83 protein-coding genes (2 of these 83 running past the window's edge) are annotated in these 115,343 nt (G+C 69.9%); 46 read left to right on the forward strand and 37 right to left on the reverse strand.

The genetic code is table 11. The annotated features are described in order from the left end of the window. A protein-coding gene (locus RC1_RS21200) for a hypothetical protein (protein WP_012568869.1) crosses the window boundary here: on the forward strand, positions 1-671 show its 3' portion. Its footprint begins 517 nt before the window's first position; only the last 671 of its 1,188 coding nucleotides appear in the window; the start codon falls outside the window, past its left edge; its stop codon occupies positions 669-671. A 19-nt stretch (positions 672-690) separates the two neighbouring features. Here the strand turns inward: RC1_RS21200 and RC1_RS17960 are convergent, their stop codons facing one another. Further along, positions 691-1,869: a glycosyltransferase family 4 protein gene (locus tag RC1_RS17960; RefSeq protein ID WP_012568870.1), complete on the reverse strand. Its 1,179-nt coding sequence runs from the start codon at positions 1,867-1,869 to the stop codon at positions 691-693. Between the two features lie 341 nt (positions 1,870-2,210). On the opposite strand from RC1_RS17960, the gene RC1_RS17965 reads away from it, so the two are divergent. After that, positions 2,211-3,305 carry a hypothetical protein gene (locus RC1_RS17965; protein WP_012568871.1) on the forward strand — a complete coding sequence of 365 codons (1,095 nt, stop codon included), beginning with the start codon at positions 2,211-2,213 and terminating at the stop codon, positions 3,303-3,305. A gap of 84 nt (positions 3,306-3,389) precedes the next feature. Here the strand turns inward: RC1_RS17965 and RC1_RS17970 are convergent, their stop codons facing one another. Next, on the reverse strand, positions 3,390-3,983 hold the full coding sequence (locus RC1_RS17970; protein ID WP_049766760.1) for a transcriptional regulator: 594 nt from the start codon (positions 3,981-3,983) through the stop codon (positions 3,390-3,392). A 246-nt stretch (positions 3,984-4,229) separates the two neighbouring features. Here RC1_RS17970 and RC1_RS17975 point away from each other — a divergent pair, with 246 nt between their 5' ends. From RC1_RS17975 to RC1_RS21605, 3 genes are all read left to right on the forward strand, one after another. After that, complete coding sequence (locus RC1_RS17975) at positions 4,230-4,622, forward strand: DUF2934 domain-containing protein (protein ID WP_012568873.1); 393 nt, start codon at positions 4,230-4,232, stop codon at positions 4,620-4,622. 600 nt (positions 4,623-5,222) lie between these two features. Continuing rightward, complete coding sequence (locus tag RC1_RS17980) at positions 5,223-7,172, forward strand: flagellar hook-basal body complex protein (RefSeq protein WP_272912057.1); 1,950 nt, start codon at positions 5,223-5,225, stop codon at positions 7,170-7,172. A gap of 192 nt (positions 7,173-7,364) precedes the next feature. Further along, positions 7,365-7,895, forward strand: a complete 531-nt coding sequence (locus tag RC1_RS21605) for a hypothetical protein (RefSeq protein ID WP_012568875.1) — start codon at positions 7,365-7,367, stop codon at positions 7,893-7,895. A 258-nt stretch (positions 7,896-8,153) separates the two neighbouring features. Here RC1_RS21605 and RC1_RS17985 read toward each other — a convergent pair whose 3' ends face one another. Then, positions 8,154-8,591, reverse strand: a complete 438-nt coding sequence (locus RC1_RS17985; protein ID WP_012568876.1) for a flagellar biosynthesis repressor FlbT — start codon at positions 8,589-8,591, stop codon at positions 8,154-8,156. Between the two features lie 308 nt (positions 8,592-8,899). Here RC1_RS17985 and flgK point away from each other — a divergent pair, with 308 nt between their 5' ends. From flgK to RC1_RS20475, 5 genes are all read left to right on the forward strand, one after another. Beyond that, on the forward strand, positions 8,900-10,480 hold the full coding sequence (gene flgK, locus RC1_RS17990; RefSeq protein WP_012568877.1) for a flagellar hook-associated protein FlgK: 1,581 nt from the start codon (positions 8,900-8,902) through the stop codon (positions 10,478-10,480). Positions 10,481-10,499: 19 nt separating this feature from the next. Continuing rightward, a complete protein-coding gene (locus RC1_RS17995; RefSeq protein ID WP_012568878.1) occupies positions 10,500-11,978 on the forward strand; it encodes a flagellin N-terminal helical domain-containing protein in 1,479 nt (492 codons plus the stop codon). Positions 11,979-12,099: 121 nt separating this feature from the next. Continuing rightward, positions 12,100-13,407: a flagellin gene (locus tag RC1_RS18000; RefSeq protein ID WP_012568879.1), complete on the forward strand. Its 1,308-nt coding sequence runs from the start codon at positions 12,100-12,102 to the stop codon at positions 13,405-13,407. A 111-nt stretch (positions 13,408-13,518) separates the two neighbouring features. Further along, positions 13,519-13,935 carry a flagellar biosynthesis regulator FlaF gene (locus RC1_RS18005; RefSeq protein ID WP_012568880.1) on the forward strand — a complete coding sequence of 139 codons (417 nt, stop codon included), beginning with the start codon at positions 13,519-13,521 and terminating at the stop codon, positions 13,933-13,935. A gap of 4 nt (positions 13,936-13,939) precedes the next feature. After that, positions 13,940-14,719 carry a DUF1217 domain-containing protein gene (locus tag RC1_RS20475; RefSeq protein ID WP_012568881.1) on the forward strand — a complete coding sequence of 260 codons (780 nt, stop codon included), beginning with the start codon at positions 13,940-13,942 and terminating at the stop codon, positions 14,717-14,719. A 214-nt stretch (positions 14,720-14,933) separates the two neighbouring features. Here RC1_RS20475 and RC1_RS18015 read toward each other — a convergent pair whose 3' ends face one another. Then, positions 14,934-16,976 carry a motility associated factor glycosyltransferase family protein gene (locus RC1_RS18015; protein WP_012568882.1) on the reverse strand — a complete coding sequence of 681 codons (2,043 nt, stop codon included), beginning with the start codon at positions 16,974-16,976 and terminating at the stop codon, positions 14,934-14,936. Between the two features lie 185 nt (positions 16,977-17,161). Between RC1_RS18015 and RC1_RS18020 the strand changes: the two genes are divergently transcribed. The 8 genes from RC1_RS18020 (at position 17,162) to RC1_RS18055 (ending at position 26,872) form a co-directional block, all read left to right on the forward strand. Next, entirely contained in the window at positions 17,162-18,634 is a 1,473-nt protein-coding gene (locus RC1_RS18020; RefSeq protein WP_012568883.1) for an aldehyde dehydrogenase family protein, read from the forward strand. Beyond that, complete coding sequence (locus RC1_RS18025; protein WP_012568884.1) at positions 18,631-19,419, forward strand: acylneuraminate cytidylyltransferase family protein; 789 nt, start codon at positions 18,631-18,633, stop codon at positions 19,417-19,419. Before RC1_RS18020 ends, RC1_RS18025 begins: the two co-directional genes overlap by 4 nt. 21 nt (positions 19,420-19,440) lie before the next feature. Continuing rightward, positions 19,441-21,357, forward strand: a complete 1,917-nt coding sequence (locus RC1_RS18030; protein WP_012568885.1) for a transketolase C-terminal domain-containing protein — start codon at positions 19,441-19,443, stop codon at positions 21,355-21,357. A 50-nt stretch (positions 21,358-21,407) separates the two neighbouring features. Next, positions 21,408-22,226 (forward strand): SDR family oxidoreductase, encoded by an 819-nt coding sequence (locus RC1_RS18035; RefSeq protein ID WP_012568886.1) that lies wholly within the window; start codon positions 21,408-21,410, stop codon positions 22,224-22,226. 226 nt (positions 22,227-22,452) lie between these two features. Next, positions 22,453-23,583 (forward strand): N-acetylneuraminate synthase family protein, encoded by a 1,131-nt coding sequence (locus RC1_RS18040; protein WP_202795550.1) that lies wholly within the window; start codon positions 22,453-22,455, stop codon positions 23,581-23,583. Positions 23,584-23,620: 37 nt separating this feature from the next. Beyond that, on the forward strand, positions 23,621-24,886 hold the full coding sequence (locus tag RC1_RS18045) for a hypothetical protein (protein WP_012568888.1): 1,266 nt from the start codon (positions 23,621-23,623) through the stop codon (positions 24,884-24,886). 33 nt (positions 24,887-24,919) lie between these two features. Next, the gene (locus RC1_RS18050; protein ID WP_012568889.1) at positions 24,920-25,915 is read left to right on the forward strand and encodes a glycosyltransferase family 2 protein; all 996 of its coding nucleotides are present in this window, start codon (positions 24,920-24,922) and stop codon (positions 25,913-25,915) included. 9 nt (positions 25,916-25,924) lie between these two features. Further along, positions 25,925-26,872 (forward strand): NAD-dependent epimerase/dehydratase family protein, encoded by a 948-nt coding sequence (locus tag RC1_RS18055; protein ID WP_012568890.1) that lies wholly within the window; start codon positions 25,925-25,927, stop codon positions 26,870-26,872. Here the strand turns inward: RC1_RS18055 and RC1_RS18060 are convergent. After that, a complete protein-coding gene (locus RC1_RS18060; RefSeq protein WP_012568891.1) occupies positions 26,832-27,602 on the reverse strand; it encodes a cephalosporin hydroxylase family protein in 771 nt (256 codons plus the stop codon). The genes RC1_RS18055 and RC1_RS18060 overlap by 41 nt on opposite strands. Before the next feature lie 169 nt (positions 27,603-27,771). Here RC1_RS18060 and RC1_RS18065 point away from each other — a divergent pair, with 169 nt between their 5' ends. Then, positions 27,772-28,959, forward strand: coding sequence for a class I SAM-dependent methyltransferase (locus tag RC1_RS18065; RefSeq protein WP_012568892.1), 1,188 nt, complete (start codon positions 27,772-27,774; stop codon positions 28,957-28,959). A 20-nt stretch (positions 28,960-28,979) separates the two neighbouring features. On the opposite strand, the gene rfbC is transcribed toward RC1_RS18065, so the two are convergent. Genes rfbC through rfbF form a run of 4 tightly spaced genes read right to left on the reverse strand, consistent with a single transcriptional unit; the run spans position 28,980 to position 32,579 of the window. Beyond that, the gene (gene rfbC, locus RC1_RS18070; protein WP_012568893.1) at positions 28,980-29,513 is read right to left on the reverse strand and encodes a dTDP-4-dehydrorhamnose 3,5-epimerase; all 534 of its coding nucleotides are present in this window, start codon (positions 29,511-29,513) and stop codon (positions 28,980-28,982) included. Then, entirely contained in the window at positions 29,513-30,745 is a 1,233-nt protein-coding gene (locus tag RC1_RS18075; protein WP_012568894.1) for a class I SAM-dependent methyltransferase, read from the reverse strand. The genes rfbC and RC1_RS18075 overlap by 1 nt, the downstream gene beginning before the upstream one ends. Next, positions 30,742-31,809 (reverse strand): CDP-glucose 4,6-dehydratase, encoded by a 1,068-nt coding sequence (gene rfbG, locus RC1_RS18080; RefSeq protein WP_012568895.1) that lies wholly within the window; start codon positions 31,807-31,809, stop codon positions 30,742-30,744. Before rfbG ends, RC1_RS18075 begins: the two co-directional genes overlap by 4 nt. Beyond that, positions 31,806-32,579: a glucose-1-phosphate cytidylyltransferase gene (gene rfbF / locus RC1_RS18085; RefSeq protein ID WP_012568896.1), complete on the reverse strand. Its 774-nt coding sequence runs from the start codon at positions 32,577-32,579 to the stop codon at positions 31,806-31,808. Before rfbF ends, rfbG begins: the two co-directional genes overlap by 4 nt. A gap of 222 nt (positions 32,580-32,801) precedes the next feature. Between rfbF and asnB the strand changes: the two genes are divergently transcribed. The 3 genes from asnB (at position 32,802) to RC1_RS18100 (ending at position 39,560) form a co-directional block, all read left to right on the forward strand. Next, positions 32,802-34,745 carry an asparagine synthase (glutamine-hydrolyzing) gene (gene asnB / locus RC1_RS18090; RefSeq protein WP_012568897.1) on the forward strand — a complete coding sequence of 648 codons (1,944 nt, stop codon included), beginning with the start codon at positions 32,802-32,804 and terminating at the stop codon, positions 34,743-34,745. Positions 34,746-34,996: 251 nt separating this feature from the next. Continuing rightward, positions 34,997-36,229 (forward strand): outer membrane beta-barrel protein, encoded by a 1,233-nt coding sequence (locus tag RC1_RS18095; protein ID WP_012568898.1) that lies wholly within the window; start codon positions 34,997-34,999, stop codon positions 36,227-36,229. A 361-nt stretch (positions 36,230-36,590) separates the two neighbouring features. Continuing rightward, entirely contained in the window at positions 36,591-39,560 is a 2,970-nt protein-coding gene (locus RC1_RS18100; protein WP_184446251.1) for an ATP-binding protein, read from the forward strand. A gap of 85 nt (positions 39,561-39,645) precedes the next feature. Here the strand turns inward: RC1_RS18100 and RC1_RS18105 are convergent, their stop codons facing one another. Further along, positions 39,646-39,978, reverse strand: coding sequence for a ribbon-helix-helix domain-containing protein (locus RC1_RS18105; protein ID WP_012568900.1), 333 nt, complete (start codon positions 39,976-39,978; stop codon positions 39,646-39,648). Positions 39,979-40,203: 225 nt separating this feature from the next. On the opposite strand from RC1_RS18105, the gene RC1_RS21900 reads away from it, so the two are divergent. From RC1_RS21900 to RC1_RS18125, 5 genes are all read left to right on the forward strand, one after another. Further along, positions 40,204-40,368, forward strand: coding sequence for a hypothetical protein (locus tag RC1_RS21900; RefSeq protein WP_184446253.1), 165 nt, complete (start codon positions 40,204-40,206; stop codon positions 40,366-40,368). Positions 40,369-40,471: 103 nt separating this feature from the next. Beyond that, positions 40,472-41,716, forward strand: a complete 1,245-nt coding sequence (locus RC1_RS18110) for a YcaO-like family protein (protein ID WP_012568902.1) — start codon at positions 40,472-40,474, stop codon at positions 41,714-41,716. A gap of 46 nt (positions 41,717-41,762) precedes the next feature. After that, entirely contained in the window at positions 41,763-42,506 is a 744-nt protein-coding gene (locus tag RC1_RS18115; protein WP_012568903.1) for a TfuA-like protein, read from the forward strand. 94 nt (positions 42,507-42,600) lie between these two features. Further along, a complete protein-coding gene (locus tag RC1_RS18120) occupies positions 42,601-43,299 on the forward strand; it encodes a Crp/Fnr family transcriptional regulator (protein WP_234703796.1) in 699 nt (232 codons plus the stop codon). A 100-nt stretch (positions 43,300-43,399) separates the two neighbouring features. Next, positions 43,400-45,154 (forward strand): ABC transporter ATP-binding protein, encoded by a 1,755-nt coding sequence (locus RC1_RS18125; protein WP_012568905.1) that lies wholly within the window; start codon positions 43,400-43,402, stop codon positions 45,152-45,154. A gap of 22 nt (positions 45,155-45,176) precedes the next feature. Here RC1_RS18125 and RC1_RS18130 read toward each other — a convergent pair whose 3' ends face one another. From RC1_RS18130 to RC1_RS18160, 8 genes are all read right to left on the reverse strand, one after another. Then, entirely contained in the window at positions 45,177-46,070 is an 894-nt protein-coding gene (locus RC1_RS18130) for a GNAT family N-acetyltransferase (protein WP_041785535.1), read from the reverse strand. A gap of 154 nt (positions 46,071-46,224) precedes the next feature. After that, positions 46,225-46,401, reverse strand: coding sequence for a hypothetical protein (locus RC1_RS21905; RefSeq protein ID WP_012568907.1), 177 nt, complete (start codon positions 46,399-46,401; stop codon positions 46,225-46,227). Between the two features lie 15 nt (positions 46,402-46,416). Beyond that, entirely contained in the window at positions 46,417-46,932 is a 516-nt protein-coding gene (locus tag RC1_RS18135) for a hypothetical protein (protein ID WP_012568908.1), read from the reverse strand. Then, positions 46,932-47,495 carry a hypothetical protein gene (locus tag RC1_RS18140; protein ID WP_012568909.1) on the reverse strand — a complete coding sequence of 188 codons (564 nt, stop codon included), beginning with the start codon at positions 47,493-47,495 and terminating at the stop codon, positions 46,932-46,934. The genes RC1_RS18135 and RC1_RS18140 overlap by 1 nt, the downstream gene beginning before the upstream one ends. A gap of 8 nt (positions 47,496-47,503) precedes the next feature. Continuing rightward, positions 47,504-47,860, reverse strand: a complete 357-nt coding sequence (locus RC1_RS18145; protein ID WP_012568910.1) for a hypothetical protein — start codon at positions 47,858-47,860, stop codon at positions 47,504-47,506. Positions 47,861-47,865: 5 nt separating this feature from the next. Next, a complete protein-coding gene (locus RC1_RS18150; protein ID WP_012568911.1) occupies positions 47,866-49,293 on the reverse strand; it encodes a hypothetical protein in 1,428 nt (475 codons plus the stop codon). Then, positions 49,290-50,423: a hypothetical protein gene (locus RC1_RS18155; RefSeq protein WP_012568912.1), complete on the reverse strand. Its 1,134-nt coding sequence runs from the start codon at positions 50,421-50,423 to the stop codon at positions 49,290-49,292. The genes RC1_RS18150 and RC1_RS18155 overlap by 4 nt, the downstream gene beginning before the upstream one ends. A 292-nt stretch (positions 50,424-50,715) precedes the next feature. Then, positions 50,716-51,708 (reverse strand): KpsF/GutQ family sugar-phosphate isomerase, encoded by a 993-nt coding sequence (locus RC1_RS18160; protein ID WP_012568913.1) that lies wholly within the window; start codon positions 51,706-51,708, stop codon positions 50,716-50,718. Between the two features lie 375 nt (positions 51,709-52,083). On the opposite strand from RC1_RS18160, the gene RC1_RS18165 reads away from it, so the two are divergent. Together RC1_RS18165 and RC1_RS18170 are read left to right on the forward strand one after the other, a co-directional pair. After that, positions 52,084-53,733: an MFS transporter gene (locus RC1_RS18165; RefSeq protein WP_012568914.1), complete on the forward strand. Its 1,650-nt coding sequence runs from the start codon at positions 52,084-52,086 to the stop codon at positions 53,731-53,733. A gap of 73 nt (positions 53,734-53,806) precedes the next feature. After that, positions 53,807-54,784 carry a heme-dependent oxidative N-demethylase family protein gene (locus RC1_RS18170; protein WP_012568915.1) on the forward strand — a complete coding sequence of 326 codons (978 nt, stop codon included), beginning with the start codon at positions 53,807-53,809 and terminating at the stop codon, positions 54,782-54,784. Here the strand turns inward: RC1_RS18170 and RC1_RS18175 are convergent. Next, entirely contained in the window at positions 54,756-55,655 is a 900-nt protein-coding gene (locus RC1_RS18175; RefSeq protein ID WP_012568916.1) for a replication initiator protein A, read from the reverse strand. The two genes, RC1_RS18170 and RC1_RS18175, sit on opposite strands and share 29 nt — an antisense overlap. A gap of 854 nt (positions 55,656-56,509) precedes the next feature. Between RC1_RS18175 and RC1_RS18180 the strand changes: the two genes are divergently transcribed. The 3 genes from RC1_RS18180 (at position 56,510) to RC1_RS18190 (ending at position 61,952) form a co-directional block, all read left to right on the forward strand. Next, the gene (locus RC1_RS18180) at positions 56,510-57,457 is read left to right on the forward strand and encodes a hypothetical protein (protein ID WP_041785537.1); all 948 of its coding nucleotides are present in this window, start codon (positions 56,510-56,512) and stop codon (positions 57,455-57,457) included. A 660-nt stretch (positions 57,458-58,117) separates the two neighbouring features. Then, the gene (locus RC1_RS18185) at positions 58,118-59,089 is read left to right on the forward strand and encodes a UDP-glucuronic acid decarboxylase family protein (protein WP_012568918.1); all 972 of its coding nucleotides are present in this window, start codon (positions 58,118-58,120) and stop codon (positions 59,087-59,089) included. 178 nt (positions 59,090-59,267) lie between these two features. Next, positions 59,268-61,952: an ATP-binding protein gene (locus RC1_RS18190; RefSeq protein ID WP_012568919.1), complete on the forward strand. Its 2,685-nt coding sequence runs from the start codon at positions 59,268-59,270 to the stop codon at positions 61,950-61,952. Positions 61,953-61,998: 46 nt separating this feature from the next. Here the strand turns inward: RC1_RS18190 and prpB are convergent, their stop codons facing one another. From prpB to RC1_RS18210, 4 genes are read right to left on the reverse strand one after another with little or no spacing between them, the layout of a single operon-like run. Further along, positions 61,999-62,919, reverse strand: coding sequence for a methylisocitrate lyase (prpB, locus tag RC1_RS18195; RefSeq protein ID WP_419760914.1), 921 nt, complete (start codon positions 62,917-62,919; stop codon positions 61,999-62,001). Between the two features lie 10 nt (positions 62,920-62,929). Next, the gene (gene prpC, locus RC1_RS18200) at positions 62,930-64,135 is read right to left on the reverse strand and encodes a bifunctional 2-methylcitrate synthase/citrate synthase (RefSeq protein WP_012568921.1); all 1,206 of its coding nucleotides are present in this window, start codon (positions 64,133-64,135) and stop codon (positions 62,930-62,932) included. A 19-nt stretch (positions 64,136-64,154) separates the two neighbouring features. After that, entirely contained in the window at positions 64,155-65,669 is a 1,515-nt protein-coding gene (locus RC1_RS18205; protein ID WP_012568922.1) for an MmgE/PrpD family protein, read from the reverse strand. Next, the gene (locus RC1_RS18210) at positions 65,666-66,118 is read right to left on the reverse strand and encodes an acyl-CoA thioesterase (protein WP_234703797.1); all 453 of its coding nucleotides are present in this window, start codon (positions 66,116-66,118) and stop codon (positions 65,666-65,668) included. The genes RC1_RS18205 and RC1_RS18210 overlap by 4 nt, the downstream gene beginning before the upstream one ends. A 112-nt stretch (positions 66,119-66,230) precedes the next feature. Here RC1_RS18210 and RC1_RS18215 point away from each other — a divergent pair, with 112 nt between their 5' ends. Continuing rightward, the gene (locus RC1_RS18215) at positions 66,231-67,628 is read left to right on the forward strand and encodes a short-chain fatty acyl-CoA regulator family protein (RefSeq protein WP_041786894.1); all 1,398 of its coding nucleotides are present in this window, start codon (positions 66,231-66,233) and stop codon (positions 67,626-67,628) included. A gap of 15 nt (positions 67,629-67,643) precedes the next feature. Here the strand turns inward: RC1_RS18215 and RC1_RS18220 are convergent, their stop codons facing one another. The 4 genes from RC1_RS18220 to RC1_RS18235 all read right to left on the reverse strand — a co-directional run bounded on the left by RC1_RS18220 (position 67,644) and on the right by RC1_RS18235 (position 72,744). Further along, positions 67,644-68,798: a PepSY-associated TM helix domain-containing protein gene (locus RC1_RS18220; RefSeq protein WP_012568925.1), complete on the reverse strand. Its 1,155-nt coding sequence runs from the start codon at positions 68,796-68,798 to the stop codon at positions 67,644-67,646. Between the two features lie 2 nt (positions 68,799-68,800). Further along, positions 68,801-71,158, reverse strand: a complete 2,358-nt coding sequence (locus tag RC1_RS18225) for a TonB-dependent receptor (protein WP_012568926.1) — start codon at positions 71,156-71,158, stop codon at positions 68,801-68,803. Between the two features lie 81 nt (positions 71,159-71,239). After that, entirely contained in the window at positions 71,240-72,235 is a 996-nt protein-coding gene (locus tag RC1_RS18230) for a FecR family protein (protein ID WP_012568927.1), read from the reverse strand. Next, the gene (locus tag RC1_RS18235) at positions 72,232-72,744 is read right to left on the reverse strand and encodes a sigma-70 family RNA polymerase sigma factor (RefSeq protein WP_012568928.1); all 513 of its coding nucleotides are present in this window, start codon (positions 72,742-72,744) and stop codon (positions 72,232-72,234) included. The genes RC1_RS18230 and RC1_RS18235 overlap by 4 nt, the downstream gene beginning before the upstream one ends. Before the next feature lie 190 nt (positions 72,745-72,934). Between RC1_RS18235 and RC1_RS18240 the strand changes: the two genes are divergently transcribed. Further along, entirely contained in the window at positions 72,935-74,593 is a 1,659-nt protein-coding gene (locus RC1_RS18240; protein WP_148213500.1) for an MBL fold metallo-hydrolase, read from the forward strand. 22 nt (positions 74,594-74,615) lie between these two features. Here RC1_RS18240 and RC1_RS20480 read toward each other — a convergent pair whose 3' ends face one another. From RC1_RS20480 to RC1_RS18255, 3 genes are all read right to left on the reverse strand, one after another. Further along, entirely contained in the window at positions 74,616-75,110 is a 495-nt protein-coding gene (locus RC1_RS20480) for a DUF6647 family protein (RefSeq protein WP_012568930.1), read from the reverse strand. A gap of 176 nt (positions 75,111-75,286) precedes the next feature. Continuing rightward, entirely contained in the window at positions 75,287-75,970 is a 684-nt protein-coding gene (locus RC1_RS18250; protein WP_012568931.1) for an RES family NAD+ phosphorylase, read from the reverse strand. 88 nt (positions 75,971-76,058) lie between these two features. Beyond that, positions 76,059-76,448 carry an MbcA/ParS/Xre antitoxin family protein gene (locus RC1_RS18255; RefSeq protein ID WP_012568932.1) on the reverse strand — a complete coding sequence of 130 codons (390 nt, stop codon included), beginning with the start codon at positions 76,446-76,448 and terminating at the stop codon, positions 76,059-76,061. Positions 76,449-76,631: 183 nt separating this feature from the next. On the opposite strand from RC1_RS18255, the gene RC1_RS18260 reads away from it, so the two are divergent. Then, the gene (locus RC1_RS18260; protein ID WP_012568933.1) at positions 76,632-77,159 is read left to right on the forward strand and encodes a hypothetical protein; all 528 of its coding nucleotides are present in this window, start codon (positions 76,632-76,634) and stop codon (positions 77,157-77,159) included. 21 nt (positions 77,160-77,180) lie between these two features. Here RC1_RS18260 and RC1_RS18265 read toward each other — a convergent pair whose 3' ends face one another. The 5 genes from RC1_RS18265 to RC1_RS21610 are packed head-to-tail and all read right to left on the reverse strand — an operon-like array spanning position 77,181 to position 99,309. Then, a complete protein-coding gene (locus RC1_RS18265; protein ID WP_012568934.1) occupies positions 77,181-79,331 on the reverse strand; it encodes a site-2 protease family protein in 2,151 nt (716 codons plus the stop codon). A gap of 1 nt (position 79,332) precedes the next feature. Beyond that, on the reverse strand, positions 79,333-80,733 hold the full coding sequence (locus RC1_RS18270; RefSeq protein WP_012568935.1) for an efflux RND transporter periplasmic adaptor subunit: 1,401 nt from the start codon (positions 80,731-80,733) through the stop codon (positions 79,333-79,335). Positions 80,734-80,750: 17 nt separating this feature from the next. Then, positions 80,751-81,593: an efflux RND transporter periplasmic adaptor subunit gene (locus RC1_RS18275; protein WP_012568936.1), complete on the reverse strand. Its 843-nt coding sequence runs from the start codon at positions 81,591-81,593 to the stop codon at positions 80,751-80,753. Next, entirely contained in the window at positions 81,590-83,272 is a 1,683-nt protein-coding gene (locus tag RC1_RS18280; protein ID WP_012568937.1) for a TolC family protein, read from the reverse strand. The genes RC1_RS18275 and RC1_RS18280 overlap by 4 nt, the downstream gene beginning before the upstream one ends. Before the next feature lie 53 nt (positions 83,273-83,325). After that, positions 83,326-99,309, reverse strand: coding sequence for a cadherin-like domain-containing protein (locus tag RC1_RS21610; protein ID WP_041785540.1), 15,984 nt, complete (start codon positions 99,307-99,309; stop codon positions 83,326-83,328). Positions 99,310-99,992: 683 nt separating this feature from the next. Between RC1_RS21610 and RC1_RS18290 the strand changes: the two genes are divergently transcribed. The 4 genes from RC1_RS18290 to RC1_RS18305 all read left to right on the forward strand — a co-directional run bounded on the left by RC1_RS18290 (position 99,993) and on the right by RC1_RS18305 (position 106,590). Continuing rightward, positions 99,993-100,547, forward strand: a complete 555-nt coding sequence (locus RC1_RS18290) for a PAS domain-containing protein (RefSeq protein ID WP_184446255.1) — start codon at positions 99,993-99,995, stop codon at positions 100,545-100,547. Between the two features lie 336 nt (positions 100,548-100,883). Next, on the forward strand, positions 100,884-102,893 hold the full coding sequence (locus RC1_RS22575) for a protoglobin domain-containing protein (RefSeq protein WP_012568940.1): 2,010 nt from the start codon (positions 100,884-100,886) through the stop codon (positions 102,891-102,893). Between the two features lie 410 nt (positions 102,894-103,303). Continuing rightward, complete coding sequence (locus tag RC1_RS18300; protein ID WP_012568941.1) at positions 103,304-104,626, forward strand: SIR2 family protein; 1,323 nt, start codon at positions 103,304-103,306, stop codon at positions 104,624-104,626. Next, a complete protein-coding gene (locus tag RC1_RS18305; RefSeq protein ID WP_012568942.1) occupies positions 104,623-106,590 on the forward strand; it encodes an ATP-binding protein in 1,968 nt (655 codons plus the stop codon). Before RC1_RS18300 ends, RC1_RS18305 begins: the two co-directional genes overlap by 4 nt. A 54-nt stretch (positions 106,591-106,644) precedes the next feature. On the opposite strand, the gene RC1_RS18310 is transcribed toward RC1_RS18305, so the two are convergent. Next, positions 106,645-107,307: a carbonic anhydrase gene (locus RC1_RS18310; protein ID WP_012568943.1), complete on the reverse strand. Its 663-nt coding sequence runs from the start codon at positions 107,305-107,307 to the stop codon at positions 106,645-106,647. Positions 107,308-107,674: 367 nt separating this feature from the next. Between RC1_RS18310 and RC1_RS18315 the strand changes: the two genes are divergently transcribed. From RC1_RS18315 to RC1_RS18330, 4 genes are all read left to right on the forward strand, one after another. Beyond that, positions 107,675-108,712: a cytochrome-c peroxidase gene (locus RC1_RS18315; protein ID WP_012568944.1), complete on the forward strand. Its 1,038-nt coding sequence runs from the start codon at positions 107,675-107,677 to the stop codon at positions 108,710-108,712. Positions 108,713-108,859: 147 nt separating this feature from the next. Then, positions 108,860-109,810: a hypothetical protein gene (locus RC1_RS18320; RefSeq protein ID WP_012568945.1), complete on the forward strand. Its 951-nt coding sequence runs from the start codon at positions 108,860-108,862 to the stop codon at positions 109,808-109,810. Beyond that, complete coding sequence (locus RC1_RS18325; protein WP_012568946.1) at positions 109,810-110,334, forward strand: hypothetical protein; 525 nt, start codon at positions 109,810-109,812, stop codon at positions 110,332-110,334. Before RC1_RS18320 ends, RC1_RS18325 begins: the two co-directional genes overlap by 1 nt. Then, on the forward strand, positions 110,331-110,933 hold the full coding sequence (locus tag RC1_RS18330; RefSeq protein WP_012568947.1) for a hypothetical protein: 603 nt from the start codon (positions 110,331-110,333) through the stop codon (positions 110,931-110,933). The genes RC1_RS18325 and RC1_RS18330 overlap by 4 nt, the downstream gene beginning before the upstream one ends. A 22-nt stretch (positions 110,934-110,955) precedes the next feature. Here the strand turns inward: RC1_RS18330 and RC1_RS18335 are convergent, their stop codons facing one another. Next, positions 110,956-112,974: a methyl-accepting chemotaxis protein gene (locus RC1_RS18335; protein ID WP_012568948.1), complete on the reverse strand. Its 2,019-nt coding sequence runs from the start codon at positions 112,972-112,974 to the stop codon at positions 110,956-110,958. A gap of 436 nt (positions 112,975-113,410) precedes the next feature. Here RC1_RS18335 and exbB point away from each other — a divergent pair, with 436 nt between their 5' ends. The 3 genes in view from exbB to RC1_RS18350 are tightly spaced (at most 6 nt apart) and all read left to right on the forward strand, a layout consistent with a single transcriptional unit that may run on beyond the window. Beyond that, a complete protein-coding gene (gene exbB, locus RC1_RS18340; protein ID WP_012568949.1) occupies positions 113,411-114,247 on the forward strand; it encodes a tonB-system energizer ExbB in 837 nt (278 codons plus the stop codon). A gap of 6 nt (positions 114,248-114,253) precedes the next feature. Further along, the gene (exbD, locus tag RC1_RS18345; protein ID WP_012568950.1) at positions 114,254-114,676 is read left to right on the forward strand and encodes a TonB system transport protein ExbD; all 423 of its coding nucleotides are present in this window, start codon (positions 114,254-114,256) and stop codon (positions 114,674-114,676) included. Further along, positions 114,673-115,343, forward strand: the 5' portion of a protein-coding gene (locus RC1_RS18350) for an energy transducer TonB (RefSeq protein ID WP_012568951.1). The gene runs 136 nt beyond the window's last position; the window shows 671 of its 807 coding nt (coding positions 1-671); it begins with the start codon at positions 114,673-114,675; its stop codon lies off the right edge, out of view. Before exbD ends, RC1_RS18350 begins: the two co-directional genes overlap by 4 nt.

Here is a 115,343-nt window from a genome sequence, read left to right on the forward strand (position 1 = left end):
GCTTTCTCATGCGCCGCGGCCTGCTGCGGGCGGAGTGTCCGCTGCTGCTGGGGGCCGCGGCGCTGCGGGGGCGGAGCGCCTGGGAACAGCCGACCGGCCGCTGGGTGGCGACCTTCCTGGACGGTGTGTGCACCGAAGCGGGGCAGGCGCTCGGCCTGCTGCTGGATCTGGAACGCTGCTGGCACGCTGCGCGCAGCACGGCGGAGGCGCACAGCCGCAGCCATTCCCGCCTGCCCCAGGTCGTGGACCTGCTGGCCCTGGCGCCGGCCGTCAACCCGGAAGGCGTGGCGCGGGCACTCTCGGGCGGGCGCGATCCACGACGCTCTCCCCCGGCGGGGCCTGCCAGCACGCCCCCGCTGCCGAGCTGCTCCCCCCGCGGCGCCGGCAAGATGCTGGATAAACTGGAGGCGCTGGGGCTGGTCGTGGAGCTGTCCGGCCGCGGCACGCACAAGCTCTATGCCTTGACCGATCTGGCGCCGCTCCGGCAGCAATCGGCCCGGCCCCTTACGGCGAAGACCGCGACGAAGGGCAGGGCGGGCGGTCCCGCGGATCTGTCCTGGAGCCGCGCCCGGTTGGATCTGAGCGGGCTGGACACCCGCGGACTGGACGATGCCGCGGCGGAGGTGGACGCCGTGCTGCGCCGTCTGGCCGCCCGGCTGGACAAGCCCTGAGCAACGTCCCGCGCCGGCTTCAGCGGTCCAGCAGTGCCCGGTAGACGGCGACCGTCGCCGCAGCCACCGCCGCCGCCCCGAAGTCAGGATCGACGACGGCACGACTGGCCGCCGCCAGCGTCTCCAGCCGGGTCCTGTCAGCGGCAAGGGCGGCGACAGCCCCGGCCAGGGCGTCGGCATCAGCAGGTGGCACCAGGATCGCGTTGCGTCCGGCCTGCGCCACCTCCCGGCTGCCGGGAATGTCCGTGGCCAGCAGGGGCCGGCCGCATGCCGCCGCTTCCAGCAGGCACATGGGCACGCCCTCGCCGCCGCGTGACGCCAGCACGGCAAGATGCGCGCGGGCCCAGACGGTGCGGACATCGCCGACATGGCCCGCCCACTCGATGCCCGGCTCCCGCGCCCAGCTCTCCAGCGTGGCGGCGCTGATGGCGGCGTGGCTCTCCCGGTCCGGCTCTCCGGCCAGGATCAGGCGCACGTCCAGCCCGCGGGCGCGGACCCGCCGCACGGCCTCGACCAGCACGTCCACGCCCTTGATCGTCAGCATCCGGGAGACCTGCGCGAGGATGAACGGCGCCCCCTCCGGAGGCAGGGGAAGCGGAACGAAGCGGTCAAGCGGAACGCCGGAGCCGCGGATCAGGGTCGCCGGGACACGGCCCAGCCACGCCAGATCGTCCCGGTTCTGCACGATGACCTGCGTCCGTCGTCCCAGCCCGACCGCCCGCAGGAGGGCCCGTAGCAGGACCCCGGCCAGACGGCCGGCGCCGTCCTCCCGTTGCAGCAGCAGGCCGCGGCCGGCCAGGGTGGTGACGACCCCGGGCACGCCGGCCAGAACCGCCGCGATGCCCCCCAGAACGGCCGGCTTCACCGCAACGTGATGGACGACATCCGGCTTCAGCCGGGCATAGAGCCGGGCGATCGCCAGCACGTCGCGCAGGGCCGCCAGCGGATTCAGGCTGCGCCGGACCCAGGGCAGGGGATGCAGCTCGAAGCCCTCCGCCTCGATGGCGCTGCTGTGGCGGGCGACGCGGGTGGCGACGGCCACCCGGAACCCGGCGTCACGCGCGGCCCGGGCAGCCGGCAGGCGATGCGAACAGAAATACCAGTCCTCGGTCACCAGGAAGAGAAGCAGCGGCCGCTGCTCGGGCACGGTCCGGGCGCCCGCGTCGGCTGCCGGCATCGCTTCGGCCTCATCCAGCATGGAAATCCCCTTCCGCGGAACCGCCCGCTTCTACGCGCGAAGCGGTGGCTTGCCAAGCGCCTGCCCGTGGCGTCAGGCGGAAAGGGACGGGCACGCTGCCCTGCCGCAGTGCCTCCAGATCAGCCTGCCGGCATCATGGCGTGCCATGATGCTGGCATGTCAGCGCTCTGATTCCAGAGCCCCCGGCCCGTGCGCCGCCGCACTGGCAGCCCGGTACGCTGCTGGACACCCCGGCTCGGTATTCCATACTGTCCGCAGGCCGATACCGCTGCCAATGATGGTATCGGCCCGGCGATTCTGTCCTGCGCCCGCCCGGGCGTCCCTCCCAGCAGCGCCATGGCATGGACAAGAAGCTCCTCAAGCTGACACTGACATCCGGTTCGTCCAAGGTCTTCAATGTCCTGGAGATCACCCGGCAGTCCGCCGCGGCCGGCACGGAACCGGCACGGCTGTTTTCCGTGCGGCCGCTCAACTACGGGGTCTTCTTCAAGGAGCCCGCGCTGGACGGCAAGGCCGGCCGCCCGGGCGAGCCGGTCATCGACACGATGCTGTACTTCCCCTACGACGCCGACCGGATCCTGGAGGGCGGCGCCTCCGTCTCGCTGAACGACAGCCGCTTCGACGCCGTCATCCGGGAATTCGCCCACAGCTTCGGCACGACAGGCCACACGGACACCGGCACGGACAAGGCGATCCTGCGCGTGCTCAAGGAGTCGCCGTCGCTTGACCCCTTTCTGCTGAAGACGACTTTCCAACGCTATGACGTCACCGTCCCGGACGCCTATCTGCGCATCACCGACGACGAATGGCAGGCGATCCGGAACCATGTCCGGCGCAAGATCCTGCCGATGATCGAGTTCGGGCTGAGCAACAGGTCGGCGGCGACGGTCCGGCGGGTGGATGACTTCATCGAGCGCATCTGGGACGGCTCGGACATCTCCAGCCTGTTCCCGCTGCTGTCGGCCCTCTCGATCCCCCTCAGCGAGGGCAACGAGATCATCTTTGCCTGGAAGGGCGTCACCTTCTTCGAATTCCAGTATTTCCGCCGCTACGACGCGATCCGCGATCTGGCGGGCTGGCTCAAGGACCATTCCGGCCCGGCCGATTTCGTGGCTCAGAGCCTGCGCCTCCAGATCGAAGGCCAGTGCGATGTCGTAAAGGGGAATCTCCGTGACGCCTGGCGCGGGGTTTCCTCCATCGTTGGGGAATACAAGGAAAGCTACGACACGCTGTTCATCCAGAAAAAGTCCGCAGGCGATTTCCAGAAATTCCTGATGAACTGCCGACGCTATTATTTCGATATGGGATCGGCTTTCAATAAGATCGACCACTCCATCGAGATCTTCGACAGCTTCACCCGCGGGAATCCGAAAAAGCGCCTGCGCTCGGAGGAACTGGAGGAGCTGTTCTCCCTCCTGCATGACGTGCTGCGCTGACATCAGGCCAGCATGGTGCCGCAATGCCATGCTGGCATGCCGGCATGGCATTGCGGCCATGCCGTCCGGCGGCTCCGGCGAACCTCACCGCGGACGCAGCTCCTCGTACCGCTCCAGGAACGCCTGCATGGCCGCCGCCGGGGGCAGCGCCACGATGGGCATGGCACTGGGAGGGGGCAGATCCTTCCAGTTGACCCGATGGGGGGCGCAGAGGTCGCGCAGTTCCGTCGCCAAGGCCCGCTGATCGGCGATCTTGACCTCGCGCGGCTGCGGATAGCGCAGCCCGAAACGGGCGGCGACGGCCCGCTTCACCGGCGCGATCGCCGCCTCGATCATCTCCCGCCCGATACGGACTTTCCACGGGGTGGGCCAGTCGCCGGTGAACGCCTCTTCCGCATCGTGCAGCAGCGCCTCGTACTCGAAGCCCTGTGGGGCCAGCCGGCTCGCCAGCACACAATGCTGCGCCACGCTGTAGAAGTCGGTCGTATTGCCGACGAAGCGACACTGGAAGGCGAGGGGGCGGGCGATATCCTCGATGCTGAAGCGGCTCAGGTCCGGTTGCGCCAGATCGACCGTGCGCCCGGAGAAGGTCAGCATCACCGCCGTCGCCTCCGGCATCTCGAACAGATCGAACTGATCGGGGTTGGCAGGTCGGGAGCGGCTGGGTCGGCGGGCCATGAAAAGAGAGTCCGGGAGAACGGGACGGGGAGGGCAGGGTGCCGACATCTTCATACTCCCTCCTCCGGCCCCCGTCATGGTGCTGCGCGGCGTTTCGCCCGGAGACCCCGTTCATCCGGCTGTCGCAAAATTGCAACCGCCCGCGGGTTAGAGACTATTGACCCGCATCAATGCGGCGGCGCGTAATTGTCGCCGTACTCGCTGGTACGGTGCGCTTCTCGCTTCCCCCCTGATGGAGAGTTGCCCATGCCCCAGAAGTCCGACAGCCCCGACGTCCCGGACCTGATCGTCTCCGGCGCCACGGGCACCGATGTCGACATGCCGGCGGCCGGTCTGCCGGCCGCGCTCGACGCCAAGCAGGCAACCCGCCGCGCCAGTTCGGCCGCAGCGTCCGCCAAGGCGTCAACGCCGAAGCGCGGGGCCAGGAAGAAGTCCGCCGCGAATGACGAGATCATCGCGCCGATGGCCGATGCACTGACCAGCACCGCGTCCGCCGACCTGCTGGACGAGATCCGCACGGAGGCCTACCTGCTCTGGCTGCGCGACGGCCAGCCGAGCGGGCGTGACCTGGAGCACTGGCTCGAAGCCGAACGGATCGTCCGGCATCGCCTGTCGCTGCTGCCCCAGGCGGCGGAATAGAATAGAACAGCCAAACTGCGGGGACAGGCGGGAGGGATGACGGCGGCTCAGCCGCCGCCGATCCCTTCCGTGACAATCCCCGTGCCACGGCAGTCCGGGCAGGCCGCTCCCCCCTGCCTGCCCGTTCCCCGACAGACCGGGCACAGCGCCTCGCCGGTCCCTGCTGTTCCGGCCGGTGCTTCGCTGCCCGGCTTCATCGGCCGATCCTGACCCCGGGGCCTGCCCCCACGGGGCTGCTCTGTGCATGCCTGATCCGGGGGCATCTTCCCTCCGACCTGCCGGACAGGGCGCTCCTCATATCGATCCATGCAGGCCTCCGCACGAGAATGTGGCCAGGCCACCGCCTCCGGGCGGCCCTGCTGCCCCAACAGCCGGCAGCGGCACCTGCTGCATGGCCGGCGCGGAGCCCGGGAGTACCAGCTCCCGCGATGACCGGCGGAAGATTCTGACCGGCAAGAACTGCCGCCCGCCCGGACCCGCCGCCATCCGAACCGACGGAACACACGGGAATCCCTCGATTCCGCCTCTGGCACGCCGGTTGCTGATGGCAGGCAGACGCTGCTCAAGCATGGGAGACAGAAAATGAGCGTGTTCGGCGCGATGACGACTGCCGTCGGCGGTTTGACCGCTCAGAGCCGGTCGCTGGGCCACATTTCCGATAACATCGCCAACTCGCAGACCATCGGGTACAAGCGGGTGGAAACCAGCTTCCAGAACCTGATCACGCAGTCGAACTCGTCCGTCCACAGCCCGGGCGGCGTCAGGGCGCGCCCCAGCTACACGAACAACATCCAGGGCAACGTCTCCCAGACCCAGTTCGCCACGAACATGGCGATCTCCGGCAGCGGCTTCTTCCAGGTCAGCCGTGGCGAGGAAGTGTCCGGCACCGTGAATTTCCAGAGCCAGGCCTACTTCACCCGGGCAGGCGACTTCTCGCTCGACAAGAACGGCTATCTGCGCAACAGCGCCGGCTATTATCTGAACGGCTGGGGCCTGCGTTCCGGAACCAACGTCGTCGAACGGGGCACGCCGCAGCCGATCCGGGTGCAGCAGCTCATCGACAATCCGACGGCGACGACGAACATCAATCTCACGGCGAACCTGCCGCTGACGCCGAACCCCGAACAGCCGCTGCCGACGTCGGAGATCAACATCATCGACCGCAACGGCGAGACCCGCACTGTCAATCTCAACTGGCGAAAGCAGGGTGACAACAACTGGCGCCTGGATGTCGAGGCTCCCGGCAGCTCGCTACAGCCGGTAGGCGACCTGCTGTCCACCGGCAACCCCCAGTCCATCGGGCCTGAGGTCCAGATCATTCCGTCAACGACCCCTGTGCAGCAGGTCAGCACCGCGAGCTTCAGCGCCGCCACGCCGACCACCGGTACTGACTACAGCATCACGATCAACAACAAGACTTTCACCTACAAGGCACAGAGCTACGACACCAATGCCTCGGTGGCGGGCCAGTTGGTGAACCAGATCTATGCGGACGGCAGCTTCACCAATTACACATTTGCAATCGATCCCGCGACATCGGCAATCACCGTGACCGGGCCGACCGAGGGCACACAGTTCACCTTCAAGGCCAGCTATGATGCCGCCGCCGCGACACCGACCACGGCAGGCGTGCCGGGCGTCAAGCAGCAGGTGTTCCTTCCGTTGAGCGGCATCGCCGGCGATGTGGGCGACGAGTTCACGATCCCCTTCGGCGGCGGCACCGAATCGGTCAGCTACCTCACCGACGGCACCGAGCCCGACCTGAAGACCATCGCCACCAAACTGGCTTCGAAAATCAACTCGAACAACGACAGCCCCTACACCGCGACCGTCAGCGGTGCCGGGCTGATGCTGACCCGGAAAGACTTCACCGCCCCGGTTGCCGCCAACAACGGCATGGGCGCCTACACGACCACCGGCGGACAGACCCCGGCCCATGTGTCCGTGCAGTTCGGCGAAGGCGGCGTTCTGAAGAGCCTGACTTCGACCAATGTCGGCTCCGGTAACGCCCAGGTCTCTGCAACACAGGCAGAGGGCGACGATGCCTTTATCACCTTCACCGTGGACTATGGAAACGGCCCTCAGGAGATCAGGCTCAACATCGGCAAGTTCGGGTCGAGCGTGAACGGTCTGACACAGTTCGCCGGTGAGAACATCGAGACCTTCAACCTGACCCAGGACGGCTTCACCCGTGGCGCCTTCCGCGATCTGACGATCCTGGCATCGGGCGAAGTGGTGGCCAACTACGACAACGGCCGCAGCCGTGTCCTGGCGCAGATTCCGATCTTCCAGGTCTCCAATCCCAACGGGATGCAGAAGACCGACGGCAACGCCTACGTCGCCACGACCGACAGCGGCGCCGTGCGGGCCAGCGGGGCGGGCGAGAACGGGGCCGGCAACCTGGTGGTCAGCAGCATCGAGGGATCGAACGTCGACATCGCCGACGAGTTCACCAAGCTGATCGTCACCCAGCGGGCCTACAGCGCCAACACCCGCGTCGTCACCTCGGCCAACGACATGCTGGTCGAAGTGCTGAACCTGGGCCGCTGATCCGCGCCTGCAACAGCTGAGCGTCCGCCCCGCGGCCGGGCGCGCCTGAGAAGGCGCCCGGCCGCGCGCCGCTGTCAGGGACACTGGAGTCCTCGGGACGAGGGCCGCAGATTAGCCTGCCTGAAACTTTAAATTTACTTGCTGGACAAGTCGCCACCTCTCCGCTACTCTGACGCTGGAGGTAGACTTGCCATGATGGTCGGATCCGTAATCTCTGCCGTGCGGGCATCAGACCCGCTGCCGCCATCGGCGGCGCGGGCAGGGGCGGATTCTGCAGATACCACAGGCATTCCACCCGTCGAACCGGCGATTTACTTCAACCCGAAACTCCGTTTCGATTCCGATGCCAATGTCGTCGTGATCGAGTTCCGGGATCTGAAGAACGGCGAGCTTCAACGCAGCATTCCGACCCAGGCCCAGCTCGACGCCTATGAGCGCGCCGCCCGCATCACCCGGGACGAGGAACTGCGCAGCGCGGCCGAAAAACTGGCAGGCACAGCGGCAGGCAATCCGTCGCCAGCGCCATTGACGCGGACATCCCAGCGCACCGGCAGCACTCCGGAGACGGGGGGCTCTGGCACTCAACCGGCCGGTCAGCCCGGCCCCGCTTCCTCTCCAGTCTCGGCGCCCCGTGCCGCTGCCGGAACTGTCGGCAATGGAGGCGACGCCACCGCTGGTCCGGCAGGCTCCGCCCCGCCGGGATCGACCGAGGTCGATGCCTGACTGTGGCGCTGCCGGGTCGCATCAACGGGCGTCATCGGTGTCCGGATGGAGCGACCGATAGAGAAGGGCACGGCTTCTCTGATGCATTCTCTCTGAAACAGCTTCTGGAGAATGCAGCAGCGCAAGAGGCGTCGGGCTGTCCGGCTTTCACCTTTCCTGCCCTTGCTCGAGAATTCGGCGACACGCGCCTGTCCCGCTGTTCGCTTCCTTGAGGTGCCGGAACCGCCATCGGCGGCATCCGAACACCGGAGCGCCTCCTCAATCCGTCATCTCGCCGCCAGCCGGGATCTGCTCGGCAGAGGCCGGGCCGCGGCCGAGAACGATATCCTCGTAAGTGATGACATCGCGGGCGAGCTGGAGGGCGGGATAGTAGTCCTCCTCGTCGATGTGGCGGTTGAGTTCGTCCAGCTTCTCCCGGATCGCGGCGTTGCGGGTCGCGTCATGGAAATCCCGGACCAGATCCCGCTGCAGGGCCAGCATGGCCGGACGTTCATCCTCAGCGGCCAGATAGGTGTTCTGCACCGAGAAGTAGATGCGGCGGGCAGGACTGTCGGCCTCCTCCGGGCGCATGATCTGCCGGTCCCGCATGAACCGGGCATGGTTCATGAGAACCAGCGTCGCGGAGGTCTCGGCCTTGATCAGGGCACCGTTGACGACAAGGTGCTCGCCGGCCTTCAAGCGCAACTTCAGCGGCATTGACGAACAGACTCCCCTGATTCAATCGGTGGCCCGGCCCGGGCGGCACCCCTGCGGGTACCGGGCCGGCGGCGGAGCTTACACCAGCCCGGCCTGCTGGTGCATCCCCAAGGTCGCGGGTGCGAAGAAAGGGCGGCCGATCGACAGGTCTCCGGACACCCGGCAGTTCCTGCCGACCCGCCCCGGCACGGATTGCCGGTCCCCGGGTCAGCTGTCGCCAGAACCGCCGTCCGTCCCCAGGAATTCCGCAGCCTCTCTGCTGGCACATGCCTTGCTTGTTCCTGCCCGGAAAAAGAGGAACCAGCGGCATGTCCCTGAGCGTTGCCATATCTTCTGCGATCAGCGGCCTTCGGGCGACGCAGAACAATATCGCGACCGTGTCTCAGAACACGTCGAACATCCAGACGCCTGGGTACACCCGCAAGTTCGTCACCCAGGAGGCCCAGGTCCACACCCCCACCACCGGGGGCGTCCGGACCGGTCAGGTCCAGCGTACCTTCGACCAAGCGCTTTACCGTGAACTCTTGCAACGGGAAAGCCAGGCCGCGCATCTGGAAACCGTCTCCACCACTCTCTCCTCGATCGAGAAGCTCCAGGGAAGCCCGGAATCTCAGACATCCATCAGCGCCCGTCTGGCGGATCTGCGCGACGATTTCATCGGCCTGGCGGCGAAACCGGAATCGGTTGAACTCCAGGCCGATGTCGTCAACTCGGCCCAGATCTTCGCGGCATCCATGAACACCGTCGCCAACGCGATCATCGACAAGCGGTCGGAGACACAGGATGCGATCGTCAATACCATCGACACCGTCAACGGGCTTCTGACCGATATCGCACAGCTGGACCGGCAGATCTTCCAGACCCAGGGGACCCAGCAGGGGACAGCAGACCTGCAGGACCGCCGCGATCTCAAGATCCGTGACCTGGCGAAACTTGTGGACGTGGTCGCCCTGGAACGGGCCGACGGCACGATGCTGCTGATGACCCGCGGCGGCGCCACCCTGCTGGACCGCGTGCCGAACTACCTGTCCACATCCCCGTCGCGGATCGCCGCAAGCAGTTATTATGATCCGTCGGGTGCCGGTGGGATCGCCCCGATCCGGCTGGGCGATCCGAACACAGGGGTTGACATCACCCAGGACCTGCGTGGGGGGCAACTGGGCGGACTGCTGGAACTGCGCGACGATATCCTGCCGCGCATGCAGGCGGAGCTGGACGAGCTGGCCCACATGGTCGCCGTGCGCTTCAAGGGCAAGACGGCGCCCGACGATGGCGCCCCCGGGCTGACCCTGTTCACCGATACCGACGGCGTCTCCATTCCCGGCGACGTGTCGGGGTCGGTGGATTATGCCCCACCTATCCTCTATGTCGGCTTTGCCTCCCGCATCCGCGTGGGACAGGCCGTCATGGAAAATGCCGAACTGGTCCGCTACGGCGACGGTGGCGCCCCCAAGGTGCCGCCGGCCAGCGGCTCCTCGCCACCCGACCCGATCGCCGGCTCCACGATCTTCCTCAAGAATGTCGTGGACCATGTCTTCGGCACGACGACGCTGGGGGGCAGCAATCACATCGCCTTCAACACGCAAGGGCTGGGTGCCAACCCCCGGCGTAATCTGACCAGTTCAATTCCAGCCAACGTCTCCTTGATCGACTTCGCCCAGTCCGTCCTGGTCAAGCAGTCGAGCGAGGCCGGGTGGGCCAAGGCCCGTGCCACCGAGGCCACGGCCATGAAGGAAGAGCTGGATTTCCGCTACTCCGACAAGACCGGGGTCAATCTGGACGAGGAGGTCGTGATGCTGACCGTGCTGCAACGCAGCTACGCGGCCTCGTCCCGCGTCATCACCACCGTCGAGCAGATGTACGATTCCCTGTTCCGGATCGCCGGCTGAGGCTCAAGGAGATCGAACCATGTCCTCCATCGCCACGCTCACGCAGTACACGCGGATTCTGCGCGACACCGGGCTGGTGAAGCAGCAGGAGACGGACCTCCAGCGGCAGCTCTCCACCGGTTACAAGACCGACGTCTACAGCGGTCTTGGCATCGACGCGGCGCGGTCGGTGAACCTGCGCGAGACGGCCTCGCGCATCACCAGCTACCAGCGCAACATCGACCTCGTGCAGGCCAGGACGGAGGTGCTGGACACCGCCATGCAGCGCGTCGGCAGTCTCGTCACCTCGGTGATCTCCGACCTGAACAAGCTGGACGGAACGACGATCAGCGACCCGACCGTCGTGCGCGACAACGCCCGCCAGGCCCTGGACCAGATCTACTCGCTGCTGAACACCCAGGTGGAGGGACGCTATGTCTTCGCCGCCAGCGACGAGACGACCCCGCCGGTCAACGACCTGACCGGCCTCATCGACACCTATGACCGGTTCTACACGGCCTACCTGAACGCCCCGGCCGGCGCAGCCACGCGCCTGGACTTCGACGGGGACGGCACCACAATCGGCGACGCTGACGATGCCCTGGCCACCGGCCCGACGCCGGCGGACTCCCAGTTCGTGTTCAACGGGGTGGGGCCGGAGGGTGGCGCCTTCGTCTTCGACGTGACCGGCACGCCGCCCCCCGCTCCGGGTGACAGCTATTCGGTGACCCTGAACGGCACCACCTTCACGACCACGGTGGTCGGTGGCGGCATCGACACGACGGAGGAGATCGTCGCCGACCTGCGGGCGCAGATCCAGGCCGATCCGGCCTTCAGCTCCTACGTCGTGCTGGACGAGGATCTGGACGCCGCGGCGAACAGCCGCGCCATGCTGCGCATCCAGGTGCCGGAGGACTTCGCCACCGCCACGGCGTCCGGCGCCGGTCCCGGCGCCAACCTGACCCGGGTGCCCTCGGACATCGAGCAGCTCAATCTGGCCATGCAGCGTGTCGTCCGCGACCCGGCGCTCGCCTACGACCCCGGCATGGACGGGGTGGGGACGCTCTATTCGTCGACCCTGCGCTACGCCAATGCGCCCATGGTGGCGCGGGTGGACGATAATCTGGACGTGACCTACGGGGTGCGCGCCGACGCCAGCTACTTCCGGAACATCATCCAGGGGCTGGCCATGGTCGCCAACCTGGAGCGGCCCGACGACCCCGAAATCCGGTCCCGCTATTACGATGCCCTGCACAGCGCCCGCGACATGCTCCAGACCGGCAGCAAGGACCTGAACACCGCCGTCGCCTCGGTCGGCGCAGTGCGCCGCAACCTCGACCAGCTCGAGGTGAAGCACAAGGCCGTGCTCGGCATCGTCAACACCAATGTCGGCGAGATCGAGGAAGCCGACATCGCAACGGTGGCCACGCGGCTGAACCTGGCTGAAACCCAGCTCCAGGCCGGCTATCGCACCATTGCGTCGCTCAACAAGACCTCGATCCTGGACTACCTGACCTGACTCCGGTGGGGGCGGCCCTATCCTTAGAGGTAGTAAACACCTCGTTTTCCCTTGCCCTTCCGGGGAATCCATGCAATCTTTCCCGTGCCGCAAATGCGGCCATTAGATCAGGAGAAAAACCGTGGCCAATTCTATCGTCACCAATTCCGGCGCGCAGGCTGCCATCCGGTCGCTGTTCACCATCGACCGTGACCTCAAGACCACCCAGGGCCGCATCGAGTCCGGCCTGAAGGTCAACAAGGCGTCTGACGATCCCGCCGTGTTCTCGATCGCCCAGGGCATCCGCGGCAACGTCTCCGGCCTGAAGGCCGTGCAGGAAGGCCTCGCCTTCGGTTCCGCCGTTCTGGGCACCGCCAGCAAGGCGGCGTCGAAAATCTCGGATGAGCTGAACGAGCTCAAGAAGACCATCACGCAGGGCCAGCAGCAGGGCCTCGACAAGGACGCTCTCAACACCCAGGTCGAGCGCGCCCTGTCGCTGATCGACACCTATGCCTCCTCCTCGACCTACATGGGCGTCAACCTCATGAAGAGCGAGACGGGCGGCGACATCGTCGATACCGAGCTGACCTTCCTGACGGACATCTCCGGCCGCTCGATCAGCATCTCCAACCAGCAGTTCACCTCCAAGGATCTCGGCCTTTCCAGCCTTGACATTGATGCCGGCGGCGTCCGCTTCAATCTGGAAGGCGTCACCCTCACCTCCGCGTCGCGGATCGAGGTCGGTGGCAAGACCTTCGAGTTCACGAACGATGAAGCGCTCGCCTCTGCGACCAGCATCGCCGTGAGCATCAACGGCCTGACCACCCAGTCCGAGATCAAGGACAAGCTGGCCTCCACGCTCCGCGCCAACGGCCTCGGCGCTCGCGTCAACAAGGACGGCTCGGTGGATGTCTTCGGCGCTGCTGCCGGCAACGTCAGCCTGACCTCGGACGGTATCCGCGGTTCTGCTGCCGGCACGACCGCCGGCCTGACCTACGACGCGACGAACAAGGTCTACTCGGCCAACCAGGCCGCGACGGCTTCTGCGCCGGCGGCGGCTGAACGGTCGGACGCCTTCTACGTTCAGATCCTGGGTGCGACGGCGGTTGACGCTGAGTCTTCCGGCACGGGCGAGACGACGGACACGTCTGCGGCCGAGCAGTACAAGAACGTGAAGTCGAGCGCGATCGCCACGGTGGACTCGGCGATCACCCTGGCCGGTCAGAAGCTGGCCACCATCGGCGCCATCCAGCGTCAGGTCTCCGGTCTGCAGGAGTTCACCAAGACCCTGTCGGATACCCTGAACGAAGGTCTGGGTGCCCTGGTGGATGCGGACATGGCCGACGAGAGTGCGCGCCTGCAGGCCTTGCAGACGAGGCAGCAGCTGGCCATCCAGTCGCTGTCCATTGCGAACCAGCAGCCGCAGGCTCTCCTGGGTCTGTTCCGGTAAAGTCCGGGGGAGGCGGCGGCATCGCCGCCGCCTCCTTCCTTTTACCCTTCGCTATCGATTTCGTTAGGACATTTGCGCTAAGCTCGGTCTGACAGGACCGAGGAGTTGGTGATGAGCATCTCTAGCTACCAGCAGCGCGCCGCCACCCAGGAAACCGCGCAGTCCCTTGAGCTTCGTGCCTTCGGTTTCGTGACCCAGGGACTCCGGCAAGCCAGTACGTCACCCGATCCGACGGCGCGCATCCGGGCACTTCACAGGAATCACCAGCTCTGGCTGACCCTGGTCAGCGACTTGGCGACCCCTGAGAACCCTCTCCCTGAGGAGCTGAAGGGGCGTCTCATCTCCCTGGGCATGTGGTCGATGCGCTACAGCCTGCGGGCCATGGAAGAGGATATCCCCGTCGATCCGTTGATCGACGTGAACACGGAAATCGCCGGTGGTATTTCTGACCAGATCCGGCGCTCGGCATCCCAGAGCCCGACGGCGACACCGCCGGAGGGGACGGGACCGATCCAGACAGCGGTGTGATGCCATGTACGAAGGTCTCGGAGCGACGGTCACCTACAACATCCTGAAGAAGCAGGGTGATACGGCCGTCACGCGCTACCGGGACCAGAAGACGGTCGAGAAGACCATCAACGACTTCAAGACGCGCATCGAGAAGATCGACAGCCCGGAAGCTCTCCTCAAGGACCGCCGGGCGCTGGAGTTCGTGCTGACCTCCTTCCAGCTCGAGTCGGAGATCGGCAAGACCGGCATCCTGCGCAAGCTGCTGACCGAAGACCCTACGGAAGAAAAGTCACTTGCGAACCGCTTGGTCGATCCCCGCTACACCAAGCTGGCGACCAGCCTGTCCGGCAAGATCCCGGAAGCCTTCCAGAACGAGTCGTTCGTCAACGGCCTGATCAACAACTACGTCACCAACACCTTCGAGAAATCCGTCGGTGAGGGGAACACAGGCCTGCGAGAGGCGCTCTACTTCAAGCGCAACATCGCCAACGTCACCAGCGTCTCCCAGATTCTGGCCGACAGGGCGCTGAGCTACGTCGTCCGCAAGGGCCTCAACCTGCCGGACAGCTTCGCGATGCAGGATTTTGACCAGCAGAAGAGGTATCTGGAAAAAAAGCTGGATCTGACGAAGTTCAAGGACCCGGGCTACGTTGAGAAGTTCACGCAGCGTTTCCTGACCCAGGTGAGCGCGACGGAGTCAAGCTCGGCCAGCTCGAACGTCGCCTTGCAGATCCTCGGCGGCAGCGGCGGCAGTGACGGTCTGACCTCGCTGCTCGGCCGGAAGGTCTCGATCCTGGTCTGACCCGGGATCCGTCCCGGGCCTGCGATGGCCTGCGCCATACCCTCCCTGACAATCGCGCGAACTTGACAATCGCGCGAACGGCACTGCCCACACGCGGCGTTCGGTCTGCCTGCGCCCCTGCCGGCAGGCCCGGTCCGCCGCCGTCATCGTGCGTGCCCTGGGTCCGGTTGCTGCCCTGACAGTCCCCGGCCCCCGGGGAGAACGGCTCCGCGTCTCAGTCGTAGAGCGCGCCATCCTCCGCCTCCAGTTCGTCCACCAGCCCGTAGGCCTCGGCCTCCAGCTTCCGGAAGGCATGGATCAGGATATCGCGCACCTGGGCGAACAGCCCGGCGCGATCGGCCCCCTCTGGCAGGCGGTTGAAGACCAGATTGATCACCAGCGCCATCCGGAGCACGGTCCCGCGCAGCAGCCGCGACGCGAACTGATCGCGGATATGGCGCCCGCTCAGCCGGACCGCCTGCTCGATCCGGTGCAGCACCTCGTTGTTCCAGTCGTCCGCGCGCTCCAGTGCGGTGAACAGCTCGCCCATCGTCGTGGCGATGTTCTCCCGCAGCGGCGCACCGCGCCACGCGGAGACGAACCGCTCACGCGGATAGTGCGGGAACTGCTCGATCAGCTCGCGGACATGGGCCGCCTTGTCGATCCCCGGCTCGTCCAGCGTGACGTCCTGGGCACGGGCCGGCCGGGCGCCTTCGATGGCGACTCCGTTGCTGAGATTGAGCACCTCCAGATCGAAATACCGGATCTGAGCCTCGACATTCACCCGCTGCCGGACCAGGGCCATGTCCGTGAAGACCGTGCGGCCGAAATTGCCGCGGACCGGGATGGTCAGATGCCGCGGCCGCTGCCCCTGCCAGGCCTGGGCGGCGCGGGGCTGCACGCGCGGGTTGGCGGCACCCAGATCGACACCACAGAGCAGGACCTTCCTGGCCCCCAGGTGGGCGCCGATGGAAATCGCCGTGTTGGTGACCTGCGGTCCTTCCATCAGCAGGATTTCCTCGCCCCGGTCACCGAAGACGGCGAGCGGGCTCATCACCTGCCGGAAGAAGTAGATCGTGTCGCGGAAATAGCTGTCCACGCCGGGCCAGATGGATGTCGGCATCACGGCATAGATCGACGACAGGTCGAAACTCTCCGCCAGTTCCTGGTGCCGGGTCAGGATGCTGCCGGCCCGCTCCAGATTGCAGTGGATGTCCGGCATGATGCCGTTGCGCAGCAGGATCGCCAGCGATGACCCGCTGGAAATCAGGATCGCCCGGTCCTTGGCCCAGCGGATGAAGTCGATCAGCCCCTCGATGGACGGCCCGCTGCCGGTGACGATCACCGGCAGGTCGGTCTTCTTCTGCACGACGTTCAGCACGCGCTTGTTCCCCGTCCGCAGATTGCGGAAGGAGTTCTTGAGCATGTTGTACTCGTCGGTGGCGAAGCCCTTGAAACCGGCATGGTGGGCCGACTTCTCGCTCTGGAACTCGCCGGCGGCGACCTTGATCGCCGGCAGGCAGGGCCGGTGGACGACCGAGATCATGTTGTCCAGGCCCAGGCTGCATTCGGAATCGAACAGGTCGGTCAGGTAGCTGTCGATCCCCTGCGAGGTGGATTCGAGGCACAGTTCGAACTTGCCCCCCCAGGTCCCGACCAGTTCGAAAAGCTCCCGCCAGTCGATCAGGTAGGTGGAGGCCAGGATCAGGTCGAGGTCGCATTCACAGATCAGCGTGACCCGCGGACGGTAATGCTCGATGATCGGCTTCAGGGTCAGCCCCAGCCCGAGCCCGAACAGCGTCACGAAGTACGGCGTCGTGGCGGTCGGGTGCTGGGCCAGCTCGATTCCCTGCCGGTCAAGCTCGTCGGCAAGCTCCACCAGCATGTCGATCTCCTGGAAATCGACAGCCTTGTCGTCATAGCGCGTCGTCGGCCAGGGATCGGTCTCCGCCTTCGCCTGCGCCTCGCGCGAGGTTTCCCGGTCGCGCTCCGTCGGCATCGCCGGCCGGGCAAAGGACATCCGGACCGGCGCCCGGATCGCCGCGGCCGCCTGCGCCTCCGCCTCCGCCCGGGCCCCGGTCAGGTAGAACAGCCCCTGCGGCGTGCGCAGATTGACCTCCCCGTCGGGGAACCAGACAAGCTGCGACTGCGGCCGGTGACGCTTCAGGAAATCGTGCAGCGGAACGCCCAGATCGCCGAAGAACTTCATGTTCCTGCGATGCAGGTCCAGGGCCTCCTTCGGCACCGCCGTGGTGGGCGAGGGTTGGGCCTGGGTCATGATCGGACATCTCCGGAATCTGGGTCGCACCGGGGTGCAGGGTAATGCCTCGACCGGGGAGAGAGAAGAGACGATTGGCGCCGTGACATCGGGGGGAGTAGCCTGCCCGGGACCGTCATTGCCTTTGCGGGCGGGTTTGCCCACACTGCCGCCATCCCGGTCCCGCATGGTCTTTCCGGTTGCCCATGTCCTCCGTCGAACACCCAGAACTGGTCCCCAACTGGTACGCCGGTGCCGCCCGCCCGCCGTCTTCGGATCGTTGGGGTGACAAGCTGGCCCCGCACGACGGGCGGCTGCTGTCCCGCTTCGCGCTCTCCGCGGCGGACGATGTGGATGCGGCGGTGGCGGCTGCTGCTGCCGCACAGCCGGCCTGGGCGGCGCTGACGCCGGTCCGGCGCGGCGAGATCCTGCGCGAGGTGGTGGCGGCCCTGCGCGCCGCGCGCGACGGGCTGGCCGATCTGGTGGCGCTGGAGACGGGCAAGCCCCCCAAGGACGCCCGGGGAGAGACGGCCGGCGCCCTGCTGCAGGGCGATTTCTGGGCGGGGGAGGGCCTGCGCCTCTATGGCCGCACCCTCTCCAGCGCCATGCCCGGGCGCTATTCCGGCACGGTACGGCAGCCGATCGGCATCGCCGGCCTGATCGTCCCGGCCAACACCCCGATCGCCAACATCGCCTGGAAGGTGTTTCCCGCCCTGCTCTGCGGCAATGCCGCGGTGCTGAAGGCGTCGGAGGATGCGCCCCTGCTGGCCCTGCGGATCGCCCGGATCGCCGAGGCGGCGGGCCTGCCGCCGGGGGTTCTGAACGTGGTCCAGGGGCTGGGGGCCGAGGCAGGGGCCGCCCTGGTCGGGCATCCCGACGTCGGCGTCGTCAGCTTCACCGGCTCCACCGCCGTCGGGCGCTGGATCGCGGAAGCCGCGGGACGGCGGCTGGCCCGTGTCTCGCTGGAACTGGGCGGCAAGAACGCCTTCGTCGTCTGCGATGACGCCGATCTGGACAAGGCCGTCCACTGGGCCGTGCTCTCCGCCTTCAGCAATGCCGGCCAGCGCTGCGCCGCCGGCAGCCGGCTGATCGTCATGGACCGGGTGTACGAGGCGTTCCGCGACCGCTTCGTGGAGCGGGCCCGGTCGCTGCGCCTGGGCGTCACGGATGCGGACGATCTCGGCCCTGTCATCAATGCACGCCAGCTCGCCACCATGCTGGCACGCCTGGACGATGCCAGACAGGCGGGGGCACGGGTGCTGACCGGCGGGCACCGCCTGACCGGACCCGGCCACGCCACCGGCTGCTATCTCGCCCCGACCGTGCTGGAGGGGCTGGACCCGGGGCATCCCCTGTCGGACTGCGAACTGTTCGGCCCGATCACGGCGCTCTACCGTGTCGCGGACTTCCAGGGGGCGCTGGATCTGGCGAACCGCACGGCCTACGGCCTCACCGCCGCCATCCATACGCGGAGCCTCGACCGGGCGCTCACCTTCTGCCAGCGGGTGCGTGCCGGCGTCGCCAACGCCAACATCGGCACCTTCGGCAGCGAACCGCAGATGCCCTTCGGCGGTTTCGGCCTGTCCGGCAACGGCAGCCGCGAGCCGGGGACGGAGGCGCTGGACGTGTACAGCGAGCTGAAGACCATCTCCCTCACCGTCGATCAGGACAGGCTATGAGCCCCGCCGACCCCGCCCGCCCCAGCGCCGTCGCGCTCATCCCGGCGCGATCGGGCTCCAAGCGCGTGCCGCACAAGAACGTCCGGCCGCTGGGCGGCCACCCGCTGATCGCCTACTCCATCGCCGCGGCGCGCGACAGCGGCGTGTTCGATGCCGTCATCGTCTCCACCGACGATGCCCGCTATGCCGACATCGCCCGCCACTACAGGGCGGAGGTGCCGTTCCTCCGCCCGCCGGAGATCGCCGGCGACCGCTCGCCCGACATCGAGTGGGTCCGCCACACACTGGAACGCCTGCGCGACGGGGGGCGGACCTTCGACTGCTTCAGCATCCTGCGCCCGACCAGCCCCTTCCGCCTGCCCGACACGATCCGCCGCGCCTGGGACCGCTTCCGCTCCCAGTCCGGGGTGGACAGCCTGCGGGCCGTGGAGAAATGCCGGCAGCATCCCGGCAAGATGTGGGTCATCCGCGGCGACCGCCTGCTGCCCCTGCTGCCGCTGACGCCGGAGGAGCAGCCCTGGCACAGCAGCCAGTACGCCGCCCTGCCCACCGTCCATGTGCAGAACGCCAGTCTGGAGATCGCCTGGAGCCGGGTGGCCCTGGAGGGCGGCACCATCGCGGGCAGCGCCATCGTCCCCTTCCTGACCGAGGGGCAGGAGGGGCTGGACGTGAACGACGATTACGACTGGGTCTATGCGGAAACCCTTCTCGCCCGGGGTGCCGCCCGCCTGCCGGCGGTGACGCAACCGCCCTACGGTCCGCTCGACCCGGCCGGGCATCCCTGACGACGGAACGGAGACGGCCCCATGGGCGAGCAGATCACCCTCTCGAACGACGCCGGCGCCCTGTTCCATGTGCCGCAGGCGGAGTTCCGGCGCCTGCTGGACCTGCCGCTGGCCCCGCCGGAGCGCGCCGCCCTGTTCGCGGACCTGTGCCGGCTGAACACGCTCTACATGATCACCCGGGCCGGCTCGGGCCATATCGGCAGCAGCTTCTCCAGCCTGGACATCGTCTCCTGGCTGCACCTCTGCGTCCTGCGGCCGGGGCACGACCTCTACTTCTCCTCCAAGGGGCATGACGCGCCCGGCCTGTATGCCGTGCTGACGGCGCTGGGCGCCCTGCCGTTCGAGAAGATTCACGGGTTGCGCCGGCTGGGCGGGCTGCCGGGGCATCCCGACGTCGCCATCCCCGGCATGGTGGCGAACACCGGCTCCCTGGGCATGGGCATCTCCAAGGCCAAGGGCATGGCCGAAGCCGACCGGGTGGCCGGCCGGCCGCCGCGACGGCTGTTCGTGCTGACCGGCGACGGCGAGTTGCAGGAGGGGCAGGTCTGGGAATCGCTCGTCTCGGCGGCGAACCGGCACAGCGACGGGATCGTCGCCATCGTGGACCACAACAAGCTCCAGTCGGACACCTTCGTGCGCCGGGTCAGCGACCTGGGCGACCTGGAGGCGAAGTTCCGTGCCTTCGGCTGGTCCGTCATGCGGGCGGACGGGCATGACATCCCCGCCGTCGCGGCGGCCCTGGACGCGCTGCTGGCCCTGCCGGGGCCGCGGGTCCTGATCGCCGACACGGTGAAGGGCAGGGGGGTCTCCTTCATGGAGCATACGGCCCTGCGGCCGGAGCAGGAGTTCTACAGGTTCCACAGCGGCGCCCCGTCGCGGCCGGACTACGCCCGCGCCACGCAGGAACTGGCGGACCGCATCAATGGCCGCCTCGCGGCCGCCGGGGCCGCGCCCCTGGCGCTGGAGGTGGAGACCGTGCCGGCCACGGCAGCGCCGCCCGGCGTGCGCCTGATCCCCGCCTACACCGAGGCGCTGCTGGACGCGGCGGAGCGCCACCCGCATCTGGTGGCGCTGGATGCCGACCTGATCCTGGATACGGGGCTGATCCCCTTCCGCGACAGGTTCCCGGACCGCTTCATCGAATGCGGCATCGCCGAACAGGACATGGTCTCCCAGGCCAGCGGCATGGCCCTGGCCGGGCTGCTGCCGGTCGTCCATTCCTTCGCCTGCTTCCTGACGGCCCGGCCGAACGAGCAGATCTACAACGCCTGTTCCGAAGGAAAGCGGATCGTCTTCGTCGGGTCGCTGGCCGGACTGCTGCCGGCGGGGCCGGGCCATTCGCACCAGTCGGTGCGCGACCTTGCCGCCATGGGTGCGATGCCGGGACTGACCATGGTCGAGCCGTCCTGCCCCGCGGCGGTGGGGCCGCTGCTGCGCTGGTGCCTGGAAGCGGCCCCGGCGGCCAGCTATCTGCGGCTGGTCTCGATCCCCTGCGACGTGCCCTTCGCCCTGCCGGACGGCTGGACGCCGGAGCCGGGGCGGGGAACCGTGCTGCGGCCGGGGCGCGACGGCGCCGTCATCGCCTACGGCCCGGTCATGCTGACGGAAGCCTGGCACGCCCTGGACCGGCTGGAGCGGGAACATGGGCTGCGGCTGTCCCTGATCGACCTGCCCTGGCTGAACCGGGTGGATCCCGACTGGCTGGCGGAGACGCTCACGGGGATGCCGCTGGCCGTCTCCATCGACAACCATTTCCGTATCGGCGGCCAGGGGGACCGCATCGCCGAGGCGCTGGCAGCCCGGTCCGGCAGCCCCCCGCTGCTGCGCTTCTGCGTCGATCGGCTGCCGGACTGCGGTCGCAACGACGAGGTGCTGAAGGCCCACGGGCTGGACCGCGACTCCCTGGCCGCGGGCATCCTCGCCCGGCTGCGGCCGTGACAGCGCCCGCGCTGACAGAAGCCCCGGTGACGACAGGGAAGAGGTAAGCCATGGACCCGGTTTTCGACGTGTCGCAGGAGATCGCCGTCGTCACCGGCGCGGCCGGCCAGCTCGGCGGCGCCTACACGGCGGCGTTCCTGGAGCGGGGCGCACGGGTGGTCGCCCTGGACCGGAGCGTCGATCCCGACCTGCTGACCCGCCGCCTGGGGCCGCTGGCCGCGTCGGACCGACTGCTGCCGGTGGCGGCCGACGTGACCGACCGGGCCGGCCTGGAAGCGGTGCTGGCGCAGGTTCGGTCGCGCTTCGGCACGCCCACCGTGCTGGTCAACAATGCCGGCATCGATACCCCGCCCGACGTGCCGGCGGCGGCCGAGACGGGACCGTTCGAGGACTACCCGGAAGCCTCCTTCGACCGCGTGATGGCGGTCAACGTGAAGGGCGTCTTCCTCTGCTGCCAGGTGTTCGGCGGAGCGATGGCCGAAGCCGGGCGCGGTTCCGTCGTCAATGTCAGCTCGATCTACGGCGTCGTCTCGCCGGACCAGGAGATCTACGCCTACCGGCGGGATCGCGGCGAGGTCTTCTACAAGCCGGTGGCCTATTCGACCTCAAAGTCGGCGTTGCACAACCTGACGCGGTATCTGGCGGCCTACTGGGGGCGCAAGGGGGTACGGGTGAACACGCTGGTCCTGGCCGGCGTCTTCAACCACCAGGACCCGGCCTTCCTGGCGGCCTACACGGGCCGCATCCCGATCGGGCGCATGGCCGACCCGGCCGACTATGTCGGGCCGGTCCTCTATCTCGCCAGCCCGGCCGCCCGCTACATGACCGGCGCCGACCTCGTGGTGGACGGCGGCTGGACGGCGATCTGACGCAGCCCGGGCGGTGCCGGTTTCCGGATGTCCATGCGGATCGACATCCCGGAACTTTGGCACCGGAAGGCTACAACACTTCCTTAATCATGTTATTCTATCCCGGATGGAGTAGCCCTGGCCGCCCGTCCTGCCTTTCTTCGCGGCCTCTTTCCGCGGAGAGACGGCGCGGCTTCGGGGTCCGTCGCCCGCCGGGTCCGACGCCCCGGCCAGAAGGAGCCGTCCCGTGGACCGTGAAGCCGTGGCCAGAGAACCCGTCGTGAGAGACCCCTCGGCCAGAGAACTGGAGATCGACGGCCGCCTCATCAACGACGCGGGCGACTGCTACGTCATCGCGGAGATCGGCCACAACCACCAGGGCAACCTTGAACAGTGCATGAAGCTGTTCACCCTGGCCAAGATGTGCGGCGCCGACGCGGTGAAGTTGCAGAAGCGCGACAACCGGGCCCTGTTCACGCGGGAGATGTACGACAGCCCGTACCACTCCGAGAACGCCTTCGGGGCGACCTACGGCGCCCACCGGGAATTCCTGGAATTCGGCCGCGACGACTACATCCAGCTCAAGCTGCACGCGCGGGAGATCGGGATCACCTTCTTTTCCACCGCCTTCGATCTGAAGAGCGCCGACTTCCTGGCCGACATCGGCATGCCGGCCTACAAGATCGCGTCGGGGGACATCACCAACACGCCGCTGCTGCGCCATGTCGCCCGCATCGGCCGCCCGATCATCATGAGCACCGGCGGCGCGGACATGGACGATGTGCGCCGCGCCTACGACACGGTGATGGAGATCAACCCGAAGCTCGCCATCCTGCAATGCACCTCGGGCTATCCGCCGGCCTTCGAGGAGATGAATCTCCGGGTGATCGAGACCTTCCGGGAGGCGTTCCCGACCACGGTCGTCGGCCTGTCCTCGCATGACAGCGGCATCGCCATGGCGCTGGCCGGCTACATGCTGGGCGCGCGCATCGTGGAGAAGCACTTCACCCTGAACCGCGCCATGAAGGGCACCGACCACGCCTTCTCGCTGGAGCACAGCGGGCTGGAGAAGATGGTGCGCGACCTGAAGCGGGCCCGCATCGCCCTGGGCGACGGCGTCAAGCGCCGCTACCCGTCGGAGGAGAAGCCCCTCTACAAGATGGCGAAGAAGATCGTGGCGGCGCGCGATCTTCCGGCCGGCCATGTCCTCGCCCAGGAGGACCTCGCCTTCAAGGCGCCGAACGACGGGTTGCCGCCCTACCATGCCGACCATCTGGTCGGGATGCGGCTGACCCGCCCGCTGGCGGAGGACGAGGCGATCGGCTATGCCGACCTGACCAGCGAGGACGCGCCCGCCAGCCCGGCCGTGGTGCCCTGAGCCCAGTCCAGCTTCCCCGCAGCCTTCCGGGAACCGCATGTCCGACGTTCTGCTCCGCGCCCTCCGCCTTGTCGATGGCGCGCTCGCCGCCGGCGACACCGAAACCGCCACCGGCGTGGCCCGCTCCCTGAGCGAGGCCGGCGCGCGCGACAGCATGAAGCCGGGCGTCCTGGCGGAACTGATGGTCGCCAACGGTCTCTACCGGGAAGCCGAACCGATGCTGCGGACGCTGGCGGACAGCGAGGACGATCCCGCCCCGCCCCTGCTCCTGGGCCACCTGCACGGACTGCTGGGACTGGACGCCGAGGCGGCCCGCTTCCAGGCCCTGGGTACGGCCCGGGCCGGCGACCAGGTCCGCCGGCAGATCGCGGCCCTGGCCGCCATGGAGGGGCCGATCCTCGTCGGTCCCTGGATCGGCGATGTCAGCCACGAGATCCTGTACTGGATTCCCTTCCTGCGCCGGATGGCGGACGATTTCGGCCTGCCGGCCGGGCGCTGCATCGCCGTCTGCCGCGGCGGCAGCGGCGGCTGGTACGCGGACCTGTTCGACCGGACCCTCGACCTCGCGGACGTCTACCCGGACGGCCGCCTGGGGCCGATGCTGTCGGAACGGGTGGACGTGGCCGGCTACCTGAACCAGTACGCCATGGCCGACGTGGACGGGACGATCCTCCAGGACTGCGCCGACCATCTCGGGCTGGCGCAGTGCCATGTGCTGCATCCGTCGATCATGTTCCAGGTGCTGCGGCACTACTGGACCGGCACGGCGCCGCTGGACCATGCGCTCTCCCTGCTGGCGCCCTATCCCGCCGGCTGGCCGGCCGGGAGCGGCGCCGCGGCGCCGCTGGCCGATCTGGCGACCCGGTTCGACATCGGGGACAGCTTCGCGCCCAGCGACTACAACGCCAACTTCACGGCCAGCATCGCCTTCGGGGTGGAGGGGCTGACCCTGGTCGATCTGGCGACGCTGGTTCCGGGTGGGGAGCAGAGCCTGCGGCTGCCCGACGACGCGGCGCTGGTTCAGCCGGTGCTGGACGGTGTTCCGGCGGCCCCGCTGGCAGTGCAGACGGCAGCCCTGGCACAGGCACGGGCCTTCGCCGGCAGCCTGGGACCCTACTGCTATCTGGCGCTGGCCATGGGCAAGCCCGCATTTGCGGCGATCGACGCCTATCCGGTGAGCCAAGCGCCGCATGTACGCCTCGCCGCACGACTGGCCGGGGCGCCCGGTGCTAGGCTGTCCATCATCCACGGCGAAGACTGGGACCGCTGGTCACAGGCGCTTTCCGCCATCCGGGCCGCCTGACCACCTTCCCAGCCGGCATGAAGGACCGAAGCCATGCTGGAACATACCTCGATCCTGATTCCGGTGCTCCCGGGGCGGGCCCCCTATCTGGCGCCGGCACTGCGGCTGTTCGCGGACGAGACACCCGAGGTCCAGATCATCATCGGCGCGATGGACTCCGCCTACGGGGAGGTTTCCGCCCTGCCGGAGGCAGGGCGTCTTGGTGATCTGCATATCTGCCAGCATGACAGCAAGACAGCATACCACCTCCGCCTCAAGGAGTTGCGGGCGCAGGCGAGGGGCCGTTTCCTCGTGATCCACCCTGACGACGACATCATGGACCCGGTCATGATGGCGGCGTGCGAGGAGTTCCTGCTGGCTAACCCGGACTATTCCGCCGCGATGGGGCGCGCCCTGCGCGTCTCGCGTGGCCGCGATCCCTCGGGCACGGAGGCGTTCCAGGTCAGTTCCTATCCCGTCTGGTCGCATGAGCAGGCCACCCCGCGCGAGCGCATCCTGCATCTGTTCCAGCACTACCATCATCTCTGGTATTCGCTGCAACGGGCAGACTCGGTCGATCTGCGCCTGCACCACATCGCCCTGTTCGAGGGCGATCCGATGTTCTCCCAGTATCTGGACGGCTGTATCCCGGTGGCCGTCGGCCGGACCAAGGTGCTGGAGGGCATCGGCTTCATCCGCCGGCTGCACGACCAGAACACCGGCACGCGGATGGGGACGCAGCGTGACCCCAACGTCTTCCCCCACCTCATGTTCAACCCGGCCTTCTCCCAGCGTTACGCCCACTTCCGCGAACTCGCGCTGGATCTCGTCGCTGGCGCCTCGATGGCGGCGAACATCCCCGTCGATACCGAATCGCTGCGCGAGGAGCTGGACCTGCGCTCGCTCCAGCTCCTGCGCTGGGGACTGTTCCTGGAACGGGGCCGGGTCGAACCAGGGGAGGAGAAGTTCCTCGCCAACCTGCGCGATCCCCGGACGGCGGACGGGGCCCGGGCGCAGAAGCTTCTGGCCACCATGTGGTCGCCGGGCTGATCCGGGCCGATGCGCGGACTGGAGAACGCGACCGTCCTGGTCACAGGCGCCTCTGGCTTCGTCGGCCGTGCCGTCGTTGCCGATCTGGCCCGCGCGGGGGTCTGGGTCCATGCCGTCGTCCGGGCGGACAGTCCCGTGCCCGGCGCCACCGCCACGCATCGGGCCGATCTGCTGGAGCCCGCGCCCCTGCGGGCGCTGGTGCGGGCGCTGCGTCCGAGCCATCTGGTCCTGTGCGGCTGGCACGTTGACCCGGCCGACTATCTCGTCTCGCCGCTCAACGCCGCCCACCGGGATGCGGCGCGGCGGCTGGCGGCGGACTTCCTCGACGCCGGCGGACACCGCCTGGTCGCCCTTGGCACCTGCCTCGAATACGACCCGCCCCGGGAGTCCGACTGCGACGAACTGGCGACCCCGCTCCGCGGCACCTCCCCCTATGCCGAAGCGAAGATCGCCCTGCATGGGGATCTGCAATCCCTGTTCGCCGGACGCCCCGACGATCTGGTCTGGGGCCGCCTGTTCATCCCGTTCGGGGAGGGCGAGCGTCCGGTCCGCCTCGTCCCGTCCACCATCCTCAGCCTCATGGCGGGGCGGCCGGTCGTCGTGCAGCGGCCGGATCTGGTGCGCGACTTCGTGGACATCCGCGACGTGGCGGCGATGATCACCGCCCTGCTGGCCGGCCGGGACGGGGGCCCCGTCAATCTGGGCAGCGGCCGGGGGATCGCGCTGAAGGACCTTGCCCTGGCGCTCGGGACCCGGCTGGGGCGCCCGGACCTCGTGAGCTGGCCGGACACGATGCCGCCGGGCGACGCGCCACGGATCGTCGCCGCCTCCGGACGGCGCGACCGCATGACCGGTGGTTACGCCGTGACGCCGCTGGCCGACAGCCTGGACCGGGTCGTCGCCTCCTGGGCGCGGATCAGCGCCGCCGGCGCAGCCATCCCCCCGGGAAATAGGTGATGTCCGTGCAGCCGGCGCTCTCGTCGAAGGGGCGCGGCGGCCCCACATCCTCGAACTCCGGATGGGCGGCCAGGAACTCCACGGCGGCCTGACGGGGGTTGTCCCACTGCCACTCGGGCCGGGTGCGCGGCAGGCCCGCGAGGTCCCCCATGATCCCGTCGGTCACCAGCAGGTAGGACCCGGGGCTGACCAGACCGGCATAGGCGGCCAGCTCCGCGGCCACATGCGCCCGGGTGTGGTTGGAATCCAGGATCACCATCACGGTGTCGCCCGGCCCGATCAGGGAGGCGACCCGCCCGACCGTCTCCGCCGCCACGGAATCCCCTTCGATCAGGTCGATCATCGACGCCAGCGGGTGGCTCTCCAGCGCCGCCCGGTTGTGCGGCCGGATCTCGACATCGACGCCGATGACGCGGCGGCCATGGCCCATCGCCTTCATCAGGCTGGCATGGAACACCAGCGAACCGCCATGGGCGACGCCGGTCTCCACGATCACGTCCGGCCGCACGGCGTGGATCGCCTCCTGCAACCGGATCACGTCCTCCGGCAACTGGATGATCGGGCGCCCCATCCAGGTGAAGCTGTAGGAGTGCTTCTGCACCCAGCCGACATCCCGCCAGAGCGTCGCCACCAGGGCATAGCCCTCGGCGGAGAACAGGTCGATCCGCCGGGCCCCGCCGCCCTCCGCGATCTCGATGGTCCGGGCATCGGTGTCGATCGTCAGTTTCATGGCCGGAACTCTCCCCCCATCGCGGCTCCCCTGGCCGGGCAGTATGTCGCCGCGTCCCGGCGGCGTCACCTTTCCTGCGCACGGGCAGCCGCGATGCCCGCTGCCGCCGCCTTGACCCGTCTTCCGGCCCCCCCGTATCGTTCCGGGACACGTCTTGGGGAGATGGCCCGTGGGCTCCGCGCATTGCCCGATCTGCGACTCGGCTTCGGTCCGCGTTCTCCATGCCCGGCGGGATTTCCCGGTCTTCCAGAACGTCGCCTATGCGACTGCGGCGGCTGCCCAGGCGGCGCCGACGGGGCAGCTCGACCTGTGCCGGTGCGATGCCTGCGGCTTTGTCTGGAATGCCGCCTTCGACCCGGCCCTGATGGCCTATGACGGCAGCTACGAGAACTGCCAGAGCCATTCCGCCGTGTTCGGCCGGCATGTCGGGGAGGTGATGGCCGCGATCCTGGACCGGCTGCCGCCGGGGGAGCGGCCCGACCTGGTGGAGGTCGGCTGCGGCCAGGGCGATTTCCTGCGCGGCCTGCTGGCGGCGCACGGGGATAGGCTGGGCCGCGCGGCCGGGTTCGATCCGGCCCTGCGCCGGCCGGACCCCGACGGACGCCCGGTCCTGGTCGCCGGGCTGCTGGATGCCGCCGCCCTCGCCGCGAGCGGGCTGCGGCCGGGCCTCGTGATCTCCCGCCACACCATCGAGCATGTCCCGGACCCCAGGGCGTTCCTGCGGTCGATCCTGGCCGCCGTCCGGACCGTGGACGGCGTCCGGCTGGTGCTCGAAACGCCGGACGTAGACTGGATTCTACGCAACGGAGCGATCGAGGACCTGTTCTACGAGCATTGCAGCCTGTTCTCGGGCCGTGCGCTGGAAGTGGCGCTCGCCACCACCGGCTTCGCCGTGGACCGCATCGAGCGGGTCTTCGGCGGCCAGTACCTGCTCTGCCACGCCCATGCCCGTGGCACCGGGGAGGTGCCGCCGGCCCCGGCGGAGGTCCCGATGGACCCCGCTCTGGCCGGCGCGGCCCTGGACAGGAAGACGGCGGCCCTGTCCCGCTCCCTGGCGCGGCTGGCGGGGGAGGGAACGATCACGCTCTGGGGCGCCGGGGCGAAGGGCTGCACCTTCGCGCTGCTGATGCAGGAGGCCGGCATCCGCCCGCGGTTCGCCGTGGACATCAACCCGGCCAAGCAGGGCCGCTTCCTGCCGAAATCCGCCCTGCCGATCCTTTCCCCGGCGGATGCCAGGACGGCCGGAGCCGATCATGTGATCGTGCTCAACCCGATGTACCTGGACGAAGTCCGGGCGCTCTGCCGGCAGATGGGCTGGACCGTCCCGCTGGTCGGGATCGACAGCCTGACGGCCTGACCCGGCACCGCGCCGGTGTCTCAAGCGCCGGCGAAGTCCGGAAAGGAAAGGTCGCGCTCGGAGATCAGGGTCGGCGGAAGCGGCCAGTCGATGCCGAAGGCGGGATCGTTCCAACGGTAGCCCCGGGCCGCCTCCGGCACGAAGCGCACGCCCATCATGTACAGGACCTCCGTCTCATCGGTCAGGGTCTGGAAACCGTGGGCCAGACCGGGCGGGATGTAGAGCGCCCGGCCGGTCGATGCCGACAGTTCGATCCCGACCCACTGCCTCCAAGTCGGCGACTCCGGGCGGAGATCGACGGCAACGTCGAAGATGGCGCCCCGCGTGCACCGGATCAGCTTCGGCTCGCCGTGGGGCGGAAGCTGGAAATGCAGGCCGCGCACCGTCCCCGCCACCGCATTGAAGGAGAGGCTGTGCTGCGGGAAGTCGGTCGGCAGCCCCCGCGCGGCGAAGGCGTCGGCGCAGAAGCAGCGGGCGAAATGGCCGCGCCGGTCGCGGATCGGCTCCAGGTCCACGACCGTCACGCCCGGGATCGTGGTCTCGGAGAACTGCATCAGAAGACCTCCAGGCGCGGGATGGCCACGACGAAGCGCCCACCCCAGCCGCGGATGCCGGCCATGGCGCCGGCGATCTCTTCCCGCAGGTTCCACGGCAGGATCAGCAGGTAGTCCGGCCGCTCGCGCTCCACGACCTCCAGCGGCAGGATGGGGATGTGGCTGCCGGGCAGCAGGCGGCCCTGCTTGTGCGGGCTGCGGTCGACGACGAACCGGATGTCATCCGTGCCGATGCCGCAGTAGTTCAGCAGCGTGTTGCCCTTCGCGGCGGCACCGTAGGCGGCCACGGCGCGGCCCTCCCGCCGGGCTCCGGCGAGGAAACCCAGCAGGTCGTCGCGGACCTTGCGCACCCGCTCCCCGAAGCCGGCATAGGTCTCCAGCCGGTCCAGCCCGGCCCGGGCCTCCCTGGCCCGGACGGCGTCGAGCCCGGGGCAGGGACCGTGCGGCCCGTCCCGGTGGCCGACAAAGACCCGCAGCGACCCGCCATGGGTCGGCAACTCCTCCACATCGAAGGCACGCAGGCCGTTCCGTTCCAGGATGCTCTCGACGGCCAGGAGCGAGAGGTAGGAGAAGTGCTCATGGTAGATCGTGTCGAACTGCACCTGCTCGATCAGGTTCAGCAGGTGGGGGAACTCCACGGTCCAGACGCCCGCCGGCTTCAGCAATGCTGCGATGCCGGCGACGAAGCCGTTGATGTCCGGGACATGCGCCAGCACGTTGTTGGCCGCGATCAGGTCGGCGGCGAGCCCCCGGTCGCGCAAGTCGCGCGCCGTCTCCCGCCCGAAGAAGACCGTCTCCGTCGGCACGCCCTGCGCCCGCGCCACCGCGGCGACATTGGCGGCGGGTTCGATGCCCAGCACGGGAATGCCGGCGGCCACGAAATGCCGGAGCAGATAGCCGTCGTTGCTGGCGACCTCCACGACCTGGCTGCGTCCGTCCAGCCCGAACCGCCCGATCATGCCGAGCGCATAGCGCCGCGCATGCTCCACCCAGCTCTCCGAGTAGGAGGAGAAGTAGGCGTAGTCGGTGAAGATCGCCTCGGCCGGCACCACGTCCTCCACCTGCACCAGGAAGCAGGCGTCGCAGACGCGGGCATGCAGATCGTAGACGGCCTCCGCCTCTCCGGCCCGGTCCGGGTCCAGGTAGCTGTTCGCCAGGGGAGTCTTGCCCAGATCGACGAAGCTGTGCCGCAGGGGAGCGCCGCAGGCCCGGCAGGACAGGGGGGCGCTCACAACGGCCTCCGGCAGTAGTCCGCGATCTGGGCAAGGGTCAGGGCGCGCATGTCCTCGCCCCGGTCGAAGGCGGCATACCAGGCGGCCGTCCAGTCCACAGCCTCAGCCATGGACAGACGCGGGCGCCAGCCCAGGGTCTCCCGGATCAGGCCGGCGTCGATGGTCAGGGTGGGCTTCTCCGGCGGCTGCGGCCCCTCCGGCCGGCACCAGGACAGCGGAGCCCCGGCCCGGTCGGCGAAGCGCCGGGCGAGGTCGAGCACCGACAGTTCCTCGTCCGGCGACGGGCCGATGTTCAGCGCCGTCGGCAGGCGGCCGTGCCGGTCGGCGGCCAGCGCCTCCAGATAGACCAGATACGCCCCGACGGGCTCCAGCACATGCTGCCAGGGGCGCGTCGCATCGGGAAAGCGGATCTCGACCGGCCTGCCGGCACGGCGGGCCCGCCAGAGGTCCGGGACGATCCGGTCCTCCGACCAGTCGCCGCCGCCGATCACGTTTCCCGCCCGCGCCGTCGCCAGGGGAATCCCCGCCGGCGCGTAATAGCTGCTGCGGAAGCTGGCGACTGCCAGCTCACAGGCCGCCTTGGAGGCGGAGTAGGGGTCGGCGCCGCCGAGCCTGTCATCCTCCCGCAGCGGCCGGCCCCCACCGGGATTGTCGTAGACCTTGTCCGACGTCACCACCAGAACCGCCTCAAGGTCCGGCACCTGGCGCAGCGCCTCCAGCAGGGTGACCGTCCCGCCCAGATTGGTGGCGAAGGTCCCCGCCGGGTCCCGGTAGGAGCGGCGGACCAGGGCCTGCGCCGCCATGTGCAGCACGATCCGGGGCCGCGCCGCGGCGACGGCCCGCGCCACCGCCGCCGCCTCGCGCACATCGACGGGAGGCTCGGAGGCAGGACCGTTCAGAAGGGTGTGGAGCGACGGGACCGTCTCCGGCGGCAGCGCCAGCCCGGAAACCTCGGCCCCCATGGTCCGCAGCCAGGCCGCGGCCCAGCTCCCCTTGAAGCCGGTATGTCCGGTCAGCAGGACGCGCCTGCCGCGCCAGAAGGCGGGGGTGGGCAGGGGGCTCATGTCCACACCTTCCAGGGCGGCCGGCCGGACTGCCACAGGGTATCGAGCTGCGTCTTGTCGCGCAGCGTGTCCATCGCCTGCCAGAAACCGTCGTGGCGGTAGGCGGCAAGCTGTCCGTCGGCGGCCAGGGACTGCAACGGCTCCAGCTCCCACGGCGTCCGGTCCCCCTCGATCCGGCCGATCACCGAGGGGTTCAGCACGAAGAAGCCGCCGTTGATGTAGCCGCCGTCGCCCGCCGGCTTCTCCACGAACTCGCTCACCAGATCGCCGTCCAGGCGGGTGGCGCCGTAGCGCCCGGGCGGCTTCACGGCGGTGAGCGTCGCCTCCTTACCGTGGTCGCGGTGGAAGCGGACGAGCGCGGCGATGTCCACGTCCGAGACGCCGTCGCCATAGGTCATGCAGAAGGGTTCGGCCGGGTCGAGATAGGAGGACACCCGGCGCAGCCGGCCGCCGGTCATCGTCTCCATGCCGGTATCGACCAGCGTCACGCGCCAGGGCTTCACCCGGTCGGCCAGATAGGTGATCTCGCGCCGCCCCAGGTCGATGGTGACGTCCGAATTGTGCAGCACGAAGTTCGCGAAGTACTCCTTGATCAGATAGCCCTTGTAGCCCAGGCAGATCACGAAGTCGGCGAAGCCATGGTGGGCGTAGAGGCTCATGATGTGCCAGAGGATCGGCAGCCCGCCGATCTCCACCATCGGCTTCGGCTTCAGGTGGGTTTCCTCCGACAGCCGGGTGCCGAGCCCCCCCGCGAGAATGACGACCTTCATCGGCCCCCCTGACGCGGCCTCTCCATCCGCCCCGGCCTGCAGTCTCCGCCAGGGTCTTCCAGCGGCACTGTACCACGCTTTCGGGGCAGGCATAGCCGCCCCGCTTACCTCTCCCGGGAATGGTCACGACGGTCTCGGGTTCCGCCGCGCGGGACTTGCCAGGAGAGGGGCGGGCTGCCACGGTCGCCGCCGGTCGGGGGGCTTTCCCGGAGCGGGGTCGGTATGTGCGGCATAGCCGGTGTCTGGAGGTTCGGAGGCGCGCCCGCAGCGGCGCTGGAGGGTGAGGCCGCGGCCATGACCGATCGGCTGCGTCACCGTGGCCCCGATGACGGCGGCGTCTGGGCGGACCCGGCGGCCGGGGTGGCGCTGGGCAACCGCCGGCTCGCCATCGTCGATCTGTCGCCCGGCGGTCACCAGCCCATGCTCTCCGCCGACGGGCGGGTCGCCGTCGCCTTCAACGGGGAGATCTACAACCACCCGGCCCTGCGCCGGGAACTGGAGCGGGAGGGGGTGCGCTTCCGTTCCCGCTCCGACACGGAGGTGCTGGTCGAAGCCATCGCCCGCTGGGGCCTGGACACGGCGCTGGATCGCGCCGACGGCATGTTCGGGCTGGCGGTCTGGCAGCCGGAGCGCGGGTGCCTGACCCTGGCGCGCGACCGGCTGGGGGAGAAGCCGCTCTACTGGGCGGCGGGGCCGGGGCTGCTGCTGTTCGGGTCGGAGCTGAAGGCCCTGCGCGCCCATCCGGACTTCGCCCGGCTGGCCGGCCCGCTGGACGCGACGGCGCTGGCGCGCTACCTGCGCCTCTCCTGGATCCCGGCGCCGCTGACCATCCACAGCGGCGTCCGCCAGCTCCGGCCCGGCTGCCTGCTGGAGGTCGGGCCGGACGGAACGCCGGCGGAACGGCGCTACTGGTCGGCAGAGGCCGTGGCCCGCCAGGGTCTGGCCGACCCGCTGCCGGCGGACGATCCGGACGCTGCGGCCGACGCGCTGCACCGGGTGCTGGCGGAGTCCGTCGCCGCCCGGATGGAGGCGGACGTGCCGCTGGGCGTCTTCCTCTCCGGCGGGGTGGACAGCAGTCTGGTGGCCGCCCTGATGCGGGAACGGGCCGGCCGGCCCGTGATCAGCTTCAGCATCGGTTTCGCCGAGCGCAGCCACGATGAATCGGCCGCCGCCGCTGCCGTGGCCCGCCACCTCGGCACCGAGCACGTCCCCCTGACCGTGACGGCGCGCGATGCGCTGGACCTCGTACCGGCCCTGCCGTCGATCTATGACGAGCCGTTCGCGGACAGCTCCCAGCTTCCGACCCTGCTGCTCTCCCGGCTGGCACGGCGGCAGGTGACGGTCGCGCTGACCGGCGACGGCGGCGACGAGGTCTTCGCCGGCTACGAACGGCACATCTGGGCCGAGCGGCTGGACCGGCTGCGCGGCCGCCTGCCGGGACCGGCGGGACGGCTGGCCGGGACCGCCCTTCTGGGCCTGCCGCCCACCGTCTGGGACGGGCTGATCGGCCCCCTGGTCGGGCGCCGGCGGCTGGCGGACCGGGTGCGCAAGCTGGCCACGGCATTGCAGGCCGGCACGATGGCGGACCTGCATGACAGCCTGCTGGCACGCTGGCCTGATCCCGCTGCCCTGCTGGCCGATCCGCTGCCCTTTGCGGCGGTTCCCGGCGCCGGTCTTGAACCTCCGGCCATCGCTCCCGGCCTGCCGGCCGTCGCCCGGATGCAGCTCGCGGACGCGCTCGGCTATCTGCCCGACGGCGTGCTGGTGAAGGTGGATCGTGCCAGCATGGCAGCAAGCCTGGAAGCCAGGGCGCCCTTCCTCGCCCCCGCCGTCGTCGCCTTCGGCTGGCGCCTGCCGCCGGCGCTGCGTGTCGCCGGGGCGCAGGGAAAGGTGCTGCCCCGGCGCCTGCTGCGCCGCTATCTGCCCGCCGCCCTGGTGGACGCCCCGAAGTCCGGCTTCACGGTGCCGATCGGGGACTGGCTGCGGGGGCCGCTGCGGGACTGGGCGGAACCGCTGCTCGCGCCGCCCGTGCTGGAGGCGGCGGGCCTGCGCCCGGAGCCGGTCCTGGCCGTCTGGCGCCGGCATCTGGACGGGGCCGCCGGACATGGGGAGGCGCTCTGGACGGTGCTGTCCTACGTCGCCTGGACCAAGGCCGGGCCCACCTGACCGGCCGCCGGGGCGCAGCCTTTCCCGCAGGTTCTTCCGCCAGTACTGGCGGAATGGAAACCGTGCGGGGCGGAGACGAATCGCGTTCCCGACCGTATTTCCCTGCACCCGGACCCGGCGTTACCCCTTTCGGCGTAAAAAGGACCCGTCCATATGCCAGCTTGAGCCGCTGGAGCCCGGATGATAGCGAGCGCGTTGGACGTCCAGCGGGCGCGAATATTCGCCCTGCCGCACCACGAAGCAGGTCATCCATGCGCAAGAGCGTGCTTTTCCTGACCGCCGCCCTCATCCTGCCGGCCGGCGCCGCCACGGCCCAGACCCCGGGGGACCCGGTCCGCGGCATTCCGGTGCAGAACCGGCCGCGGCCTGATTTCGACCCGGCCGGGCTGCGTGCCGGGACCTTCCTGGTCTATCCCCAGATCAGCCTCAGCGGCCGCTACGACGACAACATCTTCGCCGACGAGAGCGGCACCGTGGACGATGTCATCTACATCGCCAGCCCGCAGGTGCGCCTCCAGTCGGACTGGAACCGGCACGCTCTGAACCTGCGGGCCGCGGCGGAGATCGGGCGCTACGCCGACAACGGCAGCGAGGATTACGAGGATTACGTCGCTGCCCTGGACGGCCGGCTGGACATCCTGCGCGGCACCACCGCGACCGGCCGCGCCAGCTTCGCCCGGCTGCACGAGGACCGCGGCTCGCCCGACGAAGCCGGCGGCCTGGAACCGACCGAGTACGACCTGTGGACCGCCTCGGCCACCCTGGACCGCTCGCTGGCCCGGCTCGGCGCCCGGCTCACGGCCGACTACCGGGGATTCGACTTCAACGATGTCCCGGCCCCCGGCGGGGCCGTGATCGACCAGGACGACCGCGACCGCGACGAATACGGCGTGGCCGCCCGGCTCAGCTACGCGACCTCGCCGAACCTCGCCGGCTTCATCCAGGCCGCCTACAACTGGCGCCGTTACGAGCGGGAGGTCGGGCGTGATTCGGAAGGCTACCGGCTCACCGGCGGCGTGGCGCTGGATTTCGGCGGCGTCACCAGCGGCGAGATCTTCGCCGGCTACCGCTCCCAGGACTACGACAATCCCGCCTTCCCGACGGCCGACGGGCTGACCTACGGCGCCAGCCTCGCCTGGAACCCCACGACCCTGACCAGCCTGGCGTTCACCGCGTCCAACACGGTGGAGGAGACGACCTCCGACGCAGCCTCCGCCTACGTCGCCACCCTGTTCCGGATCGATATCGACCACGAGCTGCTGCGCAATCTCCTGATCGGTGGATATGCGGGATATCTGGAGAACGACTACGAGCGCATCGACCGCACGGACGACGTCATCAGCCTGGGCGCCAGCCTGCGGTATCTGGTGAACCGCAATTTTCAGATTGAAGGGGGGTACGATTACACGAACCGCGACTCAAATCTGTCGGGCATCGATTATGATCGCAACATAGTGTATCTGCGCCTGACAGGCCTGCTCTGACGCGCGCCGCCGCCCCCTTTTCTGCCGGACTGCGCAGTTATCGGATCAGCACTGCAATCCGCGCGCGAGCCGGATCGACAACGCCCATGCTCCGGTGTTCACAGTCCGGAAAGGGGATGCTATCGTATGCTGCGTTGGCCTGAAGCCGGAGGGCCATCGGCCGTCCGGAATAGGTCGGGTGCGGGTCCGGTGTCACTCACCGGCCAGACAGGGCGGCAGCATGATCCCGAATCCGGGTGAGCGGTCGGACCTCCGGTAGAGCGGTCGGGATGCGGGTCGGATGGCGACGAGCGGAAGCACAGCGCGCCCCGGGGCGGGGGCGGGGGCCGCGCCGGCAGGAATGACCGGCGGGGAAGCCGCCGTGCGCTCCGACCGGCGCATGGCCACGGTGCTGTTCGCCGACATCGTGGGCTCCACCCGTATGGTCGCCGCCGCCGACCCCGAGGATGCGCAGGAGCGGCTGGACCGGGTGCTGCGCACCCTGTCGGCCCATGTGGAACGCTACGGCGGGACCGTCTGCCAGACCCTGGGCGACGGTATCCTGGCCGTGTTCGGCGCCCCCAACAGCCTGGAAGATCACGCGGTCCGCGCCTGCTTCGCGGCCGACGCCATCGTGCGGGAGGCGCGCAGCGGCATGCGCGATGCCGATCCGGTGGCTGTGCGCGTCGGGCTCAGTTCGGGCGAGATTCTCTGGGATTCCGGCGCGCTCAACCGGCAGGACCGTGCCCCCGCGGTGGGCCGCACGGTGCATCTGGCCGCAAAACTGCAACAGACGGCACCGGAAAACGGCGTGCGACTGTCGGAGCCGACGGCCGTCGCCGCGCAGGACTGGGCGGAACTGGCCCTGGTCGGCCGCTTCGCCGTCCTGCCGAAGGATGAAGTCGGCGTCTTCACTCTTCTGGCCATGCGCCACCGCCGCCGCCGGGCGGACGACGACCCGCCCCTGTTCGGCCGTGACGACGTGCTCGGTGAGCTGCAGGCCGCTGTCGCCCGGGCGCTCGACTGTCAGGGCGGGGCCTGCCTGCTGGCCGCGCCGGCGGGCCTGGGCAAGTCCCGGCTGGCCGAAGCCGTCTCCGCCTTCGCCTGGCGGGTCGGTGCCCGTGTCGTCGACTGGCGGATGCACGCGATGCAGCCCGTCGGCGTGGCCGACCCGCTGCACGACCTGGTCACGGCCCTGCTCGACGGCGACCTGCCGGAGACGCGGGCACCGCTGCTCCGCCTGATCGAAGGGCACGGTGCGCGCAAGGTGGCGGCCGAGGCCCTGGCCGACCTGCTGCTGCCCGCGGAAGAGCGCTGCGGCACGGCGCAGGGGGAGGATCTGCTGGTCCTGGCCGCCGAAGCCGTGGGCGATCTGGTCCGGGCCGCGGCCCGGCGGACACCGCTGCTGCTGCTGGCGGAGGACCTGCACTGGGCCGGCAGCAGTGCCGCCGCCGTGCTGGACCGGGTGGTGCCGCTGGTGGGGGCGCTGCCGCTGTTCCTGCTCGGCACCGCCCGGGAGGTGCCGTCCTGGCTGCCCGACGGGGTGCGGGTCGTGGAACTGGCGCCGCTGCCCGACGATGCCGCGGCAGAACTGACCGCCGCGCTGGTCGGCTCGCACCCCGCCCTGGACGAATTGCGCGCCTCGCTGGTGCGGCGGACCCAGGGCAATCCCTTCTTCCTGCAGGAATGCGTCCGCGGCATGGTCGTCAGCGGCCGGCTGACCGGCATTCCCGGCGACTACCGGCCGGCCGGGCTGGGCGACGACCGGCTGCCGGAGACGGTGCAGGCGCTGCTCGCGGCCCGCATCGACACCCTGCCCGAACGGCACCGCACCGTGCTGCTGGCCGCTTCCGTCGCCGGCGCCACCTTCGACGCCGCCCTGCTGGCGGCACTCGTGGGTTGCGGCCGGACCGCCCTGGTGGAGATCCTGACGGCGCTGGCCGACGCGGACTTCCTGGACAACACCCGCCTGCTGCCGCGGCTCGAATACTCCTTCCGCCATGCGCTGCTGCATGAGGCGGCCTATGCCACCCTGACCCGCCGCGACCGCCGGGCGACGCACGACCGCCTGGTCGCGCTGCTGGAATCACCGGACTTCGCCGATCTGGCGGGGCGCAAGGCGGCGATCGCCCGCCACGCTTACCGGAGCGAGGCCTGGGCCAAGGCGGCGGAGGCCGGCGGGGAAGCGGGGCTGGAGGCGTTCCAGCTTTCGCTCACCTCCGAAGCGGTCGATCTCCTCGGCAAGGCCGTGGACGCGCACGACCGGCTGGGCGGGGCAGGGAACGACCCGGCCCGTGCCTTCGACCTGCGTCTGATGCTGGCCCGCGCCACCATGCCGCTGGGGGTGGAGGGTCACGGGCCGGACGTGCTGGACCGGGCCATCGACATCGCGCGGGCGCTGGGCGATCCCGACCGGGAATGCGCCGCCTGGCTGCTGCGCTCCGCCTTCGACTGGGCCTATGGCAGCCTGCGGGACGCCGTAACGTCGGCCGGACACGCGGTCGAAGCCTCACGCGCCGCCGAAGGCGGTGGCGACCCGCATTTCGAGGTCGAACTGCATCACGGCAACATCCTGCTGGAAACGGGCAATGTCCGTGCGGCCCTGCCGATCCTGCGACATGCCGCTGCGATGGCCGCGCAGAACGGGCAGCGTCAGGGCCGCTACTGGGCGTTGGACAGCCACATGATGCTGGACCTCCGTCTGGCCCGCGGGCTGATCGAGATCGGCGAGATCGACGCCGCCCGCCGCCACCTGGCCGCGGCCGAGGAACACGCCGCCGAAAGCCCGTTCCCCTTCACCCGCATCTTCTGCTGGACCTTCATTGCCGAGGATCACCTGCTCACGGGAGGCTGGAAGCTGGCGGCGAGCTATGCCGGGCGCGCCCTCCTGCTCATGGAGCAGACGGGGTCGCGCATCCATTACGGGCTTGCCACGGCACTTGCCGGACTGGTGACGGTCACGCTCGACGGTTCGGAGGAGGGCGTGCGCCAGATCGACAAGGGGCTGGCGCAGGTGCGCCAGCGCCGGACGGCAGCGCACGAGGCACACATTCTTCTGCTGCGTGCCCAGGCCATGGGCCGGCTGGGAAACCACTTCGAGGCGTTGCGGGATGCCGATGCCGCGCTGGCGCTGGCGGAGCGGCGGCACCAGGGCCTCGTGGCCGTGCGGGCCGGCCTGGAATCCGCCCGCCATGCCGGCCAGCTGGGCGATGCCCGCCGCTCGCAGGAGATGCTGGCCCAGGCCCGCACCTGGGCTTCCTCCCTGGGTCTATCGACGCTGCTGGGCCAGTGCGACGGGCTGCATGCCCGGATCGGATCGGGCTTCGCCACGCTCCCGGCTGCCGGCCGCTAGTCCAGGGTCCGCGGGGGGCCTGCCGTAGACAGAACGACCCCCGGACAGCCCCCTTTGTGTGCTGTCCGGTGCTCTCCGGTCAGGGTCAGGCGCTGGCGTCGCCAAGAACCTGTGACAGCAGCGGTCCCTTCTTGCCCGAGACGTGCAGCGCCCGGAAATAGGCGACCAGGAAGGCGCGGATGGTCGCGGTCAGGGTGGACGTCTCGTGCCGCCGCGCGGCGATCATCGAGATGAGCTGGTGGATGGTCGTGCCCTCGATCTCCGCGATCTCGTGCAGGCTCTTCCACATCACGGCTTCCAGACGGACGCTCGTCCGATGCCCGTTGACCCAGACATTGTGGCTGATGAGCTGGCCGTCCACCTCCAGGGCGTCGGGCTCATAGATCGGGACCTTCTGCGGCTTGCTCGGTGCGTTCATCCTGGCCTCCAGACCTTGAGGCAGCGCGGGACGCTGGGGGGCTGCCATCACGGTCGCCGATCATAGAAGGTCACCTGCATAGGATCGTGTGAAGCAGTTCACACGCCTGCGTGCAGTCACGGGATTAAGCATGCAGTCGTCCGGGCGCCGGGCCGGGCCGGCCTCGTCGCCGCCCTTCTCCGGCCGCCGCGGACCAGTTGCTCCAGCCTTCCTGCGAGGTGACCCATGTCCATGCTGATCCGGGGCGCCGACGGCCGCCTCTACGCCATCGAGGCCGATTCCGCCGTCACGGTCGAAGAACCCGTCACGTCCGCCGAGCCTGTCGTCCTTGTCGGCCAGAGCGGCGGCGAGGGTGACTACTTCGGTGGCGCCATCGTCTGCGAGGCGTGATCCCGGCTCGGTCGCGGCGGAACCACACGCCGCGACCGCCCGCCTGGCCGCCGCCGACCGCCTCCCCCCCCCCCCCCCGCACGACGAAGCCGGAGCCGCCGCCATGACCGGACTCCCCGCCGACAGTGCCGACCCGATCCTGCAGGCCGACGCCTGGCGCCGGATCGTCCCCGCCGAGGAGACGGTGGCGCGGCTGAAGCGCTTTCTGCCGATGTTCGGGATCACCCGTGTTGCCACCCTGACCGGGCTGGACACGGTCGGCATCCCGGTGGTGATGGTGAACCGGCCCAACTCGCGCTCCCTCGCCGTATCCCAGGGCAAGGGGGTGACGCTCGCGGCGGCCAAGGCGTCCGGCCTCATGGAATCCGTCGAGGCGTGGCACGCCGAGCGGATCGTGCAGCCGCTGAAGATCGGCTCCTTCGAGGATCTCTGCTACTCCCACGCGATGGTGGACCCCGACCGGCTGCCGCGCCTCAGCAGCAGCCGCTACACGCCCCATACCCAGATGCTCTGGATCGAGGGGCGCAGCCTGACCCGTGACCGCAGCGTCTGGGTCCCCTATGAGATGGTCCACACCAACTACACGCTGCCGCTGCCGTCGGGCCATGGCTGCTTCCAGGCCAATACCAACGGCCTCGCCTCCGGCAACCACCCGCTGGAAGCGGTCATCCACGGCCTCTGCGAACTGATCGAGCGGGACGCCCTGACGCTCTGGCACCAGAAGCCGGAGGAGGCGCAGGACGAGGACCGCCTGGATCTGGAAACGGTGGCCGATCCGGTCTGCCGCGACCTGATCGGCCGGTTCGCCCGCGCCGGGGTCGAGGTCGGCGTCTGGGAGATCACCTCCGACATCGGCGTGCCGACCTTCCTGTGCCGCATCGTGCAGGCCGAGGGGGAGCACGCCACCGGGATCCGGCCGGCGATCGGCTGCGGCACCCATCTGGTGCGCGAGATCGCCCTGGCCCGGGCCCTGACCGAAGCGGCGCAGAGCCGGCTGACCTTCATCTCCGGCGCCCGCGACGACATGGCCCGGGTCGATTACGAACGGATGCTGGATCCTGCCCTCCAGCGCACCTGGCTGGCCCGCATCCGCCATGGCGCACCGATGCGCGACTTCAATGCGGTGCCGGTCTGGGGCGGGCGCTCCCTGCGGAACGACCTGGACGCGCTGCTGGCACGGCTGGACCGCGCCGGGATCGAGGAGCCGGTCGTCGTCGATCTGACCCGGCGCGAGCTGGGCATCCCCGTGGTCCGGGTGCTGGCGCCCGGGCTGGAGGGGGTGGACAGCTCGCCCGACTATGTCCTGGGCGCCCGCGGCCGCGCGGCCGCCGGGTACCGCCCACACTGATCCGGCCCGCACCGGGACAGACACGCTCCGAAAGGGAGGACCGACCATGTCCGACGCCATCGTCTTCCTCGGCCCCACGCTCGCCCTGGCCGATGCCCGCGAGATCCTGGCAGCGGACTACCGCCCGCCGGTCGCCCAGGGCGACGTGCTGCGGGCGGTGATGGACGGGGCGCGGGCGATCGGCATCGTGGACGGTTTCTTCGAGAACGTGCCGTCGGTCTGGCACAAGGAGATTCTGTTCGCCCTGACCAAGGGCGTGCAGGTCTACGGCAGCGCCAGCATGGGGGCGTTGCGGGCGGCGGAGCTGCACCCCTTCGGCATGCACGGCGTCGGCGCCGTGTTCGAAGCCTTCGCCGACAGCCGGCTGGAGGACGATGACGAGGTCGCGGTGACGCACGGCCCGGCGGAGATCGGGTATCCCATCCTGTCGGAAGCCATGGTGAACATCCGCCGCACCCTGTCCGATGCCTTCGGCCGCGGCATCATCGGCACGGGCACCCGGCGCCACCTGGAAGCCATGGCCAAGGCCCTGCCCTACAAGGAACGGACCTACGCCCGCCTGTTCCGCGATGCGGCCACCGCCGGCGTGAACCGGGCCGAGGTCGAGGCGCTGCGCGCGTGGCTGCCCACGGGCCGCGCCGACCAGAAGCGGGAGGATGCGGTCGCCATGCTGCGCACCATGCGCGCGGCGCTGGAGCGGCCCTGGACCCCGGCCACGGTCCTCTTCCCGTTCGAGCACACGACCCTGTTCGAGCGGGCCGCGCGGCCGATCCTGGGTGCAGCCGCATGACGTCTTGCGGTCGAAGGCCCCGCCAGCGGATGCTGGCGGGGCCGGACCGCCCGCCCCGCCGGAGGGGTCCGTTTCCGCGGCCAGCGTGACGCCCGTGCCCAGCGACACAAAGCGCATCGACATCGCCGTGCTCCGGCGCAACCGACTGTTCGGCATCCTGGATGCTGCCGAGATGGAAGCGGTGCTGGCCTTCGCCCAGGTCCGCCGCTTCGCCCCGGACGAGCGCATCTTCACCAAGGGCGATCCGGGCGACTGCCTCTACGCCATCCTGCGCGGCCGGGTTGCCGTCCACACGGAATCGGAGGACGCCAAGGTGATGCTGCTGAACACGCTCGCCGCCGGCGAGGTGTTCGGAGAGATCGCCATGCTTGACGGCGGCGAGCGCACGGCCACCGTGACGGCCGCGGAACCGGCGGACCTGCTGCGCATCGACCGGCGGGACTTCCTGCCCTTCCTGGAGGCGCGGCCGAACCTCTGCATCCGGCTGATGACGGTGCTGTGCGAGCGCCTGCGCTGGACCAGCGCCATCATCGAGGACACGGTCTTCCTCAATGTCCCCCGGCGGCTGGCCAAGCGCATCCTGATGCTGGCGCAGAGTGAAGGCCGGCAGACGCCCGACGGCATCCGTATCGCCACCTTCGTCTCCCAGGATGCCCTGGCGAAGATGCTGGGCGTATCGCGGGAGATCGTGAACAAGACCCTGAAGAGTTTCCAGGCCGACGGCGCCATCGCCTATCGCAGCGGCTACCTGATCGTCCACGACACGGCCTATCTGGAGAAGCTCGCCGGCTGAGCCGCGCCGCCGCGCATGAGAGGTAGATGCCTGCCCGTTCAGGGGATCATTAACCATTCTGGGTCGCAACTGGGGGCATGCACTGTCCCGGATGCCCCCGATGACGCCCCCCATTCCCAGCGGCGCCGCCGCCCTCTATGCCCGTGCCTTCCATGAGGCGCGGGCGTTCAGGCCACATCTGGCCGCGGTGCTGCTGGTCGGCCTGCTGGGCCTGCCGATCACCCTGGTGCTGCCGATCCCGGTCACCCTGGTGGTGGACCATGTGCTGGCCGGCCATCCGGTCCCGGGCTGGCTGGCCGGACTGGTCCCGGCCGCCGTGGCGGCGGCACCCGACCGGCTGCTGCGGCTGGCGGTCCTGGCCGGGGCCTGTCTTGCCCTGCTTTCCGCCGCCCACCACTATCTGGACTGGATGCTGCGCGACTGGCTGGCCGAACGCATGGTGCTGGACTTCCGCGGCCGGCTGCTGCGGCAGGGCCTGACCCTGCCGGGCGGGGCCTTCGAGCGCGGCAGCCAGGAATCGGCCCACCGCATCCAGCACGATGCGCCGGCCCTGCAATGGACGGCGCTCTACGGCATCATCCCGATGGCGGTGGCGCTGGTCTCCCTGGCCGGCGTGCTGGCCGTCACGGCGCGGATCGACGCCGCTCTGGCGGGGGTGGCGCTGGCGACCGCGGTGCCCGTGATCGTGCTGATCCATCTCAGCCAGACCCGGCTGCGCGGCCGCTGGACAACGGTGAAGGACGGGGAGGGGGCAGCCTTCGCCGTGGCGCAGGAGACGCTGGCCGCCAGCCGGCTGGTTGCCGCCTTCGGGCGGGAGGAAGCGGAGACGGAGCGTTTCCTGACGACGGCCGGGACCGCCTTCCGGCAGCGCCAGCGGGTGATCCGGGTGGAGGGACTGCTGACCGTCTCCCTCGGTCTCGCCTCGGGCCTGGGCACGACGGCCATCCTCTATCTCGGCGCCCGCGGCGTGCAGGCGGGCAGCCTCAGCCTGGGCGAACTGCTCCTGGTCATGGGCTATCTGGCCCAGCTCTACGCGCCGCTGCAGCAGATCGGCAGCCACATCACGGGGCAGCAGCGCGCGCTCGTCAGCGCCGCCCGCGCCTTCGCGCTGATGGATGCGGTGCCGGCCGTGACCGACGCGCCCGACGCCGAACCGCTGGCCCGCGCCCGCGGCCATCTCCGGCTGGAGGGGGTCGGTTTCCGCTACGACCCGCGCACCCCGGTGCTGGCCGGCGTCGGGCTGGACATCCCGGCGGGGACCTGCGTCGGCATCGTCGGCCGGACCGGGGCGGGCAAGTCCACCCTGGTGAACCTGCTGATGCGCCAGATCGACCCGACGGAGGGGCGCATCCTGCTGGACGGGCACGATCTCCGTCACATCCGCCTGCGTGACCTCCGCCGCCAGTTCGCCGTCGTGCCGCAGGACCCGACCCTGTTCTCCACCAGCATCGCCGCGAACATCGCCTACGGCGATCCCGATGCCCCGATCGGGCGCATCATCGCCGCCGCGAAGCAGGCGGCCGCGCACGACTTCATCATGGCCCTGCCGGACGGCTATGCCACGCGGGTGGGGGAACGGGGGACGCGGCTGTCGGGCGGGGAACGCCAGCGCATCGCCATCGCCCGCGCCTTCCTGATGGACGCGCCGGTGCTGGTGCTGGACGAACCGACCAGCGCCATCGACGCCACGACGGAGGCGGAGATCCTGGAAAGCCTGGACCGGCTGATGCGGGACCGCACCACCTTCGTCATCGCCCACCGGCTGGCGACCCTGCGCCGTGCCGATCTGGTGCTGCGGGTGGAAGGCGGCCGCGTCGTCCCCGATGCCGCCGATCCGCTGCGGCTGGTATCCTGACCACCGGGCCGGGGCGGACAGGCTAATAATCGACCAGATAGCCCACCAGCTTCGGCCCCAGCTCGTCGGTCAGGCGGCGGGGCAGACGGCGCCAGACCTGCTGCGCCAGCATGTAGCGGGTCTGGAGCAGGCGGCCGGCCCCGACCAGCCGGAGGGGAACCGGCACCGCCCCCCACTTGCGCTTGAAGCGGAAGGTGCCCCCGCCCATGGGCGAGCGGCCGAGATCGACCGTGCGCACCCTGTCCACCAGACACTCGCAGAGCAGGTGCCAGATCAGCAGGTCGCCCGGCGCCTCCGCCGCGGCGCGCCGGTCGGTGGCGATCCAGGGCACCCAGCGCAGATCGCCGTCCGGCACGACGACCATGCCGGCCAGATCATGGCCGGCGGCCTCCGCCAGCAGAATCTCCGCCCGCGTCTCCCGCACCAGCGTCTGCACCAGGGTCGGCGGCAGCATCGGCGCGCCATGGCGGGCCAGCGTGCCGGCCAGCAGCACGGTGAAACGGCGGACCATCTCGGGATCGCGCCCCTGCTGCACCTGGATGCCCGCCTTCTCGGCCCGGCGGACCCGGTTGCGGCAGACCGGGGGGATCAGGTGGCTCCACAGCGTATCGGCATCCACCCCGACAAGCGAGGCGCGCAGCGTGACCGGGTCACCGACGGACGGCGGCGGGGCATCGGGGTCCAGCACACGGATCAGGTGGCGCCGCGGCCCCGCCTCCTGGGCCAGCCGTTCCGCCGCCGCCGGGGTCATGTCGGTGTAACTGAGGAACGGCAGGTAGGACAGCACGCGGCCGCCGGTCAGGGCCGGCACGGTCAGGAAGGCCCCGTCCTGCTCCCAGCCGAACTCGGCCGCCACCACCTCGCGCCACAGCGCGCACAGGCCGGGGCTGAGCGGCCGCGGATCGATCGGGGCCATAGCCATCGGAGCCCGGCCGGAGAAGGGAAACGCCGCAGGGTTTTCCACCATGAGGTCATGGTAATGCAGCGGATGCCGCGGGGGAACGGGTCCGGGCGGGCGGCGCCCCCCTGTCCGGCGCTGCCTGTCCGCACGGTGGTGGCGGCACTGCGGGTCAGCCGCGCCCGTCCAGCCAGATCCAGGTCCAGGACACCAGGGCGATGCCGCCGAGCAGCAGCACGACGATCCCCAGCGCCCGCAGGAACTGCGCCAGCTCCCCCTGTTTCCAGGCGCTGCGGGCCAGCAGCGCCAGATAGAGGGCGATCGTGCCCAGAACGGCCTTCAGCAGCATGGAACGACAGCCCCCTCAGAAGCGGGCCGACCTCTCCACCTGAAGGACCCGGAAGCCCTGACTGCCGAGGAACTTCAGCTCGGCGCGGCGGCGCACATCCCGCTCGGTGGCCGCGGACACGACATAGCGCCGGCCCCGCGCCCAGGACAACCTGTATTCCTCGTCCCCCACGTCGCGGAACTGGGTGTCGTTGGAGACCACCAGCTCCCACAGGGTCTGACCGGGCTGCATCACCCGCTCCATCACGTAGATCCGGTCCTTGGCGCGCTCGCGCAGGCGCTGCAGCTCCTCGTCCAGCGCCGCCTTCTCGGCCTTCTGATGCTCGATGCGGATGCCCACGCGGCCGATCTGGTCGGCCGTGTCCTTGATCTGCCCCTCCAGCCGCTGCTTCGCCCGCGCCAGCTCCACCGGCCGCGCCGCCAGCACCCGCAGTTCCTCGTTCGAGCGGCCGTAGGCGCGGTTGGCCTGGACCATCTTCACGGCGGCGACATAGATGGCGGCCAGCGCCGCGCCCAACAGCAGGAGTTCCATCACGTCGGCTCCGCGAAGCCGGGAATCGAGGCGTTCAGGAAGCGGGTGATGACATAGCCGTAACGGACGGGGAACACCCGCCCGGCCAGTTGCAGCGCCTCCTGCGGCGACGGAGCCCAGATGCGGGCGATGTTGCGGCGGCTCCAGACCCGCGGCTCGGTCTGCGTTGCCGCCGGGCCCTGGTTCATCGCCGCCGGGCTCAGCAGGATCTCCACGTCGAAGGCGGCGTTGCCACTGCCGGGTGTGCCGACCTCGTGGATGATCTCGAAGGTGTCCTGGGCGGCGATGGTGCAGGTCCGGCGGGCCTGCGTCGTCTCGATCACCAGGGCGGCCTCCTCCGCCTCCAGAACCCGCAGGTCGGCCTGGACCTCTGCCAGCCGCGCTTCCAGACCGGCGCACTGTCCTTCCAGGTCCTTCGCCATGCCGCGCAGGCGCAGGCCCTTGCGCCGCGTGTGCGTCGCCGCCGCCGCCTTCATCGCATAGGCGATGACCAGCAGCACCACCGCGGCCAGCAGCGAGCTGGCCGCGAATGCCATGGAATCGGTGATGACCATGCCGCCCATGGGGCCGCTCACCCCAGGACGGACGGGGCGCGGCGGGCGGGCCGCGGCTTTGCCGCCGGCTCGTCCATGTAGATCACCAGATTGACCGAGCCACCGATGACCTGGACGAACTTGCGCCCCGAGGCGGGCAGGCGGATGCGGCGGTCGATGCAGTAGTTGACCAGCGACGCCGCCAGTTCCGCCGCGGTGCGGCGGATCGTGGTGCGCGCGCCGTAATCGTCCTCGACCAGCAGGGTGGCGGCGACCGGATCATCCTCCAGCTCCATCCCGAGGAGCTGGCCGCTGGGCAGGGGCTGACGCTGGCGGCGCATCAGGTCGAGCACCGCCTGCATCACCTCCCGCTCGCTGAAGCTGAGGGTCCGCATTTCCTTCACAGGTCCGTCTCCCGGTACAGGGGGGTATCTCCGGCGGCGCCCACGCCCAGCCTCTCCTGCCAGTCCAGCAGGATGTGCTCCGCCTCGTCGGGGCCGGCCACGATCTCCACCAGCCGCAGCAGCGAGACGATCTGCTCGTCCGCGGTGGCGGCGTCCGCGGCGGTCGTCTCCGGCGCCTGCGCCAGGATGCCGAGCTGTTCGGTGGCGCGCCGCACGGTGTGGCAGAGCCGGGCCGTCTTCTCCTGCATCTGGGGCTTCAGACCGACCTGCGGAGCGATGCGGGCGCAGCGGCGGTAGGCGCGGGCGAACTCCTCGGCGCGGGCGATCTCCTCCGGCGTGGCGGGCCGTGGCAGCAGATCGGGCCGGATCAGGTCGCGCTCGGCCGCAGCCAGCACATGCCCCAGCAGCTCGTGATCGGCGGGACCGATGACGCGCTCCAGGATCGCCTCGGAGATGACGGCGCGGGCCTGATCCACCCGGCGCACCATCTTGCGCTGGTCGGGATGCTGCAAGGTCGCGGTCATGGACTCGAAGCCGTCCAGCAGCCGCTCGGCGATGGTGGCGATCTCGCGCGCGGCCACCCCTTCCTTCAGCATCCGCGGCACCGATCCGGACTGGCGCAGCAGGTTCTCCAGGGCGAAGACACCGACCTCCCGTGCCACCGCGTCCTTCTCCTGCTGCGGGGCGTCCAGGCGGGTGTCCGCCAGCACGGTCAGCAGGTCGCCCGGCCGCAGCATGCGGGCGGACAGGGCCAGCAGGAAGGGGGCGACGCTACGGATGTCCTGGGCCGCCAGTTCCTTGATCGTCCGGCGCAGCACCTCGACATGGAACTCGGCCAGGGCCTGGACCGGCCGGTCGGGCAACCGCGCCTTCACCGACTGCAACGGCGCACCGATCCCGGTCACGGCCACGAGAACCGCGACCTGCCGCAGCACGTCGTCGTCGCGGCCGAACAGGCGGATGCGGGTCTTCTGGTTCTGGTGCGCCTCGTCCAGCGCATCGCCCAGCGCCCTGGCACCGTCACGCCAGAGCGCCTCGCCCTCCCGCACCAGGGCCACCGCATCGTGCCCGTCCACCCCGGCAAGGATGACCTCCAGGCGGTCCAGCCGCGCTGCGCCCAGCCGCTCGGCGACGATGCGCCAGCACGGGTCCAGGGTGGCACGGGAGATGCGCGACAGCCGGCGATGGTAGGTGCCGATGTCGTCCAGCAGGTCCTCCACCGGCAGGAAGAACAGGCGCATCGGCAGCAGCCGGCGGGGCGGGCGCAACTCCGTCATGCGGGGCCGGATGACCTGCATGGCGTCGGCGATGTCCGATCGGTGGCGCACCTTCTCGAACAGCTCGACGATCTTCAGGAACTTGGAGTCCGTCAGGGCGGTCGCCGAGGCGGCAAGCTGCCTCCATTCCTGGCTCTGCCCGCTCATGCCAGCTTCGCCTTCACGGTCTCGATGCGCCGGATCGCATCGTAGTCCAGCCCGCCCGTGCGCCAGTCCTGGTTGGCGCGGACCCAGCGCCGCTGTACGCGGCGCAGGTCGTCCATGTCGAAGTTCTCGTTCGCGGCCAGCTCCTGCACCGGGATGATCGGGGCGATGCGGAACAGCTCGCACATGGCCAGCCGCTGCACGTCGTCGGACTGGGCGCGGCTGTCCTCCCAGTGCTGGCAGATGTAGTCCCAGCCGTCCAGCAGCCAGGACAGGCTGGTGACGCCGGAGCGCACCTCGCGCAGTGTCTTCTCCTCGCCGGTCACGACAGGACGCAGCCGGCCCAGCAGGGGATCGACCCGGGCCAGCCGGGCGGCGGCAATCGTCAGGGTCTGGTCGGCGCATTCGGCCATGAAGCGGGCGAGGGACTCGGCCTCCGTCGCCTCCGTCACGGCCCAGGCGGCGACATCGTCGCGGAACCACTCCAGCCGGTGCATGAGCTGGCGCAGGCGGCCGGGCTGCGGCGCCTGGGGCAGGCCCAGCGGCGTCAGCAGGGTGCTCAGCTCCTCCACCCGGCCGTAGAGCGTGTCCGGCACCATGCCGAACCCTTCCGCCACCCGGGTCAGGGCTGCCTTCGCCTTCTGCCGCATGGCCTCGCTGTCCAGGCCTGCGCGCAGAAGGTCGGGAGCCCGGGTCCCGACCAGCTTCAGCAGCTCCAGCACGAAGACATAGTTGGTCAGGACGGTGTAGTCGCGGTCCAGCGCCAGTGCCTGCCTGGCCTGGGCGGCGGCGGCCAGACCGGCGAAGCCGCGCGCCGCCACCTGCAAGGAGCAGAGCCGGATCGTGTCCGGCGCGTTCGCCTTCGTCTCCAGGATCTCCCGGTGCAGGGCGCGGTCGTGCAGCGTGATCCGGATGACCTCCGGCAACGCCTTCCAGCCGAACACATAGGTTCCCTTGCCGCCGGAGAACCCGGGCAGCAGGCATTCCAGCCGCTCCTGCGCATCCATCCGGATGCGGGCCTGCGCCAGAATGGGGGTCGTGAAGGGGACGCAGACGCCCCGTTCGGCGAAGGTGGACGGCCGTCCCTGGATGACGCCGACCTGAGGATTGGAAACTGGCGCCGATGCACTCACGGAACGCTCATGACCTCCGGGTCATCGCTCCGCCGTCCGGCCCCGGGCAGTGCGGATGCGTCCGCCGGACGGTCAGATAGATAAAATTGCAGATAACCATACAGGAGGGGCCCGCTTCTTTGGAAGGGGCGCATTGCTTCGTTTCAAGAAAAACTATCGCCGGGATCGCCGAATATGGCGGCTGATCTGTTAATGGACTGTCAACGGCGATGAATTAATGTGTTAACTGTAAAATATGTCCGGAGGATGCAAATGTTCTGTCTCGCCTGGACTGGCTTTCTATGGGTGATGGTCAGCCCAGGGTTTTTTCAACTTCAAGACCGGCGATGTCATGCATGCGGATCAGACCAAGCACACGCCCGTCTCCATCCACGACCGGCAGAACATAGATCTGCGTCGGCGTCTCCATGATCTCCAGCGCCTCCAGCGCGGTGATCGACGGCCCGCAGGTGCGCGGTGCCGCGCCCATGCAGGCCCGCGTATCCATCTCCAGGAAATTCTTGCCGTGGGCGGACAGGCCGCGGCGCACGTCGCCCTCGGTGACGATGCCGGCCAGACGGCCGTCGGCATCCACCACCAGGGCGGCGCCGTTGGGGTGACGGGTCATGGCCAGCAGCGTCTCGACCACCGACGTCTCCGGCGTGACCAGGGCCACCCCGCCCGGCGCCTTCACCATCAGGTCGGCAACGCGGGAGCCCAGCACCACGCCCAGCGTACCGCCGGGATGGTTGCGGGCGTACTCGTCCACCGTGAAGCCGCGCCGGCGCGCCACGGCGATCACCAGCGCGTCGCCCAGGGCCAGCATGGCCGCCGTGCTGGCGGTCGGCAGCCGTGTCTCCGTCGCCTCGCGCTCGACATGGACGCGCAGGGTCCAGTCGGCGATGCGGGACAGCGCCGACGGCACGCGGGAGACCATGGCGGCGACGCGGGCGCCGCGCTGGATGGCGCAGCGGCCGAGATCGACCAGCTCGCGCGTCTGTCCGCTGTTGGACAGCAGGATCAGCAGATCGTCCGGCCGCAGCCCGCCCAGTTCGCCGTGCAGCGCGTCGGTCGTGCTGTAATACCAGGCGCGTGTGCCGACCGAGGCCAGCTTGCTGGCCAGCAGGCGCGCGATCAGGCCGGATTTCCCGACCCCCGCCACCAGCGTGTTCGTGTCCCGTGTACCGATATGATTGACGACGTTCAGGAAACCGTCGTCCAGGCTCTGCTCCTGGGCCAGCACGGTCTTCGCCTCGATGTGGAGAAGATCGCGGGCGGAGGCGATGATCGGGTCGTAAGCGGACACGGGGGCACAATCCCTCTTGTTAACCGACGCCGGGTTACGCCAGGGTTTACCGCATGTCGCGGACCGGCACAGCCCCCGCCGCGCGCGCCCCAGCTTCCCATCCAGCGAAGGGCCCGCAGACCCGCCGCGGGACAGCCCTGGTCCGCGGCCGCCACCGGTTGACAGAGACGGTCGCGACGCGCCCCCTGCTGCCCGATCCGGCGGCGCAACGGCGCCGGAAACGGCGGTTTTTACGGAGAGCGGAGCGATGGGACGGGGCGACCCGGAACGGTGCCACGGTGGTGCCGGCATGGCCGTGGAGTTTCCCGGCAGGGTGGTGGACGCGGGTCGCATCTGCACGGTCCGCATGGCTGGGAACGGGGACGCCGCCCGGCCATGAGTACCGCGACGACCACAGCCCCCGGCACGGGGAACCAACCCGTCGGCGCCTGGACCCCGCTACGCCGTCCGGTCTTCCGGGCGCTCTGGCTGGCGACGCTCGTCTCCAACGTCGGCACCTGGATGCATGATGTGGGTGCCGCCTGGATGATGGCGACGCTCGCCCCCAGCCCGCTGATGGTGGCGCTGGTGCAGGCGGCGACGACGCTGCCGGTCTTCCTGCTGGCGCTGCCGTCGGGCGTGCTGGCCGACATCTTCGACCGCCGCCGCTTCCTGATCCAGGCCCAGCTCTGGGGAGCCGCCGCGGCCGCGGGGCTGGGGGCGGCGGCGCTGGCCGGGCTGGTGACGCCGCCCGTGCTGCTGCTCTTCACCTTCCTGATCGGCGTCTCGGCCGCCGCGTCCGCCCCGGCCTTCCAGGCCATCGTGCCGGAACTGGTGCCGCGGTCGGAACTGCCGGCAGCGGTGGCGCTGAACAGCCTCTCCATCAATGTCAGCCGTGCCATCGGCCCGGCGGTCGGCGGCTTCATCGTAGCGGCGTCGGGGCCGGTGGCCGTCTTCGTCCTGAACGCCGTCAGCTTCTTCGCCGTCATCGCCGTGCTGCTGACCTGGCGACGCGAGGTCCCCTCCAGCGGGCTGCCGCGGGAACCGTTCTTCGGCGCCATGCGCACGGGCCTGCGCTATGTCCGTTCCGCCCCGGACTTCCGCCGCGTGCTGGTCCGGGCCATGGCCTTCTTCTTCTCCGCCAGCGCCGTCTGGGCCCTGCTGCCGGTGGTGGCGCGGGACCGGCTGGGGCTGGACGCGACGGGCTACGGCTTCCTGCTGGCGGCCCTGGGGGCCGGGGCCGTCGGTGGAGCACTGGTGCTGCCGCGGCTGCGCCGGCGCTTCTCCAACAACCGGCTGTCGGTCGGGGCGACAGTGCTGTTCGCCGCCGTCTCCGTGGCGCTGGCGCTGCTGCGGCAGCCGGCGGCGGCGGGGATCGCCCTGGCACTGGCCGGGGCCGGCTGGATCACGGTGCTGTCCAGCTTCCATGTCGCCGGCCAGACCTCCCTGCCGGGCTGGGTCAAGGCCCGCGGTCTGTCGCTGTTCCTGGTCGTCTTCTTCGGCGCCATGGCGGCGGGCAGCAGCCTCTGGGGTCATGTCGCCGCCAGCCACGGCATCCCTGCGGCTCTGCTGGCCGCGGCCGCCGGTCTGATCCTCGGCCTCGGGGTGGTGCCATGGAATCCCCTGCGCGCCATGGACCAGGGCGATCTGGTACCCTCCGCCCACTGGCAACCCCCGCCCGTCCATGCCGAGCCCGCCCCCGACCGCGGCCCGGCCCTGGTGACGGTGGAATACCGCATCCCGGCCGCCGGCACGGCCGCCTTCCTGGGTCACATGCGGGATCTGGAGGCCAGCCGCCGGCGCGGCGGTGCGGTGGACTGGGCCGTCTATGAGGATGTGGCCCGGCCGGGCCGCTGGCTGGAAACCTTCGTCACCGCGAACTGGCTGGACCATCTGCGCCAGCACGACCGCGTAACGATGGCGGACCGGCGCCTGCAAGAGGCCATCATGGCTCTTTGCGAACCCGGAACGACCCCGCAGGTGGAGCATTTCGTCGGCCCGGCCCGCGGTCGTTCCACGGGCGCAATGACATCCGCTCCGGAATAGGGACGCCGTTCCCGCAGGGCCGGCCCTGCGGCATGGTCTTGCGGGGCACCGCCGTGGCCGGCAGGATGGCGCCATGCAGGATGCCGACCCGGACCCCGCGCCAGATCCCGCGACGGACCCCGCGACGGCGGCGCTGCCGCCCGAGGACATGCCCTGGCCGTTCGATACGGACGGCTTCCGGATCGGCATGGGCCTGCGCCATCTGGACCCGGCAGACTGGATCCGCCTCGACGCGACCTGGCCGGACCTGCTGGCGGAACGGCGGCATCTGCTCCGCGAGCGGGGGGCGGAGGTTCTGCTGGCACCGTCCGGGACGGAGGTCGCGGCGCGGGACCTGCTGCACCGGCTCGCGTCGCATCTGCCGGCCCGTTTTCCGTCCCTCTACGCCCGTGACGGCCGGATGCTGCTGAACCGGCTGACCGGCGAATCCCTGGACGTCTCCGAGGCGCCGCCGCTGGAGACGGCCTGCCTGCTGGTGCCGGAGGACCTGTGCCTGCTGCGGCGGGAGGCCGGGGCATGGCGGCTGGCCGCCGGCATCGTCTGCTTCCCGAACCGTTGGCGGCTGGCGGAAAAGGCGGGGCGCGGCCTGCCCGGCATCCACGAGCCCGTGCCGGGCTATACCGAGCGGCTGGCGATACCGGTGGACCGTTTCTTCGACACGCTGGCGCCGGGGCGCGGCGTCTGGCGGACGAACTGGAGCCTGAACGACGACCCGGCCCTGTTCCAGCCCGGGGAGACGGCCCATCTGCCGGCGGATGCCGGGATCACCGCGGCGACGGCGGGGGACCGTCTGCTGCTGCGGGTGGAGCGGCAGACCCTGCTGGCCCTGCCGGAGAGCGGTGCCGTCGTCTTCGGCATCCGCACCTACCAGCGGCCGCTCTCCCGGCTGTCGCCGGCCCAGGCCCGACAGTTCGCGGCGGTGCTGCGCGACGTGCCGGAGGACAGCGCCCGCTACAAGGGACTGCTGCGGACGCGGGAACCGGCGCTGGCCGTGCTCGACCGACGCGCCGCCGGAGAGGAGATCAGTCCTCCAGCGTCTCGAAGCGGCTGACGTCGTATTCGCGCCAGCGGTCGATGCGCCAGAACACGACCATGATCTTCTTGAGCTGGGTGCGCTGGCCCTTGGTCCCGCCCTCGGAATTCGGGTCGTTGATCAGCTTGAAGCCGTATTCGGGCAGGGGGCTTTTCTTCTCGGCGATCTTGGCCAGCTTGTAGCGGAACTGGCGCAGGTCGGTCTCCGCACCCACGCGCAGCCGCAGCTTCTCCAGATTGATCTTGAAGCCCGGCTGGTTGCCGCAATGGGCGCGCGCCATCTCATAGAGGCGCTTCTCCAGCGGCGGCAGGTCGAAATAGGCCGGATCGTAGGTCAGCATCCGGTTGTCCTTGAGGATGGCGCGGTAGAGCCAGTCGCACAGCTCCACCGTGATCCGCTTCAGGACGCGCTCGCCCTTGGTGTTCTTGCGGTATTCCGCCTTGGCCGACTTCAGCCAGCTGAACCACTCGTCGGTGCCTTCGCCGCCCGTCTCGATGTTGGTCTTGATCTGCGTACCTTGCAGCCGCTCCAACGCCCCGGAGATGCGGTCGTAGGACTTGCCCCCGGCGGACACGCGGCAGACCCGGAAGAAATCGTGCCCGGAGAAGCTGAAGACCTGGCTCACCGGCTCGCCGCGGTTCATCTTGTCGACCATCAGCGAGGCGATGTAGATCAGGAATTCCTTGTCGTAGATGGTGGCGATGCCGGCATCCGTGCCCTTCACCTCGATCGTGACCTTGCCGTCCTGATAGCGGATCGGATCCAGCCGCTTCTCCTTCGTGAGCGCGAAGAAGTTGTAGACCATGATCGAGCGTTCATTCTTGACGCTGCCGATCAGCGGGCTGTCGAGGAGGGAAAGCTGATGCGCCTCTTCGATGGTCTTCATCATGTCACCCATCCAACGACTCTGCGGTTTTCATCAGGGTCGGCACCCAGGGACGACGGTCCGGGGGACGACGGGGCCACCTGCCCCCCGTCACCGAAACAACGAACGGAATGGACGGCAGGCGGATGCTCGGTCCGGGAAATTTGGGTCGAGACGTTCGGGGCTGTCCACAAGCGATTGTGCGAACGTCACCGAAACAACGAAGATTTGGTGGTCAGACCCCTCCGGGACCGCCAGCACCGGGCCGGAATCTCGTTGTTTCAGTGACATGGACACGGGGGAACGGCGACCCGGCTTCGTTGGAACGGTGACAGGGCCGGGAATCCGCGGGGTCGGGGCGTTCGTTGGTTCGGCGACGCGGAATCCGGGATCGTTGGATGGGGCACGCCAGCCCGTTGCTTCGGGCACCCGAACTCGGAGTTACGGACACGCCGGTTCGCTGTTTCAGCGACCCCCGCTCGCGGTTTGGGCGACGCAAATCGCCGTAGGCTCTTGATTCCAGAAACGGATTCCGGCCCGTAACTGGAAAACCCTGTAACTCCCTAACGGAATCTAACAGGCTCAACACGTCGCGCCTCCGCACGCTTGACAGGGTTTCAGCGGTTCCAGACCGGCACGGGACACCGGGGCAGGGATCCCTGCCAGAAGGATGACCGGGAAAGCGCCGGAGGCTCCGGGGTTCAACGACTCGGGCGGAAGTGACTGCGACTCGGGGCAACATGCCTGCCCCGGAGAGGGATGTCACCGAAACCACGAATCCCTATCGGAACGGAAGAGAATGGGGCCGGAGGGAATGTCACTGAAACCTCGAACCGGGCCGGGACAGAAGGGGAGGGGAGAGGTCAAGGGCGGACAAGATGGAACCGCTGTTCACCCAGAGCATCACGCAGGAAGGCGACCGCCGGATCGATGCGATCCAGGGGAATCGGATCATGGCCGGCCAGAAGCATGGGCAGAAGCGCCGGGCGGACGCCGAGAACGTCGACCAGGGCCGGCCCCAGCCCGAGACGGTGGATCTCCGCCATCAGGGGTCCGGAGCTGGAGCCATCGACGAAAACGGCTCCTTCCCGCCGTTGAAGAACCAGGGTAACCACCTCGGGAACCGGATGCCGGTCAGCAACGGCGGGAGCCGGGTGAGGCGGGTGAGTGACCGGCAACCGGGGGGGCAGAACGGGCTGTTGAGCCGGGGTTTCCGCAGCGGCGCTGAAATCCGGAAGATCGGGCGCCCGTTGATGAAGCGCCAGGGAAAGGCTTCTGACCTCGCCCAGAAGCGCATCCAGCGCTGGCCAGTCTGGCTGGGCGCGGGCGGACACCAGATCCTGCTCCATGCGGTCAAGACCGGAGAGCCAGGACTCCAGAACATAACGGGTACCCAACGGCAAGGGCTCATGCTTGCGTTCCAGCAGACGCAGAAGCGGAGCAGCACTTTCGAGATGAAGTCTCGCCAGACGCCGCCGGAGCAGATCAAGCTGTTCGTCGGCATTGCGCCGCTTGCGGGGGTCCAGCCCCTCCGCATGGGTAGCGATGACCGCGATGAAGAACTCAACCTCCTCGAAAAGGGGGCGCAGTCCTTTGAAGCGGTGCAAGGCCAGAAAGTGCGATTCAGGCAGGTCGGGGTCGAGACGGACTTCGCCGGCCAGTCCACCTTCCAGATCGGCAAGCATGCCATGGAGGCGTTTCAGATCATCGAGCAGCCGACGGTAGAGGGCGCGGGGAGAAACCTGACGCCTCTCCTGCCGCGCCGCCCGGCCCCCTGTGGCCAGCCGGGCCGATTGCACGTCGAACCGGGGGCGTCGCCCTCCTGAGAACGAATCGGCGTTCATGACGACATTGGACCGTGACGGTCGCGTGGGTGTCAACGGGCCGTTCCAGAGGCGCTGGCAGGCCCTGACCTGGTTCGGGAACGCCTGACTGCCAGGGGCGGAGGGGGAACGGAGACGCAGCCGGGAAGCACGCCATCAAGGCGGCGAATCCTTGTCGGGGCAGGGGGTCCTAGGTTCTGGATTCAGGGTCCAGAAATCCGCCCGGAATCCTTGTCCTGCGGCCATTTCAGGGGCTCCGGAGGGGATCCGCGGGCTTGGCCGCCGTGTCCCCGTTCCAACGTCGGCCGGATGGCGAACGTCACCGAAACAACGTCCCCGCCTCTCTGCTGAGTCGCTCCCCCCAGCCCCGCTGCGGGTTTCAGGGGCGGCCCTCGCCGTCGGTTCGGTGGATCAGGGACATTGGCGGCCAGGTCCCCGTGTCGATCGGATCACTGTCGCCGTGCGGGAGAGGTAACCGCTTCCCCGGCCGGCGCACACCGGCAGGCCCGGATGTGGGAGAACCGGCTGCCGCTGATCCGGCCCGCCTGCCACGGTGTTCATGGGACAGTCTCAACCGCCAGCCTCGTGGCAGAAGGGGCCTCCGGCAAACGGGGGAACGGCCGCGACAAGGCAGGCACCGGGCAGGGAAGGGCGGGCGGCATCATGAAGCGCATCCTCGTGACCGGAGGGGCCGGTTTCATCGGCTCCCATCTGTGCGAGTATTTGCTGGAATCAGGAAACGAAGTCCTGTGTGTGGATAACTATTTCACCGGGTCGAAACGGAACATCGAGCACCTGCGCGACTGCCCCCGTTTCGAGGTGCTGCGCCATGACGTGACCATTCCGCTCTATGTCGAGGTGGACGAGATCTACAATCTCGCCTGCCCGGCCTCTCCGGTCCACTACCAGCACGATCCCGTGCAGACGACGAAGACCTCGGTCCACGGCGCCATCAACATGCTGGGCCTCGCCAAACGGCTGAAGGCGCGCATCCTCCAGGCTTCCACGTCCGAGGTCTACGGTGACCCGGAGGAACACCCGCAGCGGGAGGAATACTGGGGCAACGTCAATCCGATCGGGCCGCGGGCCTGCTACGACGAGGGCAAGCGCTGCGCGGAAACCCTGTTCTTCGACTACCACCGCCAGCACGGGGTGCCGATCAAGGTCATCCGCATCTTCAACACCTACGGGCCGCGCATGCACCCGGACGATGGCCGCGTCGTCTCCAACTTCATCGTGCAGGCGCTCAAGGGCGATCCTATCACCATCTACGGCGACGGTTCACAGACCCGCTCCTTCTGCTATGTGGACGATCTCGTCCGCGGGATGGTCCGCTTCATGGAAACGCCGGAGGCGGAGCCCGGGCCTGTCAATCTCGGCAACCCCGGTGAGTTCACCATCCTGGAACTGGCGGAGACGGTGCTGCGTCTGACCGGATCGGCATCGCCCATCGTCTTCCGTCCGTTGCCGCAGGATGATCCCCGCCGCCGCCGGCCCGATATCGGCCGGGCGGATGCGCTGTTCGGCTGGCGGCCGGGCGTGCCGCTGGCGACAGGGCTGGAACGGACCATCGACCATTTCCGGAACGTGCTCGGCCATCATCCTGTGCACTGCCTTGCGGCGGCCGCGGATTGACAGAACCCTCCACCGATCGTTGAATGCCCCCACCCCCGCCGCGGTTTGCGACGGGAGGCGCGACCCCACGATTCCCGTCCGGGGCCGATGTGACGCACCTGCGGTTTGCAGCGGTCCTCTTTTATGACAGCATGCGCAAGCATGCCTGGGCCGGCTTGGACGTTTGGGGATCTTTTCAGTGGACGTGATTGACCAGGTCGGCAGGATCAACCTCGACGCCTGTGCGCGGGAGCCGATCCATATCCTCGGCAACATCCAGTCGCACGGTGCTCTGCTGGCGGCCGACGGTGCTGGCGTGGTCCGGCAGTGCAGCTCCAACCTCCAGGAATTTCTGGGACTTCTTCCCGCCGAGGCGTTGGACCGGCCGCTCTCCACACTGCTCGGGCGCGGCATCGCCACCTGGGCGGACTCCACGGCCGCGGACTCGGAGGAGAGGCCTCCCCTGAAGGTGCGCCGCCATCGTATCGCCCGGACCGGCCTGACCGTCTGGCTGCGCGCCCACCGCCGCGGCGGCATGACCATCGTGGAGATGGAACGGGCGGAGGTGATGGCCCCCGCTCCGGACTCCCCCGACGACCGGCCGGCCCTGTCGCGCATCCTGCACGAGCGGAATCTCTACCGCGCCTGCCAGGATGCGGCGGACCTGGTGCAGGCCGTCGCCGGCTACGACCGGGTGATGGTCTACATGTTCCACCCCGACATGACCGGGGAGGTGGTGGCCGAGGCACGCTCGCGCTCCATGGCCAGCTATCTGGGCCTGCGCTATCCCGCGTCGGACATCCCGGCGCAGGCACGGCGCCTTTATCTGGAGGCCCGGCTGCGGCAGGTCGTGGACATCCACAGCCTGCCCGTACCGATCGAGCCGCTGCTGAATCCGCAGACGGGGCAGCCGCTGGATCTGGGGCTGGCGCATCTGCGTTCCCTCTCCCCGGTCCATATCGAATACCTCGCCAACATGGGCGTGACGGCCAGCCTGACCCTGTCCGTCATCGTGGACGGGGCGCTCTGGGGCCTGATCGCCTGCCACCATACCCAGCCCTTCTGGCTCGACCCTGACCGCCAGCAGCGGATCTGTCGGGTCGCGGACGCCCTGGCCCGGTCGATCCGTACCGCGACCCGCCGCCTCGATGCCCAGGCGACCCGGCAGGCCGCCCGGCAGTTCGCCCGGCTGCAACGGGTCGTCGCCCGCTCCCGCAGCCCGCTGGAGGACATCATCCTCTCCCGGCAGGGCCTGCTGAACGCCATCGACGCCGACGGCGTGGCCCTGGTGGCGGGCCGCAGCGTGCTCTCCACGGGGGCGGTGCCCGAAGCGGACTGGCTGCGCCAGTTCGCCCGCATCCTGGCTGATCGTGCGGGGGAAGCGTCCTTCGTCTCCGAATGTCTGGGCCGCGACGTGCCGGACCTGCCGGCCCCCGGTCCCGCGGCCAGCGGCTGCATCGCCCAGCTCATCGATCCCGCCGGCCCCGTGGTGATCGCCGCCTTCGCGGGAGAGGTGGGCGGCACGGTCAACTGGGGCGGCAATCCTGACAAGCCGGTCGAATGGGACCCGGCCAAGGGCCGGCTCAGCCCGCGCAAGAGTTTCGAGCTGTGGAAGCAGCAGCTCCGCGGCCATACGCGGCCGTGGCGCCGCGCCGACATCCGGCTGATCGCGGATGTCGGCCGTCTGCTCACCGTGGACCAGGCCGGCAATCCGGATGGGATGGTCCGCGAGATCGAGCGGGTGTCCCGCCGCCTGGGCGGGGAGAAGCAGGTCCGGCGGGAGATCCTGGACGTGCTGCTCGACGGCATCGTCCTGGTGGCCAGCATCCGCGACGACAACGAGATGAAGGTCCACGCCGTCAACCGGCTGTTCCGGGACGTCTTCGGCATCTCCGGTGACAAGCGCCTGCCGCACCGGCTGGAAACGTTCCTGGAGACCTTCGGCCTGCCGCCGGAACTGGCCGATCCCGCTTTCACCGATTTCCCCATGACGCGGGAGGTCTGGTCTTCCCGGCGGGGCCGGCGCTGGTTCTCCTTCGACCGCCGGACCGTCTTCAATGCGCAGGGAGAGAGCGGGGGAACCAAGCTGGCGCTGATCTGCCTTTACGATGTCACGGCCTACAAGCAGGCCGAGGAAGCCCTGATGGCCGCCCGGCAGCAGGCCATCAGCGCCATGGAACAGCAGCGCAAGTTCATCGCCGCCGCCAGCCACGAACTGCGGACCCCGCTGAACGCCATCATCGGCTTCAGCGAGATGATCCAGATGCAGACCTTCGGGCCGGTGGGCGACACCCGCTATCAGGAATACGCGACCGACATCCTGAACGCCGGCCGCCACCTGCTGGACCTCATCAACGACATCCTGACGCTGGGCCGGATGCAGCCGGGCGCGGCGGCCGCGGCCGATGCCCCTGTCTGTCTGAACGACGAAATCCGCCAGGCCCTGCGCATGGTCGAGGATCAGGCCCGCGCGCGGAGCATCGCCGTGGTCTGGGAGGAACCTCCCTACCGCATCCTGCTGGACATGGAAGCGCGGGCTGTCCGCCAGATCCTGCTGAACCTGCTCTCCAACGCCGTGAAGTTCACCCCGCCCGGCGGTCAGGTCAGCGTCGTGCTGGGCGGCCACGACGGGGAGGACCTCTGGCTGGAGATCAGCGACACCGGCATCGGCATCGCCGAGGCCGACATGGAGCACGTCTTCGAGCCCTTCTTCCGCGCCGGGAACGTCTATACCCGCAGCACGGAGGGCACGGGCCTGGGCCTCTCCATCGTCCGCGCCCTGATGGAGGCGCATGGCGGGCGCGTCTCCTTACGCAGCCGCTACGGCCAGGGCACGACCCTGCGGATCACGCTGCCGTCCTGGCGGCTACAATGGCACGGCTGAGCGCGGACCGGATACGACAGGAAGAGCGGGGGCCGGCGGCCCGTCCTCAGGGCAGCACCGTCCGCCCGATGGAGGCGTCCAGCGCCTCGTAGTCGTGATAGGCGATGGTGGCGTAAAGCTCCGCCCGGGTCTGCATGTCGGGCAGCATCGCTTCCGTCGAGCCGGTGCGCGCCAGCGTGGCGTAGAGCCGTTCCTGCGCCTTGTTGGCGACGCGCAGGCTGCTGACCGGCCAGATCACCATGCGGTAGCCCATGGCCTCGAACTCGCCGGCGGTGAAGACCGGGGTGCGGCCGAACTCCGTCATGTTGGCGAGCAACGGCACGCCGGGCATCCGGCGGGCGAACTCGCGGAACATCTCCGCACTGGTCAGCGCCTCGGGGAAGATCGCGTCCGCTCCGGCCTCCAGATAGAGCTTCGCGCGGGCGACCGCGCCCTCCAGCCCCTCCGACGCCGCGGCATCGGTGCGGGCGATCAGGTAGAGATGCCGCCGCGCCTTCGCCGCGGCCGCCACCTTGGCCGCCATCTCCGCCGGCGGGACCAGCCGCTTGTCGTTCAGGTGGCCGCATTTCTTCGGCAGCACCTGGTCCTCCAGATGCACCGCCGCCGCCCCCGCCTCCTCGAAGACGCGGACCATGCGCATGACGTTCAGCACCTCGCCATAGCCGGTGTCGCCGTCCACCAGCACCGGCAGGCCGCTGGCGCGGGCGACCTGACGGATGAAGAAGGCGACCTCCTCCAGGGTGATGAGGCCGAGGTCCGGCAGCCCCATGGAGGCGGTCATCGCCGCCCCGGACAGGTACAGCCCGTCGAACCCCGCCGCCATCGCCTGCAATGCCGCCATCCCGTTGTGCGCCCCCGGCAGGCGCAGGATGCCCGGCCGGGCCAGCAGGGCGCGGAACCGGTCGCCCGGCGGGGTCGGCGGCAGGTCGGTGGCGATCAGATAGGGCATCGTGCCGTAGCAGGACATGGCCGCCCCCTCACGCCGCCGGCGCCCGGCCGATGGCCGGCGACGCCGTGCCCTGGCGGGCGGACAGGGGCACGAAGGACCGGCTCTCCGGCCCGACATAGCGGGCCGACGGCCGGATCAGCCGGTTGTCCTGGCGCTGCTCGATGACATGGGCGCACCAGCCGGAGGTGCGGGCGATGACGAACAGCGGCGTGAACATGGCCGTCGGCACCCCCATCTGGTGGTAGGTGACGGCGCTGTACCAGTCCAGGTTGGCGAACAGGCCCTTGGTCCCCGCCATCACGCCCTCGATGCGCTCGGCGATCTCGAACAGGGCCGTCTCGCCGCTGCCCTCCGCCAGATCGCGGGCGATGCGCTTGATGACGGCGTTGCGCGGGTCCTCGATGGTGTAGACGGGGTGGCCGAAGCCGATCACCACCTCCTTCGCCGCCACCCGGCGGCGGATGTCCGCCTCCGCCTCGTCGGGGTCGGCATAGCGCTTCTGCACCTCCAGCGCCGCCTCGTTGGCGCCGCCGTGCTTCGGCCCGCGCAGGGCACCGATGGCGCCCGTGACGGCCGAATAGAGGTCGGCGCCGGTGCCCGCGATGGAGCGGGCGGTGAAGGTGGAGGCGGCGAACTCGTGCTCGGCATAGAGGATCAGGGAGACCTGCATCGCCCGCACCCACTCCGGCGGCGGCCGCTCGCCGTGCAGCAGGTGCAGGAAATGGCCGGCGATGCTGTCGTCGTCGGTATCCACCTCGATGGTGCGGCCGTGATGGGCGAAATGGTGCCAGTAGAGCAGCATCGAGCCCAGGGAGGCCATCAGCCGGTCGGCGATGTCGCGCGCCCCGGCCGGGTTGTGGTCGGGGCTTTCCGGCAGGACGCAGCCCAGGGCGGACACGCCGCTGCGCAGCACGTCCATCGGGTGTGCGGCGGCGGGAAGCGTCTCCAGCGTCCGCTTCACCGCCGCCGGCAGGCCGCGCAGACCGCGCAGCTTTGCCTTGTAGGCCTTGTACTGGATCAGGGTCGGCAGGCTGCCATGGACCAGCAGGTGCGCGACCTCCTCGAAATCGCAGCGGGCGGCCAGCTCCAGGATGTCGTAGCCGCGGTACTGCAGGTCGTTGCCGCTGCGCCCGACGCTGCACAGGGCGGTGTTGCCGGCGACGACACCGGACAGGCTGACGGACTTCTTCGGTGCCGGCGCAGGCGTGACGTCGGATGGGGTCATGCTGGTCATGGTGCCTCCTTTCCGGGCCTCAGGCCCGCCGGTCGAACAGACCGCGGTTCGCACCGCGGGCCAGGGAGTCGGGATCGACGGTGAAGCCCAGACCCGACAGTTCGCCCGCGGTCAGGGTCGGCAGCCGGTCCACCAGGGCGAGGAAGCGGTCCTGCTCGGCCCGGGCGACGACGCCGTCGGCCAGGGTGCGGAACTTCGCCACGTACTGGTCGCGGGCGAAGGGGCGGGCACCCAGCGGGTGGGCATCGGCCACGGCGATCGAGTCCTCGATCACCGATCCGTCGTCCAGCGTGATGACGACATGGCCACCGAACGCCTTCTCCGCCGGATCGTGGCTGTGGTAGCGGCGCGTCCACGCCGGGTCCTCTTCGGTCCTGACCCTGTGCCAGAGGGCGACCGTGTCCGGCCGGCGGGCGCGCTCGGGCGCGTAGGAGTGCTCGTGGTGCCAGCCGCCGTCCTGCAAGGCGACGGCGAAGATGTACATGATGGAATGGTCCAGCGTTTCGCGGCTGGCCCCGGGGTCCATCTTCTGCGGGTCGTTGGCGCCCGTGCCGATGACATGGTGGGTGTGGTGGCTGGTGCGGATCAGGATGTCGCGGACGCGGGCGAGGTCCCCGATCCGCGGCCGCAGCCGGCGGGCCAGGTCGATCAGGGCCTGGCTCTGGTACTCGGCCGAATGCTCCTTGGTGTAGCTGTCCAGGATGGCGCGCCTGGGCTCTCCCGCTTCCGGCAGGGGCACGGTGTAGACGGCGCCGGGACCGCTCAGCATGCGGGCGATGAAGCCGTCCTCGCCCTCGTAGATGGGCGACGGTGCACCTTCGCCGCGCATGGCGCGGTCCACCGCTTCCACCGCCATCTTGCCGGCGAAGGCCGGGGCGTAGGCCTTCCAGCTCGAAATCTCGCCCTTGCGCGACTGCCGCGTCGTAGTCGTGACGTGCAGCGCCTGCTGCACCGCCTGGAAGATGGTCTCCACCGGCAGGCCCAGGGCGGCGCCGATGCCGGCGGCGGCCGACGGGCCGAGATGGGCGATGTGGTCGATCTTGTGCTCGTGCAGGCAGATGCCCTTCACCAGGTTGATCTGGATCTCGTAGGCGGCCGCAAGGCCGCGCACCAGGTCGGCGCCGGTCAGGCCGCAATGCTGCGCCACGGCCAGCACGGGCGGGATGTTGTCGGCCGGGTGCGAATAGTCCGCGGCCAGGAAGGTGTCGTGATAGTCCAGTTCGCGCACCGCGACGCCGTTGGCCCAGGCCGCCCATTCCGGCGCATAGCGGCGGTAGGGGGAGAGCCCGAACAGGGTGGCGCCGGGCGAGAAGGGATGCGCGATGGCCTGGTCGCGGGCGCTGACGACCGGCCGCCGGTTCAGCGAAGCCGCGGCGACGGCGGCATTGTCGATGATCCGGTTGGCGATCATCGCGGCCACGTCGGCATCGACGGGCACCGGGTCGGCGGCCACCGCGGCCAGCTTCCAGGCGAGCTGCTCCTCCCGCGGCAGGGTATCGGCGGACCTGTGGGAACGGACGGCGTGGGACTTCACGGTTGCACTCTCCCGGCATCGAAGGGGCGCGGCCGGCCGTGCGCATCCACGGCGACCATCTCGAACCGACCGCTCAGCACGTCGTGGCGGGGACCACCGGCCGGCGCTTCGGAGACACCATCGACCTGCACCGTGAGGGAGCTGCGGCCGGTGCGCACGACGCGCGCCGTCAGCTCCAGCAGGTGCCCGACGGGAACGGGGCGGTGGAAACGGACCGCATCGGTCGCCGCCATCACGACATTGCAGCCGGCGCGCCGGCTGGCGGCCATGTAGGCGGCCCGGCCCATCAGGCTCAGGGCGTGGCCGCCGAACAGGGTGCCGTAATGGTTGGACGCGTCGGGGAAGACCGTCTCCAGCAGGACGGTCGCCCGTCCCGGTCCGGCGTCCGTCTCCGGCGTCTGTCGTTCCGCCGCGGCGCTGGACATCGTCCCCTCCAATCTGCTTGTCATCGGTGTCTGTCTTCTCAATATTCGCAGGCCGTGCCTTCCTGGAACGGCTGAATTTGTGAAGATCAGCGCAGGATCTTCAGTGGATTTGCGAATCTTGCGAATGGAGGGAGGGGTGCGGAAGCAGTTCGTCGGCGTGCGGCTGCGGCGGCTGCGGGAGGAGCGCGGGCTGACCCAGGCGGCGCTGGCCCGGGCGCTGGAGCTGTCGCCCTCCTACCTGAACCAGCTCGAACAGAATCTGCGGCCGCTGACGGTGCCGGTGCTGCTGCGGATCAACGCCGTCTTCGGCGTGGACGTGCAGATGTTCTCCGAGGACGATGAGGCGCGCCTCATCGCCGACCTGCGCGAGGCGCTGTCCGAGGCCGGCCTGGCGGACGGGGTGGCGCTGGCGGAGCTGCGTGAACTGGCGGCGGGCATGCCGGCGGTGGGGCGCGCGCTGCTGGCGCTGCACCGCCGCGGCCGCGAGGCGGCGGGCCGGCTGGAGCAGCTCTCCGGCCATCTCGGCGAGGGCTGGCAGGACGCCGCCAAGCCGCTGATGCCGTTCGAGGAGGTGCGCGACTTCTTCTATGCCCGCCACAACCATGTCGCGGAGCTGGACGAGGCGGGGGAGGCGCTCCAGCGGGAGGCGGGGCTGGTGGCCGGCGACATGGCCGCCGGGCTGGCGCGGCATCTGGCACGCCGGCACGATGTCCGCGTGCTGGCGGACGGGGAGGCCGCGGTGCCCCGCCGCTACGACGCGGCCAGCCGCACGCTGCGCCTCTCGGCCGATCTCACGCCGGGGCAGCGGGCCTTCCAGATGGCGACGCAGCTTGCCTTCCTGGACCGGGGGGCGATGCTGGACGGGCTGATCGCCCAGGCCGACTTCTCCGGCGAAGAGGCGCGGCGACTCGCCCGCATCGGGCTCGCCAGCTACTTCGCCGGGGCGGTGCTGCTGCCCTACCGGCCCTTCCTGGCGGCGGCGGAGGCCCTGCGCTACGACATCGAGCGGCTGGAACGGCAGTTCGGTGTGGGGTTCGAGACGGTGTGCCACCGCCTCTCCACGCTGCAACGGCCCGGTGAGCGCGGGGTGCCCTTCTTCTTCGTGCGGGTGGACCGGGCCGGCAACATCTCCAAGCGGCAGTCGGCCACCGACTTCCACTTCTCCCGCGTCGGCGGCTCCTGTCCCCTCTGGAACGTGTACGAGGCCTTTGCCCAGCCGGGTCGCATCCTGATCCAGCGCGCGGCGATGCCCGACGGGCGGCAGTATCTCTGGCTCGCGCGCACGGTCGGCCGGGGGGCCGGCGGCTTCGGCGCCCCGGCCCGGCAGTTCGCCGTCGGCCTGGGCTGCGACCTGCGCCATGCCGCCCGGCTGGTCTACGCCAAGGGACTGGACCTTGCCGATCCCGAGGCCGCGACGCCGATCGGCGCCGGCTGCAAGGTCTGCGAGCGGGCCGACTGCGCCCAGCGCGCCTTCCCCATGATCGGCCGGCCGTTACAGGTGGACGAGGCGGTCCGCCGCTTCGCGCCCTACTGACCCGCCCGGTGAAACTCAGCGCCGCCGCCACCACAGCCACAGGCCGGTGACGCACAGCGCCACCGTGGCCAGCCCGGCCACCAGCACGACGATGCGGCCGGGCAGGCCCAGCCCCTTGCCCGAATGCAGCGGGTACTGCCAGGCGAAGAAGGCGTCTCCCGGTCCTTCGCCACGGTCGTGCCGCTGGCCCAGGATGGCCCCGTCCTGCATCGAGACGTAGATCCACAGCCGGCCATAGCCGTCCATGTCGCGCTCGTCGAAGGCGCGCACGCCATAGACCCCCTTGCGGGAAAGCACCACGATGCTGTCGATCCGGGCACCGGACCGGGTCCCGGCGACGGCCAGGGCGGCGTCGATCCCCACGGGGGGCCTCATGGCGTGCGCTTCCGCAGGGCGGTCCGGGAAGCTCAGATGCAGCCGCTCCGAGACCGGCACGACCAGCCGGGCCGCCCAGCGGACCTCCTCGTGCCAGGTGAGGGCCAGACTGGACACCGCCAGCACCAGCGTCACCGGGAAGAGCCAGACCCCCTTGGCCCGGTGCAGGTCGAACAGCCGGCGCAGGCTTCCGCGCGGACCGCCGACCCGGAAGGAGGCCTGCCACTTCGCCGCGACCGGGAAAGCCAGCACCAGGGCGGCGGCATGGTCGGCGATCCAGAGCAGCGCCACCAGCCCCAGGAACCAGGTCATGGCCGGACCGAGCATCAGGTCCAGATGCAGGTCGTAGAGCATGGTCATCAGATGGCGGCGGTCGAATGCCACCGTCTCGAAGAAGCGCCACCCCAGCACCGTCCCGTCGCGCGGATCGGTGAAGACCTGCACCGACCGCGCCGCGGCCCCGTCCTGCGCGACGGTGCCGGTCATCATCACCGCGTCGTCCGGGGCGTCGGGCAGGTCGATGAAGCGCGGGGCGAACCCCGGCAGGGCCTCGCCCGCCCGCTCCACGGCGCGGTCCAGCGGTGCCGCCACCTCCGACGCCGGCACCGTCCACAGATCCGGATTCAGCCAGCGGTCCAGTTCGCCGTAGAAGACGATGGCGGACCCGGTCAGCGACATCAGGATCAGCCAGAGGGCGCCGGCCAGCCCGAACCAGCGGTGGCCGGCGCGCAGCAGGGACCGCCAGCGCCTGCCGGCCGGCGGCGGCGGCCGGGTTTCCGTCGGGGGCGCCGGCACCGTCAGAACCGCACCGCCGCGGTCAGCCGGATGTCGCGGCCCGGCTCGTAGATTCCGGCGATCCCCTCCCAGCCCGGGATGGCCGTGTAGTCGGCAACGCTGGAGTGGGCGCGGTAGCGCTTGTCGAACAGGTTGTAGACGGCGCCGAGCAGGGTCAGCCGGTCGTCGCCGAAGGGCTGCCAGCGGGCGAAGAGATCGACCACCGTGTAGCCCGGCTTGTCCACGCGCTGGGTCTCACCGATCCAGCCGATCGCCACCGACCGTTGCAGCACCTCGATGCCGTCCAGGCTCTCGAACCGGGTCAACGCGGCTTCCAGCTCAAGGCCGGGGACGGGGGTGTAACCGGCGCTGATGTTCCAGTTGTCCCCGACGGAATTGCCCAGGGCGATGTGCTCGTAGCCCTCCACCTCGTCGCCGTTCAGCTTGGAGACATAGTGGTTGAAGTAGGCGTCCAGGGTGAAGGGGCCGTGGCTGTAACCGGCCCGGATCTCCACGCCGTCCGACTTGAACCGGCCGACATTCTCGTAATAGACGGCGTCCTGCGGCCGCGGCCCGCTGCCGAGCTGGTCCAGGATCACGTTGTCGATCCGCATGTGGTAGTAGACGGCCGATCCGCGCCAGCCGTCCCGGGCGTAGCTGAGGCCGGCCTCGTAGTTGTCCACCCGCTCCGGCTTCAGCGTCGGCGACAGGCTGATGCGACCGGGCCGCTTCTCCAGCGTGAAGGCGTCCCCGATCTCCTTGCCCCGGAAGGCCTCCGCGAACCCGGCATTGATGCTGAAGCCCGCCGGCAGGTCGTAGGTGAAGCCGGCGTTGACGCTGATCCCGTCGCTGTCGGTGCCGTCGCCGTAGGTGACCTGCGCCATGTCGTAGGCGTCGTAGCGCAGCCCGAAGCTCAGCAGCAACGGGTCGATGATCCGCCAGTGATCCTGGGCGTAGAGGCCGAACACGTCCCCCGTCTCGACGAAGCGGCCGACCGACGGGTTCCAGGACCACTGTCCCCAGACGGCCGGATCGCCCCGGTAGCCGCCCGCCACCCGGTCGTCCCGGTACTCCATCCCGGCGACCAGGGAGTGGTCGCCCGGTGTCGCGCGTCCGCGCAGATCGAAGCCCTGGCTGCGGATCGTCGCGCCGTACAGTCCCCAGCGGTCGTAACGGTTCTGGGTGAACTCGGATTCGGTCCAGTAACCCGTCGTCTCGATCCGCAGCGGACCGAGGTCGGCCTGGTAGTTCGCCACCGCCGTCCGCCGCTGCGCCTCCGCCGGGAACAGCGGTGCGCCCTCCAGCACCGGCCAGTTCGGACGTTGCCCGAACGACGCCTCCTCGTCGCGCTGCTCATAGCTGATCGAAAGCCGGTGCCCGTCGGCGATGTCGCCGCCGAGCTTCAGGAATGCCAGCCGCTGCTCCGCCGCGGTGCCACGCAGCCGGTCGCCGCCGCCGTCCTTCATGTCGTTGCGGTCCACACGCACGACCGAGCCGACGAACCCGATGTCGCCGATCAGGCGGCCATAGAGGGTGCCGCTCAGCTTGTGCCCGTCATTCGTGAAGTAGCTCGCCTTCGCCAGCGCGCCCAGACGCTGGCCGGGGGCCAGCAGGTCCTCGGCGTCCCGCGTCCTGAAGCGGATGGCGCCGCCGACCGCGCCGAAACCGGAGGTCGCCTCGCCGGCGCCGGCCCGGACCTCGACGCTCTCCAGCAGTTCCGGCTCGATGGAGACCCGGCCGATGTGGTGGAACAGGGTGCCGCGCTGGGGCGCGCCGTCCACCGTCACGTTCAGCAGGGAATCCTCCAGGCCGCGGACATAGATCTTCTGCGCGATGCCCAGCGATCCGCCCACCGAAACGGACGGCACGCGGCGGAACAGGTCGGCCAGATCGGTGGCCTGCCGCCGCTCGATCTCCGCCGGCCCGATCGCCACGTCCGTCAGGGTGCCGACGACGACGATCTCCTCGATGGGGGTCGGCGGCGGCGGGACCGGCGTTGATGCCGCGGCGGGGCGGGGGGCCGGCGGCGGGGCCGGGGGAGCGGCTGCGGGAACCGGCCGGATGCGGAAGCCGCCGCTGCCGTCCGGTTCGGCCTGAAGGCCAGTGCCGGCCAGCATCCGTTCCAGCGCCGCGGCCGGCGCATAGGTCCCGGACAGGCCGTCCGTGCGCCGGTCGCGGACCAGGCCCGGATCGACGGTGACGATCACGCCGGCCTGCTGGCCCAGCCGGGCGATGGCGGCGCCCAGCGGGCCGCCGGGTATCTCGATCCGTGCCGTTGCCGCCGCCTGTCCCTGCGCCCAGGCCGGGCCGGCCGTCCCCGCTGCCAGCACCAGCGCCATGGCGGCCGCCTTGCCCACCGTCCTGCTCCGAACTCCTGCCATCGTCCCACCTGTAAGGTCTGCTTTCACCAGGGGGACGGACGAGGGTCGGAAAACGGGCCACGGAAAAATGCGCCGCGGCCGTCAGCGCTCCGGCGGCAGGACGACCGGCCCGCCGGCGTCCGGCCGGAGCAGCCGCAGCCCGAGCATGCCGGCCAGGGCATCCAGGGCGCGGCCGCTGTTGTCCAGGGGAAGACTGCCTGTCACCCGCAGCCCTTGCAGAGTCCGGGCCTCGAAGCGGACCGGCACCGCCCGGTAGCGGTTCAGCTCCTCCAGCACCGCCGTCAGCGGCTGGTCGTCGATCACGAGCCAGCCCCGGGTCCAGGCGGTGGCGCCGGCGGGGTCCACCGGGGCCAGCCGGGTCGCGCTGCCGCCCGCGAGCTGTGCCTGTTCGCCGGGGCCCAGCTCCAGACACGCTGCTCCCGTCGTCGCCGGACAGGCCCGCACGCGGGAGGCGACGACGGTCACCAGCGTCCGCCCGCCGTCCCGCCTCACGCTGAACGCGGTGCCCAGGGCGGTCACCGTTCCGTCGGCGGTGGCGACGGTGAAGGGGCGTTCCGGGTCGTGCGCCACCTCGGCCAGGATGCGCCCGCCGAACAGCTCGATCCGCCGCATCCCGGCCGACAGGCGGATGTCCAGCGCCGTGTCCGTGTCGATCGTCAGGCCGGAGCCGTCTGCCAGACGCATGTCCCGCCGCTCGCCCCGCTCCGTCCGTTCGTCCGGGAACAGGGCGCGCACCTGCGGCAGCCCGGCCGCAAGCCAGCCGAGGCCGAACAGCAGGCAGATCCCCAGCAGGGCCCCGCGGCGGACCGCGCCGGCACTCCGTCCGACAGCACTCCGTCCGGGCCGGTCCGCCGCGACGCGCAGGACCTGACGGTCAAGCTCGCTCAACTGCTCGAAGCGCCTGTCCAGCCTGCGCATCCGCTCGAACGCCAGACGGTGCAGCGGGTCCTGCCGGCACCACGCCTCGCAGGCGTCGTGCTCCTCCTGGGTCGCCCGCTCGTCGTCCAGCGTGGCCGCCCACTGCGCGGCCTGCGCCACCATGGCCGGGGTCGGCCGCGCTGCCGGGGTCGGGCTCATCGCTCCGGGTAGGCCAGGGCGTAGCAGTGGGCGTAGGCGGCAGCGATGTGCCGCTTGACCGTGCGCTCGGATACGCCCAGCACCGCCGCGATCTCAGCATGGCCCTGCCCCTCCAGCCGGCGCAGCAGGAAGGCCCGGCGCGTCAGGTCCGGCAGTTCCCACAGGAGCTGGAGGATGCCGGCCAGGAGCTGGGTCGCCTCTGCGATCCGCTCGGGCGTCAGGAGGTCCGCGTCGCCGGCCTGCGCCGCACAGACGTCCAGGTAGGCGCGCTCGACCTCGCGCCGGCGGATGTCGTCCACCAGCAGGCGGCGGGCGACGGTGGCCAGGAAGGGGCGAGGCTCCAGCGGCAGAGCGCTCCGACCGCGTTCCAGCAGCCGGCAGAAGGTGTCGTGGGCCAGATCGGATGCCCGCTCCGGACAGCGGGTGCGCCGACGCAGCCAGTCGCACAGCCAGCCGCCGTGTGCCGCGTACAGTTCCCCGATCTCGATGTCCACGACCGCGTCGCGCAACGGTCCCCCCTTCCCGACCCCGCTGGACTCCCGGTCCTCGCCTAGCGCAAATGCGAGGCATTATCAAGATGACTCCGTACCGGAAGGCCGGATTGACCCGTCGCGTTCTGCACCCGGTGCAAACCTGACTCCCCCGCAGCGCCAATTTGACCGCTTGGCGCCGCTGGTCTACCGGGACCAGCATGGCGCCATGAGCGAACGAGCGAAGAAGGCCGGGCCGGCTTCGGCCCCGGCACCCTCGGCGAAGCCCCGGCGCGTGCCGGGCGAGCCGAGCATCACCTTCCACGGGGCGGCCGGTGGCGTCACCGGCTCCTGCTTCCTGGTCGAGCACGGCGGCGGAAGCTTTCTCGTCGACTGCGGCATGTTCCAGGGGTCGAAGACGGTGCGGGAGCTGAACTGGCGGCCCTTTCCGTTCGATCCCTCCAGCATCGGCACGATGCTGCTGACGCATGCGCACATCGACCATTCCGGCCTGATCCCGAAGCTGGTCAAGGCGGGATTCACCGGCCGCGTCCACTGCACCCGGGCGACCGCCGACCTGCTGGCCTACATGCTGCCGGACAGCGGCTTCATCCAGGAGCAGGACGTGCGGCGGCTGAACTTCCGCAACCGCCTGCGCGGCCGCGGCGAGGTGGAGCCGATCTACACGCGCGAGGATGCCGAGGCCAGCCTGGACCGGCTGCACGGCGTCGATTACGGAAAGTGGATCGAGGTGCAGCCCGGGGCCCGGGCCCGCTTCTGGGATGCCGGACACCTGCTGGGCTCCGCCTCCATCGAGGTGGAACTGACGGAGGCGGGCCGCACCACCCGCATCCTCTTCTCCGGCGACCTGGGACCGGAGAAGAAACCCTTCCATGACGGTCCGGACGGACCGGAGAAGATGGACTGGGTGGTGGTCGAGTCCACCTATGGCGGTCGCCAGCGCCCCGATGTGGATGACGCGACCCGTCAGGCCATGCTGGCGGAGGAGGTGCGGAAGGCACTCGCCCTGGGCGGCAATCTGGTGATCCCCGCCTTCGCCGTGGAACGCACGCAGGAGCTGCTCTACGACCTGGACCGGCTGTTCGACAGCGGTGCGCTGCCGGTGACGGAGGTCTATCTCGACAGCCCGCTGGCCGTCCGCATCACCGGCGTCTTCGAGAAGTACCTGCCGCATGTCAATCAGCCGGGCACGCCGCCGCCGTTCCGGCGCGGCAACCTGCATCTGGTGGAATCGACCGAGGGCAGCAAGCGGCTGAACCGGCTGGCCGGCGGTGCCATCATCATGGCCGCCAGCGGCATGTGCGACGCCGGGCGCATCCGCCACCACCTCAAGCAGAATCTGTGGCGCCGCAACGCGACGGTGCTGTTCGTCGGCTATCAGGCGCCGGGCACCCTGGGCCGCATCCTCCAGGAAGGGGCGAAGACCGTCCGCATCCATGGCGAGGAGGTGCAGGTCCATGCCCGCATCCGGACGCTGGACGCCTACTCCGGCCATGCCGATCAGACGGCGCTTCTCAACTGGACGCGGGAGCGGATGCCCGTCTCCCGCGGCATCATCCTCACCCATGGCGAGGAGTCCCAGCGGATCGCCCTGCGCGACAGGCTGGCCGAGGCCGGGATCGACGGGACCCGTATCCTGACCCCGGCCCTGGACGAGCGCATCGTGCTGACCGGCAGCGGCGAACCGCCGGTCGAGATGGTCGCCGAACGCCTGCCCGGCGGTCACCTGCCGGAGCGCGACTGGCACAACAGCTACGCCGAGACGGTGCTCGCCCTGTCCCAGCGGTTGCAGACGGCACCGGACGATCCCACCCGGGCGGACCTGCTGCGCCGGGTACGGGCGGCGCTGGGGCTGGAGACGGCGTAGCGCAGGATCTGCGCCGGCAGGGTCAGCAGAGGTCGGCCGCCCGGGCGATCCAGGCCGGATCGTGCTCGGGCGGCAGGCCCCGCTCCGCCAGCCACAGATTCTGTAGACGGTACGCCTCCTCCTCCCGCCGTCCGCGGCAGTCCCCGCCCCGCCCGGCGAGCTGCTGGGCATGGTGGACCAGTTCATGGACCAGATAGCTCAGCTCCACCGGGTCGGCGGGGGACCAGGTGTCGGAATCCAGGATCACCACGCCGGGAACGTAGGCGGCGCGGAGGCGCTCGTCCGTGCCGGCGAGCTGTGCCGCCCGGTCCAGCCGGAGCAGTGCCTGCCGGCTGGCGATGACGACGGGCGGCACAAGCCCGGGCCGCCCCGTATGCCGGCCCACCCAGTCCAGGAGCGGCGCCACGACCCCCGGCGGCACCTGACGGCCCTCGCCGGCCCTCGCTCCCTGCACAGGTGGCACGGCAGCCGCCAGCAGCACAGCCAGGACGGCCTGAATCCAGGCTTTCCGGACCATCGCATCCCCGTTCTCCGCGCGGCACCGTTCAGGGGGCCGCGTGGCGGGAACGTGCGCGCCACCGCCATGGCGCGCGGAGCGATGGCCTTACCCGGACCGGGAGACCGTCCCCGCCCCGGGGAGGCACGGGACCGATGCCCCGCGATCCGGACGGGATAGCCCGGGCGCCCGCGGGATCAGGAAACAGCCCGTTCGAGCAGGGGGGCCAGGGGGGCCAGCCGGGGATCGCGCAGGAACCAGGCGTAGGCGAAGACCTCGCCGCCGCCCCCGCCCCGGCCCCCGCCGTCGCGGTAGAGGGCGGCCTCCGCGGGAAGCAGCGACAGATGCCACGTCTCCTGCGCACGGAGGCCCGAGGCGAAACACGGCGTCAGCAGCGCCAGCGCCATCCCGCCATCGGGGTCGCGGACCGAGCGGTAGCGGATGGCGTCGAGCCCCGCCTCCCGGACCGCCTCGCCCAGCGACTGCGTGTGCGTCAGGTCCGTGAGGTCGGTCCAGCGGTCCGCGTCCGCGGCGAAGGGCGGAAATGTCAGGTCGATCGCCTGCGGGGCGGCGACATCCACTGCGAACAGCGTGTAGGTGAACTTCGTGGCCGGAAGCCGGGGTTCCTCCGGCCCGGCCAGGAAGAGCAGCCGGTAGAAGGTCGTCCCGGCCAGGGCCGTGCGCCGCGCTTCCGCCGCGTAGAACAGGCCATGGCCGTGCGGGCGCGAGAAGCGGGAGCCCCAGCGGTCGAAGGGCTTGTAGCGGAACGGCGTCTTCAGCAGGTAATGCAGCCCCTCGGTCCCGGGCCGGTAGCGCGGCTTCGCCCCGTCCAGCAACGCCTCCAGGCGTTCCTGCTCGGCCAGGCTGTCCACCAGTCCCATGGTCGCGATCCGGCTCTGCAACTCGACGGAGCGCCAGACGCGACCGGCATAGGCACCGGCGTGGGCAGACAGTCCGGATGCGCGCCCGTCAGACGCGGGCACGGAAGGCGTCCAGATGGTCCACCGTGGCGATCAGGCCCCGCACGCTCCGGATGGCGTCGGCCGGGACCTCGCCCAGCCAGCGGTTCGGCTGGCGCATCCACCAGGCCGCATAGCCCGGAGCCTCCCCGGCCAGGGCGTCCAGGGAGCGGTAGAGCCGGATCAGGTGCAGCGCTATCTCATAGGCCTTGGCCTGGCCGCCGGGGTCCAGTTCCTGCCGGCCGGCTGCCATGCGCGACACCGATGCCGTCCCGATCCCCAGCACCTTCGCCAGTTCCGCCTGGGTCAGCCCCAGCCGGGCCGCGGCCCGCAGGACCGCCTTGGTCACCAGGGCGGCGTCGGAGACCTGGGCTTCGCCGGAAACGTGCCTGTCGGACATGCGCACCTCCCACCTTGAGATTAAGGGCGTTCCACCTGGAACTCAAGGGCGCTGTAATTTCATAAGGAACGAACGGCCGGGCAGCGACAGTTTGCCGACGGGGGTATTGCGGACGGCCCGAATCCGCTAATCATGCTGACGGCAGGCCCCCGCCGGGGGCGACGGACCGGGGACCCTTCGCGGATGGCCGATCAGGCGACAGTGACCTTCCAGTACGACCCGCGCGAGGACCGTCTGTTCCTGCTGCTCGGCCCGGCGGAACCGCCGCGGGTCGTGTGCATGACCCGGCGGATGACGCACCGGCTGGCTTCCGCCCTGGCGGGGGCGCTGGAGCGGGTGAACCGGCCGGCGCAGCGCGCCCCGGCGGACCTGCGCGACGAGGTCGTGCGCATGACCCACCAGGGGGCGCTGGCCCAGGCCGTGCGCAGCGAAAGCCCCTGGACGGTCGATGCCGCCGCCCGCACCGGCATCACGGCCGCCCTGGTCACCCGGGTGGACGTGCATCTCCGCGGCGGCGGCTTCACCCTGGAGCTTTTCTCGGAGGAGGGGGGGCTGGCCAGCATCTCCAGCAGTGCCGCGGAGATGCACCAGATCCTCCAGGTCCTGCTGTCCTTCGCGGAACAGGCGGACTGGAACCTGGGCGTCGCCGCCCCCTGGCTCACGGAACGGCGGCCCGGCTCCCCCGGCCAGCCCGCCGGCCTGCCGCAGTAGTCCCGGGTCCCTGCCGGCGGCTCAGGACCAGCCGCTCTCCCGCACGATCACGGCCAGGGCGTGGCGCAGCAGGCGCAGGGCGATGCTCTCCCGCGCGCCGGCGATGGCGACCTGGCCGGCGACGATGCGGTCGGTCCGGACATCCGGCGCGACCGGGCGCAGCAGCACGCGGTAGACCGACCGCTGCGGCAGCAGCCGGCCGTCGCGGTCGGCATGGACGGGGATCGGGCCGCCGTTGACCGAGGCCAGTTCCGGCCGCTCCAGCGTCGGCACGGAGGCCGTGTCCACGCTCTCCAGCCGCAGCTCCACGGGCGAGGCCCAGGGATCGCGCGGCTGGAAGGAGGCCGTGGCGCCGACGGACAGGCGCGGCAGGTCCTCCTCCCGGACATAGGCTTCGACCAGGGCCGGGCCGGCGCCGACCACCAGCCCCACCGGCTCGCCGGACGGCAGCCAGGTTCCCGGCTTCAGCGTGGCCGGCACCTCGGTCAGTGTTCCGGCGATGGGAGCCCGGATCTCCAGCCGTTCCCGCCGGGCCAGGTCGGCGGCGCGCTGCGCTTCCACCCCGCCCGCTTCCTCGGCGGCGATGCGGCTGTCGCGGGCCAGTTCCTGGTCCACCGCCTGGGCCGCCCGCCGCGCTTCCAGCTCGCGCAGCTTCTCCCCGTCCTGTGCCAGACGGAACGCGATCTCGGGCGAGTCCAGCCGGTACAGCAGGTCGCCCGCGGCCACCGTCCGGCCGTTCTGCGCATTCACCTCGGCCACACGGCCGGGCTCGGTGGTGAAGACGACCGCCTGCTCCCCCGCCCGCAGCACGGCCGGCGCGCCGACCCGGCTGCCCCAGGGCACGACCAACAACAGCAGGGCGCCGGCCAGCAGCAGGCCCGTGCGCAGGGTGGGGGCGTTCAGCCTGACCTTGCCGCGCAGCTTCGCCCACTCGCCGATCTCCCGCAGGATGGGACGGGCGACGAACCACCAGACCTCGACCACCATCAGGAACAGCCCCAGGGCCTTGAAGAAGACGTGGTAGACCAGGACCGCGATCCCCAGGAACAGGAAGAAGCGGTAGGTCCAGGTGCCCAGCGCGTAGCCGACCAGCAGGCGCCGGGTCGCGGGGGGCAGCGGCTCCGGCGGCGGGTTGCCGAAGCCGAACAGGCGCTCGCGCAGCCACCAGCGGCCCAGCGCGAAGGAGCGGTCCTGCAGGTTCGGCACCTCGATCAGGTCCGACAGCAGATAGTAGCCGTCGAAGCGCATGAAGGGGTTCAGGTTGATCAGCAGGGTGGTGACCCAGGTCGTCGCCGCCAGCACATGCATGCCGGCGCGCAGGGGGCCGTCCGGCAGCAGCGCCCAGGCGATGCTGGCAAGCGCGGCCAGGGTCAGCTCCACGACGATGCCGCCGCCGGCCACGGCCAGACGCTGCCGGCGCGAGGGCAGCTTCCAGGCTTCGGTCGTGTCGGTCCACAGCACCGGCCACATCACCAGGAAGGCCACCCCCATGCCGGGAACGCGGCAGCCGAACCGCTTCGCCGCCAGCCCGTGGCCGAACTCGTGCAGCAGATGGCTGACGCCGATGGCGGCCGCAACCAGCACGGCGCCGCCCGGCGTCGCCATCTCGGCCAGCCCGGCGACGAACAGGTCCCACTGGCGCAGCACCAGCAGCAGGCCCAGAAGGGCTGCCCCCGCCACCAGCAGCGGCAGCCGCGGCGTGAAGGCCCAGGCCACGGCCGGCAGCAGCCGCTCCAGCAGGGCATCGGGGTTCAGCAGCTTCAGGCGCAGGAACAGGTAGTTCTTCAGCAGCCAGCGCGCCGGGTTCAGGATGCCCGAGCGCCGCCGTTGCAGCAGCGCCCCGGTCGCCTCCGCCCCCGTCCGCAGCACCAGGTCGTTCATCTCGACGAAGCGGGCCACCGCTTTCACCGCGTCCGCCCCGGCGCGCAGGGTCGTCTCCCGTCCGATGGCGGCGGCCACGGCCTCGGCCGTGCCCAGGTCCCAGCGGCTCAGCGCCTCGAACTCCAGCCAGCCGATCCGGTAGAAGCGGTGTGCGGCCGGATCGTGCAGTGTCCAGGTGGGCGCGCCGTGCCGGCTGGGGGGACCCGGCAGCAACACCAGGTCCTGTCGCAGGGCCGGCAACGGGGCCGCGGCAGGCGCCAGACCGGCCGGAAGGATCAGGGCGCCGGCCATCTCAGATCGCCAGCCATTGCCGGACCGTCGCCAGCGGCCGGCGCAGCAGCGCCAGGATCAAGGGGGCGCGCGGGCCGAACACCTTGGCCGTGCCGCGCTGCCCGATGCGCAGATCCCCGTCGGCCTCCAGGTCGGCCTTCAGACGGTAGGACAGGACGCCGTCCGGTCCGGGGCTCGCGGCGTAGCCGACGAAGCTCACGGTGCCGCGGTCCGGCGCCGCGGGCGCGACGTTCGGGAAGAACTGCACCTCCGCCCCCGGCCGCAGGGTGACGGCATCGCCGGCGGACAGGCGTATCTCCAGTTCCACCCGACCCGGATCGGCCACCAGCATGACCCGTTCGCCCTGGCTGACCGGGCGGCCCAGCCAGTCGTTGGGATCGTCGAACACGGCCACGCCCGCTTCCGGGGCGCGGATCGCCACGCGGCCCAGCATGTCGCGCAGGAACCCGACCTCCAGCTCCTGCTGGGCCAGCCGCGCCTCCAGCACGGCCATCCGCGCCTTCGCCTCGGGATCGAAGACGGCAAGCTGGGCGGCCTGGGTGTATTCCGCCAGCGCCACGTCGCGCGCCTTCACCGCCACGTTCAGCTTGGTCGTCAGCTCGGTCGGGTCCAGGGTCAGCAGCAGGTCGCCGGCGGCGACCGTCTGGTTAGGCTGGACATGGATGCGTTCGACGACGCCGGTCAGGGGGGAGCGCACCAGGGTCGGTGTCCGCGGCACCACCTCCGCCGGGGCCAGGGCGGACTGGCGCACCGGCAGCAGCAGGACCAGCGCCGCCGCCACCGCGGCCGCCACGGCGCCGCGCCGCAGCCGGCGGCGGCCGCGCAGCCAGGCGGTGGCGTCCAGCCTGGCCTCCTTCGCCACCCAGGCATGGGCGTAGGCGTCGGCCAGATAGTCCAGCAGGTGCAGGTCGGCGTCGCTCCACGGTTCGGCGCGGGCGAACAGCAGCCCGCCCAGGCGCAGCCCGTCCGGGGTCTGTGGCGCGGGGCCGGGCAGGGGGGCCCAGACGGCCTCCGCCGGCAGCCACCCGGCCCAGTCGGCGACCAGATCGGGCGGCAGGTCACCGGCCCGGACCACGCGGGGACGGTCGCCCCCCTCCGCCGCCGGCTTCGCCAGCAGGTGGCGGCAGACCTTCGCGGCCCAGGACAGGTAGGGGCCGGTCGCGTCGAACACGGCAAGGCCCGAGACGGCGGCGATGCGCCCGCCGCCGCTGCCGTCGCCCTGCCAGAGCAGCGCCTGCTGGTAGGGCAGCAGGCCGTTCGTCTCGTTCACCATGACGAAGGGCAGCTCCTCCCGGGCGCAGCGGCGGGCGCGGCGTTCGAGCTGGAGCATCGCCCCCATGCGCAGGAGCTGCCGGTTCAGGCTGTCGCCGACGCCCGCCGGGCGGGCCGGGGCCGCTTCCATGATCGTGTGTCCCGCCGTCAGGAGGCGTGGTCGAGCAGGGCCCGGCCGCTCATGCCGGGAAGCAGGTCGGCGGACGGACCGACGATCGAGGCGTAGACCTTGATCGACTGGCTGGCCGCATCGACCTTGCCGGAGAGGCGGACCACCTCCGCCGTGTAGCGCCTGCCGGTCTCGTCGATCTGCACGTCGAAGCGGTAGCCGGTGCCCAGCCAGCCCAGCCAGCGCGACGGCACGATCATCTCCACCTCCAGGACCTTGTGGTCCACGATGTCCAGCAGCGGCTGGCCCTCCCCGACATACTGCCAGGTGCGGACCTGCACGCCGGCGACGCGGCCGGCATAGGGGGCCAGCACGCGGCAGCGGCCGACCGTGACCTCCATCAGCCGCACGTCGGCCTGCGCCTCCTTGGCCTCGGCCTCGCTGACGGCCAGTTCCAGGGGGCTGACCGAACCCAGCTTCTCCAGCCGCTGCTTGGCCGCGAGCACGGTCCGGGTCTTCTCCGCCACCGTGCGGGCCTTGCCGAGCTGGCCCTCCGCCAGGGCGCAGTCGAAGCTCAGCAGCTCCTGCCCCTTCTCGAAGGTCTCCCCGTCGCGCACCGACATGGAGACGACGCGCCCCGCCATCGGGCTGGCGAGCTGGGTGGCATCGCGGGAGACCACCTGCGCCCGCACCAGCCGGCCGGCACCGTAGCCCGGAAGCCCGTCCGTCGGTCCGGGGGAGGAAGGGGCCGGGGCAGGCTGGGCGGGTGCCGGCAGGGACGGCGGGGAAACCGACGCGGCCTGGGGTTCTGTCGCGGAAGCCGGGCCTGCCGCTGTTGCCAGCAGCAGGGCCAGCGCGACCGTTCCGATCCGGGTCCTCATGGCGTGGTCCCCGCTCCGGTCGTCGGTGCGGCCTCGGTCGGGGTGTCCGCCACGGCCTCGGCTGGCGTTTCAGCCGGGGCATCCGCCGTGCCGGTGCCGGCGGGCGGCGCCGTGAACTGCCGCACCAGTTGCGCCATCGCGTCCGTCGGCAGGTCGGGGATCGGGGGCAGCTCGCCGCGGTTCAGGGGGGCCAGACTGTTCTCGACCGCCTGCTTCAGGGCCGGCAGGTCGGTCTCCTGCGCATCCAGCGGCAGCAGGTCCAGGCCGATCGCGGTGTAGATGTTCGCCAGCGCCCCTTGCAGTTCGGCATAGCTGCGCGAGCGGTCCAGTTCGGCCGCGATGGCGGCGGTGCTGCGGCGGATGCGGTCCAGCTCGGACTGAGTCTGCGGCAGGCCGCCCTCGCTGACGGCGGCGTCGATGCGGGTCTCGATATCGCTGATGTCGCGGGCCGTGCGGTAGGCCTCCAGCGCCTGGAGGTACTGTTGCAGGCTGACATTGATCTGGGTGACGACGGCGACCGACAGGGCCAGCCGGCGCGTGCGCGTGACCGACTGCTGCACCTCCGCCGCCGTGATGGCCTTCGGCCCCTGGAGCAGGGAGAACAGGTTGTAGGTGGCGCGGACGGCCAGATCCGCCCAGTTCTGGTTCACCAGATAGGAGTTGCTGTCGAAGTTCAGGCCCGTGCTGAGCTGAAGGTTCGGGAACAGCCGGGTGATCTCCTTCCAGACGCCGGCGCGGTCGATCCGCTCCTGATAAGCCTCCTCGCGCAGCTCCGGCCGCCAGGTCAGGCCTGCCATCTCCAGCCGGCGCATGTCGATCCCGGACAGGGCCTTGGGATCGTTCACCAGCACCGGCGGCACCAGCCTGAAGTCCGATCCGGGGGGCACGTTGATGAGGGCCGAAAGCTGCGCCTTGGCGACCGTCAGGTCGGAGCGCAGCCGGCGGAGCTGGCTGAGCACGGTCAGCAGCGTCTTCTGGTATTCCAGAGTCTCGATCAGCGGGCCCAGGCGCTGGCGGTCGATCTCGCGGCTCTTGCCCAGGGCGGACTCCGCCTCGGCGATGGCCCGTTCGAGCTGCGGCAGCAGCAGTTCGGCGGTGGCGGCGCGCCAGTAGGCGGCCTGCACCTCCTTCACCAGATTGTTGACCACGCGGCGGCGACGCTCCACCGCGATCAGGGCCCGGTCCGCCTGCTGGCGCGAGGTGAAGTAGGCGACACCGAAGTCCACCACGTTCCAGGACAGGGTCAGGTCTGCGACCCAGCGCTCCTTGTCCTGCGAGGTGGAGGGTTCCAGCGACTGCCGCCGGGTCAGCACCGAGAGGCTCGACGAGGCCGCCTCGTTGCTGCGGGCCAGATAGCCGGCGCTGGCTGCCAGACGCGGCAGCATGTTGAAGGCGGCGAGATCAAGCTGCGCATCCTGCAACGCCGATTCCATCAGCGCCAGCCGGTGGTCGTAGTTGTACTTGAGCGCCCGGGCCAGGGCTTCGGAGAGCGACAGCTCCCCGGTCAGCGGCTCCTGGTTCTCGAACAGGGCGGTGTATTCCCGGGTCGCCCGGTCCATGTGCTCCGCCGTCGGGATCGGCTGCGGTTTGACCGCACAGCCGGTCAGCGCCACGGCCGCGACGGCCGCGAGCAGGAAAGAGCGGAAGGGGGAGCCGTTCAGGGTGGGCACGTCGGTCACGGGGGTGGTCTCGGTAAGGCTGGAAGGTCGGCTGTGGTCGTTGGAATGCCGGGTCATGCGGCGGCCGGGGGCAGCGGTCCGCCGGTGCGGGAGAGGCTGGCCAGGAGCGCCCGGCTCTCGCTGAGCCGGCCGGCCTGACCCGCGGCGCGGAGCTGGGCCGCGAAGCCCGTGCGTCCGGCCAGGGCCGGGTCGGGTGCCGGCAGACGGTCCGCACCGGCCAGCAGCGCATAGGCGCCGTCGAACCCGAGTGCGGCGCTGTCCCCGGTCCCGTTCGTCTCCTCGCCGGTGGCGGCCCCGGCGGGGCGCTCCGGCTGGTCGTTTCCGGCGGGTGCTTCTGCCGATGCCGGGGGCACGTCGGGCGCCTGGGCCGGGGGCTGCTGTCCCTGGCTGACCGGGATCGTCTCGTCTTCCGTCGTGACGATGATGCGGAAGACGGCAGCCGCTTCGTTGCCCTCCGAGTCCCGCGCGATGACCTGGATATCGATGGCGCCCGCCACCTCTATCGGCGGGGTGCCGCTGAAGGTCAGGGTGTCCGCGTCGAAGGTCAGCCAGGCGGGGATCGGGCTTCCGTCGGGCTGCCTTGCTTCGAAGGTCAGGCGCTCGTTGGGGTTGGTGTGGCGGAAGACGTTGCGCGGCACCTGGAACTGATAGGTGGTGTCCTGCAGCATCACCTGGTTGCCGATGGAGCCGGCCACGAACAGGCGGACCTCGCCCTCGCTGCCGCCGATGATGCCGCGCCCCAGGGTGATGCCGCCCGCGCTGCCCGGCCGCTCGGGCGGAAGCGTGCCGGGGCCGCCGATGATCCCGCCATCGTTCCCGCTGCCCGATCCACCGCCGTTGCCGCCCGGGACCGTGATGTCGCCGCCGCCGGAGGAGCCTCCCCCGGAGCTGCCGCCGCCGGTGATCAGCCCGCCGTCGCCGCCGGTCCCACCGGTCCCGCCTGTGCCGCCGGTTCCACCTGTACCACCGGAGCTTCCGCCGCCCGTGATCAGGCCGCCGTCGCCGCCGGTCCCGCCCGTGCCTCCGGTTCCTCCGCCGGAGGAACCGCCGCCGGTGATCAGGCCACCGTTATCGCCCCCTCCGGTACCGGGTCCCGTCGGCTCCGTCGGTGCCGTGGGATCGGTCGGGGATGTCGGGTCGGTCGGTATCAGGGGCGGTGCGGGCTCGGGCTCCACCACCACGCTCACCTCGGCCGTGGCGCTGGCCCCGGCTTGGTCGGTGGCGCGGACGACGAGCGTCACGGTACCCACCGCGATATTGGTCGGGATGCCGCTGAAGCTGCCCGTGGCCGGGTCGAAGCTCATCCAGGACGGGAGCGGCGAGCCGTCCGCCAGCGTGGCGGAGAGCGTCAGCACGTCGCCCTCGTCCACATCCGTGAAGCTGCCCGGCGGCACTGCGAGCCGGAGCGGCGACCCGGCCTGCACGGTGGTACCGGCAGGCGGCGTCACCAGGACCGGCGCGTCGTTCACCGGCCGCACGACGAGAGTGACGGTCTGCGGCGTCGGATCGGCGGCACCGGACAGGTCAACGACGGAGAAGGTGAAGCTGGCGAACGGCGTGCCGTTGGCGTTCGCCGGCGGGGCGTAGGTGAGGCCGCCGAGGCTGGCAGCCGCGATGCGCTGGCCCGCCGAGACCGGCACGCCGTCCAGCGAGAGGCTGCCGCGGGCCGGCAGGCTGGTGATGATGACGGCGGACAGGGTGTCGCCCCGGTCCACGTCCGCGAAGGCGAACACACCCGCCCCGAGCGCTGCCGTCGTGTCCTCGTCCAGCGTGACCGTGGCGTCGGCGCTGTCGGGCGCGTCATTCACGTTCAGGACGGTCAGGACGAAGGTCTGGCTGGCCGTGGCCCCGGCCCTGTCGGTCGCTGTCACCGTGAGGGTCAGGGGCCCGACATGCTCGTTCAGCGGCGTGCCGGAGAAGCTGCCCGTGGCCGGATCGAAGCTGAGCCAGGACGGCAGCGGGGTGCCGCCCGGGCCGGTCGCCGACAGGGTCAGCGTATCACCCAGGTCGATGTCCCGGAAGGCGCCGGCCGGCAGCGTCGCGCTGAAGGGCTGGTCCTCCGTGGCGATGCGGTCGGGCAGGCGCGTGGCGGGGACCGGCGCGTCGTTGGTGTTCTCCACCGTGATGGCGAAGCCGGCCGACGCCGTCGCCCCGGCACGGTCGGTCGCCGTGACGGTCACGGCGATCCGGCCGACATCGTCGTTGCCGGGCGTGCCGGAGAAGCGGCCCGTGGCCGGATCGAAGCTGAGCCAGGACGGCAAGGGCGAGCCGTCCGCCAGCGTGGCGGAGAGGGTCAGCCTGTCGCCGGCGTCGATGTCGCGGAAGGCCCCTGACGGGAGCGTGGCGCTGAACGGGCTGTCCTCCGTGGCGATGCGGTCGGGCAAGGGCACGCCCGCGACCGGCGCGTCGTTCACGTTGGCGATGCTGAGCGTGAAGGTCGCCGTGGCCGTCGCGCCGGCCCGGTCCCGCGCCGTGACCGTGACGGTCAGGCTGCCGACATCGGCATTCGCGGGCGTCCCTGAGAAGGTCCGGGTCGCCGGGTCGAAGCTGAGCCAGGACGGCAGCGGCGCCCCTCCGGCCAGCGTGGCGCTGTAGCTGAGGGAGTCTCCCACATCCACATCGGTGAAGGTCCGGGCGGGCACCTGGTAGCTGTAGCGCTGATCCTCCAGAGCCGACTGGGCCGGGATCGGCTGTACCAGCTCCGGCGCATCGTTCACGTTGCGCACCGTGAGCACGAAACTGTCGCTGACCGAGGCGCCGCCGCTGTCGGTCGCGGTGACCCTCAGCGTCAGGGTACCGACATGCTCGTTCAGCGGCGTGCCGGAGAACGTCCGGGTCGCGCTGTTGAAGCTCAGCCAGGAGGGCAGCGGCGAGCCGTTGCCCAGGGTGGCGGCATAGGTCAGCGTATCGCCCACGTCGATGTCGGCGAACGTGCCGGCCGGGACGGTGTAGCTGTAGGGCGCATCCTCGTCCGTCTGCTGGTCGGGGATGGCGTTCGCCAGCGTCGGCGCGTCGTTCGAGCCGCCGACCGTGATGGTCAGCGTGCTGCTGTCGCTGCCGCCGCGCCCGTCGGTGACGGTATAACTGAACCGGCCCGCACTGCCTTCCGTGTCAGCCGAGGGCGTGAAGGTCAGCGCCTGAAGCTCCGCCACCGTCAGCGTGTCGTTCACCTTGACGGCCGTCGCACCGGAATAGACGGTGCCGCCGGTCGGCAGCTCCGTCACCGTCACCGTCAGGGTATCGCCGTCCAGGTCCGTCGGGGCCTGGATCGACAGCGGGGATCCGGTCGTATCCTCGGCGATGTTGAGGGTGCGGTCGTTCTCCGCCACGGGCGGGTCGTTCACCTCCGTCACGGCGACGTTGACCGTCACGGTGGCCGATGTCCGGGCCGAAGCGCCGCCGTCGTCGGTGACGGTGATGCTCACGGTCCGCGCGGTGCCCAATTCCGCCGGGCTGTCGCCCGTGTTGGCGTAGGTGACGCCCCGGAGGACGGACAGGTACTCGGCCAGGGTGGCCGTGCCGGTCAGGGTCAGCGTGCCGGTCGCGGCGTCGTAACTGCCGGTGATGCCCGCGGACGGGGTCAGGGAGAGCACGTCCGTCGAGGTCAGGCCGCTGGTGATCTGCACCACTGCCCCGGCGATCCGGGTGCTGTCCACGTCGGTCAGGGTCAGGCCGGGGGCGAGCGCCACGGCGCTGCCGTTCTCCGTGAAGTCGACCGACCCGGTGCCGCCCAGGACCGGCGCCTCGTTGACCGAGGTCAGCGTCACGGTCGCCGTCAGCGGGGCGGAGGTCGCGGCCCCGGCGCCGTCGCTGTCGGCATCCGTCACGGTGACGGTGATCGAGCGCGTGGCCGCGGTCGCCGTCGGGGACAGGCTGGTGCTGGAGTAGGTGACGCTGCGCAGCACCGTCTCGTACTGGGCCAGGGTTGCGCTTCCCGACAGGGTCAGCACGCCGGTCGCGGCGTCGTAGCTGCCGGTGATGCCGTGCGCAGCGGTGACGGACAGCGTATCGCCCGCCGTCAGGCCGCTGGCGATGGTCACGGTGGCGCCCGCGATCCGGGTATCGTCGGCGTCGGCGATGTCCAGGGTCGGCAGCAGGGTCGCTGCCGTTCCGCCCTCCAGATAGGTGCTGGCAGCACCGCTGCCGCCGGCCGACAGGACCGGCGCGTCGTTGACCGGGGTGACGGTCAGCGTCACGGAAGCCGTGGCGGAGGTCGCGGCACCGCTGCCGTCCGCGTTCGCGTCCGTCACCTGGATCGACAGGGTCCGCGTCGGGTTCGTACCGTCGGCGGTCGGGTCGTCGCTGCTGCTGGAGAAGCCGACGCCGCGCAGCACCGCCTGATACTGCGCCAGGGTGGCGGTGCCGGTCAGGGTCAGCACGCCGGTCGAAGCGTCATAGCTGCCCGTGATGCCATGGGCGGCGGTGACGGACAGCGTATCGCCCGCGACGCGGCCGGCGGCGATCGTCACCGTGGCGCCCGCGAGGTGGGTGTCGTCCACGTCGGACAGGGTGAGACCGGACAGGACCGGCGTCGTCGCCGCCTGCTCGGTATAGGCGGCCGTGGCCGGCGTGACGGTCACCACCGGCGCATCGTTCACCGGCGTGATGCCGATGCCCAGCGACAGGCGGTTGACGTCACTGGCGAAGCCGCCGGTGCCGCCGATGCTGGCGGAGATGTCGCGGCCCGCCCCCTGGGTGAAGCCCCCGGTACCGTCCCAGAGGCGCACATCCAGCGTACCGGGGGTGCCGGAAAAATCGCTGGCCGGGACAAAGCGGACGAGGGCCGAGGGCGACAGAACGACGGCGCTGGTATCCGCCACGGTCGTGGGGATGGCGGTCCAGGTGGTGCCGTCGGCGCTCCACTGCCAGACGCCCTGCGCCGCATCGGCCGTGTTGGCCACCACCGCCACGCCGGCGAAACTGTCGCCGTCGATGTCGCTGAAGCGGGCGGCGAACAGCGCGGAGACAGACGAGCCCGCCGGGCTCGGGGTGCCCTCGGCCGCGACCGGGAGCGTCACCGGCGTGGTGCTTGTGGCGGTCGGCGCGTCGTTCACCGGGGTGACGCCGGTCGCCAGCGTCAGGGTGGTGGCGCTGTAGCGGCTGCTGCCGCCCGTGGCGCCCGCGCCGGAGAGATCGACCGCGGTGCCGCCCACGGGCGGCGTTCCGCCATCCTCCGCCAGCCGCACCGTCAGCGACGGGGCCGCGCCGTTGTAGTCGGCAACCGGCACGAAGCGCAGCGCGTCGAAGCGGCCCAGCACCAGGGCGCTGGCCGCCGTGCGGTCGGTCAGCGCCTGCCAGGCACCGTCGGGCGTGCCGTCGTTGTCCGTGTCCAGCCGGTACTGCCACTGGCCCTTCGCCGCGTCCGCCGTATAGCCGACGATGGCGATGCCGTGGAGGCCGTTGGCGGCAGAGCCGCCGGCCACCTGGTCGGTGGCATCGCTGAAGCGGCCGGCGAACAGGCTGTCCACCGTGGCGCCCGCGGGGGCCGTCGTGTCCTCCGCCACGGCGGGCAGGGTGACGGCGCCCGAGCCGGTGTCGGTCGGCGCGTCGTTCACGGCGGTGACGTCCACCGTCACGATGTTCGCCGCCGACCAGGCGATGCCGTCGGAGACCTGGAAGCCCAGGCTCGTGTAATCGCTGCCCGCGACGTCGTTGTTGCTGTTCGCGGTCGGCCTGAAGACCAGCTTGCCGGCGTCCAGCTCGGCACGGGTGACGGTGACGCCCGTGGCGGTGATCCTGCTCCCGTTCAGGTAGAGATCGCCCCCGCCGGGCAGGGCGGTGACCTTGACCGCCTGCACGGGAGAGGCGCCACTGTCCACGTCGGTGACGGAGAAGTCCGCCGCCGTCAGCGTGCGGTCCGTGTCTTCCGCCGTGGTGATGGTGCCGCCATTGAAGACAGGTGCGTCGTTGGTGCCGGTGACGGTGATCGTGATGGTCGCCGTTGCCTCGCCCCCCGCCGTCCCGTCGGACAGGCGGTAGGTGAAGACCTCCGTCACCGTCTGGCCCTGGGCCAGGGCGTCGGTGTCCGGGTCGTTGTTGTCCAGGGTGTAGGTGTAGCTGCCGTCCGCCTTGATCAGCAGCGAGCCGTACCTGCCGGCGAGCGTGATGCCCGCCGCATCTACGGCCGTCATGCCCGCGTCGGCGCTGAACTTCGCGCCCGTGATGGAGAGCGTGCCGGTCGCGGGCTCGTCGGGATCGCTGTCGGCCGTCGCGTCGGTGATGGCGTTGCCGCCGACCGTATCCGGCGTCGCATCTTCAGTGATCGCCTTGGCGTCCGGCGTCGCGGTGGGGGGGTCCTCCACGGCCGTGACCGTGAGGTCGATGCTTGCCGACCGCGTTGCCGCGGCGGCGCTGCCGTCCTTGCTGCTGGCGGTCAGGGTCAGGGTGGTCGCGGCCCCGCCGTTGTCGCGGGTGCTGTTCCAGTCGGAAGGCGCCTTGATCCAGATGGTATTGCCTGCCGACAGCGCCCCGTTCGGGATGGTCGCGCTGCCGCCGCTGACGGTCACGGTCGTGCCGCCGCTCGCCGCGGTGCCGCCGTAGCGCACCTGGAAGCCGGCCGGCAGGCCGGCGATGGTCAGGGCCAGCGTCTCCGAGCCGTCGTCGTCCGTCTCCCCGACCAGGGTGCGCAGGTCGATCCATGTATCCTCGTCCCCGGACACGGCGACCGTGCCGGCCGGGTTGGTGCTGCCGGCGACCGTCAGGTCGGGGGTGTCGGAGACCGGGGTGATCGTGATCGTCCGCGTGTCGCTGGCGGTCAGGGGGCCGCCGCTGCCGCCGTTGCCGGCGTCGTTCACGCTGACGGTCAGCGTGGCCGTGCCCGAGAAGTCGGCGGTGGGCGCGAACGTGATCTGGCCCAGCGCGTCGTTGATCTGCGCGACGGTGCCGGACAGCGTCAGCGACGCCGTGCCGTTGCCCCCGGTGACGAGCGTCGTCTCGTCGAACCCGGCCGTGCCCGGATTGTCGGTCAGGGTCAGCGTGCCGGTGCCCGGTGTCACGGCGACCGTGACCGTCACCGGCGTGGCTGCGGCCGTCCCCCCCTGGGACCCGATGGTCAGGTCCTTGAGGTCGCCGAGCGTGATGGTGCCGAGTGCCAGAGAGGTGTCCTCGGCGGTCGTGCCGTCGGCGCCGGCCTCGACCGTGGGCGGATCGTTGACCGGGGTGACGGTCAGGGCGACCGTATGCGTTGCCGTCCTGGGGCCGCCGCTGGTCGTCAGGTTGCCGGGATCGTCCACGGTGATGGTCAGCGCGGCCGTGCCGTTCTCGTCAGCCCCGGCCGAATAGGTCAGGCCGGCCAGCGCCGCCTGAAGGTCGGCAAGCTGTCCCTTGACCACGATGGTCTGGTCGGCCGTACCGTCGCCCGTGACGAAGGTGAGCCCGGTGGTGGCGCCGAGTGTCAGCGTGCCCTTGTCCACGGACAGGGTGAGCTGCGTGTTCGCCGTGCTGGCGTCCACCTGGTCCGGGTCGCTGAACGTGATGGCGTTGCCGTTGGCCGCCGAGAAGACCAGGGTCGCGTCTTCGGCCAGCGTCGCGGTGCTGGCGCCGTCGCTGTCCCCGCCGACGGCGATCACCGGCGCGTCGTTGGTGCCGCCGATGGTCAGCGCAATGGTCCTGCTGTCGGTCAGCGCGGCGCCGCCCTCGTTGCCCTCGTCGCTGATCGTGACGCCCAGGCTGTCGTCGCCGGTGTAGTCCGTCGCCGGCTGGTAGCGCAGCGACCCGCCGGACAGGGCGGCGTTCAGCGCGCTCATCGTGCCGGTGACGACCAGGGTGCCGGTGTTGTCGCCCGACACCACCGTGATGCCGGCGGCACCCGACAGGGTGAGCGTGCCGTGCTGCGCCGTCAGGGTGAGGCGCATCGGCGGGGTGTCGAAGCCCGTGTCCAGGTGGTCGGCGTCGGCGATGGCGAGGCCGGTGATGGCGGTCTGGGTGTTCTCGGTCACCGACTGGCTGGCCGGCGCGGTCAGCACCGGCGCGTCGTTGACCGGGGTGATGACGATGGCGACCGTCTTCGTCCTGGTCTCAACGTCGCCCGCGTCGGCCACGTTGTCCTTGCCGTAGCCCTGGTCGCTGACGGTGATCGTCAGGTCCAGATCCTGGTCGGCGCCGTCACTGCCGTCCGCGTTCAGGCGGTTGGCGTTCGCCAGCGGCGTGTATTTCAGGGTCGCCAGCGTGTTGTTGACATCGGTCCGGGTGCCGGTGATCTGCACCGTGCCGCTGTTGTTGCCGGTCACGGCCGCGGTGCCGCTGGCGGTGACGCCCAGCGCGCCGTCCTCCACGGCCAGGGTCACGACCAGGTGGTTGTTGCGGATGTCCGGGTCGGCGACGCTGATCTTGCTACCGCCGGTGAAGGCGAAGGGCGAGCCCGGGTCCTCGCTCACCGTCACCGTCGCGGGCGCGGTGATGGTCGGCGGGTCGTTCTCCGGCGTGATGTCGATGGTGAGCGTCTTCTGATCGCTCAGGGCGCCGCCGGTGCCGTCCAGGCCCAGGTCGTTCACGGTCACGGTGACGGTGACGGTTTCCGCCGGGTCGTCGCCGGTGTTGAAGACCAGACTGTCGATCACCGCGTTGATCGCCGTCTGCGTTCCCTTCAGGGTCAGCGAACCTGATTTGTTGCCGGTGTAGCTGGACAGGCCGGACGTGGGGTCCGTCAGGCGCAGGGTGCCGTTGGTGGCGACGACGGTGACCTGGATGATCCCGTTCGCCTTGTTGCCGACCAGATCGGCAGCGTCGGAGATCTGGAGCCCGGTGATGGCCAGATCGGTGCCGCCGGTGGCGTCGGCCGCCTCCGTCACGGTGAAACTGGTCGTCGGTGCCGTCAGGACGGGCGCATCGTTCACGGCCGTCACGGTGATGGCGATCTGCCGGGTGATGTCGCCGCTGCCGGCCGTGCCGGCGACCGCGCCCACGGTGGGGGCCGTGTTGCCGTTGTCGTTGACCGTCAGCACCAGCGTTTCATCGTACTGGCCGGTGTTGAAGTCGGCGTCGGGCCGGTACTCCAGGGCGGCCAGGGCGGCGTTCAGGTCCGCCAGCGAGCCGGTCAGGCGGATGCTGGTGAAGTCGCTGCCGGCCCCGCCCCCGGTGATGGCGTCCACCGTGATGCCGGCCGCCAGCGCCGAGGCGAAGCGCAGGTCGCCGTGCCCGCCACCGGCGAGCGACAGCGTGACCGTCAGCAGGCCGCCGCCGAGCTGGTCCACGTCCGCGTCGGACAGCAGCAGCGGGTTGCCGCCGGCATCCTTCAGCGCGGTGAAGGCGCCGACATCCTCCGTCATCGCCGCCAGCACGCCCGTGTTGCGGCCGCTGCCGGACAGGGCCGTGCCGTTGACGGAGACGACGGGATCGTCGTTCCTGGCGCCGATGGTGATCTCGACGTTCGTCGTGCCGGTGGACTGGGTGCCGCTGCCGCCGACGGCGCCCTGGTTCTGGTCGTCGTAGGTGATGGCCAGGTTGTAGACGCCGTAGTCGTTGGCGGCCGCGCTGAACTTCAGCCCCGCCAGGGCGGCCTGGATCTGCGCCTGCGTCCCCGTGAGCTGGTAGGTCCGGCTGGTCGCGCTCGCGCCCGAATCCGTGGCGGTCACGCCGCCGCCGAAGCTCAGCGCGCCGACATCGTGGCTGGGGCCGACATCGGTGACGTTGGTCAGGACCAGGGTCACCTTGAGCTGGTTGCCCGCGTCCACGTCGGAGATGGTGACCGGCGTGACGGAGAGCTGGGTATCCTCAAGCCCTTGCAGCGCGGCCGGGGCGGAGAAGGAGACCGGGTCGTTGACCGGCAGCACGCCGATCGTGACCGACGTGTTTCCGGCCGAGATCCTGGGTCCGCCCGAGCCCGTGTTGCCCAGGTCGTTGACCGAGAAGCTGACCGTGTCGCTGCCGTTGAAGTCCGCCGTCGCCCGGTAGACGACATTGCCCGCCGCGAGCGCCGCGTTCACATCGGCCAGGGTGCCGCGGAAGACGAGGCTGGCCGCCCCGGTGCCGAGATCGCCGCTGCCCACCTGGGTCAGGCCGGCGTGGTTCAGCAGCCGCAGCGTCCCGTTCGTGGCCGTGATGGTGACCTGAACCTGTCCGGCCTCCACGTCGGTGTCGCTGACGGTGACGCCCCCCAGGATCAGGTCGGTGTCCTCGTTCACCGTCAAGGTGGTGCCGAAGTCGGCCGAGGTCAGGACCGGCGCGTCGTTCACGGGCCGCACGGTGATGGCGACACTGCCACCCACATGCTGCCGCGTGGTGTCGCCCGTGGCATCGCCCGCGGTCCGGGTGACGCCGGGCGTCGCATCGGGGTCGGCGCCGGAATTGCCCAGATCGTCCACCGTCACCGTCAGCGTGTCCGTGACCGTCGCGGTGATGTCGTCGGGGGCGGTGTAGGTCAGGGTGTCCAGGATCGCCTGCACCTCTGCCGGCGTGCCGGTGAGGGTCAGCGCCGGGGTGCCCTTGCCGGTCGCACCGCTGTTGGTCAGGGCCGTGTCGGCCGCGCCGAAGGACAGGGTGCCGTGCAGCACCGCCAGCGTCACCGTGATGTCGCCCGTGCCCTGGCCGGCGTCGATATCCCCCACCCGGATGCCGGTCAGGGGGATGGTCGCCGCCTCGCCGGTGGTGGTGGCGGAGGGCAGGATCAGCGTGGGCAGGTCGTTGACCGGGGTGACGGCGATGTTGAACACGTTGCCGGCCACGATGCCGGTCGGCGTGCCGTCCGCCACCGTGTAGGTGAAGGAGATGCCGGTGTGGTGCTCCGAGCCGTCGTGCTCGTAGGAGAGATAGCCGGCGGCGAGGTCCGCCGCGGTGAAGGCGCTGCCGACGCCCAGGGTGACGTCGCCGCTGCCGCGGTTCAGGATCAGGCGGCCCGCCGTCGGCACGGCGGTGATCCGGAGCTGGACCTGGTTGGCGGTGTTGTCCGGGTCGGACAGGTTCAGGTTCTTCGAGGCATCGACGATGTTGAGCGCGGCGGCCGTGATCTGGATGCGCTCGCCCTCCAGCACGGTGGCGCCGGTCTGCACCAGCCCGGCCGGCGCATCGTTCACCGGCCGGATGGACAGGGACACGGTGGCGGTGCCGCTGCTGAGCGTGCCGTCGGAGACCTTGAAGTTGAAGCTGTCGGCGAAGGTCTCGCTGCCGTCGTGGACATAGACCAGCGTGCCGGGTGTGAAGGTGCTGCCGACCGTGACCGCCGTCGCCTCTCCGGCATCGACCGTGCCGTTGCCGTTGGCGTCGGTCCAGTCGGTGTAGAGCGTGCCCGTGGTGGGCAGGGATTCGAGCGTGTAGGTCAGGCTCTGGGCCGGGATGTCGCTGTCCGAGCCGCCGGTGCGGTCGGCCGCGAGCACGACCGTCGCGCCTTCCGCCAGGGTGACGGAGCGGCCGCTGGCGCCGGGCGCGTCGTTCACCGGGGTGACGTCGATCTGCACGGTCATGGTGGCGCTGCGCGCCTCGCTGCCGTCCGCGCGGGTGCCGCCGTCCGTGAGGTAGACCGAGAAGCTGTCGTCCGCCGCTGCCGTGCCGTCGGGCTCGTGGCCCGGGTCGTGGTGGTAGGTGACCTTGCCGGCGGCGAGCTGGTCGGCGCTGAAGCGCGACCCCGCCCCGATCCGGATCCCGTCCACCTCGATCCAGCCGCCGGCGGGGGCTGTCTCCAGCACGTAGATGAGCTGTTCGCCGCTGACGCTGTCCACGTCGGCCGCCTGGAAGTGCGCGGTGCCCAGCACCACCACGGTGGCCGCCCCCGTGCCGTCCTGTTCCGCCAGGGTGATCGACGGTGTCGTCTGGCTGATCGTCGGGTCGTCGTTGACCGGGGTGACGGTGATGGCGAAGGACGTTTCCGTCAGTGTGCCGCCGGCACCGTCCGACACGGTGTAGCTGAAGCCGTCGGCCGTCGTTTCGCTGCCGTCATGGTCGTAGAAGAGCCGCCCGGCGTCGATGTCCGCCTGGGTGAAGCTGTCGCCCGTGCCCAGCGCCTCGCCGGCGTCGTAGCTGCCGTTGCCGTCCTTGTCGAGCCAGAGCGTGCCGTGCGCCGTTCCCGCGGTCAGGGTGTAGGTCAGCCCGGCCGCGGCGGTGTCGCTGTCCTCGACCTTCAGGAACTGGTCGGTGATCCGAATGCCGCCGGTGGTGCCGCTGTTGTCCTCGGCGACGATCAGCGGCTCGTTGGTGGTCAGGTGCGGAACGGCGGACCCCGCACCGTCCGGGGTGCCGCCGCCGCTGTCGATCTGGTCCTGCGTCACCAGCGTGACCGTCAGGGCCGCGGGCCGGGTCGTCGTGGTGCCGTCGCTGACTGTGACCGGGATCGCATAGGAACCGGCATCGCCCGCGCCGCCGGTGTGGACGACGCGGATCGTGCCCGCCCTGATCTCCGCCAGCGTAAAGGTCGTGACGGCGACACCGGGGGCGGTGGTGCGCTCGAACCGGGCGCCGGCCGGGAGGGCGCCGGTGGCCAGGGTGAAGGTGATGCCGCTGTCCGGCGTGTCCGGATCGGTGGCGTCCAGGTCGCCGGTATCCACGGTGGCGCTGTCGCCGACCCGCAGGCTGATCTGCCCAGCGGTGACGACCGTCGGGTCGTCGGTCGGGGTGACGTCGATCCGGAACGTCCCCGGGGCCTCGGCACCGTCGCCGTCGCGCAGCGTGTACTCGAAGCTGTCGTCCGGAACGGCGGTGCCGTTCGGCTCGTCGCCCAGATGCCGGTATGCCAGCCGGCCGGAATCGATCTGCGCCTGGGTGAAGGTGGCGCCGACGCCCAGCAGCACGCCGTCCAGGTAGAGCTGGCCGTGCGCCGGCAGGCTGCGCAGGGTGTAGGTGGCGGCGTCGTGGTCGCTGTCCGGATCGCCGACATCAAGGAAGGTCGGGTTGATCGTCCGCTGGCCGCCCTCGGCCACCGTGAAGGTGTTCGACAGCGCCACGCCCGACTGGGCGGGCGGGTCGTTCACCGGCGTGACCACGAGATTGACCGTCGTCGTCGCCGTGCTCTCGGGCAGGGAGGGGTTGTTGTCCTCCACCGTCACCTGGAAGCTGGTGCCGGCCAGGGCACCGTCGGGCTCGGCGCCCGTGTGGATGAAGCGCAGCGGGCCGGTGACGCCGGCCAGCGTCACCGTCATGCCGGCCGTGATGTCCTGGTAGCCGCTGCCGGTGTTGATCTGGAGCCGGCCGACGGCCGGGTCGGGCAGGGAGTTGAAGGTGACGGTGATCCGGGCCGGATCGCCGTCCGCGTCGCTGATGTTCAGCCCGCCGCCGGTCAGCGGAATGCTGGTGAAGTCCGTCGCCTCAGCACCGATGCGCTCGGTCACGCTGATCGTCGTGCCCTGGACGGAGATCGGCGCGTTCACGTCGCGCAGCGTGACGGTCACCGTCTGGTCGGTGGCGATGCCGCCGGCGCCGTCGCGGACCGTCACCTTGAAGCTGTCGCTGCCGTCGGCGCTGAGCTGCGGTCCGGTGTGCCGGTAGCTCAGGATGGTGCCGGCATCGACCTCGGCCTGCGTGAAGGTATCGCCCACGGTCAGGGTGACCGTGACGCCGCCGACGACCCGCAGCAGCGCGCCGGCGGTCGGAAGCTGCGTCACCTCGTAGGTGATCTGGTCGGCGGTGTTGTCCGGGTCCGTCACGCTCAGATGGGCGCCGGTGAGGGCGAGCGTGGTGCCTTCGTTCAGGGTGAAGGCGTGCGTCGCCAGCGCCGGGGCATCGTTCACCGGCGTGACCGCCAGGATCGCCGTGGAGGACGCTGCGCTGAAGGGGGCCAGCGCGCCGCTGTGGGCCGGCAGGGTCAGATCCACGACGGTGCCGCTGCTGTAGCCGGCGCTGCCGTCATAGGCGACGAAGCTGAAGGTGGCCTCGCCGGCGGCCTCGGCGGCCGGGTTGATGCGGATGCGCGCCGTCGCCTCCAGCACCAGGGCCTGATTGGCGCCCAGCGCCGGCACGGCGGTCCAGGTTGCGCCGCCGTCGGTCGAATACTGGATCTGTCCGGCCAGCGCGGGCGGAATGCTGAAGCCGGTGACGGCGATGCCGAAGCTGGTCGTGCCGTCCACGTCGGTCACCAGCACGGTCCCGTCCGCGGTGGTGTGCAGGTTGGCGACCGGCAGGCCGTTGACGGCGCCGCCGGCCAGATCCTCCTCCACGGACGGCAGCGAGAGCGTGACCGGGGTCAGGACCGGCGCGTCGTTCACCGCCGTGACCGTCTGGGTCAGCGTGGCCGTGGCGGCGGAGAAGGCCGTCGAACCACCGGACCCGGTGATCTTCACCGTGTCGCCGCTGAGCACCAGCGGGTCGCTGCCATCCCAGGCGCGCACGGTCAGCGTGGCGGTGCCGTTGAAGTCGGTGTTGGGGATGAAGCGCACCCGGTTCTGGCCGGTCCCGTCGGCCGACAGGACCAGGGCCTGGTCGGCGTCGCGGGCGCCCAGGGCGGTCCAGCTCGTGCCGCCGTCGGTGGAGTACCACCAGCTTCCGTTGGCTTCGTCGGTGCCGATGATCGCCAGCCCGCGCTGGCTGCTGCTGTCCGCGTCGGTGACGGTCAGCCGGCCGGCCAGGGCGTCGATGCTGGTGCCCGTGGGGCTGCTCGCGTCCTCCGCGATGGTGTCCAGGGCGGCGGAGCCCGACAGGACCGGCGCGTCGTTGACCGGGGTGACGTCCAGCGTGATCGTTCCCGTCAGCGTCGCCTCGCCCGAGGCATCCGTGATGCTGACGCTGACCGTCGTGTCCTGGTCGTTGTCCGCCGCCGGGGTGAAGCTGACGGCGGCGAGCGCCGCGTTGACCTCTGCCGCGGTGCCGGTGACCGTCCAGACGCCGGTGCCGGCATTGTAGGTGGCGCTGCCCGAGGTGGTGAGCGCGCCGGCAGCGGGTGCGGCCAGCGTCAGGGTCGCGGTGATGGTGTCGCCGTCGGGATCGGTCACCACGATGTCGCCCAGGGCGACGCTCGCATCGCCCTCGGTATAGGTGACCGTCTGGGTCAGCAGGGTGGCGGTGGGGGCCGCCATCAACCCGCCATAGGCGGCCAGCGTGGCGCGGCCGAAGGGCAGCCGGGCCTCGATCGGGCCGGTCGCCACCTCCAGGGTCCAGTCGCCGCCGCGGGCGGCCGCACCGGTATCGTCGTCCGAGGCGGCCACGTCGGCGCCGGTCAGATCCGCCAGCCGCTCGACCAGGGTGATGCCCTCGGCGGTCGCGGCCACGTCGCAGCCATAGAGAAGGATGTCGGCGTCGGCGGTCAGGCCCCCGGCCCAGGCCGCGACGGTATCGCCGGCCGTGTCCAGAGCCGCAGTGTCCAGGGTGGCCGTGCCCAGGGTCATGCTGCCCGGCGTGCCATGGGCGAAGAGGTGCAGGGCGGCCACGTCCTGCTGCCCGGCCAGCAGGCCGGTGATGGCGGCAAGACCGTCCTCACCCGCTGCGACGATGTGGACCTCCGCCCCCGGCAGCGCGCCGGCGGCCAGCGCCTGCGCCTCCGGCACACGCGCGTCGATCACGACGAGGGTACGGCCGGCGGGGCCGTCACCGACGGGAACGGCCGTTGCCTCCACGCCGGTGAGGTCGGAGAGCAGCGCGAGCCCGTCGCGGGCGATGGGGGTCGTGTCCGCGCCATGGACGGAGATGCGGGCACCGTCGGCCAGGGCGTCACGCCAGCCGGCCACCGTGTCGGCCTCGGCCTGGACATGCGCGGGGCTGATCCCGGCATCGGTGGTCAGGGCCAGATGCAGGTCCTGGATACCGTCATAGCCGGCCAGCACCCGGCCGACCTGGGCCAGGGCGTCCCCGCCCGGGGTCAGGACATGGACCTCCGCATCGCGCGGCAGCCCGGCCAGGATGGCGGCGGTGCCAGGGGCGGCGGGGTCGATGACGGCGACGGTCCCGGCCGTCCGGCGGGCGCCGGCCTCGACCGCGGGCGGAACCGGGCCGTCACTGTCGCCGCCGGTGGCCTGCTGCGGCCCGGCGACAGCGGTGTCACTCCACCCGGTGGCAGCGGGATGGTCCGCCGTCGGGTCGGCGCCATCGTGCTGGTCGGGATGGGGATCGACGAACGCATCGGCGGTGACGACCGCGGCATCGAAGACCAGACGCGGCTCAAGGCTCAGCAGGGTGCTGTGCAACCCGATCGGCAGGCCGGGCCGCGGGGCGTGCTGCGGCCGTGACGGGCTGCATGCTCCGCGATGCGGTGAAAGAAAACTAACGACGAGCCGATGTAAACCGATCGTAAACGTCTTATGCGACATCTTCCGGATAATCCCGCATCGAGCAGTCGTGCATACGGTATAAACCGGACCAGAGGGCGATCCAATCGATTTTGATAAAATCCAATCTGTTTGCTATGTTAATGCATTGCGAATGACCGCGTCTGGCATCTGTATAAAAAATTATATTGCAATATATCTCGGTGAATTCGATCTATGCCCTGTGAATGCTTCATGAATTTCGCAGATCAGATCTTGTGCTTCACAGAGAAAGCAAGAATTAACGCTTTCTTAAGACAGATTAATGTTTCGGTATCTAGTGTTTGTCTGACAAAGCACTTGGCCTGGCGACGGGTGGGCAGGGCCGAATGACGGTATTCGTATCAAAAGCAACCGTTCTCTCCGGCCTGCCAGGGCGCTGACCGTAGACGGATCTCTGCCATGTCGTTCCGGAAGCCTGCAGCCCGGAGAATGGTGCGCTGTCGTGGCGCCCTGGCCTCGTCAGGGCACAGGGCCGACTCAGTGGCCGGGTGCGCCTTTTCCTTTTGTTACCTACCCGAATGGGCTATGACTTTAAGAATAGAGCAAGGTGGACTGAAACCGTGGATTCCCTCTGTGACCGGGTTGCTCTCGGCTTCCGCTGCAACCGGACGACCCTCTTCGCCGGTTACTATGCGGGCCTTCTTGGCCGGGGCCGCGTTCCCCTTCGTTCCGACCTCGACCTCGACAGGATGCGCAGCATCCTCGACAGTTTCGTGGTCCTGGAGGTGGAGGGACCGGGCATGGTCCGCTTCCGCCTTGCCGGCACGCGGGAGCGGACGCGCTACGGCTTCGAGGTGACCGGGCTGAACTACATGGATTTCGTGCCCGAGGCCCGGCGGAGCGATGCCTTCTCGGCGTTCGACCGGATGGTCCGGACCCCGTGCGGCATGTATGCGCTGATCCGCTCGCGCACCGGCTACGGTCGTGGGACCTTCAACGAAGCGTTGGGATTCCCCTTCCGCAGCGATCACAGCGGCCGTCTCCACCTCGTCTTCCAGAGCAACGACATCGATTTCGACGAAAGCCGGGTGCTGGAGGCGGATCCCCTGGCCCTGCACCACACCGTGGAGGGGCGCCGGTACATCGACATCGGTTTCGGCCTGCCGTCCTTCTGATCCTGTCTGTCCGCCGCCGCGACACTGCGGGCAGGGGCGGCGGGCAAGGGCAGCGGGCAAGGGCGGTGGACAGGGGCGCCGGTGCGGTCCTGCGCGCACCCGCCGCAGCCGGGGGTGGTGCCATCGGACAGGCCGATGTGCCGCTCTGCTTCCCGCGGAGAGCTTGGGAAATCCGCTCAAATGCGGCACTCTGCCAGTGACGGGCGTCACGTTATGGCAGGGTTGCAAATAAAAAACCGCATTGCCGTCAGGGTAATTCTTCGTCAAGCGTAACCGGAACCCGCATCACTATTCGACGAAGGCTGCAAGCCGCGTCGACGGTCCTGGAAGCTCTTGATGTCCGAACAGCCGCGCCTCCCCGCCGACGCCCTCATCCTGCCCGATACCGCGACCCTGGATCTGCTGCGCGAGGCGGCCCCGGTGATCAGGCACCGTCTGCCCGCGATCCTGGACGATTTCTACCGTCAGGTGGCCGCCGACCCCCGGCTGGCCCGGCATTTCCGGACGCCGGCGGAGATGGAGCGGGCGAAGAAGGCACAGCTCGCCCACTGGACCCGGCTTGTCGGCGGCGACCTGGACGGGGACTACCGCGCGTCCGTGCAGCGGGTCGGGCGGCGCCACCTTGCCGCCCATGTCCCGCCTGTCTTCTACATGGCCGGCTACCTGCACCTGATCCGGGGCCTGCTGGATGCCCTGGCCGAGGACCGCGGCGGCCTGCTGACCCGGCGCGCCACCCTGCGCCACATGGTGCGGCTGCAGAACGCCGTCGTCTCGGCCGCCATGGCCGACATGGCGCTGTCGCTCTCCACCTACTGGGAGGGGGACGCGGAGAAGGCGCTGGCCGATGTCAACCATATGGTGGACAGCATCGGCGACCAGTCGGTCGAGGTGGTGAACAGCATCCACGACTATACCGACGACCTGGCCCGCGCCGTCGGGTCGCTGACGACGGTCTGCGGCGAGGTGGGGGAACGGGCCACCCAGGCCTCCTCGGCGGCGGCGCAGTCCTCGGCCGCGGCAGAGACCGTCGCCGCTGCGGCGGAGGAACTGGACGCCTCCATCGCGGAGATCGCGCACCAGGTGGCGCAGTCCACGGGTGCCGCGCGCGACGCCATCGACCGCACCGGCAAGGCGGCCGAGGCGGTGCGGACGCTGGGCGAGGCCGCCCGCGAGATCGGCGGCATCGTCACCCTGATCGGGGACATCGCCGCCCAGACCAACCTGCTGGCGCTGAACGCGACGATCGAGGCGGCGCGGGCCGGCGAGGCCGGCAAGGGCTTCGCCATCGTGGCCGGCGAGGTCAAGGCCCTGGCGACCCAGAGCGCCCGTGCCGCCGACGAGATCTCCGGCCGCATCGCCGCCATCCAGGGCGAGACGGCGCATGTCGCCACCGCCATCGAGGCCATGGCCGGGGTGGTCCACCGGATCGAGGATGTCGGTTCCTCCATCTCCGCCGCCGTGGAGGAACAGGCTTCCGCCACCGGGGAGATCGCCCGCACCGTGGCCGAGGTGGCGGACGCCGCCCGCTCGGTGACGGAGCTGATGGATGCCGTCGTCACCTCGACGGACCTGGCGAAGCGGGCGGTCCATACGGTCGAGGCCAGCACGGAGCATCTGCGCGAGGCGATCGACGACCTGCCGCGGCACCTGGTCCGCTCGATCCGCACCTCCTCCCGGCTGGCCGACCGCCGGGTGGACCATCGCCGCCCCGTCCTGGTGGACGGCATGCTCACCGTTGAGGGGCAGCAGCGGGCCTGCATGATCCACGACCTGTCCTGCCACGGTGCCGCCCTGGATGCGGCCGCGCCGCCGCCCGCGGGGTCGCCCGTCACGCTGCACGTTCCGCGCCTGGACCGCACGCTGGAGGCCACGGTCGTCGCCCTCTCCGGCAGCTGCACGCTGCACCTGAAGTTCGCCGGCTCCGGCCTCGACGCCGCCGAGGTTGAGCTGGTGGCGACGGAGTCCGCCCGCCAGATCACGCTGCTCGCGAAGCAGGACCACGCCGCCTTCGTGGAACAGGTGGAAGCCGCGGTGGCCGGTCGGATCGAGCTGGACGCCGCCGACCTCTCCACCCACCACACCTGCCGGCTCGGGCGCTGGTACGACGCCGTGAACGACCCCGACACGCGGGCGCTGCCGTCCTACGTGGCGCTGGCCGATCCGCACGCCCGGGTGCATTCCGCCGGCCGTCGCGCCCTGCTGGCCCATCTGGCCGGCCGGGACGCCGAAGCCGCGGCCGCGGTCCGCGACATGCGGGATGCCTCGGACGCGGTGATGCATCTGCTCGACCGGCTGGCGGAGGAATGCGCCAGCCTGCGCGGCCACGCCCAGGCCGAAGCGGCGTGAAGGGGCCTTTTGCAAAATCCGTCCATGGGCGCCGCTGTTGAACAATAGTATTTCCATCACAAAACGGGGCGCGATTCCAGTGATGATGACGTATTTTCCTAATTAAGAGCGAGACTGTCCTGCCCATCATCTGGTCGGAGATACGTTAACTCTACGGCTCAGTGGCGGTTCAAAACCCTGCAGCCGGGCTCATGGCCGGCGCGGCGACCTGCCTTGATGGTGAAGTGAAGAAAATGGGTTCTGTCCATGCATTTGCCCAGATTGCAGACGCCGTCAGTTAGGGACTGGTTTTCTTGATTCGGGCTATCCGGTCGCGGTCCGATCACGTCCACATTCCGAGCTTGAATAAAGACTCATCCCCAGCTTCAATTCCTTTAAGCACGAGCTTCAAGAAGCTGATGAGGGCGCGCATGAGTGATACTGACAAAGAGCGGACCTTCCAGTTTCTGCGGAACGGCGATGCCGATCCATCGGAACTCGACTGGAACAAGGGGATCGAGAGCGCCCGCCAGGCGATTTCCGAGGCCATGAACGCCAAGAATATCGCGTTTTTGCTCGGCGCTGGATGTTCCTCCCTGATGAGGGACGAAAAGGAACTCGGCATTGCGACCATGGCGCCCCTGGCCAAGGAGTTCTGCGGGGAAACCCTCGCGGCGCGGGCGGCGGGATTCTACGGTGATCCGCCGGTCGTCGGCGCTGCCCCGGCGCCGTGGCGGCTGACCAAGGGCGAACTCGACTATCTCGACGCGCTCGGGATCGACCTGGCGAAGGACTACAGCCGGAACCTGGAACGCTTGATGGAGGTGCTGTTCGCGCAGCGGTTCGTGCTGCGCCAGAGCGAGAATCCCGATCTTCACCCCTACCGCGCTGTTCTCGACGGCATCATCAAGAAGGTCCAGGATTTCCTATGGACCCGTGTCACCCAAGGGGCCTTCGCTACGGAGGGCGACAGCACCGTGCGCGACCTCTACGAGCGGTTCTACAAGAAGCTGGTCCTGCGAGATCGGTCCTTGCCCCGGCCGTGGGTGTTCACGACCAACTACGATCATTTCAGCGAATTGGCGATGGATCGGCTGGGCATTCCCTATGCCAACGGCTTTTCCGGCGTCGTGGAACGTCGCTTCAACCCGGCGATCTTCCGCTATGCCCTGGCCGAGCAGCTCGACGTCGCCAGCCGCAAGTGGACCGCCGTCGACGCCTTCGTCTATCTCTGCAAATTGCATGGCTCGGTCACTTGGACCGAGGACGATCATGGCCTGTTCCCGATCAAGGAGGTCTGGCCGCCGGAATCCACGAACCAGATGCTGATCTATCCGACGCCGGCGAAGCAGAACTCTTCGCTCGGCTCGCCCTACGCGGACCTGTTCCGGGAATTTCAGTCCCGGATCGTGCGCGAGCAGAGCGTTCTCATCACGGCGGGTTACGCCTTCGGCGATGAGCACCTGAACAATATCATCTACCAGGCGCTGACGATCCCGACGTTCCGTCTGGTGATCTTCGCGGCGCCGGATACGGCCGGTGAGATCGCCAAGCTGCGGGCGCTGCGCGACCCGCGCATTTGGATCATTGGAGGCGACGGTCCTGCCGAGGGAACGAGGGCGCACTACTTCGACATGATCGTCGAGCATTTCATGCCGCAGCGTCCCAGCGACAGGATCGATGACGCCGTTCGCAAGGTGTTGTCCGAACTGGCGCCGAAAAGGGACGACGAGCCGAAGGATGGCGAGGCATGAGCCACGACGATCGCAAACGCGCGATCGGCAAGGTGGTCTCGGTCGCGGCCGACCGCTTTGTCGTGGAGATGCACGTCGGCACCGACAACTTCACGGTCGTTGGCTTCGACGGTGTGCATTATGTGGCGCGGCTGGGATCGTTCCTGATGATCCCGTCGCAGTCGGAATATGTCGTGGTCGAGGTTGTCGGCCTGCGTGAGCGCGACGCGAGCACTCCATCCGAGCGAGGCGACTTCGACCGGGCTGGCTCCTCAAAATATCTGGATGTGGTGCCGGTCGGCATGTTGCCGATGCGTGGCGGCGCGTTCCGTTTCGGTGTGTCCGTTTTCCCGTCTCTGTATGCGGACGCACTCTATGCACTGGACGGCGAACTCGATCGCATCTTCGAGACCGAGGCGGCCGTCGAGCCGTCAGTCGGCCCGGATGGTGGCGCCTGCGAACCCGAAGGGGCCACGCGCTATCGGGTTCTGCCCATCGGCAAGTCGGTGGTGTTCGAGAACTACGACATCAAGGTCCGGCTGAACGAGTTCTTCGGCGGTCATGTCGCCGTCCTGGGCAATACCGGCAGCGGCAAGTCCTGCACGGTCGCCTCGGTCTTGCAGTCCCTTTTCAGCAAGCCGGAGGAGCATCACGCCCGCGGCGCGACCTTCGTCGTCTTCGACGTCAATGGCGAGTATCACGCCGCTCTGGCCGCTTCCGCGAAGGAGGGAGCCATCGGGGTCGAGCGCGTCGTCCTCGACGGCACGGCGGCTGGCTTCCGTATGCCGCATTGGTTCCTGGAGATGGCAGAATGGGAACTGCTCTTGCAGGCCAGCGAGCGAACACAATTGCCGGTTCTTCGGACGGCGTTAGGTCTGACAAGTCTCTTTCATGCCAATACGCCAGAAGCTCTGGCGCTGCGCGAGCACTTTGTCGCCACCTGCATCATCGAGTGTTTTCGAGGGGCAGATGGCGACTCCCCCGTATCGAAATTTCAGCGGGTCGTCTCCCTTCTCCAGAAGTATCCGACAAAAGACCTGAATATGGATCTTCTGAAGCGCTTCAATCCCAATTTTCAGTATGGAAATTTTTCGGGGAACAAACAATCGGCGTTTCTGGACGAAGTGAGAAACAAGCTCCGGGAGGACGTGCCCTTACCAGCCTATAATCGGACACCATTCTCTTTTGATGAGCTACACGAGTGTCTCGACTTCGCGATCCTCTACGAGGAGGCTCACGGCAATCGCCAAATCCGAGACTACTGCTCGTCCATGGTCACGCGGCTCAGATCCCTCCAGGAGAGAACAGAATATGCCTTTCTGCGTCACGAAGGAGCTGACGTTGACGCGGCCGTAAGCGATCTGGAGTTTTTGACCAACATCGTCGGTCTGCAAAGGGCGGCCGGAGATTCGTTCACCAAACGCAATCAGATCATTATTATTGATCTCAATTCCGTCGAAGATGAAATCGTTGAGCTGGTCAGTGCGGTCATCGCACGCATGCTTTTTCGATTTCTTCGCCATGCGGAACCGAGAAACCGCTTCCCGATACACCTACTGCTCGAAGAGGCTCATAGATATGTCGCCTCTACGCCGTCTCGCTTTTCCATCGACGCCACCAAGATTTTCGAGCGCATCGCCAAGGAAGGACGCAAATACGGCATGTTCGTGCTGCTGGCGTCTCAGCGCCCGAGCGAACTGTCCAAGACGGTTCTCAGCCAGTGCTCCAACTTCCTGGTTCACCGAATCCAGAATCCCGACGATCTCTCCCAGATTCGCCAGATGACTCCGTTCATCTCAGAGTCGGTCCTGAAGCGGTTGCCGTCATTGCCTCGGCAGCACGCGCTGGTGTTTGGAACGTCGGTCAATCTGCCGACGACCTTCAAGGTCAGGGAGGCATCCCCGCGACCGCATAGCGACGATGCAGCCATTGTCGATCTATGGTTCCACGAAGAAGGTCGAATTATTGAGAGTTCGTTTGGATAATCCAAGTTCGTTGATGCGGCATGCAACGGTAGGGCCGCGACAACCCGATTCTCTTCAGAACGGGCTGCCGGCGGGGGAGGGCGGCCGGGGGGCCGCGGGGGCCAGGGTCCGGGCCAGCTCCGGCGTGACCGTGACCTCGCCGCCCATGTCGTCCAGCAGCAGCAGGTCGCCGGCGGTGATGTCGAAGAGCGCCCCGTAGAGGCTCAGCCGGCCCGCCGCGACCCGCTCCCGCACCCAGGGGAAGGTCATCAGGTTGGCCAGCGACAGCCGCGCCACCTCCCGCACCGCCGCGGCGAAGGGGTCAGGCCGGCCGGCCACCCGGGTGCGCACGCCGTCGGCGATCCGCATCCAGTTGCCCAGGAAGTCGCTGTTCCGGTCGCCGTCCAGCAGCGCCCGGATGCCGCCGCAGCCGGTATGACCCAGCACCACGACATACGGCACCTCCAGCCGCCGCACGGCGAACTCCAGCGCGGCCGAGGTGCCGTGATAGTCGGCGTTGGGGGCGTAGGGCGGCACCAGATTCGCCACGTTGCGGATGACGAACAGGTCGCCCGGCCCGGCGGAGAAGATGGACTGCGGGTCCACCCGGCTGTCGCAGCAGGCGACCACCGCGGCACGCGGATGCTGGCCGGTGAGGGCAAGCTGGCGGTAGCGCTCCTCCTGCTCCGGGAAGCCGGTGGTGCGGAAGCGCAGGAATCCGTTCAGCAACTCATGCATTCGACCTGATCCTTCGTCGGGCGGCCGGGGACCCGGTCGCGGTCGGCGGGCTTTCCGGGCCTGCCGTACATCCCCTGGGCCCCACCGGGACCACGCAGCCTAGGGATGGAACAGGAATACCCGGCGGATCAAGTCGCCACGCGGCATTGCCGCCCTGCGGCGGGGCGCGCCCGACCAGCGGAGCGGCGCCGTTGCTGGACCCGGGCTACCCCTAGGGCAACTGGCCGCACCCCACCAGCCCGAAGGAGCGGGGAGGGATTGCGATAAGTCAAATGTCGCGGCCGGCCACTTCTTTAGATTTATTCAAGATCAAATCCGGCCGGCATCCATCGGAAGTTCCGGCGGGACCAGAAGGGAGATCCAGACCATGCTCCGATCCCTGTTCCTCGGCGTCGCCTTCGCCGCCCTCGCCATCGGCCCGGCGGCGGCCGACCCGCTGCTGGACGAGGCCCGCAGCCTGTTCAAGCCGCTGCCCGCCACGGCTCCGGCGATCAAGGACAACCCCGCCACTCCGGAGAAGGTGGACCTCGGGCGCATGCTGTTCTTCGAACCGCGTCTGTCGTCCAGCCATCTGTTCTCCTGCAACTCCTGCCACAACGTGGCGACCGGCGGCGTGGACGGGCTGGAAACCTCGATCGGTCACGGCTGGGCCGCCGGCCCGCGCAATGCCCCCACCGTGCTGAACGCCGTCAACAACGTGGCGCAGTTCTGGGACGGCCGCGCCAAGGATCTGAAGACCCAGGCCAAGGGGCCGATCCAGGCGGCGGTGGAGATGAACAGCACGCCCGACCGGGTGCTCCAGGTCCTGACCAGCATGCCCGAATACAAGGGGCTGTTCGCCAAGGCGTTCCCCGGCGAGAAGGAGCCCGTCAGCTTCGACAACGTGGCAAAGGCCATCGAGGTGTTCGAGGCGACGCTGATCACGCCGGACTCGCCCTTCGACCGTTTCCTCGCCGGTGACACCAAGGCGATGACAGCGCAGCAGAAGAAGGGGCTGGCCCTGTTCATGGAGAAGGGCTGTTCGGCCTGCCACAACGGCGTCAATGTCGGTGGGCAGGACTATTTCCCGTTCGGCGTCATGGAGAAGCCGGGGGCGGACGTGCTGCCGGCCGGCGACAAGGGCCGCTTCCAGGTCACCAACACGGCGACCGACGAATATGTCTTCCGCTCGCCGACCCTGCGCAACGTCACCCTGACGGCGCCCTACTTCCACTCGGGCAAGGTCTGGGATCTGCGCGAGGCGGTGGCTGTGATGGGCAACGTCCAGCTCGGCACCGTGCTGTCGGAGGAGGAGATCGACGCCATCACCGCCTTCCTCGGCTCGCTCACCGGGCGCCAGCCGCGGATCGAAGTGCCGATCCTGCCGCCCAGCACGCCGGCGACGCCGAAGCCGGTCACGCAGTGACGCTGCAACCGGTCACGCAGTGATCCCGCAGACCCGGGGGGCGGGCTCCGCCCCGCTCCCTTCGGGCCGCTGGACCTTCGCATAGCTTGGACCCGGGGCCGCGGCGTCTATGTTGAACAGGCGTCGCGTCCCTGGAGCGGTCCCGCCATGAGCAGCGAACCGGCCCCGCCGCCGCCGGCAGGGCAGCCTGCCATCACCCATTTCGCCTTCAGCCACCGGGCCCTGACCCTGGACGGCGTGACGTTCACCCTGTCGCCGCAGTCGCGGCAGCCGGTGATGCACATCGCCATGGGCGACATCAAGGGGGCGATCGATCTCGCCCGCATCGCCGAGACCTTCCAGATCGCCGTCGGCAGCGCCGATGACCGGCTGCTGAAGATCGTCGAACGGTCGCTGCGCCATGTCCACCGGATCCGCAACGGCGACCGTATCCCCAATGAAATCCTGGACGGCACCGCCTCCTGGCCGGTCGAGGAGCGGCACCGCCGGCTGGCGGCGCTCAAGATGGCGGACATGGTGATCCGGCAGATCCTGGGTGGCGCGCAGGCGGAACTGCCCGGCGACGACGCGACCGACCAGGTGCGGACCCGGATCAAGGAGGCGGCCGGCGACGTGGCCGAGAAGATCGGCCTGCCGCGCTCGCGCGACTGGGAGGCGCTGGACCGGATCGAGACCCTGACCAATGAGATGGGCTTCATCGAGGCGCTGCGCGACTACTGGAATCCACTGTTCGACATGCCGCGCAAGCTGCGCGCGGTGCAGAAGGCGAACCGGCGCGACCGCGACCTGTCGGACCAGCTCGGCAGCGCGCTCACCCTGATCAAGGCGCCGGTGGCGCAGATCCGCGCCATCTTCGACGACATCGACCGCACCATCGCCGATCCCGTCGCCGCCTTCCGCAGCTACGAGCAGACGTTGAAGGTCCTGCGCGCCCGGCGTGACAGCCTGCATTTCGAGACCCTGCGCTGGGGCGAGGTGCCCGGCACCTGGCGGACCCTGCGGACCGATGATGACGCAGGGGTCGTCCAGGCCTCGCGTCTCTATCGGTTTCTGGTGCAGAACTACATGCGGACCACTGCCTGGGTCGGTGCCGGCTGATGACGACGACGATTTCCCTGCTCATCGTGAACGGGCTGCTGCTGGTAGCCTGGATGCTGGGCGTGCTGCACCGGCAGCGGCTGCTGGGCACGGCGCAGGTGGAACTGAAGGGGCTGAACGAGAAGATCACGCAGTCCGAGGCAGAACTGAACCAGACGCAGATGTTCCTGGAGGATTCGCGCCTGCGCATGGCCCTGGCCGACGACCAGCGCGCCCGCCACGCCAAGCTGGTCGCCGGCATGCAGGCGGAACTCGCCCGGCTCTCCAGCCAGAATTTCGAGATCATCCACCAGCTCGGCGAACCGGCGAAGGGCAAGACCCCCTATGCCGCCGAGCTGTTCGAGACGGGCATGGGTGACCGCCCGATGCCGAAGGTCTTGCAGGGCCTGACGCACATGGCCATCGTGCATGCCGAGGACGATGCGGCGGCGCGGCGGCAGATCGAGATCGCCTTTCCGCCGCGCTCGCTGTTCCGGCCGAACACCATCACCCGCATGGTCTCCGCAGACGATACCGGCGCATGACCGAACTGACCTGGGTCCTGCATCTCGCGCTCGTCGTCGGCGCCTTCGTGATCGGCGCCAAGGCGATCGACGCCTGGATGTCCGCCTCGCGCACGGCGCGCGAGGCGACGGCCAAGGTGGCCAAGCGCAAGGCGGCGCTCGATGCCGTGAAGGCGCGCATCGAAGCCATCGCCGTCAATGTCGAGGACGTGATGCCGCAGCTCGGCGAAGCCGAGGCGGACCGCCAGCAGATGAACGAGGAAGCGGGCGCGTTGCGCACGAAGATCGAGGCCCTCACGAAGCGGCGCAAGGACCATCTGATCGTCTTCGACCGCCGCACCCTGCTGGAGGACGCCCTCTATGAGGTGACGGTGACCAATCCCGAGTTCCTGGAAGCCTCGACCGGGCGCAACGCCAGCGACCCGCTGGTCAAGAGCTGGATGGAGGGGCGGGTCTACCTTGTCGCCGCCCTGGATTCGGACGATGCCGCGCGCCGCTGCACGGCCCGCTTCCCGGTGTCGCTGGGCTACCGCGTCACCCAGAGCGTTCCCTTCCGCCTGCGCGGCGGCTCCGGACGCAGACCGGCGGAAGCCGGGAAGGCTTCCGCCGACAGCGTGTGAGGAACCGGACCGGGGGGCCGGCTCAGGCCGCGCGCACCTGGTCGATGAAGCTGTCCACGGACTGGCGCAGGCGTTCGGACTGCTTCGCCAGATCCTCCGCCGAGGCGGTGACCTGGCTGGAGGCCGCGCCCGCTTCGCCGGCCGCACCGTTCACGGCGTCCAGGCTGCGCGAGACGGCTTCGGTGCCGCTGGCCGCTTCGTTGGCGTTGCGGCTGATCTCCTGCGTCGCCGCGGTCTGCTGCTCCACGGCGGAGGCGACGGCGGTGGCGATCTCCTTCATCTCCTCCACCCGGCTGGCGATCTGGGCGATGCTCTCCACCGTACCGTCGGTGCGCTCCTGCACGGCGCGGATGCGCTCGGCGATCTGTTCGGTCGCCCGCGCCGTCTGGGTCGCCAGCGCCTTGACCTCCGAGGCCACGACGGCGAAGCCCTTGCCGGCCTCGCCGGCGCGGGCGGCCTCGATCGTGGCGTTCAGCGCCAGCAGGTTCGTCTGCCCGGCGATGGCGTTGATCAGGCCGATCACGTCGGAGATGTTCCGGGCGTCCTCGGCCAGCTCCTTGACCCGGTCCTCGCTCTGTGCGGCGTCGCGGGTGGCGGCGAGCGCCAGCTCGGCCTGACGCTGCACCTGCCGGGCGATCTCGCTGATCGAGCTGGTCAGTTCCTCGGTGGCGGCAGCCACGGTCTGGACGTTGGCGCTGGCCTGCTGCGCGGCGGCGGCGGCGGTGCCGGCCTCGGCCGAGGAGCGCACGGCCGTGCCGGACATGGACTGCGCCGAGGCGTTCAGCTCGGTCGAGGCGGCGGAGACGGCATCCACCACCGACTTCACCGACTGTTCCAGACTGTCGGCCATCTGCTTCAGGGCCGCCCGGCGCTCCCGCTCGGCGCGGCGCTCCTGCTCGATCTGGGCGGCGCGCAGCCGCTCGGTCTCGATCATCGCCTCCTTGAAGACCTGGACGGCGCGGGCCATCTCGCCCACTTCGTCGCGGCCGGTGCGGTTCGGCACTTCGGCCTTCGTGTCGCCGCCGGCGAGCACGCCCATGACCCGGGTGATGCCCTGGATCGGCCGCACGATGCTGCGGGAAATCAGGAGCGCCGCGGCGATGCCGGTCAGCAGGGCGATGATGCCCGCGGTCCACAGCAGCATGGTGCTGGAGGCCGCCGTCGCCTTGCTGGAGGCGAGCGTCCGCTCCAGGTAGTCGGCATAGTTCCGGCTCAGGCGCTCGGAGGTGGCGACGAAATTGCGGCCCGATTCGGCCATGCTGGTGGTGACCAGCTCGTCGATCTGGCGTGCGGTGGCCGCCAGGGCATCGAATCCGGTGACCATGGCGCCGGCCTGGTCCACCGCCGTCCGCGCCAGGGCCGACTGCTCGGGGCTGAGAGTCTGCTGCGACAGGGCGGCCGCGCTCCGGCCGACCGTCTTCAGCCGGTCCCGTGCCGTAGCCAGCGCCTTGTCGTCCAGCGCATCCGTCAGGAACGCCGCAATGGCGAAGCGGGCGGACAGCAGGTCTTCATGCAACTGGCCGGCGGCCAGGGCCAACGGCATGTTGCCGGCGGCCAGGGCGCCCGCCCGCAGATCGTCCAGGGTGCGGCCGGCCTGGGTGCCGTTGCCGTAGACGTCCTGTTCGGTCAGCCTGGTTTCCGTCGGTTGCAGGTCCTGGAGGCGGGAGAAGCCGGCCATGTAGCTGTCGGCGAGGCTGGACAGTTCCTCCATCATGGCGTGGCGCTCGGGGTCGCGGATCTCGGCCCGGAGGCGGCCCGCGGCGGCTTGCAGGTTCTGGTTCAGACTGGCGAGGCTCTCGGCCGCCGCGGTGTTGCCCTGGAACGTGAAGGACAGCACCTCGCGGCGCATCGCCAGGAAATCGCGTTCCATGCCCTTCGTCGTCAGCGCCTGGGCGCTGACCCGGGCGAAGTTCTGCGACGCGGTGTTGACCTGTCCTAGACCTGTCAATGCCACGGCGGTGATCACGATCAGAAGGCCCAGAACCGTGGCGAATCCGACGGTTATGCGTGAGCCGATACGGAGTCTTGCCAGTGCCTGCATCGTTGTCCCCCTCGTTGCTCCGCCCGGCGTCGGGACTACGGTCGTCACCCCCGGCACCGTCGGATGTCGCAAAAATATACCTTTACGAGACTTCGGCAAGTCGAAGGGGCTGCGTAACTTAAAGGGGGGTAAATTTTATCTTCAAAAAGCGGCCTTTTTGAACCCAATGTTAACAGCGCCGTTGAGTTTTTTACTTGGCATTAACATTGTTAATGTTCGTTCCTGGAACCATTTCATATTCATCGACTTTGTGTGCTGGCCGGGACCTGCACGGTCGGGGCAGGCCCCTTCCATTGCGTTGATGCAAATCTGCCCTGCCGCGGCAAGGTTCCTCTCGACGGGCGGACAAAGTTGATTATCATTCGCACTCAAATCCGGGGTCCGCGCCGGCGCCTGTGCGACGCGGCCGGAGCGCCTTTCCTGAAAGGTCGGTTCGATGCGCCTGCTGCCTTCCGCCGTTCACCGCTTCATCGGCGGCACCCTCGTCACCCTTTTCGCGGCCGGGGCCGCCCTTGCACAGGACGTCCCGGCGGACGGCGGGGGCGTGGCCGGGCAGGCCCTTGACATGACGATGGCCGCGCACCTGACGCCCTGGGGCATGTTCATGCAGGCCGACTGGGTGGTGAAGACGGTGATGATCGGGCTCCTGCTCGCCTCCGTTGCCACCTGGACCGTGCTGATCGCCAAGAGCGTGGAACTGCGCCGGGCCCGGGCCGTGCAGCGGGCCGGCTTCGCCAGTGTCGATTCGGCGCAGAGCCTGGCGCAGGCGATCCAGGCGGGCAGCCGGGAGGACGGCGTGCTGGCCGAGATGACGGCGGCGGCCTCTCTGGAGCTTCGCCTCTCCGCCGACGCCTTGCAGGACGTGGACGGCGTCAAGGAGCGTGTCGCCCTGCGGCTGCAACGGATCGAGGCGACTGCCGGCCGCCGCATCGCCGTGGGCACCGGGCTGCTGGCAACGATCGGTGCCACCTCGCCCTTCATCGGGCTGTTCGGCACCGTCTGGGGCATCATGAACGCCTTCATCGGCATCGCCGATTCAAAGGCGACCAATCTGGCCGTCGTCGCCCCCGGCATCGCCGAGGCGCTGCTGGCGACGGCCTTCGGTCTGATCGCCGCCATCCCGGCGGTGGTGATCTACAACCACTTCACCCGTCAGATCGCCGCCTACCGCGGGCTGGTCGCGGATACCGGCGCCGCGGTGATGCGCATCGTTTCCCGCGATCTGAGCCGCGGCATGGTCGGGCGCGCCGATCTGCGCCTCGTGGCGGAGTGATCCGCCATGGCGGTGAAGATGGAGCATGGCGACGACGATCTGCGGGAAAGCCACGAGATCAACGTCACGCCGTTCATCGACGTCATGCTGGTGCTTCTCATCATCTTCATGGTGGTGGCGCCGCTTGCCACGGTGGACATCAAGGTGGACCTGCCGGCGGCGTCGGCCGAGCAGCAGTCGCGGCCGGACAAGCCGATCTTCCTGACGGTGGGCGCCGATCACAGCCTTGCCGTCGGCGAGGACGTGGTGCCCCGCGAGGGGCTGGCGTCCGCCCTGGACCTCGCCTCCGGCGGGGACAAGGAACAGCGGATCTTCCTGCGGGCCGACAAGACGGTGGACTACGACACGATCATGCAGACCATGAACGCGCTGCGTGAAGCCGGCTATCTGAAGGTGGCCCTGGTCGGGCTGGAGAGTTCGCCCCGATGACGCTTGAAATGGTGGCGCCGGCGCCGGACACGGGTCCGCGCTGGGGCCGGGCCTTTGCCCTGGCGCTCGGCGCGCACCTGCTGCCGGGCGCGGTTCTTGTCGGCTGGCTGGGTCCCGTCGCCGCTCCGCCTGCGCCGCCGCCGGCCGGCATCATGCTGGAACTGGCCCCCCTGCCCAGCGCGCCGGCGGTCACCCCGTCCGACGCTGCCCCGGCCCCGCCGGCGGTCGAGGCACCGCCCCCTCCGCCCGAGCCCGTGGAGGAACCGACCCCCGAGCCGGACCCCGTTCCGGTGCCCAAGCCGCGTGAACGGCCCGTCGTGAAGCCGCTGCCCGTCCGCCCCAAGGCGGAGGTGGCGCTGCCCCGGGCCGAGGCCGCGCCATCCCGGCCGCGGGAGCAGGCCGAAGCGCGGACTCCTGCCTCCGCGAGCAGTGCTCCGCCGGCCGCCGCCCAGGTCTCCGACCGCACGGCCGCTCCGGCCGTCGGTGCCTCTTCCGCGCAGACCTCCAGCAGCGTGCAGACCTGGCAGAGCCGGCTGTTCGCCCATCTGGAGCGGCACAAGCGCTATCCCAGCCGGGCCCGCCGGCTGCGCCAGGAGGGCGTGCCGATGGTGCGCTTCGCCATGGACCGCGAGGGCCGGCTGCTGTCCGTCCGGCTGGAGCATCCCTG

It is taken from the genome of Rhodospirillum centenum SW (assembly GCF_000016185.1).
GTDB lineage: Bacteria > Pseudomonadota > Alphaproteobacteria > Azospirillales > Azospirillaceae > Rhodocista > Rhodocista centena.

Coding starts and splice junctions, on each gene's coding strand:
- RC1_RS17960 (WP_012568870.1), bottom strand. CDS start 1,869: ATGCTGGATGAGGCCGAAGCGATGCCGGCAGCCGACGCGGGCGCCCGG.
- RC1_RS17965 (WP_012568871.1), top strand. CDS start 2,211: ATGGACAAGAAGCTCCTCAAGCTGACACTGACATCCGGTTCGTCCAAG.
- RC1_RS17970 (WP_049766760.1), bottom strand. CDS start 3,983: ATGGCCCGCCGACCCAGCCGCTCCCGACCTGCCAACCCCGATCAGTTC.
- RC1_RS17975 (WP_012568873.1), top strand. CDS start 4,230: ATGCCCCAGAAGTCCGACAGCCCCGACGTCCCGGACCTGATCGTCTCC.
- RC1_RS17980 (WP_272912057.1), top strand. CDS start 5,223: ATGACGACTGCCGTCGGCGGTTTGACCGCTCAGAGCCGGTCGCTGGGC.
- RC1_RS21605 (WP_012568875.1), top strand. CDS start 7,365: ATGATGGTCGGATCCGTAATCTCTGCCGTGCGGGCATCAGACCCGCTG.
- RC1_RS17985 (WP_012568876.1), bottom strand. CDS start 8,591: ATGCCGCTGAAGTTGCGCTTGAAGGCCGGCGAGCACCTTGTCGTCAAC.
- flgK (WP_012568877.1), top strand. CDS start 8,900: ATGTCCCTGAGCGTTGCCATATCTTCTGCGATCAGCGGCCTTCGGGCG.
- RC1_RS17995 (WP_012568878.1), top strand. CDS start 10,500: ATGTCCTCCATCGCCACGCTCACGCAGTACACGCGGATTCTGCGCGAC.
- RC1_RS18005 (WP_012568880.1), top strand. CDS start 13,519: ATGAGCATCTCTAGCTACCAGCAGCGCGCCGCCACCCAGGAAACCGCG.
- RC1_RS20475 (WP_012568881.1), top strand. CDS start 13,940: ATGTACGAAGGTCTCGGAGCGACGGTCACCTACAACATCCTGAAGAAG.
- RC1_RS18015 (WP_012568882.1), bottom strand. CDS start 16,976: ATGACCCAGGCCCAACCCTCGCCCACCACGGCGGTGCCGAAGGAGGCC.
- RC1_RS18020 (WP_012568883.1), top strand. CDS start 17,162: ATGTCCTCCGTCGAACACCCAGAACTGGTCCCCAACTGGTACGCCGGT.
- RC1_RS18025 (WP_012568884.1), top strand. CDS start 18,631: ATGAGCCCCGCCGACCCCGCCCGCCCCAGCGCCGTCGCGCTCATCCCG.
- RC1_RS18030 (WP_012568885.1), top strand. CDS start 19,441: ATGGGCGAGCAGATCACCCTCTCGAACGACGCCGGCGCCCTGTTCCAT.
- RC1_RS18035 (WP_012568886.1), top strand. CDS start 21,408: ATGGACCCGGTTTTCGACGTGTCGCAGGAGATCGCCGTCGTCACCGGC.
- RC1_RS18045 (WP_012568888.1), top strand. CDS start 23,621: ATGTCCGACGTTCTGCTCCGCGCCCTCCGCCTTGTCGATGGCGCGCTC.
- RC1_RS18050 (WP_012568889.1), top strand. CDS start 24,920: ATGCTGGAACATACCTCGATCCTGATTCCGGTGCTCCCGGGGCGGGCC.
- RC1_RS18055 (WP_012568890.1), top strand. CDS start 25,925: ATGCGCGGACTGGAGAACGCGACCGTCCTGGTCACAGGCGCCTCTGGC.
- RC1_RS18060 (WP_012568891.1), bottom strand. CDS start 27,602: ATGAAACTGACGATCGACACCGATGCCCGGACCATCGAGATCGCGGAG.
- rfbC (WP_012568893.1), bottom strand. CDS start 29,513: ATGCAGTTCTCCGAGACCACGATCCCGGGCGTGACGGTCGTGGACCTG.
- rfbG (WP_012568895.1), bottom strand. CDS start 31,809: ATGAGCCCCCTGCCCACCCCCGCCTTCTGGCGCGGCAGGCGCGTCCTG.
- rfbF (WP_012568896.1), bottom strand. CDS start 32,579: ATGAAGGTCGTCATTCTCGCGGGGGGGCTCGGCACCCGGCTGTCGGAG.
- asnB (WP_012568897.1), top strand. CDS start 32,802: ATGTGCGGCATAGCCGGTGTCTGGAGGTTCGGAGGCGCGCCCGCAGCG.
- RC1_RS18095 (WP_012568898.1), top strand. CDS start 34,997: ATGCGCAAGAGCGTGCTTTTCCTGACCGCCGCCCTCATCCTGCCGGCC.
- RC1_RS18105 (WP_012568900.1), bottom strand. CDS start 39,978: ATGAACGCACCGAGCAAGCCGCAGAAGGTCCCGATCTATGAGCCCGAC.
- RC1_RS21900 (WP_184446253.1), top strand. CDS start 40,204: ATGTCCATGCTGATCCGGGGCGCCGACGGCCGCCTCTACGCCATCGAG.
- RC1_RS18110 (WP_012568902.1), top strand. CDS start 40,472: ATGACCGGACTCCCCGCCGACAGTGCCGACCCGATCCTGCAGGCCGAC.
- RC1_RS18115 (WP_012568903.1), top strand. CDS start 41,763: ATGTCCGACGCCATCGTCTTCCTCGGCCCCACGCTCGCCCTGGCCGAT.
- RC1_RS18125 (WP_012568905.1), top strand. CDS start 43,400: ATGACGCCCCCCATTCCCAGCGGCGCCGCCGCCCTCTATGCCCGTGCC.
- RC1_RS18130 (WP_041785535.1), bottom strand. CDS start 46,070: ATGGCCCCGATCGATCCGCGGCCGCTCAGCCCCGGCCTGTGCGCGCTG.
- RC1_RS21905 (WP_012568907.1), bottom strand. CDS start 46,401: ATGCTGCTGAAGGCCGTTCTGGGCACGATCGCCCTCTATCTGGCGCTG.
- RC1_RS18135 (WP_012568908.1), bottom strand. CDS start 46,932: ATGGAACTCCTGCTGTTGGGCGCGGCGCTGGCCGCCATCTATGTCGCC.
- RC1_RS18140 (WP_012568909.1), bottom strand. CDS start 47,495: ATGGGCGGCATGGTCATCACCGATTCCATGGCATTCGCGGCCAGCTCG.
- RC1_RS18145 (WP_012568910.1), bottom strand. CDS start 47,860: ATGCGGACCCTCAGCTTCAGCGAGCGGGAGGTGATGCAGGCGGTGCTC.
- RC1_RS18150 (WP_012568911.1), bottom strand. CDS start 49,293: ATGAGCGGGCAGAGCCAGGAATGGAGGCAGCTTGCCGCCTCGGCGACC.
- RC1_RS18165 (WP_012568914.1), top strand. CDS start 52,084: ATGAGTACCGCGACGACCACAGCCCCCGGCACGGGGAACCAACCCGTC.
- RC1_RS18170 (WP_012568915.1), top strand. CDS start 53,807: ATGCAGGATGCCGACCCGGACCCCGCGCCAGATCCCGCGACGGACCCC.
- RC1_RS18175 (WP_012568916.1), bottom strand. CDS start 55,655: ATGATGAAGACCATCGAAGAGGCGCATCAGCTTTCCCTCCTCGACAGC.
- RC1_RS18180 (WP_041785537.1), top strand. CDS start 56,510: ATGGAACCGCTGTTCACCCAGAGCATCACGCAGGAAGGCGACCGCCGG.
- RC1_RS18185 (WP_012568918.1), top strand. CDS start 58,118: ATGAAGCGCATCCTCGTGACCGGAGGGGCCGGTTTCATCGGCTCCCAT.
- prpB (WP_419760914.1), bottom strand. CDS start 62,919: ATGTCCTGCTACGGCACGATGCCCTATCTGATCGCCACCGACCTGCCG.
- prpC (WP_012568921.1), bottom strand. CDS start 64,135: ATGACCAGCATGACCCCATCCGACGTCACGCCTGCGCCGGCACCGAAG.
- RC1_RS18210 (WP_234703797.1), bottom strand. CDS start 66,118: ATGACAAGCAGATTGGAGGGGACGATGTCCAGCGCCGCGGCGGAACGA.
- RC1_RS18225 (WP_012568926.1), bottom strand. CDS start 71,158: ATGGCAGGAGTTCGGAGCAGGACGGTGGGCAAGGCGGCCGCCATGGCG.
- RC1_RS18230 (WP_012568927.1), bottom strand. CDS start 72,235: ATGAGCCCGACCCCGGCAGCGCGGCCGACCCCGGCCATGGTGGCGCAG.
- RC1_RS18240 (WP_148213500.1), top strand. CDS start 72,935: ATGAGCGAACGAGCGAAGAAGGCCGGGCCGGCTTCGGCCCCGGCACCC.
- RC1_RS20480 (WP_012568930.1), bottom strand. CDS start 75,110: ATGGTCCGGAAAGCCTGGATTCAGGCCGTCCTGGCTGTGCTGCTGGCG.
- RC1_RS18250 (WP_012568931.1), bottom strand. CDS start 75,970: ATGGGACTGGTGGACAGCCTGGCCGAGCAGGAACGCCTGGAGGCGTTG.
- RC1_RS18255 (WP_012568932.1), bottom strand. CDS start 76,448: ATGTCCGACAGGCACGTTTCCGGCGAAGCCCAGGTCTCCGACGCCGCC.
- RC1_RS18260 (WP_012568933.1), top strand. CDS start 76,632: ATGGCCGATCAGGCGACAGTGACCTTCCAGTACGACCCGCGCGAGGAC.
- RC1_RS18265 (WP_012568934.1), bottom strand. CDS start 79,331: ATGGCCGGCGCCCTGATCCTTCCGGCCGGTCTGGCGCCTGCCGCGGCC.
- RC1_RS18270 (WP_012568935.1), bottom strand. CDS start 80,733: ATGGAAGCGGCCCCGGCCCGCCCGGCGGGCGTCGGCGACAGCCTGAAC.
- RC1_RS18275 (WP_012568936.1), bottom strand. CDS start 81,593: ATGAGGACCCGGATCGGAACGGTCGCGCTGGCCCTGCTGCTGGCAACA.
- RC1_RS22575 (WP_012568940.1), top strand. CDS start 100,884: ATGTCCGAACAGCCGCGCCTCCCCGCCGACGCCCTCATCCTGCCCGAT.
- RC1_RS18300 (WP_012568941.1), top strand. CDS start 103,304: ATGAGTGATACTGACAAAGAGCGGACCTTCCAGTTTCTGCGGAACGGC.
- RC1_RS18305 (WP_012568942.1), top strand. CDS start 104,623: ATGAGCCACGACGATCGCAAACGCGCGATCGGCAAGGTGGTCTCGGTC.
- RC1_RS18310 (WP_012568943.1), bottom strand. CDS start 107,307: ATGCATGAGTTGCTGAACGGATTCCTGCGCTTCCGCACCACCGGCTTC.
- RC1_RS18315 (WP_012568944.1), top strand. CDS start 107,675: ATGCTCCGATCCCTGTTCCTCGGCGTCGCCTTCGCCGCCCTCGCCATC.
- RC1_RS18320 (WP_012568945.1), top strand. CDS start 108,860: ATGAGCAGCGAACCGGCCCCGCCGCCGCCGGCAGGGCAGCCTGCCATC.
- RC1_RS18325 (WP_012568946.1), top strand. CDS start 109,810: ATGACGACGACGATTTCCCTGCTCATCGTGAACGGGCTGCTGCTGGTA.
- RC1_RS18330 (WP_012568947.1), top strand. CDS start 110,331: ATGACCGAACTGACCTGGGTCCTGCATCTCGCGCTCGTCGTCGGCGCC.
- RC1_RS18335 (WP_012568948.1), bottom strand. CDS start 112,974: ATGCAGGCACTGGCAAGACTCCGTATCGGCTCACGCATAACCGTCGGA.
- exbB (WP_012568949.1), top strand. CDS start 113,411: ATGCGCCTGCTGCCTTCCGCCGTTCACCGCTTCATCGGCGGCACCCTC.
- exbD (WP_012568950.1), top strand. CDS start 114,254: ATGGCGGTGAAGATGGAGCATGGCGACGACGATCTGCGGGAAAGCCAC.